Source organism: Nocardioides sp. AN3 (assembly GCF_054653495.1).
On the sequence record NZ_BAAIGC010000014.1, the window covers coordinates 1 to 113,373 of the forward strand.

The 113,373-nt window shown below is 71.1% G+C and carries 100 protein-coding genes, 1 tRNA gene, 1 other RNA gene, 3 pseudogenes and 4 riboswitches (1 of these 109 only partly in view); of the genes and pseudogenes, 53 read left to right on the plus strand and 52 right to left on the minus strand.

The genetic code is table 11. The features are described from left to right. The 3 genes and pseudogenes from ACYQ1K_RS15995 to ACYQ1K_RS16005 form a co-directional block, all read left to right on the plus strand. Nucleotides 1-372, plus strand: a pseudogene (locus ACYQ1K_RS15995) (hypothetical protein); the annotation flags it as partial. Nucleotides 373-376: 4 nt separating this feature from the next. Further along, nucleotides 377-1,159 carry a thioesterase family protein gene (locus ACYQ1K_RS16000; RefSeq protein WP_459984112.1) on the plus strand — a complete coding sequence of 261 codons (783 nt, stop codon included), beginning with the start codon at nt 377-379 and terminating at the stop codon, nt 1,157-1,159. Nucleotides 1,160-1,220: 61 nt separating this feature from the next. Then, entirely contained in the window at nt 1,221-1,778 is a 558-nt protein-coding gene (locus tag ACYQ1K_RS16005; RefSeq protein ID WP_459984113.1) for a GAF domain-containing protein, read from the plus strand. Between the two features lie 52 nt (nt 1,779-1,830). Here ACYQ1K_RS16005 and cls read toward each other — a convergent pair whose 3' ends face one another. Beyond that, nucleotides 1,831-3,312 carry a cardiolipin synthase gene (gene cls / locus ACYQ1K_RS16010; protein WP_459984114.1) on the minus strand — a complete coding sequence of 494 codons (1,482 nt, stop codon included), beginning with the start codon at nt 3,310-3,312 and terminating at the stop codon, nt 1,831-1,833. Nucleotides 3,313-3,422: 110 nt separating this feature from the next. Here cls and ACYQ1K_RS16015 point away from each other — a divergent pair, with 110 nt between their 5' ends. Continuing rightward, nucleotides 3,423-4,511, plus strand: coding sequence for an AI-2E family transporter (locus ACYQ1K_RS16015; RefSeq protein WP_459984115.1), 1,089 nt, complete (start codon nt 3,423-3,425; stop codon nt 4,509-4,511). 15 nt (nt 4,512-4,526) lie between these two features. On the opposite strand, the gene ACYQ1K_RS16020 is transcribed toward ACYQ1K_RS16015, so the two are convergent. After that, nucleotides 4,527-4,730: a hypothetical protein gene (locus ACYQ1K_RS16020; protein ID WP_459984116.1), complete on the minus strand. Its 204-nt coding sequence runs from the start codon at nt 4,728-4,730 to the stop codon at nt 4,527-4,529. Nucleotides 4,731-4,939: 209 nt separating this feature from the next. Then, a complete protein-coding gene (locus tag ACYQ1K_RS16025) occupies nt 4,940-5,632 on the minus strand; it encodes a GAP family protein (protein ID WP_459984117.1) in 693 nt (230 codons plus the stop codon). Between the two features lie 116 nt (nt 5,633-5,748). On the opposite strand from ACYQ1K_RS16025, the gene ACYQ1K_RS16030 reads away from it, so the two are divergent. From ACYQ1K_RS16030 to ACYQ1K_RS16060, 7 genes are all read left to right on the plus strand, one after another. Continuing rightward, nucleotides 5,749-6,246 (plus strand): DUF1269 domain-containing protein, encoded by a 498-nt coding sequence (locus ACYQ1K_RS16030; RefSeq protein ID WP_459984118.1) that lies wholly within the window; start codon nt 5,749-5,751, stop codon nt 6,244-6,246. 6 nt (nt 6,247-6,252) lie between these two features. Then, nucleotides 6,253-6,822 carry a DUF1269 domain-containing protein gene (locus ACYQ1K_RS16035; RefSeq protein WP_459984119.1) on the plus strand — a complete coding sequence of 190 codons (570 nt, stop codon included), beginning with the start codon at nt 6,253-6,255 and terminating at the stop codon, nt 6,820-6,822. A gap of 50 nt (nt 6,823-6,872) precedes the next feature. Beyond that, nucleotides 6,873-7,286 carry a DUF7144 family membrane protein gene (locus ACYQ1K_RS16040; RefSeq protein WP_459984120.1) on the plus strand — a complete coding sequence of 138 codons (414 nt, stop codon included), beginning with the start codon at nt 6,873-6,875 and terminating at the stop codon, nt 7,284-7,286. Between the two features lie 102 nt (nt 7,287-7,388). Then, entirely contained in the window at nt 7,389-10,091 is a 2,703-nt protein-coding gene (locus tag ACYQ1K_RS16045) for a helix-turn-helix transcriptional regulator (protein WP_459984121.1), read from the plus strand. Between the two features lie 54 nt (nt 10,092-10,145). After that, the gene (locus tag ACYQ1K_RS16050; RefSeq protein ID WP_459984122.1) at nt 10,146-10,841 is read left to right on the plus strand and encodes an HdeD family acid-resistance protein; all 696 of its coding nucleotides are present in this window, start codon (nt 10,146-10,148) and stop codon (nt 10,839-10,841) included. A gap of 13 nt (nt 10,842-10,854) precedes the next feature. After that, the gene (locus ACYQ1K_RS16055) at nt 10,855-12,306 is read left to right on the plus strand and encodes a hypothetical protein (protein WP_459984123.1); all 1,452 of its coding nucleotides are present in this window, start codon (nt 10,855-10,857) and stop codon (nt 12,304-12,306) included. A 5-nt stretch (nt 12,307-12,311) separates the two neighbouring features. Continuing rightward, complete coding sequence (locus tag ACYQ1K_RS16060; protein WP_459984124.1) at nt 12,312-12,476, plus strand: hypothetical protein; 165 nt, start codon at nt 12,312-12,314, stop codon at nt 12,474-12,476. On the opposite strand, the gene ACYQ1K_RS16065 is transcribed toward ACYQ1K_RS16060, so the two are convergent. Beyond that, on the minus strand, nt 12,452-13,135 hold the full coding sequence (locus ACYQ1K_RS16065; RefSeq protein ID WP_459984126.1) for a YhjD/YihY/BrkB family envelope integrity protein: 684 nt from the start codon (nt 13,133-13,135) through the stop codon (nt 12,452-12,454). The two genes, ACYQ1K_RS16060 and ACYQ1K_RS16065, sit on opposite strands and share 25 nt — an antisense overlap. A gap of 89 nt (nt 13,136-13,224) precedes the next feature. On the opposite strand from ACYQ1K_RS16065, the gene ACYQ1K_RS16070 reads away from it, so the two are divergent. Both ACYQ1K_RS16070 and ACYQ1K_RS16075 read left to right on the plus strand, forming a co-directional pair. Beyond that, nucleotides 13,225-13,791 (plus strand): potassium channel family protein, encoded by a 567-nt coding sequence (locus ACYQ1K_RS16070; protein ID WP_459984127.1) that lies wholly within the window; start codon nt 13,225-13,227, stop codon nt 13,789-13,791. A gap of 75 nt (nt 13,792-13,866) precedes the next feature. Next, on the plus strand, nt 13,867-14,451 hold the full coding sequence (locus ACYQ1K_RS16075) for a hypothetical protein (protein WP_459984128.1): 585 nt from the start codon (nt 13,867-13,869) through the stop codon (nt 14,449-14,451). Between the two features lie 124 nt (nt 14,452-14,575). On the opposite strand, the gene ACYQ1K_RS16080 is transcribed toward ACYQ1K_RS16075, so the two are convergent. From ACYQ1K_RS16080 to ACYQ1K_RS16110, 7 genes are all read right to left on the minus strand, one after another. Next, entirely contained in the window at nt 14,576-15,694 is a 1,119-nt protein-coding gene (locus ACYQ1K_RS16080) for an enolase C-terminal domain-like protein (RefSeq protein WP_459984129.1), read from the minus strand. Next, nucleotides 15,681-17,471 (minus strand): thiamine pyrophosphate-requiring protein, encoded by a 1,791-nt coding sequence (locus ACYQ1K_RS16085; RefSeq protein ID WP_459984130.1) that lies wholly within the window; start codon nt 17,469-17,471, stop codon nt 15,681-15,683. Before ACYQ1K_RS16085 ends, ACYQ1K_RS16080 begins: the two co-directional genes overlap by 14 nt. A 47-nt stretch (nt 17,472-17,518) precedes the next feature. Then, entirely contained in the window at nt 17,519-20,515 is a 2,997-nt protein-coding gene (locus ACYQ1K_RS16090; RefSeq protein WP_459984131.1) for an FAD-binding and (Fe-S)-binding domain-containing protein, read from the minus strand. Beyond that, nucleotides 20,512-21,519 (minus strand): SDR family oxidoreductase, encoded by a 1,008-nt coding sequence (locus ACYQ1K_RS16095; protein WP_459984132.1) that lies wholly within the window; start codon nt 21,517-21,519, stop codon nt 20,512-20,514. The genes ACYQ1K_RS16090 and ACYQ1K_RS16095 overlap by 4 nt, the downstream gene beginning before the upstream one ends. A gap of 3 nt (nt 21,520-21,522) precedes the next feature. Next, nucleotides 21,523-23,298, minus strand: coding sequence for a glycoside hydrolase family 15 protein (locus ACYQ1K_RS16100; protein WP_459984133.1), 1,776 nt, complete (start codon nt 23,296-23,298; stop codon nt 21,523-21,525). Between the two features lie 64 nt (nt 23,299-23,362). Further along, nucleotides 23,363-23,824 (minus strand): MarR family winged helix-turn-helix transcriptional regulator, encoded by a 462-nt coding sequence (locus tag ACYQ1K_RS16105; protein WP_459984134.1) that lies wholly within the window; start codon nt 23,822-23,824, stop codon nt 23,363-23,365. Between the two features lie 58 nt (nt 23,825-23,882). Beyond that, on the minus strand, nt 23,883-24,494 hold the full coding sequence (locus ACYQ1K_RS16110; protein ID WP_459984135.1) for a histidine phosphatase family protein: 612 nt from the start codon (nt 24,492-24,494) through the stop codon (nt 23,883-23,885). Between the two features lie 68 nt (nt 24,495-24,562). After that, nucleotides 24,563-24,686: riboswitch (cobalamin riboswitch) on the plus strand. Nucleotides 24,687-24,724: 38 nt separating this feature from the next. Here ACYQ1K_RS16110 and cobN point away from each other — a divergent pair. From cobN to ACYQ1K_RS16130, 4 genes are read left to right on the plus strand one after another with little or no spacing between them, the layout of a single operon-like run. Then, complete coding sequence (gene cobN, locus ACYQ1K_RS16115) at nt 24,725-28,453, plus strand: cobaltochelatase subunit CobN (RefSeq protein ID WP_459984136.1); 3,729 nt, start codon at nt 24,725-24,727, stop codon at nt 28,451-28,453. Next, entirely contained in the window at nt 28,450-29,235 is a 786-nt protein-coding gene (cobF, locus tag ACYQ1K_RS16120) for a precorrin-6A synthase (deacetylating) (RefSeq protein ID WP_459984137.1), read from the plus strand. The genes cobN and cobF overlap by 4 nt, the downstream gene beginning before the upstream one ends. Then, complete coding sequence (locus ACYQ1K_RS16125; protein WP_459984138.1) at nt 29,193-30,710, plus strand: cobyric acid synthase; 1,518 nt, start codon at nt 29,193-29,195, stop codon at nt 30,708-30,710. The genes cobF and ACYQ1K_RS16125 overlap by 43 nt, the downstream gene beginning before the upstream one ends. An 8-nt stretch (nt 30,711-30,718) precedes the next feature. Then, entirely contained in the window at nt 30,719-31,462 is a 744-nt protein-coding gene (locus tag ACYQ1K_RS16130) for a cobalt-precorrin-6A reductase (protein ID WP_459984139.1), read from the plus strand. 17 nt (nt 31,463-31,479) lie between these two features. Here ACYQ1K_RS16130 and ACYQ1K_RS16135 read toward each other — a convergent pair whose 3' ends face one another. From ACYQ1K_RS16135 to ACYQ1K_RS16175, 9 genes are all read right to left on the minus strand, one after another. Continuing rightward, nucleotides 31,480-32,259, minus strand: a complete 780-nt coding sequence (locus tag ACYQ1K_RS16135) for a CbtA family protein (protein ID WP_459984140.1) — start codon at nt 32,257-32,259, stop codon at nt 31,480-31,482. A gap of 20 nt (nt 32,260-32,279) precedes the next feature. Beyond that, nucleotides 32,280-32,507: a CbtB domain-containing protein gene (locus ACYQ1K_RS16140; protein WP_459984141.1), complete on the minus strand. Its 228-nt coding sequence runs from the start codon at nt 32,505-32,507 to the stop codon at nt 32,280-32,282. A 2-nt stretch (nt 32,508-32,509) separates the two neighbouring features. After that, nucleotides 32,510-32,659: riboswitch (adenosylcobalamin (AdoCbl) riboswitch) on the minus strand. Next, nucleotides 32,657-33,421: a (2Fe-2S) ferredoxin domain-containing protein gene (locus ACYQ1K_RS16145; RefSeq protein ID WP_459984142.1), complete on the minus strand. Its 765-nt coding sequence runs from the start codon at nt 33,419-33,421 to the stop codon at nt 32,657-32,659. (Overlaps the previous riboswitch by 3 nt.) Further along, complete coding sequence (locus tag ACYQ1K_RS16150; RefSeq protein ID WP_459984143.1) at nt 33,418-34,353, minus strand: cobalamin biosynthesis protein; 936 nt, start codon at nt 34,351-34,353, stop codon at nt 33,418-33,420. Before ACYQ1K_RS16150 ends, ACYQ1K_RS16145 begins: the two co-directional genes overlap by 4 nt. Next, nucleotides 34,350-35,144: an adenosylcobinamide-GDP ribazoletransferase gene (locus tag ACYQ1K_RS16155; protein ID WP_459984144.1), complete on the minus strand. Its 795-nt coding sequence runs from the start codon at nt 35,142-35,144 to the stop codon at nt 34,350-34,352. Before ACYQ1K_RS16155 ends, ACYQ1K_RS16150 begins: the two co-directional genes overlap by 4 nt. A gap of 2 nt (nt 35,145-35,146) precedes the next feature. After that, on the minus strand, nt 35,147-36,187 hold the full coding sequence (gene cobT / locus ACYQ1K_RS16160; protein WP_459984145.1) for a nicotinate-nucleotide--dimethylbenzimidazole phosphoribosyltransferase: 1,041 nt from the start codon (nt 36,185-36,187) through the stop codon (nt 35,147-35,149). A gap of 12 nt (nt 36,188-36,199) precedes the next feature. Then, the gene (gene cobBC / locus ACYQ1K_RS16165; protein WP_488199518.1) at nt 36,200-38,671 is read right to left on the minus strand and encodes a bifunctional hydrogenobyrinic acid a,c-diamide synthase/histidinol phosphate aminotransferase CobBC; all 2,472 of its coding nucleotides are present in this window, start codon (nt 38,669-38,671) and stop codon (nt 36,200-36,202) included. Nucleotides 38,672-38,681: 10 nt separating this feature from the next. Continuing rightward, a complete protein-coding gene (gene cobO, locus ACYQ1K_RS16170; RefSeq protein WP_459984147.1) occupies nt 38,682-39,296 on the minus strand; it encodes a cob(I)yrinic acid a,c-diamide adenosyltransferase in 615 nt (204 codons plus the stop codon). Beyond that, nucleotides 39,296-41,401, minus strand: a complete 2,106-nt coding sequence (locus tag ACYQ1K_RS16175; protein WP_459984148.1) for a VWA domain-containing protein — start codon at nt 41,399-41,401, stop codon at nt 39,296-39,298. The genes cobO and ACYQ1K_RS16175 overlap by 1 nt, the downstream gene beginning before the upstream one ends. A gap of 27 nt (nt 41,402-41,428) precedes the next feature. Further along, nucleotides 41,429-41,571: riboswitch (cobalamin riboswitch) on the minus strand. A gap of 83 nt (nt 41,572-41,654) precedes the next feature. Between ACYQ1K_RS16175 and cbiE the strand changes: the two genes are divergently transcribed. Then, nucleotides 41,655-42,854, plus strand: a complete 1,200-nt coding sequence (gene cbiE / locus ACYQ1K_RS16180; protein WP_459984149.1) for a precorrin-6y C5,15-methyltransferase (decarboxylating) subunit CbiE — start codon at nt 41,655-41,657, stop codon at nt 42,852-42,854. On the opposite strand, the gene bluB is transcribed toward cbiE, so the two are convergent. Genes bluB through ACYQ1K_RS16205 form a run of 5 tightly spaced genes read right to left on the minus strand, consistent with a single transcriptional unit; the run spans nt 42,829 to nt 47,463 of the window. Then, the gene (gene bluB / locus ACYQ1K_RS16185; protein WP_459984150.1) at nt 42,829-43,488 is read right to left on the minus strand and encodes a 5,6-dimethylbenzimidazole synthase; all 660 of its coding nucleotides are present in this window, start codon (nt 43,486-43,488) and stop codon (nt 42,829-42,831) included. The genes cbiE and bluB overlap by 26 nt on opposite strands. A 7-nt stretch (nt 43,489-43,495) precedes the next feature. Then, a complete protein-coding gene (locus tag ACYQ1K_RS16190) occupies nt 43,496-44,272 on the minus strand; it encodes a cobalt-precorrin-4/precorrin-4 C(11)-methyltransferase (RefSeq protein ID WP_459984151.1) in 777 nt (258 codons plus the stop codon). Further along, the gene (locus ACYQ1K_RS16195) at nt 44,269-45,891 is read right to left on the minus strand and encodes a precorrin-2 C(20)-methyltransferase (protein WP_459984152.1); all 1,623 of its coding nucleotides are present in this window, start codon (nt 45,889-45,891) and stop codon (nt 44,269-44,271) included. Before ACYQ1K_RS16195 ends, ACYQ1K_RS16190 begins: the two co-directional genes overlap by 4 nt. Further along, complete coding sequence (locus ACYQ1K_RS16200; RefSeq protein ID WP_459984153.1) at nt 45,888-46,574, minus strand: precorrin-8X methylmutase; 687 nt, start codon at nt 46,572-46,574, stop codon at nt 45,888-45,890. Before ACYQ1K_RS16200 ends, ACYQ1K_RS16195 begins: the two co-directional genes overlap by 4 nt. After that, on the minus strand, nt 46,567-47,463 hold the full coding sequence (locus ACYQ1K_RS16205; protein ID WP_459984154.1) for a nitrite reductase: 897 nt from the start codon (nt 47,461-47,463) through the stop codon (nt 46,567-46,569). The genes ACYQ1K_RS16200 and ACYQ1K_RS16205 overlap by 8 nt, the downstream gene beginning before the upstream one ends. Nucleotides 47,464-47,519: 56 nt before the next feature. Further along, a riboswitch (cobalamin riboswitch) is annotated at nt 47,520-47,715 on the minus strand. A gap of 57 nt (nt 47,716-47,772) precedes the next feature. On the opposite strand from ACYQ1K_RS16205, the gene ACYQ1K_RS16210 reads away from it, so the two are divergent. Then, nucleotides 47,773-48,570 (plus strand): RDD family protein, encoded by a 798-nt coding sequence (locus tag ACYQ1K_RS16210; protein WP_459984155.1) that lies wholly within the window; start codon nt 47,773-47,775, stop codon nt 48,568-48,570. Between the two features lie 46 nt (nt 48,571-48,616). Here the strand turns inward: ACYQ1K_RS16210 and ACYQ1K_RS16215 are convergent, their stop codons facing one another. Beyond that, nucleotides 48,617-49,048 carry a ChaB family protein gene (locus tag ACYQ1K_RS16215; protein ID WP_459984156.1) on the minus strand — a complete coding sequence of 144 codons (432 nt, stop codon included), beginning with the start codon at nt 49,046-49,048 and terminating at the stop codon, nt 48,617-48,619. Nucleotides 49,049-49,155: 107 nt separating this feature from the next. Between ACYQ1K_RS16215 and ACYQ1K_RS16220 the strand changes: the two genes are divergently transcribed. Genes ACYQ1K_RS16220 through ACYQ1K_RS16230 form a run of 3 tightly spaced genes read left to right on the plus strand, consistent with a single transcriptional unit; the run spans nt 49,156 to nt 51,685 of the window. Beyond that, nucleotides 49,156-49,608: a hypothetical protein gene (locus tag ACYQ1K_RS16220; protein ID WP_459984157.1), complete on the plus strand. Its 453-nt coding sequence runs from the start codon at nt 49,156-49,158 to the stop codon at nt 49,606-49,608. After that, nucleotides 49,605-50,288, plus strand: a complete 684-nt coding sequence (locus tag ACYQ1K_RS16225; protein WP_459984158.1) for a response regulator transcription factor — start codon at nt 49,605-49,607, stop codon at nt 50,286-50,288. Before ACYQ1K_RS16220 ends, ACYQ1K_RS16225 begins: the two co-directional genes overlap by 4 nt. After that, entirely contained in the window at nt 50,285-51,685 is a 1,401-nt protein-coding gene (locus tag ACYQ1K_RS16230) for a sensor histidine kinase (protein ID WP_459984159.1), read from the plus strand. Before ACYQ1K_RS16225 ends, ACYQ1K_RS16230 begins: the two co-directional genes overlap by 4 nt. Here ACYQ1K_RS16230 and ACYQ1K_RS16235 read toward each other — a convergent pair. After that, nucleotides 51,621-52,019, minus strand: a complete 399-nt coding sequence (locus tag ACYQ1K_RS16235) for an STAS domain-containing protein (RefSeq protein ID WP_459984160.1) — start codon at nt 52,017-52,019, stop codon at nt 51,621-51,623. The two genes, ACYQ1K_RS16230 and ACYQ1K_RS16235, sit on opposite strands and share 65 nt — an antisense overlap. A 183-nt stretch (nt 52,020-52,202) precedes the next feature. On the opposite strand from ACYQ1K_RS16235, the gene ACYQ1K_RS16240 reads away from it, so the two are divergent. The 3 genes from ACYQ1K_RS16240 to ACYQ1K_RS16250 are packed head-to-tail and all read left to right on the plus strand — an operon-like array spanning nt 52,203 to nt 54,792. Continuing rightward, the gene (locus tag ACYQ1K_RS16240; RefSeq protein ID WP_459984161.1) at nt 52,203-53,141 is read left to right on the plus strand and encodes an ABC transporter ATP-binding protein; all 939 of its coding nucleotides are present in this window, start codon (nt 52,203-52,205) and stop codon (nt 53,139-53,141) included. Beyond that, on the plus strand, nt 53,138-54,004 hold the full coding sequence (locus ACYQ1K_RS16245; RefSeq protein ID WP_459984162.1) for a DUF2705 family protein: 867 nt from the start codon (nt 53,138-53,140) through the stop codon (nt 54,002-54,004). The genes ACYQ1K_RS16240 and ACYQ1K_RS16245 overlap by 4 nt, the downstream gene beginning before the upstream one ends. Nucleotides 54,005-54,006: 2 nt before the next feature. Then, nucleotides 54,007-54,792 carry a hypothetical protein gene (locus ACYQ1K_RS16250; RefSeq protein WP_459984163.1) on the plus strand — a complete coding sequence of 262 codons (786 nt, stop codon included), beginning with the start codon at nt 54,007-54,009 and terminating at the stop codon, nt 54,790-54,792. A gap of 61 nt (nt 54,793-54,853) precedes the next feature. Here ACYQ1K_RS16250 and ACYQ1K_RS16255 read toward each other — a convergent pair whose 3' ends face one another. From ACYQ1K_RS16255 to ACYQ1K_RS28095, 7 genes and pseudogenes are all read right to left on the minus strand, one after another. Next, a complete protein-coding gene (locus ACYQ1K_RS16255; RefSeq protein WP_459984164.1) occupies nt 54,854-56,767 on the minus strand; it encodes a potassium transporter Kup in 1,914 nt (637 codons plus the stop codon). Between the two features lie 134 nt (nt 56,768-56,901). Further along, complete coding sequence (locus ACYQ1K_RS16260; RefSeq protein WP_459984165.1) at nt 56,902-57,225, minus strand: hypothetical protein; 324 nt, start codon at nt 57,223-57,225, stop codon at nt 56,902-56,904. 64 nt (nt 57,226-57,289) lie between these two features. After that, on the minus strand, nt 57,290-58,291 hold the full coding sequence (gene selD / locus ACYQ1K_RS16265; protein ID WP_459984166.1) for a selenide, water dikinase SelD: 1,002 nt from the start codon (nt 58,289-58,291) through the stop codon (nt 57,290-57,292). Nucleotides 58,292-58,362: 71 nt separating this feature from the next. After that, on the minus strand, nt 58,363-59,268 hold the full coding sequence (gene nrfD, locus ACYQ1K_RS16270) for an NrfD/PsrC family molybdoenzyme membrane anchor subunit (protein ID WP_459984167.1): 906 nt from the start codon (nt 59,266-59,268) through the stop codon (nt 58,363-58,365). A 5-nt stretch (nt 59,269-59,273) separates the two neighbouring features. Then, the gene (locus ACYQ1K_RS16275; protein ID WP_459984168.1) at nt 59,274-60,209 is read right to left on the minus strand and encodes a 4Fe-4S dicluster domain-containing protein; all 936 of its coding nucleotides are present in this window, start codon (nt 60,207-60,209) and stop codon (nt 59,274-59,276) included. After that, nucleotides 60,206-62,935: pseudogene (gene fdh, locus ACYQ1K_RS16280) on the minus strand (formate dehydrogenase); the annotation flags it as partial. The pseudogene fdh and the gene ACYQ1K_RS16275, both read right to left, overlap by 4 nt. 12 nt (nt 62,936-62,947) lie before the next feature. After that, nucleotides 62,948-63,517, minus strand: coding sequence for a hypothetical protein (locus ACYQ1K_RS28095; protein WP_488199519.1), 570 nt, complete (start codon nt 63,515-63,517; stop codon nt 62,948-62,950). A 60-nt stretch (nt 63,518-63,577) separates the two neighbouring features. On the opposite strand from ACYQ1K_RS28095, the gene ACYQ1K_RS16285 reads away from it, so the two are divergent. The 5 genes from ACYQ1K_RS16285 to ACYQ1K_RS16305 all read left to right on the plus strand — a co-directional run bounded on the left by ACYQ1K_RS16285 (nt 63,578) and on the right by ACYQ1K_RS16305 (nt 69,062). Further along, nucleotides 63,578-63,672 (plus strand) — tRNA-Sec (locus ACYQ1K_RS16285). 108 nt (nt 63,673-63,780) lie between these two features. Next, the gene (locus ACYQ1K_RS16290; RefSeq protein WP_459984170.1) at nt 63,781-65,427 is read left to right on the plus strand and encodes a caspase family protein; all 1,647 of its coding nucleotides are present in this window, start codon (nt 63,781-63,783) and stop codon (nt 65,425-65,427) included. Nucleotides 65,428-65,530: 103 nt separating this feature from the next. Then, entirely contained in the window at nt 65,531-66,895 is a 1,365-nt protein-coding gene (gene selA, locus ACYQ1K_RS16295) for an L-seryl-tRNA(Sec) selenium transferase (RefSeq protein ID WP_459984171.1), read from the plus strand. Next, on the plus strand, nt 66,895-68,634 hold the full coding sequence (gene selB, locus ACYQ1K_RS16300; protein WP_459984172.1) for a selenocysteine-specific translation elongation factor: 1,740 nt from the start codon (nt 66,895-66,897) through the stop codon (nt 68,632-68,634). Before selA ends, selB begins: the two co-directional genes overlap by 1 nt. A 185-nt stretch (nt 68,635-68,819) precedes the next feature. Further along, nucleotides 68,820-69,062: a DUF6458 family protein gene (locus tag ACYQ1K_RS16305; RefSeq protein WP_459984173.1), complete on the plus strand. Its 243-nt coding sequence runs from the start codon at nt 68,820-68,822 to the stop codon at nt 69,060-69,062. Nucleotides 69,063-69,217: 155 nt separating this feature from the next. Here ACYQ1K_RS16305 and ACYQ1K_RS16310 read toward each other — a convergent pair whose 3' ends face one another. Genes ACYQ1K_RS16310 through ACYQ1K_RS16330 form a run of 5 tightly spaced genes read right to left on the minus strand, consistent with a single transcriptional unit; the run spans nt 69,218 to nt 79,360 of the window. Further along, nucleotides 69,218-72,688, minus strand: coding sequence for an ATP-binding protein (locus ACYQ1K_RS16310; protein ID WP_459984174.1), 3,471 nt, complete (start codon nt 72,686-72,688; stop codon nt 69,218-69,220). Then, a complete protein-coding gene (locus ACYQ1K_RS16315) occupies nt 72,685-73,410 on the minus strand; it encodes a DUF4194 domain-containing protein (RefSeq protein ID WP_459984175.1) in 726 nt (241 codons plus the stop codon). Before ACYQ1K_RS16315 ends, ACYQ1K_RS16310 begins: the two co-directional genes overlap by 4 nt. Beyond that, complete coding sequence (locus ACYQ1K_RS16320) at nt 73,407-74,978, minus strand: DUF3375 domain-containing protein (protein WP_459984176.1); 1,572 nt, start codon at nt 74,976-74,978, stop codon at nt 73,407-73,409. Before ACYQ1K_RS16320 ends, ACYQ1K_RS16315 begins: the two co-directional genes overlap by 4 nt. 51 nt (nt 74,979-75,029) lie before the next feature. Then, a complete protein-coding gene (locus ACYQ1K_RS16325; RefSeq protein WP_459984225.1) occupies nt 75,030-78,002 on the minus strand; it encodes a bifunctional [glutamine synthetase] adenylyltransferase/[glutamine synthetase]-adenylyl-L-tyrosine phosphorylase in 2,973 nt (990 codons plus the stop codon). Nucleotides 78,003-78,022: 20 nt separating this feature from the next. Continuing rightward, nucleotides 78,023-79,360, minus strand: coding sequence for a glutamine synthetase family protein (locus ACYQ1K_RS16330; RefSeq protein WP_459984177.1), 1,338 nt, complete (start codon nt 79,358-79,360; stop codon nt 78,023-78,025). Between the two features lie 127 nt (nt 79,361-79,487). Between ACYQ1K_RS16330 and ACYQ1K_RS16335 the strand changes: the two genes are divergently transcribed. Then, nucleotides 79,488-79,946, plus strand: coding sequence for a hypothetical protein (locus ACYQ1K_RS16335; RefSeq protein ID WP_459984178.1), 459 nt, complete (start codon nt 79,488-79,490; stop codon nt 79,944-79,946). A gap of 21 nt (nt 79,947-79,967) precedes the next feature. On the opposite strand, the gene ACYQ1K_RS16340 is transcribed toward ACYQ1K_RS16335, so the two are convergent. Then, nucleotides 79,968-82,016, minus strand: coding sequence for an NAD(+) synthase (locus ACYQ1K_RS16340; protein WP_459984179.1), 2,049 nt, complete (start codon nt 82,014-82,016; stop codon nt 79,968-79,970). 127 nt (nt 82,017-82,143) lie between these two features. Between ACYQ1K_RS16340 and panB the strand changes: the two genes are divergently transcribed. The 6 genes from panB (at nt 82,144) to ACYQ1K_RS16370 (ending at nt 87,826) form a co-directional block, all read left to right on the plus strand. Further along, nucleotides 82,144-82,992, plus strand: a complete 849-nt coding sequence (gene panB, locus ACYQ1K_RS16345) for a 3-methyl-2-oxobutanoate hydroxymethyltransferase (RefSeq protein WP_459984180.1) — start codon at nt 82,144-82,146, stop codon at nt 82,990-82,992. 50 nt (nt 82,993-83,042) lie between these two features. Further along, the gene (locus ACYQ1K_RS16350) at nt 83,043-84,173 is read left to right on the plus strand and encodes a PQQ-dependent sugar dehydrogenase (RefSeq protein WP_459984181.1); all 1,131 of its coding nucleotides are present in this window, start codon (nt 83,043-83,045) and stop codon (nt 84,171-84,173) included. 149 nt (nt 84,174-84,322) lie between these two features. Beyond that, complete coding sequence (locus ACYQ1K_RS16355) at nt 84,323-85,285, plus strand: ABC transporter ATP-binding protein (protein WP_459984182.1); 963 nt, start codon at nt 84,323-84,325, stop codon at nt 85,283-85,285. Then, nucleotides 85,282-86,064, plus strand: a complete 783-nt coding sequence (locus ACYQ1K_RS16360; RefSeq protein WP_459984183.1) for an ABC transporter permease — start codon at nt 85,282-85,284, stop codon at nt 86,062-86,064. Before ACYQ1K_RS16355 ends, ACYQ1K_RS16360 begins: the two co-directional genes overlap by 4 nt. 26 nt (nt 86,065-86,090) lie before the next feature. After that, complete coding sequence (locus tag ACYQ1K_RS16365) at nt 86,091-87,212, plus strand: sensor histidine kinase (protein WP_459984184.1); 1,122 nt, start codon at nt 86,091-86,093, stop codon at nt 87,210-87,212. Further along, on the plus strand, nt 87,209-87,826 hold the full coding sequence (locus ACYQ1K_RS16370; RefSeq protein ID WP_459984185.1) for a response regulator: 618 nt from the start codon (nt 87,209-87,211) through the stop codon (nt 87,824-87,826). Before ACYQ1K_RS16365 ends, ACYQ1K_RS16370 begins: the two co-directional genes overlap by 4 nt. A 135-nt stretch (nt 87,827-87,961) precedes the next feature. Here the strand turns inward: ACYQ1K_RS16370 and ACYQ1K_RS16375 are convergent, their stop codons facing one another. The 3 genes from ACYQ1K_RS16375 to ACYQ1K_RS16385 are packed head-to-tail and all read right to left on the minus strand — an operon-like array spanning nt 87,962 to nt 89,193. Then, complete coding sequence (locus ACYQ1K_RS16375) at nt 87,962-88,162, minus strand: SPOR domain-containing protein (RefSeq protein ID WP_459984186.1); 201 nt, start codon at nt 88,160-88,162, stop codon at nt 87,962-87,964. Nucleotides 88,163-88,172: 10 nt separating this feature from the next. Continuing rightward, complete coding sequence (locus tag ACYQ1K_RS16380; protein WP_459984187.1) at nt 88,173-88,601, minus strand: tetratricopeptide repeat protein; 429 nt, start codon at nt 88,599-88,601, stop codon at nt 88,173-88,175. A gap of 49 nt (nt 88,602-88,650) precedes the next feature. Further along, a complete protein-coding gene (locus ACYQ1K_RS16385) occupies nt 88,651-89,193 on the minus strand; it encodes a dihydrofolate reductase family protein (RefSeq protein ID WP_459984188.1) in 543 nt (180 codons plus the stop codon). 41 nt (nt 89,194-89,234) lie between these two features. Here ACYQ1K_RS16385 and rnpB point away from each other — a divergent pair. Then, an RNA gene (rnpB, locus tag ACYQ1K_RS16390) (RNase P RNA component class A) lies at nt 89,235-89,602 on the plus strand. A 32-nt stretch (nt 89,603-89,634) separates the two neighbouring features. On the opposite strand, the gene ACYQ1K_RS16395 is transcribed toward rnpB, so the two are convergent. Then, nucleotides 89,635-90,870, minus strand: a complete 1,236-nt coding sequence (locus tag ACYQ1K_RS16395; RefSeq protein ID WP_459984189.1) for a tyrosine-type recombinase/integrase — start codon at nt 90,868-90,870, stop codon at nt 89,635-89,637. Further along, nucleotides 90,871-91,680, minus strand: a complete 810-nt coding sequence (locus ACYQ1K_RS16400; protein WP_459984190.1) for a hypothetical protein — start codon at nt 91,678-91,680, stop codon at nt 90,871-90,873. A 92-nt stretch (nt 91,681-91,772) separates the two neighbouring features. Between ACYQ1K_RS16400 and ACYQ1K_RS16405 the strand changes: the two genes are divergently transcribed. From ACYQ1K_RS16405 to ACYQ1K_RS16450, 10 genes are all read left to right on the plus strand, one after another. After that, nucleotides 91,773-91,955: a helix-turn-helix domain-containing protein gene (locus ACYQ1K_RS16405; protein ID WP_459984191.1), complete on the plus strand. Its 183-nt coding sequence runs from the start codon at nt 91,773-91,775 to the stop codon at nt 91,953-91,955. A gap of 82 nt (nt 91,956-92,037) precedes the next feature. Then, on the plus strand, nt 92,038-92,598 hold the full coding sequence (locus tag ACYQ1K_RS16410) for a hypothetical protein (RefSeq protein ID WP_459984192.1): 561 nt from the start codon (nt 92,038-92,040) through the stop codon (nt 92,596-92,598). Then, a complete protein-coding gene (locus tag ACYQ1K_RS16415) occupies nt 92,595-94,016 on the plus strand; it encodes an AAA family ATPase (protein WP_459984193.1) in 1,422 nt (473 codons plus the stop codon). The genes ACYQ1K_RS16410 and ACYQ1K_RS16415 overlap by 4 nt, the downstream gene beginning before the upstream one ends. Nucleotides 94,017-94,215: 199 nt before the next feature. After that, nucleotides 94,216-94,521, plus strand: coding sequence for a hypothetical protein (locus ACYQ1K_RS16420; protein ID WP_459984194.1), 306 nt, complete (start codon nt 94,216-94,218; stop codon nt 94,519-94,521). Beyond that, nucleotides 94,518-94,880: a hypothetical protein gene (locus ACYQ1K_RS16425; protein ID WP_459984195.1), complete on the plus strand. Its 363-nt coding sequence runs from the start codon at nt 94,518-94,520 to the stop codon at nt 94,878-94,880. Before ACYQ1K_RS16420 ends, ACYQ1K_RS16425 begins: the two co-directional genes overlap by 4 nt. Beyond that, the gene (locus ACYQ1K_RS16430; RefSeq protein WP_459984196.1) at nt 94,880-95,941 is read left to right on the plus strand and encodes a hypothetical protein; all 1,062 of its coding nucleotides are present in this window, start codon (nt 94,880-94,882) and stop codon (nt 95,939-95,941) included. Before ACYQ1K_RS16425 ends, ACYQ1K_RS16430 begins: the two co-directional genes overlap by 1 nt. Beyond that, a complete protein-coding gene (locus ACYQ1K_RS16435; RefSeq protein ID WP_459984197.1) occupies nt 95,941-99,537 on the plus strand; it encodes a phage tail tape measure protein in 3,597 nt (1,198 codons plus the stop codon). The genes ACYQ1K_RS16430 and ACYQ1K_RS16435 overlap by 1 nt, the downstream gene beginning before the upstream one ends. Beyond that, entirely contained in the window at nt 99,534-102,575 is a 3,042-nt protein-coding gene (locus ACYQ1K_RS16440) for a hypothetical protein (protein ID WP_459984198.1), read from the plus strand. The genes ACYQ1K_RS16435 and ACYQ1K_RS16440 overlap by 4 nt, the downstream gene beginning before the upstream one ends. A 10-nt stretch (nt 102,576-102,585) precedes the next feature. Beyond that, nucleotides 102,586-102,747, plus strand: a complete 162-nt coding sequence (locus ACYQ1K_RS16445) for a hypothetical protein (RefSeq protein WP_459984199.1) — start codon at nt 102,586-102,588, stop codon at nt 102,745-102,747. Nucleotides 102,748-102,767: 20 nt separating this feature from the next. Next, nucleotides 102,768-103,046 (plus strand): hypothetical protein, encoded by a 279-nt coding sequence (locus ACYQ1K_RS16450; RefSeq protein ID WP_459984200.1) that lies wholly within the window; start codon nt 102,768-102,770, stop codon nt 103,044-103,046. Nucleotides 103,047-103,317: 271 nt separating this feature from the next. Here ACYQ1K_RS16450 and ACYQ1K_RS16455 read toward each other — a convergent pair whose 3' ends face one another. From ACYQ1K_RS16455 to ACYQ1K_RS16480, 6 genes are all read right to left on the minus strand, one after another. Further along, nucleotides 103,318-103,470 carry a hypothetical protein gene (locus ACYQ1K_RS16455; RefSeq protein ID WP_459984201.1) on the minus strand — a complete coding sequence of 51 codons (153 nt, stop codon included), beginning with the start codon at nt 103,468-103,470 and terminating at the stop codon, nt 103,318-103,320. 418 nt (nt 103,471-103,888) lie between these two features. Next, nucleotides 103,889-104,032 carry a hypothetical protein gene (locus ACYQ1K_RS16460; protein WP_459984202.1) on the minus strand — a complete coding sequence of 48 codons (144 nt, stop codon included), beginning with the start codon at nt 104,030-104,032 and terminating at the stop codon, nt 103,889-103,891. Further along, on the minus strand, nt 104,029-104,280 hold the full coding sequence (locus ACYQ1K_RS16465; protein ID WP_459984203.1) for a hypothetical protein: 252 nt from the start codon (nt 104,278-104,280) through the stop codon (nt 104,029-104,031). Before ACYQ1K_RS16465 ends, ACYQ1K_RS16460 begins: the two co-directional genes overlap by 4 nt. A 104-nt stretch (nt 104,281-104,384) precedes the next feature. Beyond that, nucleotides 104,385-104,570, minus strand: a complete 186-nt coding sequence (locus ACYQ1K_RS16470; RefSeq protein WP_459984204.1) for a hypothetical protein — start codon at nt 104,568-104,570, stop codon at nt 104,385-104,387. Nucleotides 104,571-104,966: 396 nt separating this feature from the next. Beyond that, nucleotides 104,967-105,197, minus strand: coding sequence for a hypothetical protein (locus tag ACYQ1K_RS16475; protein ID WP_459984205.1), 231 nt, complete (start codon nt 105,195-105,197; stop codon nt 104,967-104,969). Between the two features lie 5 nt (nt 105,198-105,202). Continuing rightward, nucleotides 105,203-107,650 (minus strand): heavy metal translocating P-type ATPase, encoded by a 2,448-nt coding sequence (locus ACYQ1K_RS16480; RefSeq protein WP_459984206.1) that lies wholly within the window; start codon nt 107,648-107,650, stop codon nt 105,203-105,205. Nucleotides 107,651-107,925: 275 nt separating this feature from the next. Here ACYQ1K_RS16480 and ACYQ1K_RS16485 point away from each other — a divergent pair, with 275 nt between their 5' ends. From ACYQ1K_RS16485 to ACYQ1K_RS16500, 4 genes and pseudogenes are all read left to right on the plus strand, one after another. Next, nucleotides 107,926-108,918: a GGDEF domain-containing protein gene (locus tag ACYQ1K_RS16485; protein WP_459984207.1), complete on the plus strand. Its 993-nt coding sequence runs from the start codon at nt 107,926-107,928 to the stop codon at nt 108,916-108,918. A gap of 603 nt (nt 108,919-109,521) precedes the next feature. Continuing rightward, nucleotides 109,522-110,415 (plus strand): mechanosensitive ion channel family protein, encoded by an 894-nt coding sequence (locus tag ACYQ1K_RS16490; protein WP_459984208.1) that lies wholly within the window; start codon nt 109,522-109,524, stop codon nt 110,413-110,415. A 296-nt stretch (nt 110,416-110,711) separates the two neighbouring features. Continuing rightward, the gene (locus ACYQ1K_RS16495) at nt 110,712-110,834 is read left to right on the plus strand and encodes a hypothetical protein (protein ID WP_459984209.1); all 123 of its coding nucleotides are present in this window, start codon (nt 110,712-110,714) and stop codon (nt 110,832-110,834) included. Nucleotides 110,835-111,343: 509 nt separating this feature from the next. Further along, nucleotides 111,344-111,940 (plus strand): annotated as a pseudogene (locus ACYQ1K_RS16500) (FAD-dependent oxidoreductase); the annotation flags it as partial. Nucleotides 111,941-111,982: 42 nt separating this feature from the next. On the opposite strand, the gene ACYQ1K_RS16505 reads toward ACYQ1K_RS16500, so the two are convergent. After that, nucleotides 111,983-112,357 (minus strand): STAS domain-containing protein, encoded by a 375-nt coding sequence (locus ACYQ1K_RS16505; protein WP_459984210.1) that lies wholly within the window; start codon nt 112,355-112,357, stop codon nt 111,983-111,985. A 118-nt stretch (nt 112,358-112,475) separates the two neighbouring features. Here ACYQ1K_RS16505 and ACYQ1K_RS16510 point away from each other — a divergent pair, with 118 nt between their 5' ends. Further along, on the plus strand, nt 112,476-113,373 hold the 5' portion of the coding sequence (locus ACYQ1K_RS16510; protein ID WP_459984211.1) for a COG4705 family protein. The gene runs 404 nt beyond the window's last position; only the first 898 of its 1,302 coding nucleotides appear in the window; its start codon is at nt 112,476-112,478; its stop codon lies beyond the right edge, outside the window.

Consider the following 113,373-nt stretch of genomic DNA (forward strand, 5'->3'; position numbering starts at 1 on the left):
CTCGACCACATCGAGCCCTACGACCACGGCGCAGGCAAAGACGGGATCGAGCACACGGACAAGGACGACGGCACGGGCGGCACTCGCCGCACAGGCACTGACCGGCCACACTCGCCCGACCACGCCGACGCCCAGACCTCCACCGACAACCTCGCACCGTTATGCAGACGCCACCACCGAGTGAAGACCTTCGGCCACTGGAACTACGTCCGACTGAGCCCAGGCGAATACCTCTGGACCAGCAGACACCGATACCAGTGGATCACCGACACCGATGGGACCCGGACAGGTCCGGACGCCGAAAGACCCGCGACCTCCGAGAGACACCAGCTGACCCGGCGCGCGCCCGACCGGGGGCGCCTGCGAGCCTAGACATGTGCCCTACTTCGTTCGCACCGGAGACACGACGTTCATGCCGACCGAGCACGTCTCCGGTGCCTGGAGGACCGATGAGCAGCACATCGCGCCTGCTCTCGGGTTGATGACGCACGCCGTGGAGACGGACCACAGGGCCCGCCGTACGAGCGGGGCCCTGACGATCTCGCGGCTGTCCTTCGACATCCTCGGCGTGCTGCCGATGGAGGAGGTGGAGGTCGACGTACGGGTGCTGCGGCCCGGGCGGACCATCGAGCTAGCTGAGGCGGTCCTCCGCCACGAGGATCGCGCTGCGGTGCTGTTGCGCGCCTGGCTGCTCGCCGACCGCGACACCGCGGCGCTCGCCGGCACGGCGCTGCCGAGTCTTCCTCCCCCGGCGTCTGTGCCGACGTGGGACCCGACGGAGGTGTGGCCGGGCGGGTTCATCGCATCGGCGCAGCTGCGGCGCGAGGAAGCGGTCCCGGGGCGGGCGCACTTCTGGGTGCGGACCGAGATCGACCTGCTCGACGAGCCGACCAGCCCACTCGCCAGCGCGGCCGGCCTCTTCGACATCGCCAACGGCATGACCGTCCGCGAGAGCCCGGCCACCGTTGCGTTCCCCAACATCGACCTCACCGCCCACCTCGTCCGCACGCCCCAGCCGGGATGGCTCGGCTTCGACACCACGGTCACCTTCGGGCCCGAGGGCCATGGCCTGACGAGCAGCCGCATCCACGACGAGCGCGGGCCGCTCGGCACCGTCGTGCAGTCGCTCACCGTGCGACCGAGCTCCACGAACGCCTGAGGGCGGTCCCTTCGACGACGACGATCGTTTCAACCACGCGCAAGTGGGTTACGGGGATCGGATGGTGGAGAGCCCGGAATGGGTGTCGCTGGTCGCTGCGGTCGCGCAGCAGTTCCACCACGAGCCGGAGGCGCAGTCGGTCGTCCGCGCGGCGGCTCATCTGGCGGTCCACCACGCACCGGGGAGCGACGCGGCGGCGATCTCGCTGATCCGTCGCGAGGAGCGGGTCGAGACCATCGCCTGCACCGACGTGGTCGGTGCGATCGGCGACCTCCTGCAGTTCGCACTCGGCGAGGGGCCATCCCTGGACGCGGCGTGGGACGAGCGCATCGTCGAGTCCGGGGATGTCGGGCATGACCGCCGGTGGCCGGCTTGGGGCACGCGGATGTCCCGCGACCACGACGCGGCCAGTGTGCTGTGCCTGCCGTTGTTCGTGCACGACGACCACGTCGGCGCGCTGATCCTCTACTCGCGCACGCCCCACGGGCTGGACCTGCTCGGTCGTGACGGTGTGCTCGCGCTGGCGGCCCGGCTGGCGATGACGGCGGACCGACCCGCCCCCCTCAGGCGGGCGGTCGCTCCGGGTCCGGGCGTGGCAGCCAGCGGCAGAGCCAGCTGACCCGCACCGTCCTCGATCGATCGAGCCGTGGGCGGTCCGCTCAGGCATCCGGTCATTGCAGCGCGGCCGTCAGGCGCATGACGTTGTCGACGTACGCCGCCCGCCATGGGCGCTGCCGCCACGCTTCGGAGGTGAGGGCCGCCGACGCCGCCCGGTAGTCGTCCAGCACCGACTGGAGCCGGTCCACGACCTGCTGGCTGCGCAGGAGCAGCATGACCTCGTAGTTGAGGGCGAACGAGCGGTAGTCCATGTTCGACGACCCGACGACGGCGACATCGTCGTCGACGGTGAAGAACTTCGAGTGCAGGACGAAGGGCGCGGGATAGAGATGGATGCGTACGCCGACGTCGAGCAGTGCCTGGTAGTAGGAGCGCTGCGCGTGGAAGACCATGAACTGGTCAGCGCCCTCGTTGACGAACAGCTCGACGTCGACGCCGCGCTGCGCAGCCGTAGTCACCGCGTAGAGGAGCGATTCGTCGGGGACGAAGTAGGGGCTCACCACTGACAGCCGCCGACGGGCGCCGTAGATGAGGGTGTTGAACAGGCGCAGGTTGTTCTCGGTCACGAAGCCGGGCCCGCTGCCCACCACCTGGCACGAGACACTCTCGACCACGTGCGGAGCGGGCGTGCCGATCGGCTCGACGATCACGAGGGTGTCGCGCAGGCGCTCGCGGGTCTCGGAGTACCAGTCGGTGGCGAACAGCACCCCGAGGTCACGGACCACGGGGCCCTCGACCCGCAGCATCGTCTCGACCCACTCGCGACCGACCTTGTGGTTCTTCGGCTTGTCATAGCCCGGCTCGATGAGGTTCTGCGAGCCGGTGAACGCGACACGGCCGTCGACGATGAGGATCTTGCGGTGGTTGCGCAGGTCCGGGCGGCGGATCTGGCGTTGCTGCAGGCTGATCGGCAGCATCGGTGCCCAGGCGATCTTGGTGTCACCCAGCCGCCGGACCAGCTCCTTGTACACCGGGATCCCGCGCGAGCCCAGGTGGTCGAAGAGCAGCCGCACCTGCACGCCACGCTCCGTCGCGGCGACGAGCGCATCGAAGAACGGGGCAGTCACGTCGTCCCACGCGGTGATGTAGAACTCGACGTGGACGAACGAGATCGCCCGGTCCACCTCGGCTCGCATCGCGCCCACGGTCTCGGCGTAGTCGGAGAGGACCGCGACGCGGTTGCCGTCGGACATCGGCAGGGCGCCGAGCGTCTCGTTGAGGTGCGCCGCACCAGCGAGGTCGCCGACGGAGGCGGCGCCCGCATCTCCTCCCTCCTCGAGGGCGGCTGCCGTCACCTCCGCGTTCACCTGTCGTTGCCAAGCGCGGCGCTTCCGTCCGACGCTGGTGCTCCCGAAGAGCGCGAACAAGATGATGCCCAGATAGGGCACCGCGAGGATGAGGATCAGCCACGCCATGCCCGTCGACGGCTTGCGGCCGCCGGGGATGACCCCGAGCGCCAGCACGCAGACGACGATCTCCGTCAGCACGAGGAGGACACCGACGACGGCGACCAACCAGCCCAGCCACTCCGGCACGACACGCTCCTCACGCGACCCGATGGCCCGACGCTAGGAAGGCCCAACCTCCGATGCGTCACCCGAACAGGGTGAGCCCACCGAGGTGGGTCGACCGGCGACGATGAGTCGTGGCAGTCAGACCGGTGAGGGCCAGCGGCTCGGGCCTCCTGCCGCGCGCTCTGCTGCTTCTGCTCGGGGCGGCCGCCGCCGTCGTCACCCTGGGTGGCATCCACGCGGCTCGCGGCATCCTGGGGCCCCTCTTCCTGGCCCTCGTCCTCACGATCGTGGTCCATCCGGTGCACATCCGCCTGATCAGGCACGTGCCCATGTGGCTGTCGACGACCGTGTGCGTGATCCTCGTCTACGTCATCGTCATCGGCCTGGCGCTCAGTCTCGTCGTCGCGATCGCCCGGCTGGGCTCGCTCATCCCGCAGTACGCCGACGACGCCGACCAGCTCGTGAAGGACCTGACGTCGTGGCTCAGCAGCATCGGGATCTCGTCCCACGAGGTCCACCAACTGGTGTCCTCCTTCGACCTGGGCAGGCTGGCGGACGTGATCGGCTCGATCCTCTCCGGGGTGCTCGACGCAGCCTCGAGCCTCATCTTCCTTCTCGCACTGTGCCTCTTCGTCGCCGTCGACGGCGGCGCGTTCCCCCTTCGCCTCCGGGAGGTCGCGGTGCACCGCCCGGACCTCGTCAGCGCACTCGAGGGGTTCGCCTTGGGCACCCGCCGCTACCTGCTCGTCTCGACCGTCTTCGGCCTGATCGTGGCGGTCCTCGACACCATTGCGCTCTACCTGTTGCATGTCCCGGCGCCGCTGTTGTGGGGGCTGTTGGCGTTCCTCACGAACTACATCCCCAACATCGGCTTCATCATCGGGCTCTTCCCGCCGGCGTTGCTGGCGCTGCTGGACTCGGGCCCGGCCAAGATGCTCGCGGTCATCGTCGTCTACTGCACCCTCAACCTGGTGATCCAGTCGGGCATCCAGCCGAAGATCGTCGGTGACGCGGTCGGTCTCTCGACGACGCTCACGTTCCTGTCGCTCGTGTTCTGGTCGTGGATCATCGGCCCGGTCGGCGCCATCATGGCGGTCCCGCTCAGTTTGTTGGTCCGAGCTCTGCTCGTGGATGCCGACCCCGACAACCGGTGGTTGACGCCGGTCATCGCGAACCGCCCCGGCGACATCTCGGAGCAAGGCGGCCGGAGCGGTTCTTAAGCCGGAGGGGCCGGCTCAGTCGTCCGGGATCGTCACGACCTCGACGACCTGCAGGCCGAGTGAGTTGAGCAGGTTGAGGACGCCCTGCAGCTGCTCCTGGTCCTCCACGTCCCCGGTGAGCGTGGTCGATGCTCGATGGCGGCGCGTCGTGAGGTGCGGGAACGCGGTGAGCAGCTCGTCGGAGACCTCGGCGTCGACCCTGATCAGCATCCTCGTCATGAGAGCCTCCTGCCGCTCGCGATCCGGGCCTGCGTGCTCGGCACCAGCTCGCCGGCCACCTGACCCATGACCAACCCCTTGATCGTGCGGACACCCAACCCGAGCCCACCGCTCGAATACGAGCAACTGAGTGCCCCGACCGTATGCATCGCCGGAGGTGAACCGCGTCACCGGATTCGGGCGAGGCGACCACGTTTTGCCATCCGACGTCAGGACGCGGTCGCGAGCTGCGCGAGACCATGCAGGCTGAAGAGCAGCCCGAGGAGGACGAGCACCAGCGCGCTGAGGAGCCGGGTGTGCAGGACCATCCAGGCGGTCGCCTCGCGCAGCCGACTGCCGGCGGCCGGACCTCCCAGGGCGTACGCGATCGGCGGGACCACGAAGTCCATCATGCTGGCGGCCAGCAGCAGCGTGACGCCGACCATCTGGCCCGTCGGCGAGATGTCCGCGGTCAGCACCACACCGAGCCCGACGCCGAGGATCGCGATGTGGGGGTTGAGCACCGCCAGCGCCAGACCGAGCGTCATCACCGACCGGACCGACGGGTCGCGCAGGCGGCGGACCCAGCCGGGCACCGGCTCGGCATCGTGCGGCTCCGGGGCGTCCCGCAGCAGGATCACGGCGCCGAGCGCCAGGAACAGGACGCCGAGGAGCCCGCTCGTCCAGCCGCGGACGGTCGCCGGGTCCTCTCCGCTCGGTCCGCCGAGCCGCTCGCCGAGCCGTCCGGAACCGAGGACGGCGAACGACAACGCGCCGTACACGAGCAGGAACATGAGGGCGAAGACCGAGACGTTGAGCACCGGACGACGCGTTTCGAGCAGCACGAGGCAAGCGATGATCGCGGCCGGTGTCGCGAGCAGACCGAGCAGCGCCGGGAGAAGCGCCGCCACGAGGTCCCCCATGGCAGAACTGTGGTCGCCGTACGCCGTCCGGGCGTTCACCATGTTCGGGTGAGGTCGTGGCGCGGGCCAGAGGGTGGAGTGAGGTCAGATCCGATCCGTTCTCAGGAGGTCGCCCCATGGCGCAAGCCACCCTGTCCGTCTGGAAGTACGACTCACCCACCGCCGCCGACGAGGCGGTCTCCACCATCGAACAGCTTGCCCGACAAGGGATCGTCACGTTGCACGACGCCGCGACCGTCTCGTGGCCGTCGGAGAAGAAGAAGCCGAAGACCCGCCAGCTCACGTCGACGACCGGGGCCGGCGCGCTGGGCGGAACCTTCTGGGGCATGCTCTTCGGCCTGCTCTTCTTCGTGCCGCTGCTTGGTGCGGCCGTGGGCGCCGCGACCGGGGCACTGACGGGTGCGCTGACCGACGTCGGGATCGACGACGGGTTCATCAACAAGATCCGCGACCAGGTCACACCGGGCACGTCCGCGGTGTTCCTCATGACCTCCGACGCGGTCATCGACAAGATCCGCGACGCCTTCGCAGGCCAGGCCCCACCCGAGCTGATCTTCACCAACCTCAGCTCGGAGCAGGAAGCGGCACTGCGCGGGGTCTTCGCCGACGAATGAGCCGTGATGGCCGGCGACGCGATCCTGACGGTCTGGGTCTACGACTCCGCGATGGGCGCCGTCGCCGGCGAGGTGCGGCTCAAGTCCCTCCAGCAACAAGGGGCCCTCACCGTCCACGACGCCGTGACCGTCACGTGGGTGAACGGAGCGCACGAGCCGCGTCTGGGGCACCTGCGACACTCGACGACGACGGCGGTCTCCAAGGGGTCGGCCCTCGGCGCACTCCTGGGCACGCTCGTGCTCGCGCCGGCCCTCGGGGCTGCCGCGGGGGCGGGCGTCGGCGCGCTCGCCCAGCGTCTGCGCGGCACGGGCATCGACAAGGCCTTCCTCGAGCGGCTCCGGGCGCAGCTGCACCCGGGCTCCTCCGCGCTCGTCGTGCTTGCCAGCGATGCCGACCTGGACGCGGTGCGGCCCGTGATCGAACGCGGCCGCGCCCGAGGCGACGTCCAGCTGCTCCTCCTCGACCTCGAGGAGGACGCCCCAGCGGCCGTCCGGGACATGCTGCAGGCGGCCGCCGCCGTGGACCCGGCCACGTCGCCCGTTCCGGGTGACGCAGCCGCGCCACCTGAGTCCTAGCGTCCCCATCGTGCCGCCGTAGCGACGGCGGCGAACATCCAGGAGGAACCATGGCCAGTACATCGCAGCCTTACGACACCTCCTCGACGCGCGGGCTCGTGGCGCTCGGGGTGACGTCCTTCGCGGGCGTCATGCTCTCGACCGTCGCGATCTTCCAGATCCTCGAGGGGATCGCCGCGCTCGCCAAGGACGAGGTCTACGTCACCGGGATCAACTACAGCTACAAGTTCGACGTGACGTCGTGGGGGTGGATCCACCTCATCATCGGCATCATCGCGCTCGCCACCGGCATCGCGATCCTGTTCGGGCAGACCTGGGGCAGGCTGCTCGGCATCTTCATCGCGATCCTCGGCACACTCTCCAACTTCGCCTTCATCCCCTACTACCCGGTCTGGAGCATCGTCGTCATCGGCTTCTGGATCCTCACCCTCTGGGCCCTGTGCACCCAACTGCAGGATGACTGAGCAGGATGACTGAGAAGGGCTAGCGAAACGGGTGCTTGTCCCCAGTAGAGTGCAGGTGGCGACGAGGATGGGGCCCCTCGCCGAGACCGGGGAGGGGTACCCATGAGCACGCCAGCAGTCCCTACCGAGCGAGAACACGAGTCCTACGAGCCGCGGCGGACCGTCCGAGATGCGCCGCGGCTCCCCCGCACCTACGTGCTCAGGCATCGGCTCTGGAGCGCGCTCGACCGGGCGACGGCCGGCGCGGTGACCCTGCTGGTCGCCCCGGTCGGCGCCGGCAAGACGCTGGGCGTCAGCGGCTGGCTGGAGTACAGCCCGGTCCCGCAGGCCGATGATGCGACATGGATCCACGGCGACCCGACGTGGACACCCGACCGCCTGCGGGCCGCGATCGAGGCGACCGCTCAGCCGGCGGACTCCCCAGAAGCCCCGCGACTGCTCGTGATCGACGACGCCAACGCGATGCCGCCGGCGTCGTACCGTCTCATCGACGAGCTGCTCACCACGGCGCCCGAGTCGCTGCACCTGCTCCTGGTCAGCCGCTGGGACCTCCCGTTGAACAGGATGGTCCCCGAGCTGCTCGGCCACCTGACGGTGCTGCGCGGCGAGCTGCTGCACATGAGCGACGAGGAGTGCGCGCCGCTCATCATCGAGCACGCGCGCACCGACGACCCCGACGTGGTCCGCGCCGTCACCGAGCGGGCACAGGGCTGGCCTGCCGCGATCGTCCTGGCCGCACGCGTCGTGGGCACCGCACCGGACCGCCTGGCCGCCGCCCAGCACCTCGGCGACGGCGCGACGTCGGTCCCCGACCACGTCGCGAGTGAGGTGTTCGCGTCCCTGACCCCCCGACAGCGACACCTCCTGCTCTGCGTCGCGGGCGAGGGCGTGGTGTCGACGGCGACCGCCGCGCACCTCGCCAACGACCAGCAGGCCGCAGACCTGCTGGCCGAGCTGGAGGCCAACGGCCTGCTCGTGGCCCGCGTCCCCGACGTGTCGGTCCCGCGCCCGCGGGGCCACGGAGCACGTGCGGAGGTCGACAGCGCAGACGAGGCGGACGTGCGCTATCGCATCCACCCGCTTCTCGTGGAGGTGATCCGCCGGCGGCTGATCGCGGGTGGCGTCGACGTCGCCCTCGCGCAGTCGACCGTCAAGCGAGCCGTGCACCTGGACCTGGTGCGCGGCAAGAGCCATGGGGCCTTCGAGCGGTTGATCTACGTCAATGCCGCCGACGGCGCCGCCGACCTCATCGCGACCGCGGGCGTCCAGCTCGTCGCCGGCTCGGGCGAGATCGCCGACGTCGACCGCTTCGTGCGTGCCTTCCCCGACGAGGTCGAGCGGCGGCCCGACACCTGGTTCACGATCGCGCTCGCGCGGTGGATGACGAACGACGCGGAGGGCGCGGCCCATTGGGCCGAGCGCGTGCTCGCCAGCAACCCGTCAGGCTCCGAGGCTGAGATCGCTTGCCTCCGGCTGTGGCGTGCCCGACTGGGTCTCGAGCCGATCTACGCCGCCGTCGGGTTCGCGAAGCGCGTGGTCCGGCTCTCCGCCGGCCGCAGCTCCCCGAGCGAGTCCCATGCACGCGTGCTGGCCATCCTCGTGCACGAGGTCGGCGTCGCCTGCAACTGGCTGGGCGACCTGACGGAAGCCGAGGCCGACCTGACGCTCGCCATCAGCATGAGCCGCTCCGAGGGCCTGGCGGCCATCGAGGCCGCGGCGATGACGCACCTGGCACAGACGCTCTTCATGAGCGGCCAGGAGAGCGCCGCCGCGTCGCTCGCGGTCGCCGCACTCGCCCGCCTCGACGACCCCGACGTGTGGCGGATGCGCTTCGCCCCGACGCGGGCGATGCTCACCCTCTTCCTCAGCACGCTCGTCGACCTGCCCTGGCCCGACTCGCCCATCAACGCCCCGGTGAGCGACACGGGGAGCCACGTGCACGGCTCCGACCTCACCACGAAGTACTGGCTGTGGCTGCGCGACGCTCGCGTTGCACTCCAGCGCGGGTCGGTCACCGACGCGGAGCGCATCCTCAGCACCCCGTCGGAGACGGCGATGCTGCACGAGACGAGCCTTCCTGACCATCTCCGGGTCGTCCTGCTGCTCGAGCGTGCCTTCCTGGCGGCCGTGTCCGGCGACCAGTGGGCCCTCCCGCCCCTCCAGGCGTCGCTCTCGGCTCTCGGGGCGCGCGGCGAGGCGTCTCTCGTCGCCGGGCTCGCCGCCGACCTCAGCGGTGACCGCCGGGCAGCAGCCGCCGCCTTCGACGCGGCGGCGGCCGACGCGACATACTCCCAGCCTCCTGTGCGGGCGCTCGCCCTCACCTGCTGCGCGCAGCTCCTGGACGCACTCGGGGACCACGAGCAGGCGCTCGCGCACCTCGCCGACGCCGCCCGGGCCACGGAGGTGCGCCGCAACGCCGTCCCGTTCCTCGGCTGGACCCGGCAGGGCACGCCGATGGCGACGCTGATGCGGCGACTCGCGTCCACCACACCGTCTCCGTGGATCGTGGAGCTCGCGGCGGCGGGCGCCCACCGTCCCGACATCACCGCCGCCTACGCCTCGACCACGCCGTCGCGACGCGAGCGGGAGGTGGCCACGACCGTGGTGGTGCCGCCGCTGCTGAGTCCGCGCGAGCGGGAGGTCCTCGGCGAGCTGGCCCGCGGGGCGACGTACGCCGACATCGCCGCCGTCCTGTTCGTCTCCGAGAACACCGTCAAGACCCACGTGTCGAGCCTCTACAGCAAGCTCGGCGTCTCGCGTCGCAGCCAGGCGCTCGCCGTGGCGCGGAACCTCAACCTGCTGTAGAGCCCGGCCGCCACCCGATTCGGGCGAGGACCGTCGACGCGCTGCGGTCCGACCATGGAACCGAACCCTCACGCCCGGGAGACGGCCATGTCGTATGAGTCCTACGAGTCCTACGAGTCCTACGAGTACAGCTCGCCCAGTCACCGCGCGGGCCCGCCCGGCGCCCTGTCCGCGCTCGCCGAGCACTGGGGTCTCGTGCTCGCCTACGGGCTCATCAGCCTCGGGCTCGGCATCACCCTGGCCGTGTGGCCCGGGGAGACGCTGAAGGTGGTCGCGATCTTGATCGGGATCCAGTTCCTCATCTCCGGCGTGGTGCGTGTCATCGGTGCGATCGCGGCGTCCTCCCTCGACACCTCCGTGCGCGTCCTGCTCGGCGTGACGGGTGCCTTCGCCTTCATCGTCGGGCTGCTCTGCCTGCGCGACCCGCTCCAGACGATCACCGTGGTCTGGCTCATCCTCGGGGTGTGGTGGGTGGCCTCCGGCATCATCGACATCGTCGGGGCGCTCGTGGCACCCGCTCCGGGCCGCCGCGGCTGGGAGATCTTCTCGGGCACCGTCAGCCTGGTCGCCGGCGGCTTCCTGCTGATCGACCCGCATCTCACGCTCGGCGTGCTGGTGTTCGTGGTCTGTGCCTGGCTCGTCATCACCGGGGGGCTCGCCGTGTTCAGCGCCTTCCGGCTCCGGGCGCAGCGCACGGCTGCGGGCGGGCGCAGGTCGGCTGCGTCACCGCCGCCGGCTCCCGCCGTCTGAGCGGAAGCGCGCCATGACCTCCGAGTCGAGCTCGCCCGAGCCCACGCTCCCGCTGCCCAGCACCTCCGACGGCACGGCCCAGCGCACGGGCGAGCAAGGCTCGCCTGGCACACCGGCCGGTCCGGACCGCCAGCAGCGGGTCGCGGAGCTGCGCGCCGAGCTCGACGCGCTCGGGGCCGAGCCCAGCACCCCGCCGACACGGACCGGTTGGTGGCGAACAGCCGTCGCCACCGTGCTGATCGTCCTCATGGCGATCCTGGCGCCCCTCGCCGTCGTGGCACGCTGGGCCCACGACGAGATCTCCGACACGGACCGCTACGTCTCCACCGTCGCCCCGCTCGCACATGACCCGGCGGTGCAGAAGGCCGTGGCCGACCGGATCACCGCCGAGATCCTCTCGCGGCTCCAGATCGACCAGGTCACCGATCAGGCGGTCACAGCGCTCTCGGACCAGGGCCTGCCTCCTGTCGCCGCCACGAGCCTGCAGGCGCTCAAGGGACCGCTCGTCAACGCGGTCGAGGGCTTCGTCTCGCGGCAGGTGACGGCGCTGGTGCAGTCCGATGCGTTCGCGCAGGCCTGGGAGGCGGCCAACCGCCAGGCGCACACCCAGCTCGTCGCGGTCCTCACCGGCAAGGACAGCAACCTGGTCAAGGTGGACAACGGCGTCGTCAGCGTCAGCCTCGCCACCGTCATCGAGGCGGTCAAGCAGCGCCTGGTCGACCGCGGCTTCACGCTGGCCGAGCGCATCCCCGAGGTCCAGGCGCAGTTCACGATCCTGCAGTCGAGCGACCTGCAGAACGCGCAGACCGGCTTCCGCGTGCTCAGCGCGCTCAATCTCGTCCTGCCTGCGCTCGCGCTGCTCTGCCTCGTCGGTGCGGTGCTCGTCGGCCGCTCGCGCCGGCGCACGCTCGTCGCCGCGGCGCTCGCCCTGGCCGGCTCGATGCTTCTCCTCGGGCTCGCCCTCAACGCCTTCCGAGCGGTCTATCTCGACGCCATCCCCGCCGACCAGCTGCCGCCGGACGCTGCCGCCGCCATCTACGACACCCTGGCGTGGTTCATCCGGCTCAACCTGCGAGCGATCCTCGTCCTCTCGCTGGCCGTCGCCTTCATCGCCTGGGTCGCGGGGCCGGGGCGCACCGCGGTCGCCGTGCGCCGATCGAGCTCCCGGGTCGTCGGCGCTGCGCGGGGCGGCACCATGCGGGCCGGCCTCAACACCGGGCGTCTGGGCGTCGCGCTCGACACCTATCGCAACGCCGTGCGTGGCGTCGTGCTGGGCGGCGCGCTGCTCATCTACGTGATGCGTGACCACCCGACCGGCAAGTTCACGATCGTCCTCGTGGCGGTCGCCGCCCTGATCCTCCTGATCCTCGAGCTGCTCGCCCGCCCCGCGCCCACGACCGCCACCGCGACTCCCACCGCGACCGCCACCGCGACCCCCACCGGCGACCCGCCCGCAGCACCGTGAGCACGGTGCGGTCCTCGACGACGGCCCGGCCGACGAGGGCACAGCCGACCAGGACGGCGCCCAGCCCGATCAGCCACGTCGAGATCGACAAGATGATGCCGAGGGTGCCGAACTGGCGGGCGTTCGCGGCGACGTACGGCGGCATCTACACCGACGATGCCCGCACGTAGAGGTTCGTCAGCAGGCCCGCCAGGAGGGCGCCCACCCCGAGCCGGAGCCAGGAGACCCGGCCGAAGAGCAGCAGCCAGGCGGTCAGCCACCAGATCGCGGTCAGCGCCAGGATCTGCACACCGGCTCGCGTCAGGGTCTGCGCGATCGAGCCACCGCCGACCAGCGACCGCACGCTCGCCAGGAGCTGGAGCATGAGCAGCCAGCCCACGAGCCAGACGAAGCAGCGCCGCGTCCCGGAGATCCCGCCGATGTGCGGGAGCTCCCAGACGCGCTCGTACATCCGCAGCAGGGCACGCGCGAAGCTCGTCGCCGAGAACACCGTGATCACGATGCCCACGAACCCGGTCTGCGCGCGGACCTGGTCGCCGAGCTCGCCCTCGACCGTGTGCTCGCCCGCCGCGCCGATGCCGGTCACGTCGGTCAGCTGTCCCAGGGCGCCGTCGGTCAGCCGTGGGAAGAAGGCGGCCAGCACCACGAGCATCGGGACCAGAGCGAGCAGCCCCTGAGCGGCGATGAGCAGGCAGCGGTCGATGAACTCGATCCGCACCACCTCGCTGAGCACGCGGCCGACGATGGGGATCCGCTCGGCAGCGGCTCGGAGCCGGCTGACCGCGCGTCGTCCGTCGGTCAGCCGGCTGCGCAGTCCGGCGAGGTCCATCGCCTGACAGCGTGAAGCGTCGAGCCGGGTCGATCTGTCACCCGGACAGGGTGAACTGCGCCGACGCCTGCGGCGCGAGGATCGTGGCGATGTCTGGGTGGCGACGTTTGCTGCGGTTGACGGTGGCGCTGGTGCTCGTCGTCGGCCTGTACTTCGTCGTCCCGGTCGATCTCCATCCCGACAGGAGCACGGCCGCCCGCCTGCTCCTGTCGGCCACCCTCTTCGCCATCCTGACGGCCCTGGTCGTCTGGCAGGTCCGCATCCAGATCACGCAGCCGGACCGCAACATCGACGGGCTGCTGCTGGCGCTCATCGTCGGGGTGCTCGGCTTCTCGCTGGGGTTCTACGTCCTGGAGCTTCGTCAGCCCGGGCAGATCGTCGGGCTCTCGACGCGGGTCGACGCGCTCTACTTCACCATGGCGACCGTGCTCACGATCGGGTACGGCGACGTGCACGCCGCCGGACAGGCCGCGCGCATCCTCGTGCTGGTCCAGATGGTCTACAACGTGGTCGTCATCGCCAGTGGCGCCGGTGTCCTCACGAGCACCATGCGCCAGGCGGCCGCGGCCCGCGTCGAGCGACAGGAGGAGCGGCGCGCCGCGCGGCAGGCGATGAGGGCGACTCAGACCCGGCGTACGCACCGCAAGCCCACGTAGCGCCCACTCCTCGAGCCGGCTGACCCACCCGCTTCGGGGGAGGCATCGCCCACGGGCGTGCTGTGAAGTCGACGTGTGACCGTCCCCGGAGCTGCACAGCCGCGGTCGTCGCGCTCGTCGCGGGCCTACGGGCCGAGGCGCGTGCTGCTCCTGGGCGTCCGTGCGCTGGTCTGGATCTTCTACGCCTACGTCATCGTCACCGAGGTCGTACTCACGCTGGGGTTCCTCCTGCTGCTGTTCGGCGCCAACCCGGACGCCTCCTTCGTCGCCTGGGTCTACCGCTCCCTCGACCGCGCGATGGAGCCGTTCCGCGGCATGTTCACCCCGATCCACCTCAACGTCAGCGCCAGCACAGACGTCCAGGCGGTGCTCGACACCTCGGTTCTCTTCGCCATGGTCGTCTATGCCTTCGCCGGCCTGGCCGTGCACGCGCTGCTCGAATGGCTGAGCTCGCTGCTCCGCCGGTTCGACGAGCAGGAGCGGCAGCGGGAGGCGGCTGCCGCCTACGAAGCTGCCCGCGCGGCCCAGACGGCTCCCGTGGCCTGGGGTCCGCCCGTCGGCGCGCCACCGACTGCCGGACCGCCCCCGTCACCGCCGCCCAGCGTCCCGCCGCCCAGCGCTCCGCCGTCGGCGCCCGCGGGTCGCCGCGCGGCGCCGTGACGCAGGCCGCACCGTTGACGCGGGCAGTCGCGAGCCACTGTGCCGTGATTCTGAGTCATCGGCGGGTGACTCAGAATCACGGCACAGGTGCCGTCTCCCTGGCGGTCGGCGACTGCGCGCGACCTCACGCCACCCGGTAGCGCTCCAGATCGGTCTCGCGAAGCGTGAAGCCGTGTCCGGGCTCGTTCGATGGCAGCAGGCGACCGCCGGTGGGGTCGGGCGGGGGGTCGAGGAGCATCCGCTCGATCCGGGCGTGGTCGTGGAACCACTCGACGTGGCACAGGTTGGGTGTGGCCAGTGCGACGGGACCGTGCAGGGCGGGCGCGCAGTGGGCGGAGACCTGGAGCCCATGTGCGGCCGCGAGCGCGGCGGCCCGGCGCCACTCGGTGAAGCCACCACACCGGGTCGCGTCGATCTGGAGGCAGTCGACGGAGTCGACGAGGCGGGCGAGGCCGGCGAGATCCCAGCCGTACTCCCCCGCCGCGACATCGGTCTGCAGGGTGTCGCGCACGATCCGCAGCTGGGCGGGGTGGTCGGAGCTGACCGGCTCCTCGAACCATCGCACGTCCAGCGCGTCGAGCGCCCGACCGACACGGACGGCCTGCTTGACGGCGTACCCGCCGTTCGCGTCGACGAAGACCTCGGCGTCGTCGCCGACCTCCGCCCGCGTCTGCTCGACACGGGCGACGTCGCGCCGCTCGGCGGCGCCCCATGACTCGCCGATCTTGATCTTCACCCGCTCGAAGCCCTGGTCGAGCCAGCAGGCGAGCTGCGCGCGCAGCTCCTTCTCGGAGTACGTCGTGAAGCCGCCGCTGCCGTAGAGCGGGACGTCGTCGCGGCACCGCCCGAGCAGCCGGTGCAGCGGCTGGTCCAGGAGGCGCGCGGCGAGGTCCCACAGTGCGACGTCGACCGCGGAGATCGCCATCCCGACCACGCCCTGACGGCCGGCGTTGCGGACGGCCCTGACCATCGCCTCCCATGCGCCGACGACGTCGAGCGCGTCGCGTCCGCACACCACGCCGGCGAGCAGCTCGGTCACGACGTGCGCCGTCGCGGCGGGTGCGTAGGTCCAGCCGGTGCCGACGGGCAGCGCCGGGTCGCCGGTCGTCGCGGTCACGATGACGAGCGTCGTAGAGTCCCACGCGAGCGTGCCGTCCGCCTCCGGGAGGTCGGTGGGGATGGTGTACGCCGCCGCCTGCACCGAGGCGACCTCGGGGCCGTCAGGGCGCTCAGTGGTCACCATGGGGCAGGAACTCCTGCGCCTTGGTCTTCAGGCCCTCCTTGATGACGCCCCACCGCGACTGGTCGCCCTTGATGAGCGCCTGCGCCATGTCCTTCATCTGCGCGAAGTCCGCATGCGGAGGAATCGGCGGGACGTCGGGGTCGCAGTGGACGTCGAGCACCACTGGGCGGTCAGCCGCGAGCGCCTCCGACCATGCCTCGGCGAGCTGGTCGGGCTCGGTCACGGTGACGCCGGTGAGGCCGATCGAGGTCGCGAAGCCTGCGTAGGAGACCTCCGGCAGGGCTTGGGACTCCACGAACTTCGGCGTGCCGCCCATGGCGCGCAGCTCCCAGGTGACCTGGTTGAGGTCGTTGTTGTGCAGGACGGCGACCACGAGGCGTGGGTCGGTCCACTCCCTCCAGTAGCGCGAGACCGTCAGCAGCTCGGCGAGGCCGTTCATCTGCATCGCGCCATCGCCCTCGAAGGCGATGACGGGCCGGTCGGGGTGGGCGAACTTGGCTCCGATGGCGTAGGGAACCGCGGGGCCCATCGTGGCCAGCGTCCCCGACAGCGTGCCCCGCATGGCGCCGCGCATCCGGATCTGGCGGGCGTACCAGTTGGCCGCGGACCCGCTGTCGGCGGCGATGATCGAGTCCTCGGGAGCGATCCGGGAGAACTCATGGAAGAGGCGCATGGGATTGATCGGCTTGGCCTCGACGTTCGCCTCGGCGTCCATGACCTCCCACCAGCGTGAGACGTTGCTCTCGATCGCCTCGCGCCAGCCGCGGTCCTGCTTGCGCTCGAGCAGCGGGATCAGCGCGCGCAGGGTGCTGGCGGCGTCGCCGACGAGGTTGAGCTCGTAGGGGTAGCGCATCCCGATGAGGCTGCCGTCGATGTCGATCTGGACCGCCCTCGCCTGGCCGAGCTCCGGCATGAACTGGGTGTAGGGGAAGTTCGAGCCGACCGTGAGGAGCGTGTCGCAGTCCCGCATCATCTCGTAGCTCGGTCGGGTGCCGAGCAGCCCGATCGAGCCGGTGACGAAGCCCAGCTCGTCACTGAGCACGTCCTTGCCGAGCAGTGCCTTCGCGACGCCCGCGCCGAGCAGGTCGGCGACCTGCACGACCTCGTCGGCGGCCGCGCGGGCGCCCTGCCCGATGAGCATCGCCACCTTGGAGCCCGCATTGAGCAGGTCGGCCGCGGCACGGATCGAGGCGTCGTCGGGGACGACGTTCGGCCAGCTGGTCCCGATGCTCGAGGGCACCATCTTGAAGGCGTGGGTGGGAGCGGCGTACTCAAGCTCCTGCACGTCGTTGGGGATGATGATCGCCGTGGGGGCGCGCCGGCTCTGCGAGATGCGGAGCGCTCGGTCGAGGACGTTCGGCAGCTGCTGGGGCACGGTGACCATCTGGACGTAGTCGCTGGCGACGTCCTTGAAGAGGCTGAGCAGGTCGACCTCCTGCTGGTAGCTGCCGCCCATCGCCGTGCGGTTGGTCTGGCCGACGATCGCGACCACCGGCACGTGGTCGAGCTTGGCGTCGTAGAGCCCGTTGAGCAGGTGGATCGCACCGGGGCCGGAGGTCGCCATCATGACGGCCGGCCTGCCGCTGAACTTGGCATAGCCGACCGCCTCGAAGGCCGCCATCTCCTCGTGCCGCGCCTGGATGAAGCGTGGCTGGTCGTCGGCGCGCGAGAACGCGCCGAGGATGCCGTTGATCCCGTCCCCGGGATAGCCGAAGACCTGCTCGATCCCCCACTCCCGCAGACGTGCGAGCAGCTGGTCGGCAACGGTGGTGCTCATCGGGATGCTCCTTCTGGTTGATGGGGTCCGGACGTCATGCGAGGTGGCTACTCGGACAGCCGGGTCGTAGGACGTCCGCTCGCGAGCAGCCCCTGTGCCAGCAGCTGGGCGAGGTGGAGGCCGCGGTGGCCGGAGTCGTCGAGCTCGGCGATCTGGGTGCGGCAGGAGAAGCCGTCGGCGAGGACGACCGAGTCGCGTGGCTCCTCGCGCAGCCGCGGCAGCAGCGTCTGCTCGGCCAGCGCGCGACTGACGTCGCCGTGGCCGGCGGTGAACCCGAAGTTGCCGGCGAGGCCGCAGCAGCCGGAGTCGAGGTGCTCGACGTCAGCGCCGGCCTTCTCCAGGAGCCCGGCATCGGCGTCCCACCCGAGCACCGCGTGCTGGTGGCAGTGCACCTGGGCGAGGCCGTGGACGCCGGCCAGACGGGGCGGCTCCCATCCGGGCGTGTGGTCGGTCAGCAGCTCGGCGAGGGTGACGGTGTGGTCCCGCAGCCGGCGCACGTCCTGGTCCTCGGGGAGCAGCTCGGCGGCGTCGGAGCGGAACACCGCCGTGCAGCTGGGCTCGAGCCCGACGACCAGCCCGCCGGACCGCACGTGCGGAGCGAGCGCCGTGACGGTCCTGCGCAGCCGGCGCTTGGCCGTGCCGAGCTGGCCGGTCGAGATCCAGGTCAGGCCACAGCACAGCGACTCCTCGGGCATCCTCACTGTCCAGCCGGCGTCCTCCAGCACGGCGACGGCCGCCTGGCCGACCTCGGGGTGGAAGCGGTTGGTGAACGTGTCCGGCCACAGCAGGACGGTCCCCCGGCCCCCGAGGGGCCTCGGGCCACGCTCGGCCGTCCGCTGCGCCGAACACTGGGCGAACCACTGCTGCAGCGATTGGTGCGCGAACCGCGGCAGCTGTCGGTCCTCGAGCCCCGCCGCGCGGGTCATCGCGCGGCGCACCGGGCGGATCCGGCCGGCCAGGTTGACCGGTCCGGCGAGACGGAGGCTCTGGACGAGGCGCGCCAGATCGGGCAGCCAGCCCATCGCGTAGTCAGCCCGCGGACGCAGCCGGTGGCGGTAGTGCTGGGCGAGGAACTCCGCCTTGTAGGTCGCCATGTCGACATTCGCCGGGCAGTCGCTCTTGCAGCCCTTGCACGCCAGGCACAGGTCGAGCGCGTCGAGCACCTCCTCGGAGCGCCAGCCGTCCTTGATGGGCCCGTCCCGGTGGCCGTCGAGCATCTCGAACAGCAGCCGCGAGCGGCCGCGGGTGGAGTGCCGCTCCTCGCGGGTCACCTGGTAGGACGGGCACATCACCGTGCCGCCGTCGTTGACCAGCTTGCGGCACTTGCCGACGCCGACGCACCGGTTCGCCGCCTCGCTGAACGACCCGCCGTCGTGAGGGAACGCGAAGTGAAGCTGGCGGTGCTGCCGGGGTGCCCATCGACCGCCGAGCCGCAGGTGCGAGTCCAGCGTGGCCGGGTGGACGACCTTCCCGGGGTTCATCCGGTCGTCGGGATCGAAGATCCGCTTGAGCTCGGCGAAGAGCGCGACGACATCCTCGCCGAACATGCGCGGCAGCAGCTCGCCGCGGCTCTGGCCGTCGCCGTGCTCGCCCGACAGCGAGCCGCCGTAGGAGACCACGAGGTCGGCCGCACGCTCCATGAACCGGCGGTACGCCTTGACGCCTTCCGTCGTGTAGAGGTCGAACGGGATGCGCGTGTGCACGCAGCCTTGACCGAAGTGGCCGTAGAGGGCGGGTCCGGTGTCGTCGGCGTACCCGAACTCCTCGTAGAGCTTGCGCAGGTCGCGCAGGTAGTCGCCCAGGCGCTCGGGTGGGACCGCCGAGTCCTCCCAGCCCTCGAAGGTGTCGCGCTTGTGCGGCACGTGGGCGGTGGCGGCGAGGCCGGCCTCGCGCACCTGCCACAGCTCGTCCTCGCGCTCGGGGTCGTCGTAGAAGACCACGTCCGGGCTGTGCTCGGTCTCCCCCAAGGCGTCGAGCATGCGATGGGCGTGGGCGTCGGCCTCCTCCTGGGTGTCTCCGCCGAACTGGACCATCAAGAACCCGGTGCCCGTGCCGTATCTCTGGGGCAGCTCCCGGACCCCCTGGGAGTTCATCCCCTTCATCTGCTCGTCGTGGATCAGATAGTGGTCCACGCCCTCGAGCGCGATCGGCTCATGCTCGACGACCTTCGGCACGGCGTCGGCCGCCTTCGCGATGTCGGGGAAGCCGAGCACGACCAGGGTCCGCTTCTTCACCCGCGGCACCAGCTCGAGCTCGGCGTGCAGGACGGTGACCAGCGTCGACTCACTGCCGACGAGCAACCCGGCGATGTCGAACCCGTGCTCGGGGAGCAGCGAGTCGAGGTTGTAGCCGGACACGCGGCGCGGGATCTTCGGGTAGCGGGTGCGGATCAGGGCGAGGTTGTCGTCACGCAGGTCCCGGAGGGCGCGGTAGATCTCTGCCTGCCGATCCCCGCCGGCGGCGATCGAGGTGTAGCGATCGTCGCTCGTCTCCTCGGCGGTGAACCGGGTGCCGTCGTAGAGCAGCACGTCCAGCGAGACGATGTTGTCGACGACCTTGCCGGTGCGCTGGGCGGTCGCGCCGCAGGAGTTGTTGCCGATCATCCCGCCCAGGGTGCAGTTCGGGTGGGTCGCCGGCTCCGGGCCGAAGCGCAGCCCCGTCGGCTCGAGCTGTCGGTTGAGGTCGTCGAGCACGATGCCCGGCTCGACGACGCAGCGACGCCGCTCGACGTCGACGGAGAGCAGGCGGTGGCAGTGCTGCGAGAAGTCGAGCACGACCGCGTGGTTCGTGCCCTGTCCGGCCAGGCTGGTCCCGCCACCCCGCGAGACGATCGGCACGCCGGCCTCGCGGCACACCGCCACGGCCTCGACGGCGGCCTCGATCGTGCGCGGGACGACGACGCCGAGCGGCACCTGCCGGAAGTTCGAGGCATCGGTGGAGTACGCCGCCCGCGAGCCGGCGTCGAAGAGGACGTCGCCGTCGACACGCTCGCGCAGGAGCGCGATGACGTCCACGCTCCCCACGTCCTCCCGGAGAGCGGTCATCGCCGGCGCCGCCCTAGCACGAGCGCCGCCGCAGCGACTCCGGCGAGCGCCGCGCCGACCGCTCCGTGGTGCTGCGAGGCCCACACCTGGTAGGACCGCCGATGGGACTGGTCGTCGAACCGTCCGTGCGCGCCGTAGTCGTGACCGGACCCGCTGTCCGTCGGCTCCCACAGGTTGGCGGGCCGGTCCGGCGACTCCGGCTGGTCGGTCTGCTGGGACCTGAAGCCCGTCCGGGCCAGATAGCGGTCCAGCAGCCCGGGCGCCACGGCGTTCGCCGCGAGCGTGAGCGCCGTGGTCCCCCCGACCCAGTACTCCCGGCGAAGCGGGTGGTCTGCGGCGTAGACGACCGCGTCGGCGGCGACCTCGGGCTGGTAGATCGGCGGCACGGGCTGCGCGCGCCGGGGCAGCCGCGAGAGCACCCAGTCGAACTGCGGGGTGTTGACCGCAGGCATCTGCACCATCGTGACGCGGACGTTGCTGTGGTCGTGCATCAGCTCGGTGCGCAGCGACTCGTGGAAGCCCTGGATGGCGTGCTTGGCGCCGCAGTAGGCCGACTGCAAGGGGATGCCACGGTAGGCCAGCGCCGAGCCGACCTGGACGATCGTGCCCCGGTCGCGCGGCAGCATTCGCCTCAGCGCGGAGCGGGTGCCGTTGACGTAGCCGAGATAGCTGACCCGCGTGGTCCGGTCGAACTCCTCGGGCTCGATGTCGACGAACCTGGCGAACACCGAGCTGAACGCCACGTTGACCCAGACGTCGATGTCGCCGAGCTCCGCCTCGATCCGCGAGGCGGCCTCCTCGACCGCCGCCTGGTCGGCCATGTCGACGCTGATCGGCAGAGCACGCGCACCGGCCGCCTCGACGTCCGCGGCGGCACCGGTGAGCCCCTCCTCCCCGCGGGCGAGCAGCGCCACGGAGTCGCCTCGCGCGGCGAACGCCCGCGCGGTCGCCCTCCCGATCCCTCCGGACGCTCCGGTCACCACGACCACTCGTCGGTCGGTCATCCCTCACCTCTCCTCTGCGTCGAAGCCGTTCGCGTCGACGCCGGCGCGGCCCAGCTCGTGGGCGGTCTCCATGAGCAGCGCGTGGGCGAACGCCTGCGGCAGGTTGCCGCGCAGCTGGCGCTGCACGACGTCGTACTCCTCGGCGAACAGGCCCGCCGGCCCGAGTGCGCCGCGGTTGCGCTCGAACCAGCGCACGGCCTCGGTCACCCGTCCCTGGACCAGGCACGCGAGCGACATGTGGAACCCGCTCAGCACGAACGCGCCCTCGGCGTCGTGTAGCGGGGTGTTGTCGGAGTGGCGGAACCGGTAGACGAAACCGTCGTCGGCCAACTCGGCGACCACAGCCTGCCACGTGCGGACCTGGCGCGGGTCGTCGGGCGGCACGGCACCGCGGATCCCCGGCAGCAGCAAGGAGGCGTCGACCCGCGGATCATCGGGCGCCCGCTGCCAGCGACCGTCGGGGTGGAGGCAGTCGCGGTCGACGGAGTCGATCAGCGCGTCGGCCAGCCCAGACCATGAGGAGCCGACCCGGTCCGGCCGCTGCCGAGCGACCGCCCGCAGGCCGGCGGCGCACATGAGGCGGGAGTGGGCCCAGCGGTCGTTCGACAGCTCCCAGATCCCGCCGTCGGGCTCCTCGCCCCGCTTCTCGATCGAGGCGATGAGGATCTCGACCGCCTTCCAGCCGTCGCCGTCGAGGCGCTCCGCGCGGTCGGCTGCGGCCAGCAGCAGCAGCGACTCGCCGAAGGCGTCGAGCTGGAACTGGGCGCCTGCGTGGTTGCCGACCTGGGTCGGCGCGCCGGGATAGCCGGGCATCGACAAGCGGCGCTCGTCGGGCACGCGGTCGCCGGTGACGGTGTACGCCGGCAGCAGGTGCGGCCCGTCCTCGTGCACCCGGGTCGTGACGAACCGGACGGCTGCGTCCAGCAGCTCGTGCCCGCCCACCACGGCGGCCGCCTGCCCGGCGTAGCACTGGTCGCGGATCCAGGCGTAGCGGTAGTCGTAGTTGCGACCCTGCTCGGCACGCTCGGGCAACGCCGTGGTCGCCGCGGCGACCATGCCGCCGGTCGCGCTGGTGAGGCCTCGGAGCACGGCGTAGGAGTGCCGCGAGTCGCCGGGTGCGGCCGAGCCGCTCAGATCGGGAACCGCGTCCTTCCAGGCCCGCTCGGTGGCGGCCCAGGTCAGGCCCGGCTCGGGGGTCGCCCGGGGGAGGGAGGAGTCGCTGATCTCGAGCACGAGGTCGTGGTGGCGGCCCTCGGGGACGACCAGGTCCAGCACGAGCCCCCCGTCCTCCAGCCGCGCCGACCCGGCGCCGGTCCAGCGGATCCGGAGAGGCCCGCTCCGGCCCTCCCAGACGTCGTCTTCACGACGTACCTCCATCGGGTCCTCGCCGAAGCGCGCGCAGCACTCCATCGTGACGCGCACGTGCGCCTCCCCGAGGTGCGCCTCCACGCGGCGCAGCAGCACCAGCCGGTTGCGGTCGCCGGGGAAGGCGAGCGCCTCCCGCGACTCCACGACCGACGTGGTCGTCACCCAGCGGCTGCGCCAGATCAGGGTGTCGCGCTCGTAGTAGCCACCCCACACGAACCGCGGGTCGGCGGGGGTGATGGCGTAGCCGCCGTTGCCGCCCAGCAGCGAGGCGAAGACGGTGTCGTCGTGCCAGCGCGGAGCGCAGAGGAACGCGATGTCGCCCCGGGGACCGATCAGCGCGCCGCGCTCACCGTCGGCGAGAAGCGCATACTCGCTCAGGGTGTGCGGCGGAAAGCCTGCCGAGGACACCATGCACGCTCGGTACCCCGCAGCGGGACCGATACATGCCGAGACGCATGGATCAGTCAGGTTCGCGTCAGGCGTCCTCGACGGGCCAGATCGCGTCGCCGTCCTCGTCGGCCGCCGCGTCGAAGGCACGCATCACCCGCACGGCATCGGCGCGGTCGCGCTCCCCCATCGCGGCGAGGACCGACGCGATCTCCTCACGACGCCGCCGTGTCACGGCGTCCAGCGCCTCGCGGCCCAAGGGGGTGACCGTGATGACGATCGTGCGCGCGTCGACGTCGGACCGGTCCCGCTGCACCAGCCCCAGGCGGCCGAGGCGCTCGACCAGCCTGCTGACGTTCGACTGGTTGATGCCGAGCAGCTCCTGCAGCGAGCTGACGGTGTCGCCACGGCCCGACGCGACGAGGACGAGGGCCCGATGCTGCGCCGGCGTCAGGGCGACCGGCGAAGCGGCGATCGACCGGACCGCCACGCCGACGAGCGCCCGGCTCGCGGTGATGAAGGCGTCCACGAGCTCCGAGTCGTCGGTCACGGTGCACCTCCCTGCAGTGTCGGCGTGCGGCCCATCATCCTGCTAGGACCCACCTCGGTCACGCCGGACGGCCATCACGCCGCTCCGCGGCCGAAAGCCAGGCGATGTCCCCGCCCGGGGCGATCCGCGCGACGTCGCCGTTGCCGACCTCGACCCACGGCGCCTCGTGAGGAGGAACGCCGCTCACGTGCGCGAGGGCGGCCCTGATCGCGTCGCCGTGCGACACGAGGACCGTCGGAGTCGTCGGGTCCAGTGCGTCGAGGACGGCGGCCATCCGGCGGCGTACGTCGTCCACCGACTCTCCGCCCGCCATCGGAAGTGCGGGGTCGGACCAGTCGTGCGCCTCGGCGACGGCCCAGGTGTGCTCGTAGTCCCGACCCTCGAGCGTGCCGAGGTGCTGCTCGCGGAGGCGCTCGTCGTGCTCGGCGTCGAGACCGAGGCGGTCCGCGATCACGCGCGCCGTCTCGACCGCCCGCGTGAGATCGCTGGTCACCACCCGGCCGCAGCGCTGGCCGCCGACTGCGAGGTCGGCGGCGATCGCCTGAGCGGCGGCGTGCGCCTGCTCGAGCCCCAGCTCGGTCAGACGTGGATGAGCCGTCTGGCCCTGGGTGAGCCGGAGGACGTTCCACTCCGACTGGCCGTGCCGCACGAAGTAGACCGGAGCCGTCACGCGGGCCATTCAACCGTGCGCCTGACCTCGCAACCGATGCCGCCCTGTCTCCCGAGGGGCCCGTCCCGTAGGCTGCGGCTGCTCGTGGTGCAGGAACCCGGTGTGACTCCGGGGCGGTTCCGCCACTGTGACGCCGGCCCGCTCCAGCTGGGGCCGGCGCAGCCAGACACTGGCCGCGGGTCGATCCGACCGGCTCAACGGGGCGAGAACCCCGAAGGAGGACCCGCGCCATGCGCATCGCGCTGCTGTCCACGTCCGACACCGACCTCCTCTCGGCCCGTGCCGGCGGGGCCGACTTCGCGCTCGCCAACCCGGCCCGTGCCACCGACGCGCAGCTGCAGGCGTCAGTCCGCGGCGCCGACCTCGTCGTCGTACGCCTCCTGGGCTCCCCCCACGACCTGTGGCCGGGTCTTGCCTCGGTGCGCCAGGCCGGGACGCCGCTCGTCGTCCTCGGCGGGGAGCAGCAGCCCAGCGCCGAGCTCATGGAGCTCTCCACCGTGCCCATGGGGGTCGCGGCGGAGGCACACCGCTACCTCGCCGAGGGTGGCCCCGCCAACCTCCGCCAGCTGCATGCGTTCCTCTCCGACACCGTCCTGCTGACCGGCGAGGGGTTCGAGCCGCCCGCCTCCATCCCGGCGTGGGGGTTCGCGCCGCGGCCCGGTCTCGATACGCCCTCGCCCAGCGGCTCGGGCTACTCGACCAACGACAGCTCCGATGGTCGAGTAGCGAGCGCCAGCGAGCGTATCGAGACCCTTCCCCGCATCGGCGTTCTCTACTACCGCGCCCACGAGGCGAGCGGCAACAACGGGTTCGCGCACGCGCTCGCCGACGCGGTCGACGCGACCGGTCTGGCGGTCGGCGTGCCGATCTTCGCCGGCTCCCTGCGGTCGGCCCCCGACGAGCTCTACGAAGCGCTGGGCACCCTCGACGCACTGGTCGTCACCGTCCTCGCGGCCGGCGGCAGCGTCCCGGCGGGCGCGAGCGCGGGCGGTGACGACGAGGCGTGGGACGTCGAGCGGATGGCCGCGCTGGACATCCCCGTCCTGCAGGGCCTGTGCCTCACCAGCAGCCGCGAGGAGTGGGAGGCCTCCGACGACGGCGTCACGCCCCTGGACTCCGCGACCCAGATCGCCATCCCGGAGTTTGACGGACGGATCATCACGGCCCCGTTCTCGTTCAAGGAGACCGACGCCGACGGACTGCCCCGCTACGTCGCCGACCCGGAGCGGGCCGCGCGCGTGGCCGGGATCGCGGTCAACCATGCACGCCTTCGCCGCGTCCCCAACGCCGAGAAGCGGCTCGCGCTGGTGCTGTCGGCCTACCCGACGAAGCACGCACGCATCGGCAACGCGGTCGGGCTCGACACCCCGGTCTCCGCCATCCGGCTGCTACGGCGGCTGCGCGACGAGGGCTACGACCTCGGGGCGCCCGAGGATCTGCCCTGGCTGGACGCTGACGACACCGAGGCCGGCGACGCGCTGATCCATGCGCTCATCGCGGCCGGTGGCCAGGACGAGGAGTGGCTGACCTCCGCGCAGCTCACCGACGCGCACGTGCGGATCAGCAAGAGCCATTACGACGCCTGGACCGCCGACCTCCCCGCCGACCTGCGGGAGGCGATGGTGACGGCGTGGGGCGAGTCGCCGGGCAGCCTCTTCGTCAACGATGACGGCGACCTCGTGCTCGCGACGCTGCAGGCGGGCAACGTCGTCATCCTCATCCAACCGCCGCGTGGGTTCGGCGAGAACCCGGTCGCGATCTACCACGACCCGGACCTTCCGCCGTCGCACCACTACCTGGCGGCGTACCGCTGGCTCGAGGCCCGTCGCGAGCACGGCGGCTTCGGGGCCGATGCCGTCGTCCACCTCGGGAAGCACGGCTCGATGGAGTGGCTTCCCGGCAAGAACGCCGCCCTTTCGGCCTCCTGCGGCCCCGACGCGGCGATCGGCAGCATGCCGCTGATCTACCCGTTCCTCGTCAACGACCCCGGCGAGGGCGCCCAGGCCAAGCGGCGGGCGCACGCCACGATCGTCGACCACCTGGTGCCGCCGATGGCGCGGGCCGAGGCGTACGGCGACATCGCGCGGCTCGAGCAGCTCCTCGACGAGCACGCCAACATCGCCTCGATGGACCCGGCGAAGCTGCCGGCCGTCCGCGGCGAGATCTGGCAGCTCATGCACGCCGCCGAGATGCACCGCGACCTGGGGCTCGACGAGCGTCCCGACGACGAGGAGTTCGACGACTTCCTGCTCCACGTCGACGGGTGGCTGTGCGAGATCAAGGACGCCCAGATCCGTGACGGCCTGCACGTGCTCGGCGCCGCGCCGACGGGCGAGGCGCGGGTCAACCTGGTCCTCTCGATCCTGCGCGCCGCGCAGGTGTGGGGCGGCGTCGGGAACGCCGTGCCCGGGTTGCGCGCGGCGTTGGGTCTCGATACGGCCTCGCCTGGCGGCTCGGCCTCCTCGACCAGCGAGGAAGCCGCTGGTCGAGTAGCGAGCGCCAGCGAGCGTATCGAGACCGACCTCGTTGAGGCCCGGGCGCGTGAGCTGGTCGAGGCGATGGAGAAGGCGGACTGGGACCCGGCGGCCGTCGCGGCGCTCCACGACGATCCCCAGGTGCGGCGGGTGCTGGCATTCGCCGCGGAGCAGGTCGTGCCCCGGCTGGCCCGGACGACCGATGAGCTGGATGCCGTCCTGCACGCCCTGTCCGGTGGCTTCGTCGCGGCCGGTCCCTCGGGCTCGCCGCTGCGGGGACTGGTCAACGTGCTGCCGACGGGCCGCAACTTCTACACCGTCGACCCACGCGCCGTGCCGTCGCGGCTCGCCTGGCAGACCGGGCAGGCGATGGCCGACTCGCTGCTGCGGCGCTATGTCGAAGAGACCGGCGACTATCCGTCGTCGGTCGGGCTCTCCGTGTGGGGCACCTCGGCGATGCGCACCTCCGGCGACGACGTGGCCGAGGTGCTGGCGCTGCTCGGCGTACGCCCGGAGTGGGACGAGGCCTCGCGCCGAGTCGCTCGGCTCGTCGTCGTGCCTCTCGAGGAGCTCGGGCGGCCTCGGATCGACGTCACCGTGCGGATCTCGGGGTTCTTCCGTGACGCGTTCCCGCACGTCGTCGCCATGCTCGACGACGCGGTCCGGATGGTGGCCGACCTCGACGAGCCCGACGAGCAGAACTTCGTGCGCGCCCACATGCGGGCCGACCTGTCCGAGCACGGCGACGAGCGGCGGGCGACGACCCGGATCTTCGGCAGCAGGCCGGGCTCGTACGGCGCCGGCATCCTCCAGGTGATCGAGTCCGGCTCGTGGCGCGACGACGCGGACCTGGCGGAGGTCTACACCGCGTGGGGGGGCTTCGCCTACGGGCGAGACCTCGACGGCGCGCCCGCGGCTGACGACATGCGCGCGAACTACCGGCGCATCAAGGTGGCGGCCAAGAACGTCGACTCGGCCGAGCACGACATCGCCGACTCCGACGACTACTTCCAATATCACGGCGGCATGGTCGCGACCGTCCGCGCGCTGACGGGCGCGGACCCGAAGGCGTACGTCGGCGACTCCACCACGCCCGACGCGGTCCGCACCCGCACGCTGTCGGAGGAGACCGCCCGCGTCTTTCGAGCCCGAGTCGTCAACCCGCGCTGGATCGCGGCGATGCAGCGACACGGCTACAAGGGTGCCTTCGAGCTGGCGGCGACGGTCGACTACCTCTTCGGCTTCGACGCGACGGCCGGAGTCGTGCACGACTGGATGTACGAGAAGCTCGCGACCGAGTATGTCCTCGACGAGACCAACCAGGCGTTCCTGCGGAAGTCGAACCCCTGGGCGCTGCGCGGGATCGTCGAGCGGCTGCACGAGGCGGCGGACCGCGGTCTGTGGGCCGAGCCGTCTCCGGAGGTGATGACCGCCATGCGGGAGGTCTACCTCGAGGTCGAGGGCGACCTGGAGGATCGCGAGTGAGCGGCGCTGCGACCGGCCCTGTGTCGGTCCGGATCCTCGGCATCGGGATGGGGCCGCAGCACGTCACGCCGGAGGTCGCGGAGGCGCTGCGGACGGCGGACTACGTGCTGGCGGCGGAGAAGAGCGCCGAGAGCTCCGCCCCGGACCCACTCCTGGAGGTACGCCGCACCATCGCTGCCGCGCACGGCGTGCCGGTCGTGGCTGTGCCCGACCCGCGCCGCGATCGCGCGGACGTGGAGAGCTCCGGCGCCTATCGGAAGGCGGTCGGCGACTGGCACGACGCGCGGGTGGAGGCCTACGAGGCGGTGCTCGCCGAGCGCGGCGGCACGGCCGCGATGCTCGTGTGGGGCGACCCGTCGCTCTACGACTCCTCGATCCGGATCGTCTCGACGATCGCGGCGCGCGGCGTCGTCCACGTGCACTGGGATGTCCTGCCGGGGATCAGCGCGCCGCAGCTGCTCGCTGCTCGGCACCGGCTCGTCCTCAACGACGTCGGCCTGCCGGTCCACGTGACCACCGGCCGGAGACTGGCCGAGGAGATCACGTCCGGTCTGGACGCTCATCTCGACAACGTGGTGGTGATGCTCAACCGGACCCTCGAGCTGGCCGGCTGTGAGGACTGGCAGATCTGGTGGGGCGCCAACCTCGGCGGGGTCGGCGAGGAGCTCGTCGCGGGCCGGGTCGGGGATGTCCTGCCGTCGATCAAGGCGGCCCGCGAGCGGGCGAAGACGGCCGCCGGATGGGTGATGGACCTCTACCTGCTGCGCAGGCCTGCGACGTGACCGGCCTGCTGGTCGCCGGCACCACGTCGGACGCCGGCAAGTCCGTCGTCACCACGGGGCTGTGCCGCGCCTTTGCGCGACGCGGCGTGAAGGTCGCGCCCTTCAAGGCGCAGAACATGTCGAACAACTCGATGGTGTGCGCTGGGCCCGACGGCACGCTGTCTGAGATCGGCCGTGCGCAGTGGGTGCAGGCACTCGCGGCGGGCGTGGTCCCAGAGCCCGCCATGAACCCCGTCCTCCTCAAGCCCGGCACGGACCGCCGCAGCCACGTCGTCCTGATGGGCCTGCCGGCCGGGGATGTCTCGTCGGCCGACTGGGAGACCGGTCGCCGCCATCTCGCGGCGGCCGCCCACGCGGCGTACGACGACCTCTCCTCGCGCTTCGACCTCATCGTCGCCGAGGGCGCCGGTAGTCCGGCCGAGATCAACCTGCGCGCTGGCGACTACGTGAACATGGGTCTCGCGCGGCACGCCTCCCTGCCCGTCGTGGTCGTGGGCGACATCGACCGCGGCGGGGTCTTCGCGGCGATGTTCGGGACAGTGGCCCTGTTGGAGGCGGCCGACCAGGCGCTGGTGTCGGGATTCGTCGTCAACAAGTTCCGGGGGGACCAAAAGCTCCTGTCCCCCGGGCTGTCGTCCCTCGAACGGCTCACCGGGCGCCGCGTCTTCGGTGTGCTCCCCTGGGACCCCAGCCTCTGGCTCGACTCCGAGGACGCCCTCGACCTGGACGGACGCCGATCTGTCGGGTCGGGCGCTCATCGCGTCGCGGTCGTGCGGCTCCCCCGGATCAGCAACTTCACCGACGTCGACGCCCTCGGCCTCGAGCCGGACCTCGACGTCGTGTTCGTATCCGACCCGCGCGACCTCGCCGACGCCGACCTCATCGTGCTGCCCGGGACGCGGTCGACCATCGCGGACCTCGCCTGGCTGCGCTCACGCGGACTCGACGTCGCCATCGTCGAGCACGCGCGCCATGGACGGCCGGTCCTCGGGATCTGCGGCGGCTTCCAGATGCTCGGCACGACCATCACTGACGCCGACGGGGTCGAGGGCGAGGTCGGAGCGAGGGTCTCGGGCTTGGGACTGCTCGACGTGCGCACGGACTTCGCCGCCGACAAGACGCTTCGGCTGCCGACCGGGTCTGCCCTCGGCGCGCCCGCCAGCGGCTACGAGATCCACCACGGACGGATCACCCGAGAGGCCGGCGAGGAGTTCCTCGGCGGCGCTCGGACGGGGTGCGTCTTCGGCACCATGTGGCATGGGAGCCTCGAGGGCGACGCCTTCCGTGGCGCGTTCCTGGCGGAGACCCTCGGCCGGCCGCCGTCGGGAGTCAGCTTCCCCGCTGCGCGCGAGTCCCGGCTCGACCGGCTCGGGGACCTCGTCGAGGAACACCTCGACGTCGTGGTGCTCCTCGCCCTGGCGCAGTCCGGCGCGCCTGCCGGGCTGCCCGCTCTCCCGCCGGGAGGCACCGTCTGATGGGCCGCATGAGAGTGCTCCTCCTGGGCGGCACCAGTGAGGCCCGGGCGCTCGCGGCGCGCCTGGTCGAGGAGGGCATCGCGGTGACGTCCTCCCTTGCTGGTCGCGTCGCCCGTCCGCGACTGCCGGTGGGCGACGTCCGGATCGGCGGGTTCGGCGGCGTCGCGGGTCTGCGCTCGGCGCTCGTCGACTTCGACGCGGTCGTCGATGCGACGCACCCCTTCGCGCGCGGGATCAGCGCCAACGCGGCCGCCGCGTGCACCGAGGTCCCGCTGTTGCGGCTCGAGCGGCCGGGGTGGGAGCCGGACCCGAGCTGGCCCGACCGGATCTGGCACAGCGTCGACGACCACGAGTCCGCCGCTGCCCTCGCGGGCGAGCTGGGCCGGCGCCCGTTCCTCACCGTCGGCCGCCAGGAGCTGGCCCGGTTCGTCCCGGCGCTGACGTCGCACGCGGTTCTCGCTCGGGTGGTCGACGCGCCCGATGTCGAGCTGCCGTCGTCGTGGGAGCTCCTCCACAGCCGCGGGCCCTACACTCTCGACGGCGAACGCGGCCTGATGAGCCAGCACGGCACTGACGTCCTGGTGACCAAGAACTCCGGCGGCGCCCACACCTGGCCGAAGATGCAGGCCGCAGCCGAGCGGGAGATCCCCGTGGTCGTCGTACGCCGTCCCCCGCCTCCGCCGGGTGTTGCCACGGTGCGTGAGGTCGACAGCGCCGTCGCGTGGGTGCGCCGCGTGTCGGCCCAGGCCTGACCCATCGCGCGAGGCGACTAGAGACTCGCGGCGAGCTCGCGGCGAGCGACGACCACCCGCTCCTGCGACTGAAGCCGCAACAGCAGGCCCGTGAGCGCGACGCCGATGACCGACCACATGGTGGCGAGCGTGATGAGGGAGGCGCGCCGGAAGTACCAGAGCGTGTCGGCCGGGAAGTCGCCGATCTCGTTCACCGTCGGGAAGATCTGCCCGGCGATGGCCATGAGGGCGACGTACGCCGCAACGCCGCCGACCACGGCGCCGTACGTCCCCACCGCCGGCGCGAGCCGGAACACGAGGACCGTGACCGCGATCGCCAGGACGACCGAGACCAGCAGAAACCCGAAGTACAGGCTCGTGCGCTGCCCGATCGTGTCGGCGTTGCCGACGGCGGGCGGCGTGGCGGGGTACTTCAGGAACGGCACGAAGGCGAACGACACGAAGCCGATCAGCGTGACGAGCGCCGTGGACTGGCCAAGCGTGAGTCGGCGCATCCGGCCCGCCACGGCGGCCGAGACCAGGGCGACGACGCCCCCGAGGGCCAGCCCGACGGTCAGGGTGCCGGTCAGCAGGCCCCACGTGCGCTGGTCGTGCCGGGAGACGACGACGCCGTCCTCGTGGTGATGGGCGGGCTCCGCCGTTGCGTCGTGGGTGTGGGCGGCGGCTGAGTGGGCCTCCTCGACACCGATCGCGGCGTCGACGGAGGGCTCGCCCACCTGGTGGGCGACGCAGAAGGTGACGAGGCCGGCCAGGAGTCCGGCGAGCAGGCCGCGGACGAGAAAGGCACGTGCGGTCATGGGGCAGTACGCCGCGGGGCTCAGTGGCAGGGGTAGCCCAGCAGGTGACGGCCGTCGTGGACCCACTCGTGGATCGCCGTGCCGGACGGGATCGAGATCGCGCCCTGATCGGCGCTGACGAAGAACAGGACCAGCGCCGCCAGAAGACCGAACAGCAGCGCCCACGGGGCGAGCTCGCGGAGCGGGACGGTCGGCAGGGCGGTGCCGGCGACGGGCATGGTGACAGGGGTGGCAGACGTGACGCTCACGTGATGCTCCTTCGGGAATGCAACGTTCCTCTACGGGCGGACAACACGACGGCGGAAGATCTGACTTCGAGCCCCTGACGGGACTCTCACAGTGGCGTGACCGTGCCAGACTCTCACTGGCTTCCTCACATCCGTGGTGCCCGTGCAGGCTAGCGGACTTCGGGCCTGGCTGCCATCGATGTCCGGCGTGGCAGGGTGTGACTTATCACCGGTTCTCCGTCAACCAGGTGGTGCGCGACGATCGCGGTGGCCGTGGCGGCGTCGACGTGGCCGTACCAGACATCGTCCGGCTGGACGCTGACCACCGGCGCCTGGTTGCACGGGAACTGACAGCCGGTGTGCACCAGCAGCACGTCGTCATCACCCAGTCCGTGCTCCATCATCGCCAGCACCATCGCCCGCAGGCCGTCCACGGCACCCTTCGCCGTGCACCGCGGGCCCCGGCAGACCATCACCTGATGCCGATGACCGGTCACCTCCTCCCAGGCCGGCGAGGTGAGGCTCGGCTCGCTGCCGGTGAGGGGCTTCGTCTCGGTCACGATCTCGGCCAGAGCACGGGCCAGCTCGTCCGCTGGCCCATGGTGCGGTCCGGCGTCCGCCGCGAAAGTCCGGTCGGCGAGCCGTGTGGCCACCTCGATCACAGGCCGCTCCCCGGCGCGCTCCCTCCACCAGTGCGCGGCGATCCGTCGCAGCCACGAGTGCGCGGGGCCGAGCGGCCCGAGGCCGACGCCGACCAGAGTGATCCGGCGTGCGCCGCCGTCGGCCAGCCGCGTCAGCTCAGCCGAGAGCGACGGGTCGGCCATCTGCAGGAACGCCACCGTCGCGCCGAGCTCGTCCGCTGCGGCGCGCAGCGAGTCGCGGGCATCGACGTCGGCGACCGACATGCCGACGAGGACCACCGCCTCGATGCTCACCGCCGCCCCCACGCCACGACAGCGGCCGCCCCCACGGCGCCGAGGCCCACCCGGCGGGCCAGGACGATCGCGCGAGCGACATCGTCACGCTCGGGCGGACGACCGTCGCCGAGCACGGCCCGGTGCTCGACCCGGCTGCCGTCGTACGTGTTCGTGCCACCCAGCCGGATCCCGAGCGAGCCGGCGAACGCCGCCTCCACGACGCCGGCGTTCGGGCTGGGATGGCGTCCCGCGTCTCGTCGCCACGCGCGCCACGCCTGTCCCGCGCGGGCCGGGCGCGCCGCCAGCGTGAGGAGGCCGGACAGCCGCGAGCCGGGGAGGTTGAGGACGTCGTCGAGGCGGGCGGCGGCCCAGCCGAAGCGCTCGTAGCGTGCGCTGCGGTGACCGATCATGGCGTCGAGCGTGTTGGCCGCGCGGTAGCCGAGGAGTCCCGGCACGCCACACAGTGCCCCCCAGATCAGGGGTGCGACGACGGCGTCGGAGGTGTTCTCGGCCACCGACTCCACGACGGCCCGCGAGATCTGCGACTCGTCGAGCTGGCTGGTGTCGCGTCCTACCAGATGCGTCAGCCGGCGTCGGGCGACGGGCAGGTCCTCGTCGGCGAGGTGCCGATGGACGGCGGCCGCCTCACGCTCCAAGGAGCGACCGCCGAGCACGGCCCAGGTGGCGACGGCGGTCACCAACGTCCGGGCGAGCGGCGGAGCAGCCGCGCGCTCCAGGCCCGCTCCGAGGGCGACGGCACCCACGACGAGGACCGCCGTGTGGGCGACGCCGTGACGCCGGGAGTCGGCGTAGGTTCGCGACTCGAGCGCACCGGCCAGCGTGCCGAACCCGGCGACCGGGTGGTAGCGACGCGGGTCGCCGAGCAGCCGGTCCGCGGCGTAGCCGAGCATCAGCCCCACGGCACGGGGCGTCATGAGAGGGGGCGTCATGAGAGCACCACGAGAACCGCGGCCAGCGCCGACTCCACCGCTGCTCCGAAGACGTCACCGGTCACGCCGCCGAAGCGGCGGAGGGCACGTCCGACCACCAGTCCGACGACGAGCAGTGCGACCCCCACGGCCAGAGCCCCACGCCACCACGCCAGCCCCGCCCAGCGCCCGGCGAGGGCGAGCAGCAGCGCGGCGACGATCCACACCGCGGCCGCCGCCCACGGAGCGACCGTCTGCGTGTAGATCCGGCCGAGGCCGTCCGCGCGCGCCGGCCGCACCCCGCGCAGGCAGCAGATCGAGAGGGCGGCCCGCGATGCGCAGACCGCGACAGCGGCCAGCGCCGCTGCCCGCACCGCGGCGGCCCAGCTCCCCTGGCCTGCATCCGACAGCAGCGCCGCCAGCCCGGCCACCTGCAGGCCGAGCACCAGCACGATCGCGACGGTCCCGGCAGGCCCGGACGTCCCGGTCTTCATCACCGCCAGGGAGCGCTTGCGGTCGTAGGAGGCGGCCAGCCCGTCGGCCACGTCGGAGAGCCCGTCGAGGTGGAAGGCCCGGTTGCCGAGGACGACCGCTCCTATGGCGAGGAGCGCCACGACGAGCGGGTCGAGACCCGCCGCGCGTCCGAGGACGACGACGACCAGCACCGCGAGCGCCAACGGAAGCGTCGCCAGCGGGGCCAGCAGCATGGCGAGACCGGCGTGACGGCGGTCGACCTCTCGTGGCGGCCGGACCGGCAGCGCGGTGAGCGTCCCGACCGCGAGCCGCCAGGAGTCGACCAGGACCGGGCCCAACCTCAGCCGCCCAGCTCGGAGAGCAGAGCGACGTCGCGCAGGAGGGCGCCGGCGCTGTGCAGGACGGGCACGGCGGCCACGGCGCCGGACCCCTCGCCGAGACGCAGACCGAGGTCGAGGAGCGGCTCGAGGCCCATCTTGGCCAGCGCCAGCGACTGGGCGGGCTCGGTGGAGCGGTGCCCCGCGGCGTACCAGGCGGCCGCGCCGGGCTCGATGCGGTCCGCGGTCAGCGCGCAGGCCACGCTCATGAGGCCGTCGAGAAGAACCGGCACGCCGTCCTGGGCCGCGGCGAGCAGGTAGCCCGTGGTCGCTGCGAGGTCGGCGCTGCCGAGGGCGGTGAGGGTCTCGATCGGGTCCGACGCACGTGCTCCCGCACGCGCCAGCGCCGCATCGACCACCGCGATCTTGCCTGCCAGCGCCTCGTCGCCGATCCCTGTGCCTCGACCGACGACCTCCGAGGCGGGCAGACCGAGCCCGGCGGCGACCATGGCCGAGGCGGGCGTCGTGTTGCCGATGCCCATGTCGCCGCTGATGAGCAGCTGGGCTCCGGCAGCGATCTCCTCGCGCGCCACGGCGGCTCCGGCATCGAGGGCGGCCCGGGTCTCCTCGGCGGTGAGGGCGTCCTCGAGGTGGATGGCGCCGCTGCCGCGCCGGATCTTGTGCGCCGTGAGGGCGGCGCGCGTCGCCTCGTCGAGGTCGGCGAAGTCCTCGTCGACGCCGAGGTCGAGGACACGTACGGCGACCCCGTGCGCCTTCGCCAGCGCGGTCACACCGGCCTTCCCGGCGAGGAACGTGCGCACCATCGCGCCGGTGATCGCGGAGGGGAAGGCCGAGACGCCGTGGGCGGCCACGCCGTGGTCGCCGGCGAAGATGACGAGGCGGACCTCGTCGAGCGGCGCGGGCGGGACCTGGCCCTGACAGGCGGCCAGCCAGACGCCGGCCTCGCCGAGGCGGCCGAGGGCGCCGGGAGGCGTGGCGAGGGCGGCGAGCCGCTTGGCGGCGTGGTCGCGGGCGATGTCGGAGGGGGCGGAGACGTAGGGCATGTCGGGTCCTTCTCAGAGAGGGGCGAGCCGGTCGAGGGCGGTCAGGAGGCGGGCGGTGGTCTCGGGTGGGCGCACGGCGATGCGGGCCCACGAGTCGTCGAGTCCGGGGAAGGTGTCGGCGCGGCGTACGGCGATCCCGACCCCGCGCAGCGCCCCTCGTGCGCCCAGACCGAGCCGGGCGAGCACGAACGACGCCGACGACGGAACGTGCTCGATGGCACGCTCGGCCAGACCGCGCTCGAGGAGGCCGCGCCAGTCGGCGATCGTGGCGGCTCGCCGGCGTGACTCGACCGCGGCCGCCTCGGTCGTGCACGCCACCGCGGCCGCGATCGCCGGGGTGGAGACCGACCACGGCGTCTGCAGAGCGGCGAGCGCGGCAATGACGACAGGGTCGCCGACGACGTGCCCCACCCTGATCCCCGGGATCGACCACTGCTTGGTCAGGCTCCGAATCACGAGGACGTCGTCGAGCCGCTCGCCCGCGAGCGACTCGATCTCGCCGGGGACGGCGTCCATGAAGGCCTCGTCCACCACGACCAGGCGGCCGGGCCGGAGGAGTCGGCGGATGGTCGTGGCCGGATGCAGCACCCCCGTGGGGTTGGTCGGGTTGCCGACGACGACGAGGTCCGCGTCCTCCGGGACGGCCGCCGGGTCGAGCGTGAAGCCGTCCTCGGCCCGGCACAGCACCGGGGTGACCGCGTGCCCCGCCGCCGCGAGGGCAGCATGCGGCTCCGTGAACTGAGGATGCACGACCACCGGGCGCCGCCACGGGCGCAGCCGTGCCAGGAGCGAGAACGCCTCCGCGGCGCCGGCGGTGACCAGGACCTCGTCGGTCTCCCGCTTGTGATGCTGGGCGAGCGCGACGCGGGCCGGCGCGACGTCCGGATAGGACGCGGAGTCGTCGATCGCGGTGTGCAGCGCGTGGTCGAGCCACGCCGGGCGGGGTCCCGCGTAGACGTTCACCGCGAAGTCCACCAGTCCCCCGCCGACCTCGACGTCGCCGTGGTGGCGCAGTGGATCGGCCGGCTGTCCGTCCTCGGGGACGTCATGCGAAGTGGCTGCTCTGACAGCCGCGTCGCATGACGTCCCGACGGCTCCCCGGCTCGCGTGGGGTGTGGCCGAGAGGGGTGTGGCCGCGTGGACCGCGTCGGCGAACCGCTGGGCGAGGTGCGGGTGGCCGGCCCAGTGCACATGGAGGTACGACGCGTGCCAGGTCGGTCCGGTGAAGCCCGTCGCCTCGCCGTCGATGGTCCACGCGGCGACCTCCCCGCTCTGCGGCAACGTCCGCGTCCGGTGGAACTCGTGTCCTGTGACCTGCTCCCCCACGCGTGTCAGCAGCGAGTCGGAGGCCGCCGTCACGGTCGGGTAGCGCAGCGTCAACCGGTCCGACATGGCGGCCTGCGCCGGGATGGAGCCTGCCATCGGGACGCCGTCGAGTGACTCGGCGAGATAGAGCAGCCCCGCGCACTCGGCCACGGTCGGGATGCCGGCCGCGACGGCGTGACGCAGGTCGTCGAGCAGGCGGCGGTTGGCGGCGAGCTCGGCGGCGTACACCTCCGGGAAGCCGCCGCCGAGGTAGATCCCAGCGGTCCCCGGGGGCAGCGCATCGTCGGACAACGGGTCGAACACCGCGACCTCGCATCCGGCCGCGCGGAGGAGCTCCTCGGTCTCGGCGTAGCGGAACGTGAACGCCCGCCCCCCTGCAACGGCGACGACCGGCCGGCCTCCTCCACCGGGGCGCACGACCGTGGTCGGATCCCACGGTGTCGCGTCGAGGTCCGGCGCGCTGCGGGCCACGGCGAGCACCGCGTCGAGGTCCAGGTGAGCGGCGACCTGCTCGCCCAGGTGCTCGACCATCGAGGCCGAGCCGTCGCGCTCGGCCGCCGGCACCAGGCCGAGGTGCCGCGACGGTGTGGCGAGGCGGTCGTCGGGCGGGATGGCGCCGAGCACCGCGACGCCCGCACGCTCGACAGCGCTGCGGATCTCGTCGAGGTTGCGGCCGGGTCGCGCGCGGTTGAGGATGACGCCGGCGAGGCGTACGTCGGGGTCGAAGGCGGCCATCCCCGCGACGATGGCGCCGGCCGAGCGGGACAGGCGCGCGACGTCGAGGACGAGCACGACCGGGGAGCTCGTGAGGGTCGCGACGTGCGCCGTCGAGGCGAAGCCGTCGGATTCGAGGCGGCCGTCGTACAGCCCCATCACGCCCTCCACGACCGCGATGTCCGCGCCGGCCGCGCCGTGCAGGAGCAGCGGGACGACGAGCTCCTCGCCGACGAGGTGCGGGTCGAGGTTGCGCCCCGGCCGACCCGTCGCCAGGGCGTGATAGCCCGGGTCGATGTAGTCCGGACCCGCCTTGTGGCCACTCACGCTCAGGCCCCTCCCGTGGGGGCCGTCTGCCCGCAGGGCCGCCATGAGCCCCGTGGCGACGGTCGTCTTGCCCTGGCCGGTCGACGGCGCCGCGACGACGAGGCGCGGCAGGCTCACCACGCCGGGCTCACCATTCGATGCCCCTCTGACCCTTCTGGCCGGCGTCCATGGGGTGCTTGACCTTGGTCATCTCGGTGACCAGGTCGGCGGCGGCGACGAGCCGCGGGTCGGCGTACCGTCCCGTGATCACCACGTGCTGGTGACCGGGGCGGGTGCTGAGGGTGTCGACGACGTCGTCGACGTCGACCCAGCCCCACTTCATCGGATAGGTGAACTCGTCCAGGACCAGCAGGTCGTGGGTTTCGTCGGCCAGCCGGCGCTTGATCTCCTGCCAACCCTCGACGGCAGCGGTCTCGTGGTCCTCGGCGTCGCCCTGCTTGCGGGTCCAGGACCAGCCGGAGCCCATCTTGTGCCACTCGACCGGACCGCCGTCGCCGGTCTCCTCGTGAAGGCGGCCGAGCCGCTCGAGGACGGTCTGCTCGCCGATGCGCCACTTGGCGGACTTGACGAACTGGAAGACCCCGATCCGCCATCCCTGGTTCCAGCCGCGCAGCGCGAGGCCGAAGGCGGCGGTCGACTTGCCCTTGCCGTCGCCGGTGTGGACCGCCAGCAACGGCCGGTTGCGGCGCTGCCGGGTGGTGAGGCCGTCGTCGGGCACGGCGGTCGGCTGTCCCTGCGGCATCAGGCTGCTCCTCGGCTTCGGACGGTCGTGGTGAGCGCCTCGGCGCTCACCTCGGTGACCGGAACGTGCTCGGCGCGGAGCCGGCCGGCGAGCTCGGCGGCGAGACCCAGGCGAAGCGGGCCGATCTCGCTGTCGACGACGACGGTCGCCACACCGAGGCCCGCGAGGTGGTCGGCCGCCTGGAGCGAGCGGGCGACGGCGCCGGTGCCGCCGGTGGCGCGGCCGTCGGTGACGAGGACGAGGAGCGGGCGCAGGCGCGGGTCGCGCAGGCGCTCGCGGGTGATGACGCGGGCGGCCTCGAGCAGTCCTTCGGCGAGTGGCGTGCGGCCGCCGGCAGGAAGCTCCTCGAGGCGCGTCGCGGCGATGTCGACCGACCGGGTCGGCGGGAGCGCCACCTCGGCGCCGTCCCTGCGGAACGTCACCAGGCCGACCTTGTCGCGTCGGCGGTAGGCGTCCAGCAGCAGCGAGAGGATCGCCGTCTTCACCTGGGTCATCCGCTTGCGCGCCGCCATCGAGCCCGACGCGTCGACGCAGAAGAGGATGAGGTTGGCCTCGCGGCCCTCGCGTACGGCGACCCGCAGGTCCTCGGGTCGGAGCTCGACTCGTCGTGAGTCGCCTGCCGTGTCGCCCGCTGTGTCGCCTGCGGGGCTCGCCGTTGCTCGGCGCGCCGCCTGCTTCCCCGCGGCAGCGAGGAGCGTCTCGACGAGATCGAGTGACCCCGTCGGACCGTCCGCCCGCCGCGCGCCGACACGTCGTCCGGTCGAGGCGAGGGCGCGGCTGCGTCGGCCCGCCTCGCCGTCCCCGAGTCCGGTGACGGTGAGAAGCCGCGGCCGGAACGGCGTCCCCGCCCCCACCCGCCGGAGGTCATGCGAGTCGGTCGCCTCAGCAGCCACATCGTCTGACGTCCCGCCGGCTTCCCCCAGGACGTCATGCGAGTCGGTCGCCTCGGCAGCCACATCGTCTGACGTCCCGCCGCCGTCCCCGCCGCCGTCCCCCGGCACGTCATGCGAGTCGGTCGCCCCGGCAGCCACATCGTCGGACGTCCCGCCCCCCGGTGGCTCGGGCGGCTCCGGGGGGAGCTCCTCGTCGCCGAGGATCCGATCGAGGAGAGACTCGTCGAGTCCGGGCGCATCGAACGGGTTGCGCCGGCGCCGGTGCGGCAACGCGAGGAGCGCCGCGCGGCGGACGTCGGCGCGGGTCACCTCGTCGCGACCCGACCACGCGGCATGGGCGAGCGCAGCGCGGGCGGTGACGATGTCCGCACGCAGACCGTCGACCTCGAAGGCGGCGCAGATCTCGGCGATCTTGAGCAGCGCCGGCTCCCCGAGCCGCACCTTCGCCAGCCTCTCCCGAGCCGCCTCGATGCGCGAGGTGAGCAGCGCGTCGGAGTCGCGGAAGCGGGCCGCGAAGGCGGCGGGGTCGGCGTCGTACGCCAGCCTCCGGCGCACCACCTCGACCCGCAGCGCCGGGTCACGCGGGGCCGCCACCTCGACCGTGAGCCCGAACCGGTCGAGCAGCTGCGGGCGAAGCTCGCCCTCCTCGGGGTTCATCGTGCCGATCAGCACGAACCGTGCCGGGTGCGTCACCGAGACGCCGTCACGCTCGACGGTGGCGCGGCCCATCGCGGCCGCGTCGAGGAGCACGTCGACGAGGTGGTCGTGGAGGAGGTTCACCTCGTCGACGTAGAGAACGCCGCGGTGCGCGCGGGCGAGGAGCCCTGGCTCGTACTCGACGGCGCCCTTCGACAGCGCCCGCTCGAGGTGCAGCGACCCGAGGACGCGGTCCTCGGTGGCACCGACGGGCAGCTCGACCAGCCGCACGGGCCGGCTGACCACCTCGGCGTCGGCAGCGAACGGCCCGTCCGGGGAGAGGGTCGACGGGTCGGTCGGGTCGATCGAGAAGCGGTCGGCGGCGTAGACGTCGATGGGCGGCAGCACCGCCGCCAGCGCTCGTACGGTCGTGGACTTCGCCGTTCCCTTCTCGCCGCGGATCAGCACGCCGCCGATCTCGGGCGCGATGGTGGTCAGGACGAGGGCGAGGCCCATGTCGTCGAGGTGCTCCGCCTCGCAGCCGAGGACCGCGGAGAAGGGATAGTGCAATGGCATGTGAGGCTCCCGCTCGATTCGCCAACGTGGTTGGTCGGGCGCGGGGCCGGTCTTCGGACTTGTCAGGTCCTCTCGTGCGAGAGGCCTGATTCACCGCAGCGGGCCTGTGCCGGATTCTCACCGGCTTCCCAGATTCTCCCCGCCGGCCGTCCCCACCGTCTCCGATGGCTGGGTCGTTGGGGCACCTCGTGCCTGGGCGGCAGTCTGCCACACCCGCCGAGGTCCGCGACCCCGGCCGGTAGCGTCTGCCCGCGTGATCATCGTGGTGGGCATCGGCGCGGACGGCTGGACGGGCGTCCCGGAGCGTCATCGCACGCTCGTCCGCGACGCGACCCTCGTCCTCGGCGGCGCCCGCCATCTCGCGCTGCTCCCCGACGTGCCGGGCCAGCGCCGCGTGCCCTGGCCCACTCCCCTGCGCGCCGGCCTTCCGCGGCTGCTCGCCGAGCTCGACGGGCAGGACGTGGTGGCGCTGGCGTCGGGCGACCCGCTGGTGTCGGGCATCGGCACGACGCTCCTCGACCTCCTCGGCCCGGACGCGGTCCGCATCGAGCCTGCCGTCTCGTCGGTCGCGCTCGCCCGGGCACGGATGGGCTGGCCGGCTGAGACCACGACCGTCGTCACGGTGGTCGGACGCGACCCCCACGCCCTGCTGCGTCAGCTCGCGCCGGGCCATCGGGTGCTGGTGCTCAGCTCGGATGCGAGCACGCCCCCGACCGTGGCCGGGCTCCTGGTCGGGGCGGGGTACGCCGCCTCGCGGATGACCGTCCTCGGCGACCTGGGAGTCCCCGACGAGTGGCGTCGCGAGGCGTCAGCGGAGGACTGGGTGACCACCCCGCCCGACGACGTGCCCGCGTTGAACGTCATCGCGATCGCCTGCGCCGGGCCTCACCGCGGCGGCTGGGTGGCCGGGCTCCCGGACGACGCGTTCGAGAGCGACGGACAGCTCACCAAGCGAGACCTGCGGGCCTCGGCGCTCGCCCGACTCGCACCGACCCCCGGCGAGCACCTGTGGGACGTCGGCGCCGGAGCCGGATCCGTCGGGATCGAGTGGATGCGGGCACATCCGACCTGCACGGCCACGGCGGTCGAGGCCAGTCCCGAGCGGGCCGCGCGGATCGGCCGCAACGCTGCGGCGTTGGGCGTGCCCGGTCTCGAGGTGGTGACCGGCCGGGCACCGGACGCCCTGGCGCAGCAGCGGTTGCCCGACGCCGTCTTCATCGGCGGCGGCGCGACGATCCCCGGTGTGCTGGACGCCTGCCTCACCGCACTGGTTCCAGGCGGACGACTCGTGGTCCACGGCGTCACGCTCGAGACCGAGCAGCTCCTGGCGACCGCCTACGGCGAGCACGGCGGCGAGCTGACCCGCCTGGCGGTCGAGACGACCGCCCCGATCGGCTCGTTCACCGGCTGGACGCCGGCCCGCACCGTCACCCAGTGGAGTCTGACGCGGTGAGGGCGCCGTACCGCTCCTGGTGCACGAACCCCGCCAACGGCGACCGGTGTCGCCAGCCGAACCGCTCGAGGTCCGGCACGTCGGGCAGGTGGCTGACGGTGCCGACGCACAGCCAGGCGACCGGACGCACATGGTGGGGCAGACACACCAGTCCCGCGAGGTGCTCCTCGCGGTAGAAGCTCACCCACCCCACACCGAGGTCCTCCGCTGTCGCCGCCAGCCAGAGGTTCTGGATGGCACACACGACCGAGTAGAGTCCGGCGTCCGCGATCGCATGCCGCCCGAGCACCTGCGGGCCGCCGCGCGTCGGGTCGTAGCCGACGACGATCCCCAGGCCCGACTCGAGGATCCCCTCGACCTTGATGCGCTCGAACGCCGCCGCTCGCTCCCCCGTCAGCGACGCGGCGAACGCGGCGCGCTCCTCGGCCACATGGTCGTGGAACGCCCGCAGCGTGACCGGGTCGCGCACCAGGACGAAGTCCCACGGCTGGCTCATCCCGACGCTCGGCGCACAGTGCGCCGCCGAGAGGACCCGCTCGAGCACGTCGTCGGCGACAGGCTCGCCGGTGAACTCCCGTCGGGTGTCGCGGCGTCGGTTGATGACGTCGTAGAGATCCCTGACCCCGGACGTCACCGCCCGATCACCGCTTCACCTTGGGCGCGCGGTCGCGCGCGGCGTCGTACAGAAACGACTCCCCACCCTCGGCGACCCCCGGCTCGAGGGCACGGCCGACGAGGATCACCGCCGCCTGCCGCAACCCGGCCTGCTCGACCGCATCCGCGATCGTGGACACCGTCCCCGACAGGACCAGCTCGTCGGGCTGGCTCGCGCGGTGGACGACGACCGCCGGGCAGTCGGGGCCGTAGTCGGGCTCGATCTCCCCCATCAGACCGCGGATCCGGGTGATGGCCAGATGCAGCACGAGGGTGGCCCGGGTCGCGGCGAACGCGGCGAGGGACTCGGTCTGCGGCATCGCCGTGGACCGCGCCTGCGCGCGGGTCAGCACCACCGACTGGGCGAGCAGCGGGACCGTCAGCTCGCGGCCGACGAGGGCGGCCGCCGCGGCGTACGCCGGCACCCCCGGGGTGACGTCCCACGGCACCCCGGCCGCGTCGAGCCGCCGGGTCTGCTCCGTGAGCGCCGAGTAGACCGACGGATCTCCCGACACGAGCCGGACGATGTCACGGCGTGCCCGGTGCGCCTCGACCAACCGGCCGGTGATCTCGTCGAGGTCCAGGTCCTGGGTGTCCACCAGCTCGGCCGACGGCCCGACCAGAGCGAGGACCTCGGGATCGAGATAGGTGCCCGGGAAGAGCACGAGCTCCGCCGCAGCGAGGAGGCGCGTCGCGCGGACGGTGAGCAGGTCGGCCGCGCCGGGACCGGCGCCGACGAAGTGCACCACCTGAGGAGCCCTCACCGGACGTACCTCGGCGTCCACACGCCCGCGCGGCTCACCCGGGTGCCCTCGGCGCCCACGATGAGGAGACACTTCATGTCGATGGTCGCCGGGTCCAGCTCGGCCAGCGTGGTCACCGTCAGCGACTCCTCCGCCCGGCCGACGTCGCGGCCGACGATGACCACGGTGTCGGGCTTGCGATGCTCGAGGAGGACGTCGCGTGCGGTTGCGATCTGATCGGTGCGCGATCGCGAGGCCGGGTTGTAGATCGCCAGCACCAGGTCGGCCTCCGCCACCGCGCGCAGCCGCCGGTCCACGACCGTCCACGGCTTGAGCCGGTCGGAGAGCGACATCACGGCGAAGTCCGCCCCGATGGGCGCGCCCGCGCGGGCCGCGACCGCCTGGACGGCGCTGACGCCCGGCAGGACGCGGATCGGGACGCCGTGGTACGCCGGATCCTCGGCCGCCTCATACACCGCCGCCGCCATGCCGAAGACCCCTGCGTCACCGCCGGAGACCACCGCGACCCGCTCCCCCGCCTTGGCCAGCTCGAGCGCGTGCCGGGCCCGGTCGACCTCGACGGTGTTGCCCGACGCATGCCGCACCAGACCGACCCGCTGGGGCACCCGCGCGACGTAGGGCGCATAGCCGACGACGTGGTCGACCTCGGCCAACGCCGCCGACGCCTCCGGCGTCAGCCAGCCCTCCGGCCCCGGGCCGAGCCCGACGACGAGCAGCTCGGCGGGAGGGGTCTCGATACGCTCGCTGGCGCTCGCTACTCGACCAAAGGGATCGCTGGCGCTCGCTACTCGACCAACGGAATCGCTGGTCGAGTAGCCCGAGCCCTTGGGCGAGGGCGTATCGAGACCCCCGGCGCCCTCCCGCGACCGGCGGCCGTTCAGCGAGTCGCCGGTGACGACGATGAGCGAGAAGTAGGGCACCGAGTCGGCGTCGACCTCGGCGACCGGCAGCCAGCGCTGCTCGGCCATCGAGGCCCGCTCGACGTAGAGCGCGTGGTCGAGCCGGCCCGATGCCTCCAGTGCACGACGGACGGCAGGGAAGGTCCGGCCGAGCTTCATGATGACCGCGGCGTCCGTGTCGGCCAGCCGTCGGGCGAGCTCCGGCTCGGGCATCGTCCCGGGCAGCACGGTCAGCACGTCGGTCTGCCGCACGAGCGGACTCGCCGCGACGGCGGTCGCCGCCACGAACGCGGGCACTCCGGGCACGATCTCGGTCGGGTAGCGCTCGGAGAGCCGGTCGTGCATGTACATGTAGGACCCGTAGAAGAGCGGGTCCCCTTCGGCGAGCAGTACGACGTCGCGACCGGCGTCCAGATGCGCGGCGAGCCGGGCGGCCGACTCCTCGTAGAAGTCGGCGAGGGCGCCGGCGTACCCGCCCGGGTGCTCGGTCGCACCGGTCGTGACGGGGTAGGTCAGCTGCTCCTCGATGACGCCCGTGGGAAGGACCCCGGCAGCGATGCGCCGCGCGTGGGACTCCTTGCCGACGCCGGCGTGGTAGGCGACCACGTCTGCGTCGGCGATGAGGCGGGCCGCCTTCAGCGTGATCAGCTCGGGGTCGCCCGGCCCGACGCCGACCCCGTGGAAGCGGCCGGTGCCGCCGGTCGCGTGCGTGGTGCTCATTCGGTCTCCTGGGCGAGCGCATTGAGTGCGGAGGACGTCATCGCCGACCCGCCGCGGCGGCCGCGGACGGTCACGTAGGGCAGGTCGATGCCGTGCTCGGAAGAGAAGTCGATGAGGGCCTGCTTCGACTCGGCGGCGCCGATGAAGCCCACGGGGCAGCCGACCAGCGCCGCAGGCCGCGGAGCGCCGTCGAGGATCATCTCGAGCAGGTGGAACAGGGCGGTCGGCGCGTTGCCGATCGCGACCACCGCTCCCTCCAGGCGCGGCTCCCACAGGGAGACCGCTGCCGCCGTGCGCGTCGTGCCCCACGCCCGGGCCAGGTCCGGCACCCGCGGGTCGTTGAGGAGGCAGAGCACCTCGTTGTCCCGCGGCAGGCGGCTGCGGGTGACGCCGGTCGCCACCATGGTGGCGTCGCACAGGATCGGCGCACCGGCCTCGAGCGCGGCGCGTGCGGCGGCGACGAGCCGTGGATGGACGAGGAGGTCGTCGGCGAGGTCGACCTGGCCGCTGCCGTGGATCATCCGGACGGCCAGCTTCTCGGCATCCGCCGGCACCGCACTCAGGTCGGCCTCACGTCGGATCGTGGCGAAGGAGTCGACGTAGATGGCGGGTCCGCTGTCGACGTACGGATAGTGGCGCTGCGGCCGACGCAGCCCGCGCCCGGTGTCATGCAGCTCAGGCATCGGCGCGACCGTTCCTGGTCTCGGGGGCAGGGATCAGGACGCCACGCCATGGTGTGACGACGACCTCTGACACGCCGGAACCGATCTGCTCGAGCACGAGCCGGTCCAGGCCGTCGCCGGCGGGGAGGTGACGGCCGCCGGGCACGTCGCCGATGGGCAGCGCACCGATCGGCTCGGGTACGCCGGCCGCGGGCGGCGATCCCGCCGCGAGGGGCGACTCGAGCTCGACGACGTGCCAGGGCGCCGTCGGGCCGCTCCCCCGGCGGTGGACGAACGAGTCCGCGAGGCCGACGAGAGCCGCGGCGGCCTCGGGCAGCGCGACGACCTCGCCCCAGCCGTCGCCCACCCGCAGCTGCGCGGTGCCGCTGTCGAGCGCGACCAGCCCGAGGTCGCAGGAGCGGTCGACGAGATCGCCGCGACCGTCGTCGAGGACGAACAGGAAGCGCCCGGGCAGCGTGGCCAGGCGGGGGTCCGCGCGGATCAGTCGGTCGAGGTCGAGCGCGACCGGCCGCAGGTCGGCGCGGCCGCCGGCCAGACCGGTCTGCGGCGAGACCATCACGTTGCGCACCAGCTCGTGGGTGCGCGTCGGCAGGAGGCCGGTCGCCTCGAGGGCGGCCAGGACGGCGCCGTCGAGCGGGCCGTCGAGACAGCCACGAGCGCCCGGCAGCCCTCGCAGCTGCAGGTTGGCCCGTCCGGTGAGGTGGACCCGCCCGTCGCCGTACCGCTCGGCGACCGCGACGAGCGCCCGCAACGCGTCGGTCCTCACGCGTCCTCCGACGAGGCGCAGCCGCACGAGGAGGCCGTCCTCGGCGTGCCAGGGTCGGAGCGCGCCGGGACAGCGGTCCTCGCGAGTGCGGGCGGTGGCGAGCGGGGGTGTCACGCCGGTCATGACAGGCACCTGTTCTGGTCAGGGGCCCGTGCGCGGGACCCGCGGAGACCTGGCGGCGGTTGCCGCTAGGACCAGCAGGTCTTCGGACTCGGGATCGTCCGGCGCGGAGCGCCTTCCCGGAGCGAGGCGCTCCAGTGGCTGCCGTGGTGGCGTGCTCCGGCCGTCACCCTCACCGCTGCGCGTCAGTCCCGGACTCTCACCGGGTTCCCTGACTCCACGAGGTGGAGCACGACTGGCGGGCCCACACTACCCCGACCCATCGGTGCGTCAGCGCACCGGATCGTCCCACTCGTGCGTTACGTTCCCCGCGTGACACAGATCCCGCCCGGCTGGCATCCCGACCCCGCTGGTCCGACGCCCGGTCAGCCGCCGATGCTGCGCTACTGGGACGGCACCGCCTGGACCGAGCACGTCGCGCCCGTGCAGCCAGCGCCGGCGCCGTATGGCCAGCCCTTCGGCCAGAGGCGGGTGCAGCCCTTCGGGGCGCCGTACGGCGTCCGCGCGGCTCGGCCCGGTCCGACGACACCGGATGGGCAGCCGCTGGCGGGCTGGTGGTGGCGTGTCCTGGGCTATCTCATCGACACGGTCATCGTCGGCATCGTCGCCGACCTGATCTCCGTGCGCTCCCAAGCCGACCTGCAGCGTGACCTCCAGACGCTGAGCGACGAGCTGCAGCGCCGCTCCGACGCGACCCCGTCCGATCCGCAGTTCGGGTTGTTCCTCGACGGGATGGCGAAGGCCTTCCACGACCACGCTCTGGGCCTGTTCCTGCCGTCCCTGGTGGTGGGGCTGCTCTACTTCGGCGTGCTGCTGCGCTGGCGGGGCGCCACCGTGGGGCAGCTCGCCGTCGGGCTGCGCGTGCGGCTGCGGGACACCCCAGGGCGTCTGCCGTGGGGTGCGATCGCCCTGCGGGTCACCGTGCAGGTGCTGATCGCCAACCTGTTGACGCTGCTGGCGTTCGCATCCGGCTCGTTCGCCGTGTTCGCCCTGCTGACCCTGGCGGCGTCGGTCTTCTCGCTGCTCAACTACCTGTGGCCGCTGTGGGACGACAAGCGTCAGGCACTGCACGACAAGGCGGCGCGCACCAACGTCGTGCGGGTCCGGTGACGGGTCGGACGCAGGCAGGCGCGGCCGAGTCAGCAGCGCGCCTGAGTCAGCTCCTCGCCTGAGCCGACTTCCTCCGATTCGCCTTCTTGATCGCCTCGACCAGCTCGTCCTTGCTCATCTTCGAGCGGCCCGCGACGTCGAGCCTGCGGGCGACCTCCATCAAATGGGACTTGGTGGCGTTCGCGTCGACGCCCTCCGACGTCTCGCCGCCCCGCCGTGCCGCGGCCCCGGACTTCGCCGCCTGCTTGTCCGACGGTCCCTTCTTCGCCTTCGGCTCCCAGTGGTCGCCGACCTTCTCGAAGCTGTGCTTCAGGGCACTGAACGCCGTGCGGTGCGCGCGTTCGCCCTCGCCGTACTCCTTCACCGCAGAGTCGTGTGCCTCGATCCAGGTCCGCTGCGCCTTCTTGGGCGAGCGCTCGAGGGTCGAGGGCAGCTCCTGCTTGCCGGGCATGGTCCGAACCTCCTTGACGTGCGGCACGTTGCGTCTCCTCCCGCGGTACCCGCACCGGCGCGCCGCTACCCCGGGCCGGTTCCGCCACCCACCACCGGTGTGGTCTGATCGAGGCGTCCGGAGAGGAGACCGAGGTGGGCAAGAAGAAGTCTCAGCGCGAGATCGACAGTCTCACGGCCGAGCTGGGCAAGGCGCAGGCGAAGGCAGACCGGTGGAAGGCGAAGGCCCAGCGCTGGAAGGCCGAGGCGCGCGAGAGCCAGCGCCGGCTCGACAAGCTCCGCACGCGGTTCGAGAAGGCGCTGGGGGCCTCGGCTGACCGGGCTGCCCCTGGGGGGTCGCCGCCGGCGGTCGAGGTCGGCGAGCTCGCCGAGACCACCGGGGTTGCGGTGGCGCCCGCCACCGAGCTGGGCCGGTTGGAGCAGACCATCGCTGAGGCGGCGACCGGGGAGGCACCCGGACCTGGCTCGCATGCCACGCCCGACGCGACCTGGACGCTGACGGCCCTGCAGGTGGCCGCGGAGGAGAGGGGCATCGTCGACTACTCCCGTCACACCCGGGACGAGCTGCTCCGGCTGCTGGCGGAGTGAGCGCCGCGCCGAGGGTCCTCGTCGCCGAGGACGACGTCCGCCTGGCGGCGGTGCTGGCCCAGACGCTGGAGGAGGCCGGCTGGGCCGTCGAGGTCGTGCACGACGGCCGGGCGGCGTACGCGCAGGCGCTCGAGGGCACCTACGACGTCCTGCTGCTCGACTGGATGCTCCCCGGCCAGGAGGGCGTGACCGTCTGCCGCAGGCTGCGCGACCTCGGGCTGACCACCCCGGTCCTCATGCTGACCGCCCGAGGCGACGTGCGCGACCGGATCAGCGGTCTCGATGCGGGAGCGGACGACTACCTGCCCAAGCCGTTCGACGTCGACGAGCTGCTGGCGCGGCTGCGGGCGCTGCACCGCCGGTCGACCTACGACGCCTCCGACGTCGTCGAGGTCGGCGACCTGGTCGTCGACGCCGGTGCCCGCCGCGTGACGCGTGCCGGCACCGACATCGACCTGTCCGCGCGCGAGTTCGACATCCTCTTCCTGCTGGCCGCGAACGCCGGCAAGGTGGTCTCGCGCTTCACCATCCTCGACGAGGTCTGGGACGGCGAGACGGATCTGCGCAGCAATGTCATCGACGTCCATCTCGCCACGATCCGCGCCAAGATCGACAAGCCCTTCGGGAAGCAGACCATCACCACGGTGCGCGGTGCCGGCTACCGCATGGAGACCAGTTGATCAGGGACCGGCTCGGCCGGCTCCCGCTGCGGACTCGCCTGGTCGCCGGCTTCGTGGTCGCCATGCTGGTCCTGCTCTCGTTGGCCGGCGTGGTCGTCTACTGGCGCGTGCAGTACGCCCTCGACCGCGGCCTCGACAGTGAGCTCGCCAACGCGGCGGCGGCGATCCAGCCGCTGGTCGGCCCGGCCGGCGACGTCAACTCCCCCTCCGCGGACGCCACGGGTGCCGGCTGGCAGGTGCTGTCCTCCGGCGGTGACGTGCTGGACGCCGGCGGCCCCGCTCCGGACCACCGGCTGCTCCAGGCGAGCCGCCTGCCGACGAGCGGCGCCAAGACCTACGACGTGGGCAGCATCCTGGAGGACGACCGTACGCCGTACCGCGTCCGCGTGAGCCGCCTTCCCCAGAGTCGCTTCCTGCTCGTGGCCGTGCGCCGAGACCATCGCGACGAGGCGCTGCGCGAGCTCGTCGCGCAGCTGGTGCTGGCGGGGCTGGGCTCGCTCGCGGTGGCCGCCGTCGTCGGCAACCAGCTCGCGCGCGCGGCGCTGCGTCCTGTGGAGCGCTACCGCAGCCGCGCCGCCGAGATCGCCGTCGGCACGACCAGCGACCTCCGGCTCGACGTGCCGGAAGGACGCGACGACGAGGTCACGCGGCTCGGGCACACGCTCAACGAGATGCTCGGCGCACTCGAGGCCTCGATGGTCCGCGAGCGCCGGTTCGTCAACGACGCCAGCCATGAGCTCCGCACGCCCCTCACGCTGCTGAAGTCCCGGATCCAGCTGGCTCGCCGCCGCACCCGCAGCGTCGAGGAGCACGAGCGCGTGCTCGACGAGCTCGCCGTCGACCTCGACCGTTTGACCGAGCTCGCCCAGCACCTTCTCGAGCTCGGCACTCCGACGGGGCCGGGCTCGGCCGATGCCATCGCCGTCGCGGAAGCCGTGGTCGAGCGTGAGCATGCCGCCCACCCCGAACGCCGGCTCACCGCGTCGACGCCCGACGCAGCAGCCGGTGCGGCGAGAGTCGCCCTGCCGGAGCGGGCGGTCGACCGGATCGTGACGAACCTGGTCTCGAACGCCTTCACCCACGGCAGAGCGCCCGTCGAGGTGGCGATCCGCCTCGCGGGACACCACGTCGTCATCACCGTCACCGACGCGGGTCCCGGCATGTCCGCCGACATGCTGGCCAGCGCCCCGCGCCGCTTCACCCGGTCGCCGGAGGCCCGCAGCCGGCCGGGCTCGGGGCTCGGACTGAGTCTCGTGGAGGAGCTCGTCACGGCCGCCGGCGGACAGCTGCGCCTGTGTCACGCCGGCGAGCACGTCGCCCACGGCAACGCGATCATGGTCGCCTGCGAGCACGGCGCGGGCATGACCGCGTCGGTGCTGCTGCCGCTCGCGTCGTAGCCGTGCGGTCGTGGCGGAACACATGGTCCGAGCCGGGCTGGAGCGTCTGATACTCCGCCAGCCCGCACACCAGCCGGTAGTAGGACGATCCGGCGGTGACCCGGAGGTCGCCCGCCGACTCCCGGAGCCGGCGCTGCTCAGCTCGAAGCAGCGCCAGCGTGTAGGCGTCGATGAACGTCACGTCGTCGGCGTCCACCTCCAAGCGGGTGCACCCCGACAGCTCCAGACACGCGAACGCGTCCGTCAGGAGGACACCGGTGCTGAGGTCGAGATCGCCGCCCATGTGCACCTGCGCCGTCGGCGCATCGCACTCGAATGTCAACGTGGCTCGCATGGCGAAACCTGTCGGCCAGAGTTGAGCACCCGCTTCTGAAGTGCCGTAACTCCCCCACAGTAGGCGGCCGAGACCCGCACAACAAGACGGCGAGGCGTGCTGCCAGCACCGGGGCCGCCGGCGCAGGCGACGAACGTGGGCATTCATCCGGCCTTCATCCCCGCGTCCGTACGGTCCCGATCCATGACTCGAGAGCTCGCCGTCGACGCGCAGGGAGTGACCAAGACCTACGGGTCGCTCCGCGCGGTGGACGACATCACCATCCACGTGGCCTCCGGGGAGGTGTACGGCGTGCTCGGGCCGAACGGTGCGGGCAAGACCACCTTCCTGCGCATGCTGTTCGGCCTGATCCGGCCCGACTCCGGCACGATCCGCATCTTCGGCAGGACCTGGCACGAGGCAGGGGTCGGCGTCCTCGACGGCGTCGCCGGCTTCATCGAGAGCCCGCGGTTCTACCCCTACCTGACCGGCCGCCAGAACCTCGAGGGCCTGGCACTCCTCGACGGCGGCACCACGCCCGGCCGCATCGACGAGATCCTGCAGCTCGTCGACCTCTCCGACCGGGCGGACCGCAAGGTCGGCGGCTACTCCTACGGCATGCGCCAGCGCCTCGGTGTCGCGGCGAGCCTGTTGCGTGAGCCCCGGCTCCTGGTGCTCGACGAGCCCGCCAACGGGCTCGACCCTGCCGGCATCCGGGACATGCGAGCACTCGTGAAGCGGCTCGCCGCGAGCGGCCTCACGGTGCTGCTGAGCTCCCACCACATGGACGAGGTCGAGGAGATCTGCGACAACGTCACGATCATGCGCCGCGGCGCGGTCGCCTTCCACGGCACGATCGCGGAGCTGCGCACGATGGCCCCGGACCCGGGACACGCGCTGCGCACCAGCGACGACGCGGCCGCCGTACGCCTCGCCGAGGGTCACGCCGTGCGGGTGGAGGCCGACGACGAGGAGGGCGGCCTGAGTGTGACGGGCCCGCAGCACGCCGTCTCGGCGTACGTCGCCGCGCTGGTCGCCGCCGGCATCGACCTGCGTGCCCTCACCCCGACCGAGACGCCGCTGGAGGCCCTGTTCTTCATGCTGACCGACGAGACCGACGAGCCTCTGGAGGCAGCCGGATGACCGCCCTCACCACGACGACCCAGCATGGGGTCCAGACCGAGGCGCGCCGCGTCGGCACGGGCGCGGTCCTGCGCTGGGAGCTGCGCAAGCTGGCGCACCAGTGGCGTGCCAAGGCCGTGCTGATCGGCGCCCTGCTCGGCCCGCTCCCGGTCGTCGTCATCATCCACGGCCAGTCCCGTCCACCGAAGGACACGCTCTTCGGGCGGTTCGCCACGGAGAACGGCTTCGCCCTCGCGCTGCTCATCCTCGGGTTCGCGGCGCAGTGGGTGCTGCCGCTGCTGACGGCGATCGTCGCCGGCGACATCTTCGCCAGCGAGGACCAGCACGGCACGTGGAAGACCGTCCTGACGCGGTCGACGAGCAGGGGGCGGATCTTCGCCGCCAAGACCGCCGCGGCCGTGCTGTTCGCGATCGCCACGCTGGTGGTGCTCTCGGTCTCGACGATCGCCAGCAGCGTGCTCATCGCAGGCCGGCATCCGCTGACCGGCCTGTCCGGCCAGCTCATCGCGCCGAGCCGCGCGCTCAGCCTCGTCTCTGCCTCCTGGGCCACCATGCTGCCGGGGATGCTCGCCTTCACCTGCGTGGCCATCCTGCTGTCGGTGTGGACCCGCAACCCGGCCGCCGGCATCGCCGCTCCCGTGGTCATCGGCATGGTGATGCAGCTGGTCGGCGCACTCGGCGGCGTCGAGCCGATCCGTCCCCTGCTGCTCAGCACGACCTTCGAGGCCTGGCACGGGCTCCTGACCGACCCGAGGTTCACGCGACCGCTCGTCGAGGGCGTCGTCACGAGCGCGGGCTGGTGCGTGATCACGCTCGCGCTCGCCTACCTGATCCTCCGCCGTCGCGACATCACGGAAGGCTGACCATGCGTCGAACCGTCATCTCCCTCCTCACCGCACTCGTCGCCGTCGTGGCCATCGGCGCCGCCGCCTTCGCCGTCAACAGCGGCCCGAGCTCGGTCACCAGGGCGCGCCTCGAGCGCTCCCTGCCGGTCACCTTCGCCCACCTCTACGCCCAGAGAGCAGCACTCCAGGGACGCACCGTGACCCCGGCCTCGCTGCACGCCAAGGCCATGTGCGACAAGGGCGGCGCCGCCCTGCCCGACGTCGGCCCCGGCGGCGACTGGACCTGCCTCATGGGCTGGACCGACCCCGAGGTGCCGATGCCCACCGAGGGCTATGGCAAGTTCGAGCTCAACGTGCACAGCAACGGCTGCTACACCGCCGGGGCGCCCAGCAAGCTGGTCGGCTTCATGACCATGACCGACACGGCCGGTCGCACCGTCACCAACCCGGCGTACGAGTTCGACGGCTGCTTCGACCCGCAGGGCGACAACACGCCCACCGGTGTCCTCTTCCCCTCCGTGCTCAACGTGATCAGCACGACCATCCAGCCGACGGCCGACCATCATGCGGCGGTGCAGATCAGCTGTGGCACCGGCCACGGCGGCTGCTCCGGCAGCGTCGCCGCCACCTCAGGTGGGACCTCGCTCTCGCTGGGCTCGGTCTCGTTCGACGTCAAGGAGGAGCAGACCGCGACGCTCACCCTGCCGACCGCCCTGCCCGCGGGCGCCTCGGACGTGACCTTCACCTTCACCGCCCACACCGGCGTCGCTCCGTCGAAGCCGGCGACGATCCCGGTGCAGGGCTGAGTCCGGGGCTTCGGCGAAGGCGGGCGCCGGTCGACTCGACGGTGCGCCCGCTGCCGCCCCCTCAGACCTCGACGTGGGAGCCCATGATCACCGTCCGGTCACGCGGCAGTAGGAAGTGGTCGGCGGCGTCGGCGGTGATGTGGGAGGTGGCCACGAAGAGCCGCTTGCGCCACCTCGGCATGTCGGGCGTCCGGCCCGGGACGAGCTCGATCTTGGAGAGGAAGTAGGTCGCCCCGTCGAGGTCGATCTCCCCCTCGGTCTCCTCGGGCGTCAGCGTCGCGAGCGCCCGCGGCACGTCGGGCGTCTCGGTGTAGCCGAACCTCAGCACCACCTGGGTGATGCCGTCCTCGGGATGCCCGAGCCCGCTGACCTCCGCGCGGTCGGCCGGCGCCACCCGCGGCACAGCCTCGGTGAGCACCTCGACGACGAGCACATGCCGGTGCCGGACGTGGTTGTGCTCGACGTTGGCGCGGAACGCCAGCGGGGTCTCGCGGCCGCGGTTGAGGAAGATGGCCGTGCCGTCGACGAGATGAGCGCCCTCGGGCTGTCGTGCCAGCTCGGTGACGAAGTCGGTCAGCTGCCCCTCCATCGCCTGCCGGCGCGCAGTGACCAGCTCCCTGCCGCGCTGCCAGGTCGTCATGACGGTGAACGCGGCGAGCGCGATCGCGATCGTCAGCCAGGCGCCGTGCACGATCTTCGTCATGTTGGCGGCGACGAAGAGGAGGTCGAGCGAGAGCAGGACCGCGACGATCGCGAAGAGCAGCACCTTGGGCATCCGCCAGGTGTGGTAGGCGACGTAGCAGAACAGGATCGTGACGATCGTGATGGTGCCCGTGACCGCCATGCCGTAGGCGTAGGCGAGCCCGGCCGAGGAGCGGAAGGCGAAGACAAGCGTCATCACCGCCGCCAGCAGCAGCCAGTTGATGAACGGGACGTAGATCTGGCCGTGCGTCTCGTGCGAGGTGTGCAGGATCCTCAGCCGCGGCAGGTAGCCGAGCTGACCGGCCTGCGAGGCGACCGAGAAGGCGCCCGTGATGACGGCCTGGGCCGCGATGACGGTCGCGGCCGTCGCCAGCAGCACCAGGAGGATCCGGCCCCAGTCGGGACTGAGCAGGAAGAAGGGGGCCGAGAGGTTCGCGCTGTCGTGCAGGATCAGGGCACCCTGGCCGAGATAGCTCAACGTCACCGCCGGGAAAACCAGGAACAGCCACCCGACCGAGATCGGCTTGCGGCCGAAGTGGCCCATGTCCGCATACAGCGCCTCGGCTCCCGTCACCGACAGCACGACGGCCGCGAGCGAGAAGAACGCCAGGTGGAAGTGGCCGACCAGGAAGCCGACGGCGTAGGTCGGGAGGAGCGCGCGCAGGATGCCGGGCTCCTTGGCGATGCCCCAGATGCCCAGGGCGCCGATCGTCGTGAACCAGGCGATCATCACCGGCCCGAAGGCACGTCCGACGGCCGCCGTGCCGAAGCGCTGCACGAGGAAGAGGACCAGGATGATGACCGCCGTGATGGGCACGACCCACTCGGCCAGCGACGCGTCGACCGTCTTGAGGCCCTCGACCGCCGAGAGCACCGAGATCGCCGGGGTGATCATGCTGTCGCCCAGGAACAGCGACGCGCCGAAGATGCCGAGGGCCGCCAGCACGAGCAGCAGGCGGGTCCTCCGCGTGCTGGCCCAGCGGCGCAACAGGGTGATGAGGGCCATGATCCCGCCCTCCCCGTCGTTGTCGACGCGGAGCACGAGCGAGACGTAGGTGATCGTGACCACCAGCGTCACCGACCAGAAGATCAGCGAGACGACGCCGTAGATGTTGTCGGTGCTCACCGGCACCGGGTGCGGGTCGTCGGGGTTGAACACGGTCTGCAGCGTGTAGATGGGGCTGGTGCCGATGTCGCCGAAGACGACGCCCAGCGCTCCCACCACGGCGGCGAGGCGGAGGACGTCGGTCGGTCGGGCACCTGAGCTGGTCACGGCCTGAACACTAGGGTGCGCCACGGAGGATCATCGTGGGAGCCTCCTCGGACCCGGCGATCCGGCCGCGCCGAGCAGGAGGGCGATCCCGACCGCGTGGGCGTAGCGACCGTCCCCCCACCCTCAGACCGACGTCAGACCGGGTAGCTGGGCGCGTCGGGCAGGTCGTTGGCCGACACGCTGTGCGGCGAGGATGCGCTCGACGAGTCGCCGGAGTCGCCGGAGTCGCCGGAGGACTTGTGCATCTTGTCCGCCACGACCTCCGTGACGGCGCCCTTGGCGGCGGACGCCTGCTCCTTGGCCAGGTCGACGGCCTTGTGCCGCTGCTGGGCGACACCTGGGCTCTGCCAGAGCTTCGTCGCACTCGTGCGGATCTGCTCGTACCGCTGCCGGCCGGCCTTCGCGCCCAGCACGTAGCCGACGCCGACACCGGCGAGCACCGCCAGCTTGCCCTTCATCGCAACCTCCCGTGGCTGTCCGTGGTTTGACGGCTCCCAGTGCCCGGGATGCGGTGCGGGCATGTCAGCGGACGACCAGGACCGCCTCCCCGCGCGGCACGAGCTCGCCGATGACCGGATACCCCGGCACCTCTCCCGCGACCAGCAGGCCGCCGGAGGTCTGCGCATCCGCGAGGAGCACCAGCTCGTCCTCCGAGACGCTCGCGGAGGTGTGCGGTCGCACCCAGTCGAGGTTGCGGCGACTGCCGCCGGGCACGAAGCCGGCGGCGTACGACGCCCGCGCGGCCTCGAGGTAGGGCACCGCCGCGGCGTCGACGACCGCCGACACCCCGCTCGCGCGGGCCATCTTGAAGAGGTGGCCGAGCAACCCGAAGCCGGTCACGTCGGTCGCGCAGACCGCGCCGGCCGCGAGCGCGGCGCGCGAGGCCTCACGGTTGAGCGCGGTCATGGTCTCGATCGCCTCGGGGAAGACCTCACCCGTCGCCTTGTGACGGTTGTTGAGCACGCCGAGGCCGAGCGGCTTGGTCAGGGTCAGGGGTACGCCGGCCCGCCCGGCGTCGTTGCGGAGGAGGTGGGCCGGGTCGGCGATGCCGGTGACCGCCAGCCCGTACTTCGGCTCAGGGTCGTCGATGCTGTGTCCGCCGGCGAGGTGGAAGCCGGCCGCCGCCGCGACGTCGGCTCCCCCGCGGAGCACCTCGGCGGCCAGCTCGAACCCGATCCGGTCGCGCGGCCACGTCAGCAGGTTGACGGCCACGATCGGCTCCCCGCCCATGGCGTAGACGTCGCTCACCGCGTTGGTCGCCGCGACCCGGCCCCAGTCGTAGGGGTCGTCGACGACGGGGGTGAAGAAGTCGGTCGTCATCACGAGCGCGCGATCCTCGGAGAGCCGCACGACGGCCGCGTCGTCACCGTTCTCCGCGCCGACGAGCAGCTCTCCGGACGGCGCCGGCGTGAGGTCGGCCAGCACCCGCTCGAGCTCACCGGGAGGGACCTTGCAGGCGCACCCGCCGCCGGCGGCGTACTGAGTGAGACGGAGTGTGGAGGCGGCGGGGGCTCTCGCGGTCACCTTGTCAGCATGCCAGCGCACACCAGCGGGTCGTTGTGACGTCCAGCGTGACCTCGAGGTCACGCTGGACGTCACAAGGGCTGGTGCTGCCGTGCCTTCTGTGGCACGACGACGTACTTCGGATCCTTCGCCGAGACGAGCCCTGCCTCGAAGACCCCGAATCTGGTGGCGAGCGAGGCGGAGAGGTAGGTCGCCCCCGCAACCGCCGACAGGATCCGGGAGCGGCCCCCGAGGACCGTGAGCACCGACGCCGCCGCGGTCGCGTTGCGGGCGATCCTCATCAGCTTGCCGGGCCTGCCGATCCGGTACGGCTCGGCGACGAGCCCCCGTTTGAGGATCTGCTCGGCGGCGACGATCTCGACCGCGGCGCCCGCGAGCGCCATCCGACGCGCCGGCCCCGTCTGCGCGGTCGGCACGAGCATCATCGCGAGGCCGCCGGCCGCCTGTGCGCCCGACCCGCCGAAGACGAAGGGCAGCTCGCGGTGCGCTTCGTGCCAGGCCGGCACGGCGGTGTTCGCGACCAGTGCCGCGGTGTAGGTCGCCAGCGGCGGACCGAAGGCTGCCGCTCCGAGTCCGGCGAGCCGGCCCAGCCGGGGCAGGATCCCGGTGACCTCCGAGGCGGCAGCGGCGCCGGCGAGCCCGCTGAAGGGCGCCAGGATGAACGACCCGACCGAGAGCGGCGAGGTGGGCTTGAAGACGCGGAGCATGTTGAGGAAGCGCTCGGGGCGCCCGAGGTCATGCACCAACGCGACGGTGCCGGCGGCGGCACCCCCGGCCGCAGCCAGACGCGCGACCCGCTCCAGCTGTGGACGCCCGCTGAGCGCCGCACCCTCGGCCAGCAGCGACGAGGCACCGGCCAGTCCGCCCAGGAAGAGGTAGAGCGGGACGTCCGGCGTCTTCCACGTCGGCTGCTTGAGGATCGGCCGACCGTAGTAGGACTCGAACTCGGGCTCGGGCACCATCGACTGCTCGCGCATCGGGCTCACCTCCTCCGTCCGAGGAAGGACGCCACGCCGATCGCCGCGAGCGCTCCCGCCGCAGCGCCCACGTGCTTCCAGATCGACCCGATGTCGCGGGTGGTCACCACCGGGTCCGGGGGCAGGCCGTAGACCTCCGGTTCGTCGAGCAGCAGGAAGAACGCTCCGTCGCCACCGACGCCGTCCTCCGGGTCCCGACCGTAGAGCCGGGCGGCGTCGAGCCCCTTCTCGTGCAGCTCCGCCAGTCGCCGGTCGGCGCGTTCGCGCAGCTCGTCGAGGTCGCCGTACTGGATCGACTCCGTCGGGCAGGCCTGCGCGCAGGCGGGCTTCTGACCCTCCTTGAGCCGGTCGTAGCACAGCGTGCACTTGAAGGCGCGGCCGTCCTCTTTGCGGAGGTCGATGACGCCGTAGGGACAGGCCGGCACGCAGTAGCCGCAGCCGTTGCACACGTCGGGCTGCACCACGACCGTGCCGAACTCGGTGCGGAAGAGCGCGCCGGTCGGACACACGTCGAGGCAGGCGGCGTGGGTGCAGTGCTTGCACACGTCGGACGACATCAGCCAGCGGACGCCCGCGTCCCCCGAGACCGCACCCTGGTCCTCGCTCGTGAGAGCCCCGTCGGGCGCCCCCATCGCCGGCATCCCGAGGTCCACCGGGAGTGCCACGTCCACCGGCTTCTCGATGAACGCCACGTGTCGCCACGTGTTCGCGCTGAGCTGCTGGGTGTTGTCGTAGGACATGCCGGTGAGCAGGTAGCCATCCTCAGGGACGTCGTTCCACTCCTTGCAGGCCACTTCGCACGCCTTGCAGCCGATGCAGACCGACGTGTCGGTGAAGAAGCCCTTGCGCGGCGGATGTGGCTCATGCCCCGCGTTGCGCTGGACGTCGTCGAGCCGTCCCCACAGGGACCGCTCGGAGAAGAGGTCGGAGAGCATGCTCATCGGTTCGGACCTCCGTCGGACACAGGGGACTCGTCGATGCCGGCGCGGCGGCGGTAGTCGGCCACGTACGCCGTCAGCGCCGGGCCCCGTGGGCGCCGGCCTGGCCGGATGTCACAGGTGCCGACCTTGTCCTGGATGTAGACGTTCGGATCGAGCGTCAGGTTGACCAGGTCGTTGGGCGAGTCTCCGGTCGTGATGCCGTTCGGGCCCCAGTGGTACGGCAGCCCGATCTGCTCGACCCACTGGTCGCCGAGCCGCAGTGACCGCAGTCGGTCGGTGACCAGCACTCGCGCCTCGATGGCGGCGCGCCCCGTGACGATCGTCGCCCAGTCGCCGTGGGTGAGGCCACGCTCGGCCGCCAGGCGGGGGGAGACCTCGCAGAACGGCTCGGGCTGCAGCTCGCTCAGGTAGGGCAGCGTCCGGCTCATCCCTCCTGCCGTGTGGTGCTCGGTGAGCCGATAGGTCGTGAAGACGAACGGGAACACCTCGCTGTGGCTGGGGTTGAGCGGGTTGTCCGAGCTCTCGATCCGCTTCCGGGAAGGGTTGCTCTGCTGCGCGTAGAGCGGGTTGCGCACCGGCGACTCCGCCGGCTCGTAGTGAGCGGGCATCGGCCCGTCCGCCATCCCCAGGGGTGCGTAGAGCCAAGCCTTGCCGTCGGTCTGCATGATGAACGGGTCGGTGCCGGCGATTGCATCCGGTCCCCGGGCATCGTCCGGGGGCACGTAGTCGGGAGCGCGGTCGGGGATGAAGTCGGGCACGTCGGCGCCCGTCCACTTGCCCTTGCCGTCGTCGGCCGCGGCGTCCCACCAGACGTACTTCTTGCGCTCGCTCCAGGGCGAGCCGTCCGGCGCGGCAGAGGCCCGGTTGTAGATGATCCGGCGGTTGGCCGGCCAGACCCAGCCCCACTCCGAGGCGACGTAGTCCTGGTCCCAGTGCGGCTTGCGCCGCCGGGCCTGGTTGACCTCGTCGGCGTACACGCCGCAGTAGATCCAACAACCGCACGCCGTCGCCCCGTCGTCCTTGAGCTCGGTGTACGCGGACAGCGCCTTGCCGTCCGGGCCGGTGCCGTTGATCTCGCGCAGCACCGCTTGGCCATCCGGCTCGCCCTTCTCGTCGACCGGGTAGTCCCAGGTCAGGTCGAGCAGCGGGCGGTCCATCTCGTCCGGTGCGTCCTCACCGACCTGCGCGGCGAGCTTGCGGCGAATCACCTGACCGAGCCGGAAGTAGAACTCCAACTCGCTCCTCGCGTCGCCCGGCGGGTCGACGGCCTTGTCGCGCCACTGCAGCATCCGCTGGGTCTGGGTGAACGACCCCGCCTTCTCGACATGGCTGGCGGCGGGCAGGAAGAAGACCTCGGTGCCGATCTCCTCGGTGACCAGCTCACCCGTGTCGATCTCCGGACCGTCCTTCCAGAACGTCGCTGACTCGATCATCTGCAGGTCGCGAACCACGAGCCAGTCGAGGTTGGCCATGCCCAGCCGCTGCATCTTGCCGTTGCTGGAGCCGACCGCCGGGTTCTCCCCGACGATGAAGTAGCCCTTCGTGCTGCCGTCGATCATCGACTTGACGGTCGTGTAGGTCGACGCGTCGCCGGTCAGCCTCGGCAGGTAGTCGAAGCAGAAGTCGTTCTCCGGTGTGGCGGCGTCGCCCCAGTAGGCCTTCAGCAGGCTCACCATGTAGGACTTCATGTTGCCCCAGAAGCCCGCCTTGCCCGCGTCGTTCTCGACATAGGTCTCCAGGTCGAGGTGCTGAGCAGCGTGGGGCATGGGCAGGTAGCCCGGAAGGATGTTGAACAGCGTCGGGATGTCGGTCGAGCCCTGGATGCTGGCGTGGCCCCGCAATGCCATGATGCCGCCGCCGGGGCGGCCGATGTTGCCGAGCAGGGACTGCAGGATCGAGGCGGTCCGGATCATCTGGGCGCCCACGCTGTGCTGCGTCCACCCCACGGCGTAGCAGAACGCGGAGGTCCGCTCCCGCCCGCTGTTGCTGGTGAGCGCTCGTGCGACCTGCTCGAACTGCTCCGGGGAGATGCCGCAGACCTCCTGCACCATCTCGGGGGTGTAGCGCGAGAAGTGCCGCTTCAGGATCTGGTAGACGCAGCGTGGGTCCTGCAGCGTCTCGTCCCGCTTCGGCTTGCTGCTGATCGACGCGCCACCGGAGCCGTGCGACTCCGAGCGCGCGGTCTCGTGAGCCGCCTTGTGCGACTCGCCGCCATTCCCATCCCCAGCCTTGTCGTGGACGGCGCCGGCGTTCTGCGCCGGGTCGCGCTGGCCGGCCGAGGCGGCCGCCTCGGCACCGTCGTACTGCCAGGTCTCGGGGTCGTACTGACCGCGCTCCTCGTCGAAGCCGGAGAACAGCCCGTCGAGGTCCTCGGTGTCCTGGAAGCCCTCGTCGATGATCGCCGGGGCGTTGGTGTAGGCCACGACGTACTCACGGAAGTCCAGCTCGTTGCTCAGGACGTAATTGATCAGCGCGCCCAGGAAGGCGATGTCGGAGCCCGCCCGGATCGGGACGTGCAGATCCGCCACGGCCGACGTCCGCGTGAAGCGCGGGTCGACGTGGATGATCGTCGCACCGCGCCGCTTCGCCTCCATGACCCACTGGAAGCCCACCGGGTGGGCCTCAGCCATGTTCGAGCCCTCGATCAGGATGCAGTCAGCGTTCTGCAGGTCCTGGAGGAAGGTGGTGGCCCCACCGCGGCCGAACGAGGTCCCCAGACCGGGAACCGTGGAGGAGTGTCAAATGCGGGCCTGGTTCTCGATCTGGATCGCGCCCATGGCCGTGTAGAGCTTCTTCATGAGGTAGTTCTCCTCGTTGTCGAGGGTCGCTCCTCCGAGGCTCGCGATGCCCATGGTGCGGCGCACGCGGCGGCCCTGGTCGTCCTCCCACTCCCAGAACTGCTTGCGGGTCGCGATCACGCGGTCGGCGATCATGTCCATCGCCGTGTCGAGATCGAGGTCCTCCCACTCGGTGCCGTGGGGACGCCGATAGCGCACCTTCGTCACGCGAGTCGGGCTGGTCACCAGCTGCTTGCTCGCGCTGCCCTTGGGGCACAGCCGGCCGCGCGAGATGGGGCTGGCCGGGTTGCCCTCGATCTGGGTGACCTTGCCGTCCTTGACGAAGACCCGCTGGGCACAGCCCACGGCGCAGTAGGGGCAGACCGAGTCGACGACCTTGTCAGCCTGCGACGTCCGCGGCTCGAGCGTCTCGCTGTGCTTCGACATCGCCGCGACGCCACGGCCGAGCTTGTCGCGTCCCATCACCTGGCGCAGCAGGGGCCAGCCGAGAAACTCCGTCACAGCGGCCATGTAACCACGCGAGGGCACCTGGAAACACCGACCGCGGGGCCGTCCCGCTACATTGCACGCGGAGGCGTACCTCGTCTGGTGACGGGCGCGGTCCTCAAAACCGTTGTGACCGGGCATCCCGGTCAGGCGGGTTCGATTCCCGTCCGCCTCCGCCAAGGAGTCACTGCCCTGTGGCTCGAGGGTCGCCGCCGCCCTCCGATCCCGCTATTTTGAGCGGAGGGCGCTGGGCGGAGTGCGACCCAGCCGGGGAGAGAAGGTCCGCGGTGTCCGGATCGTCAGCCACCTCGCCTGGTGCGACGGGTGCGACCCAGGGCCGCCGGTTCGCCCTCATCGTGGCCGTCACCGACTATCTCGACACCTCGCTGCGCCGGCTGCGTGCCCCCGCGGGTGACGCTGCCGAGCTGCGCGACCTGTTGGCGGACCCGGAGATCGGCGGCTTCGCGGTCACGTCGGTGGTCAACGAGCGGGCCCACCAGCTCCGGATCGCGATCGAGGACTTCCTGGCCGACCGCCACACCGATGACCTGCTGCTCGTCTACCTGTCCTGCCATGGCCTGGTCGATGCACGACGCCGGCTGTTCTTCGCGGCGCGGGACACCCTCAAGGACCGGCTGGCCTCCTCCGGCATCGAGTCGCACTGGCTGCTGGAGCAGCTCGAGGACTGCCGTGCCCGCCGCCAGGTCGTGATCCTCGACTGTTGCTTCAGCGGCGCGTTCGCACGCGGCGCGAAGGGCGACGACGACCTCGCGCTCGGCGAGCGGCTGGTCGGCGACGGTCGAGGGCGCGTCGTGCTGACGGCGTCGCGCGGCACGGAGTACTCGTTCGAGGGCGAGCCCATCGGCGACGACGATGCACGCGGGTCGGTCTTCACCAGCGCCCTGATCGAGGGCGTGCGCACGGGTCGCGCCGACACCGACGCCGACGGCGAGATCTCGGTCGAGGACGCCTACGCCTACGCCTTCGAGCAGGTCCGTCGTGCGGGCAGCGCCCAGACGCCGCAACGGTGGCTGTACGGCGCCGAAGGGTCCATCCGCCTCGCGCACGTGCCGCCGAGCGCGGCCGTGACCGAGCGGCCGCAGGTGGAGCCGGCGGCGGAGCCGCCCATGGAGCCGGCCGCCGAGCCGCCCGCCGAGCCGCCCGCGAAGGCCGGCGGCGCGCTGCCGGGCCAGCCGGCCGCCGAGACAGGCCCTCGACCGGCGTCCACGACCGCGGACTCGGCCGCCGCGCCGCCTCCTCCGACGATCCCGCCCACGCGCGGCGGCGCGTCGCGGCGCACCCTCGGCATCGCCGCCGCCGCGGTCGGCGCCGCCGTGGTCGCCGCGGCCGTCGTCGTCCTCCTGACACAGGGCGGTGGCGACTCCGGCTCTGCGGGCAGCCACGGGAGCCATTCCACCGCCGCGAAGACCGGCACGTTCGCCCAGCAGTCTCCGTGGCGGCTGCGCATCAAGGACGACATCTCGGGCGTCAGCGGCGTGGACGACAACGGGTGCGACGTGACCCTGACCGACGACAAGACCGGCAACATCGTGCGTGAGTGGGACTCCTTCTACGGCGTGGAGACGTTCCAGATGCGCCGCTCGGGCACCTTCCGGTGGCAGGTCAACGATCCCGGCTGCCTCCTGTTCCCGCAGAAGGGCGACGGCGGCATGACGGCGCTGCCGTTCGTCTGGACCGGCAATGAGGGCGACACGCCGGTCTTCCAGAGCCCTGGCAGGGTCACGGCGATGATCGGAGATCGGCATGGCAGCTCGACCTGCGACCTCTACCTCATCTCAGCCGTGGACGGTCGCGCCCTCGACTTCCGCACGGCGGAGGCGGACATGACCTCCGTGCCCCTGGAGTCGGACGGTCCGGCGCGTGTCTTCATCGCGGCGCCGTCCTGCGCGATCCAGGTGTCGCCGGCGCCCTAGACACTCCGACTGCCCCCACGTTTGCGCAGGTCACCCACGGTTTTGACGCCTGATAGCCTCGCCGGGCGCGGCGAACGGCGGTCGGGATCGAAGGAGGCACCACATGGGAGCGGACACGCCGCCGGACCCGCGCCGGCGTACGCCTCGGACAGACGCCGTCCTCGCCGACGCCGCCGTCGCCGCCGCCGTCCGCCGGCTCGGCCGCGACCGCGTGAAGGCGACGGTGTCAGCCGCGCTGGACGCCTGCCGCGCCGGCGAGCTGGCCCCCGAGGAGGTCGTGACCCACGTGCTCGACCGGCTCCCGCAGGCGGCGGTCTCGCTGCACCGGGTCATCAACGCGACAGGGGTCGTCGTCCACACCAACCTCGGCCGCGCGCCCCTGTCGCGCGCAGCTGTCGAGGCGGTGACCCTGGCAGCCGGCGCCACCGATGTCGAGCTCGACCTGGAGAGCGGACGCCGCGGCCGACGGGGCGCATCCACGCTGGCCGCGCTGGCCGCCGCTGTCCCGAACGCGGGCGGCGTGCACGTCGTGAACAACGGCGCCGCCGCTCTCGCACTCACCGCCTGCGCACTGGCGGCGGGACGGCACATCGTCATCGCCCGGGGCGAGCTGGTCGAGATCGGGGACGGGTTCCGGATCCCCGAGCTGCTCGAGTCCGTCGGCGCCGAGCTGCGGGAGGTCGGCACCACCAACCGGGTCCACCTGAGCGACTACGCGGGCGCAGTGGACGAGCGCACGGCGTTCGTCCTCAAGGTGCACCCCTCCAACTTCAGGGTCGAGGGCTTCACCTCCAGCGTGGCCGTCGCCGAGCTCGCGGCCCTCTGCCAGGAGCGGGGCGTGCCGCTGGTCGTGGACATCGGCTCGGGCCTGCTCGCTCCGCACCCGCGGCTCCCCGAGGAGCCGGACGCCTCGACCGTGCTGCGCGAGGGCGCCGACCTCGTCACCGCCTCCGGCGACAAGCTGCTGGGCGGCCCGCAGGCCGGCGTCATGCTCGGCGATGCTGCACTGGTGGAGCGTCTGCGACGTCATCCCCTCGCCCGCGCCCTGCGGGTCGACAAGCTGACGCTGGCCGCGTTGGAGGCGACGCTGACCGGTCCCGTTCCCCCGGTGCTTGCGGCACTCGCCACCCGCCCTGACGACCTCCGCGCCCGGGCCCGCCGACTCGCGTTGGCCATCGGGCGCGACGTCGCCGACGCCGTCGACTCCGAGGGACGTGTCGGCGGGGGTGGCGCGCCGGGTGTGCCCTTGCCGAGTGCCGCGGTGGCCCTGCCACCCGCGCTCGCCACGCCACTGCGACTCGCCGACCCCCCGATCGTGGGCCGGGTCGCCGAGGGCCGGCTGCTCCTCGATCTGCTCGCGGTGCCCCCGGAGGCCGACGACGAGGTCGTCGACGTCGTGCGCCGCGTCGCCGGCGCCGAGCGACCCGCCGCCGCGCCTGCGGGCGAGCGGGCAGGAGAGAGCGCCTGATGCACGTCGTCGCCACGGCCGGTCACGTCGACCACGGCAAGTCCACCCTCGTCCGCGCCCTCACCGGCACCGACCCGGACCGGCTGGCGGAGGAGCGCCGACGCGGGCTCTCGATCGAGCTCGGGTACGCATGGACCGAGCTGCCCGAGGTCGGCGAGGTCGCGTTCGTCGACGTGCCGGGCCATCAGCGGTTCCTCGCGACCACGCTCGCGGGCGTCGGCCCGGTGCCGGTGGCCATGCTGGTCGTGGCCGCGGACGACCCGTGGATGCCGCAGGCAGCCGAGCACCTCGCCGCTCTGGACGCACTCGGCGTCCGACACGGGGTGGTCGTCATCACCCGCTCCGACCTCGCCGACCCAGGTCCCGCGCTGGCCCGGGCGCGCGACGAGGTCGACCGCACCGGGCTCCGGGGGGCGCCGGCCGTCGTGGTGAGCGGCCGCACCGGTGCCGGACTCGACGACCTGCGCCGCACGCTCGGCCAGGTGCTCGACCGGCTGCCGCAGCCGGACCCCTCGGCCGACGTACGCCTCTGGGTCGACCGCCGCTTCCACGTCCGCGGCTCGGGCACCGTCGTGACCGGGACCCTTCCCGCCGGCACGGTCGCGGTCGGCGACGCGGTGGCCCTGCTGGACGGCGCCGAGGCGCGCGTCCGGGGGCTGGAGTCGCTCGGCCGCCCACGCGACCGGATGTCCGGCGTCGCGCGCGTGGCCCTCGACCTGGGTGGCCGCGCCCCCGAGGGCGTCGCGAGAGGCACGGCGCTGCTCACTCCGGGGGCGTTCCTCGCCGCCACCCAGGTCGACGTCATCCTGCGCGGTGAGGGCCGGGTGCCCGAGCGCCCGGTGCTCCACCTGGGGTCGGCGATGGTCGCCGTGCACGCCCGGCCGCTGGGCAAGGACTTCTATCGGCTGGTGCTCGACGCGCCGCTTCCCCTGCGGGTCGGCGATCGGGCGATCCTGCGCGACCCCGGGAGCCGCACGATCTGGGGCGCAGAGGTCCTCGACCCTCAGCCGCCGTCCCTGCGGCGGCGCGGGGCGGCCACCGCTCGCGCCGAGGCGCTGACGGCGTACGACGCCACCGTTGCCGCCGAGCTCGCCACCCGAGGTCTCGTACGCCGCGGACTGCTGCGTCGCATCGGCGTGGCGCCGGCGCCGCTGCCGGACGGCACCGTCGACGTCGGTGACTGGCTGCTCGACCCCGAGCTGGCCAGCCGGCTGCGGTCCCGACTTGCCGCGCTCGTCGAGTCGGCCGGCGTCACCGGCCTCACCCCGTCCGCCGCCGCACACGAGCTCGCGCTGCCCGACGCCGCCCTCGTCGACGCCCTCGTGGAGCCGCCGATCCGGACCGAGGGCGGGCGGCTGCGGTCCGGCTCCGCTCTCCCACCAGCGCTGGCCGCCGCGCTCGAGGCCCTCCGAGCCCACCTGGCGCAGGACCCGTTCGCGGCACCGACCGCAGAGGAGCTCCAACGCCTCGGACTCGACGGCGGCTCGGTGGCCGTGCTCCACCGCGAGGGTCACCTCCTCCGGCTCGCGCCCGGGGTGGTGCTCATGCCCGACGCTCCCGAGCGCGCGGTCGCCGTCCTCGCCGCCCTGCCTCAGCCGTTCACCGCCAGCGCTGGCCGCCAGGCGCTCGGCACCAGCCGCCGTGTCGCGCTCCCCCTGCTCGCGCACCTCGAGGCGACCGGTCGCACCCTCCGGCTGCCCGACGACACGCGCCGGGTGCGGGCGGCGAGCGGGACCTGACTGTTCGTCGAGGTATGCAGGCGAGTCGACACATCCCGTGCGGAGTTCCGGCCGGGGAGTGACCATCCGCCTGCATACCTCGACGAGCAGTCACGCCCCGGCACCCCGTGTTTGACCCGCCGAAGCGCCGGTAACCGGAGGCTGATGTCGCCCGACCGGCGACCTGGACACGAAGGAGCAAGACCATGGGCTACGGACTCGGTGCTTTTCTGCTCGCCGTCGGCTTGATTCTGGCGCTCGCCGTCACCGACAGCATCAACGGCGTCGACCTCACGATGGTCGGCTGGATCCTCGCCGCCGTCGGCGCACTCGTCATCGTCCTCACCGCGATCACGTGGAACCGCGGACGCGGCACCCGCACAGTCGCCACCCGCACGCACGCCGATGGCACGCAGACCTCCGAGGAGCGCCGCACCAGCGACTTCTGATCCGGGAGGAGTCGCCGCAACGCCGCTCGCTCGACGGGGCGGGGAGAGCCGCAAGCACGGCTTCTCCCCGCCCTGTCGTGCGTCCGGACGGCGACCGACGGCCACCTCCTGGCGGACGCCGCCGTCGCCGGCATGGTCTCACCAGGCCTCCCGGACTAGACAGCTCCGGCTGCGTCCGTGATCGGCATGATCCACGACTGATGCGTCTCGCTGCTCTTCGTGATCGCGAGCAGCTCGTCCATGTGCGGCTCGAGGCCGGTCACCTTGTCGAGCGGCACGCCGACGATCAGCTGGAAGCCGAGACCGCGCCAGGCCTGGACCGCGCGGCCCGCGAAGTCGGAGTCGGCCTTGACGAAGCCCTCATCGAGGAAGACCGGTGCGAACCGCGGGCGCGACCGCATCTCGTCGCCGAGACGGAAGCGCAGGGCGGAGCCGACGATGAAGGCGACCAGCTCCTGCGACTCGCCTCCGCTCTTCTCGCCGAGCGTGCGGTAGGTCGCCCGCAGCTCGCCCGAGAGGTGGTCGTAGCGCTCGGCGCTGATCTCGACGTGACGCCGCACGTCGAGCAGCCGGTCACGATCGCTCACGCCGTCGACGACGTGCTCGGGCCTGCGCAGCTGCTGCATGAAGCGGCTCAGCTGGGTGAACCGCGCCTCCATCGCCGGCTCGTCGAGCTCCTGGGTGTCGCCGCCCGACAGCGTGCGCAGGTCCTTCATGAAGACCTGAAGGTGCGCGGGCGCGAGCCGCCGCAGCCGGATCCGCAGGCGGTCCCCCGGGGCGCCGAACTCGAGCCGGCGCAGGATCGTGTTGATCGGCTCCAGCCGATCCTCGATCTCCTCGATGCTCGACGCCATGGCGCCCACCAGGGGGACGAGGTCCTGGCCGCTCCACTCGGTCAGCCGACGACGCCATTCCGAGCGGCGCTCCGCGAGACCGGTCGCGCGGATCTCGGTGAGGATCCGGGCGTAGTCGGGGTAGCTCTCCGCCGTCGCGCCGAGGTTCGGCGAGTCCCAGTGCAGCTTGTAGCTGCGGAAGATCGTCGCGAGCTCGTCGTCGACCCGCTTGATCTCCGCCTCGGCGTCGGCGACGGCGAGGCGGAGCCGTTCGGCGAGTCGCTGCGACGTCTCGGTGAACCGGTCCAGATCCTCGGGGTCGGCCGGCGCGGCCGCGGCGGCGAACTCGGCCGCCAGGCTCGCGCTCTGCTCCTCGGTGAGGTCGACATGCCCGGTGCTCTCCATCGCCTCGAGGCGGTCGTTGACCATGTCCTCGGAGTCGACGAGCTCGGCGTGCTCCTCCCCCAGCCGGCGCTGCTCCTGCTCCAGGCCGTAGCGTGCCTTCCGCGCCTCGTCGAGGCGTGCGGAGAGCTCCTCGATCTGCCGCTCGAGCGCCTCCAGCTGGTTGTCGGAGGCGAGGATCTCGGCCCGACGGCGCTCGATGTCGGCGAGCCGCGCGTCGCTGCCGGAGACGTCGAGGTCGTCGAAGCGGGCGACCGCGACGGCGTCGTACGCCGCCCGCCGCCTGCCCAGGACGCTCAGCTGCCGCCCGAGCTCGACCACCTCGGCGTCGAGCTCCTCGAGCCGGCGCTCCAGGTCTGCCAGCTCGGCGTCGACCTCGGCGACCGCCTCCTCGTTGGAGAACCCGATGATGCTGCGCGTGTCGTTGCGTCCATGCGAGCCGCGCCGCCCGCTGCGGGTCTGGCCGGCGAGCGTGACGCGCAGGCCGGATCCGGCCAGACCCTCCGCGCTCTCAACGCAGAGCGCGTTGCGGGACGGCTCGGCGACGTGGTGCTGCACCCAGCCCGAGAACGGCGAGTCGCGGAAGACCAGCTTGCCGGCGATGCGCTCGGGGTCGGCCGGGCCCGTGCCGGGCAGACCCAGCTCGGCGCCTTCGAAGGTGAGCCGACCGCGCAGTCGCAGGCCGTCGATCGCCGCTGAGAAGTCCTCGAGCCGGTCGAGCGGCACCAGCATGACGCGAGCCGACCCGCCGAGCACGGTCTCGATGGCCGTGCGCCACTGTGCCTCGTCGGGCGCGACGTCGATCAGCTCGGCCACGAACGGCAGCTCGTCGACCGAGAGGCCGCTCGCCCGGGCCACCTCCGCACGCAGCTCGTGCAGGACCACCGGCACCCGTCCGGCCCGACTCTCCAGCGATGCCCGCTCGCGGGTGAGCTCGTCCTTGCGCTGCAGGAGCGGGTAGCGCCGTCCGACCGCGGTATCGCGCAGGTCGGTCAAGCGCTGCTGCTCGGCCTCGTGGCTCGCGAGCCAGCGCCGCGCCTCCTCCTGCATGACGTGGAAGGCGTCGGCGGACTCGAGGGCTCCGTCGATGCGCTCGCGATCGGGGTCGGTGACCTCCAGGAGCGGCAGCAGACGCTCCTGGAGCAGCCGGCGACGACCCAGACGGTCGTCTCGCACCACCTGCTCCTGCTCGAGCGCGGCGGCCAGCGACTGCAGCGTCGACCCCCCGGCGGCGCGGTGGGCCGCCTTGGCCGCCTCGAGGTCGCTCTGGAGAGCGGCCTCGGCGGTCGAGCTCGAGGCGAGTGCCTCCGTGGCGGCGGCGCGCGCCGCCCGGTTCTGCTCCACCGCCGTGCCGAGCAGCCGCAGGTGAGTGCGCAGCAGCCACAGCCGCAGCGCGGTGTCACCGGGGCCGGCGACGCCGAAGGAGTCCAGCTCCGCAGCCCGCCGGGTCGCGATCTGCCTGCGCTCGTGCAGCTCGGTGATGGGCGCGAGCAGCTGGAGCTTCTGCTCCTCGGTCCGCATGGCGGAGTAGGCCGAGTCGAGGTCGTCGAAGTGCTCGATGGCACGGTCGGCTGCCGCGTAGGTCGCCGGGCGCTCGAGCACCATCTCCTTGTAGAGCTCGTCGACGCTGCGGACCTGGTTGCCGGCCTGGATGCGGGCGAGAAGACGCAGCGCCTTCGCCCCGTCGCCGTTGGCCCCGATGCCGAGCCGGGCATGGAGGACAGCGGCGAACTCGGCGTAGGTCTTGTGGACGCGGATCCCCGGGAACAGCTTCTTCAGTGTGGTGGCGTGGAACCGGTCCGGGACGGCCACCTCCAGGGTGTCGAGCGGCAGCGGGCCCTCGAGGGAGGCGAGCTGCATCGCGACGTCGCCCGACCGGGTCGCCCGCCGCGGGACGTAGTAGGTGCGCAGTGCCGTGAACCGACGGCCCTGGTCGTTGACGAACGTCATCGCCACTGCGCCCCACGTGTCGGAGCCCTTGCCGCGCAGGAGCTTCTCCACCGGCCGGCCGGTGCGGGGGTCGTCGACCACGTCGACGGCACCGCGCAGGTAGGAGAGCAGGTTGCGCTGGCCGGCGCTGCGGGCGCGACCGGCGACCGCGTCGTTGGAGGCGCCGTTGAACTTGGTGTCCGAGGGCATCATCAGGGCGGTGTAGGCGTCGAGGATGGTCGACTTCCCGACGCCGGAGGCGCCGGAGATCATCGTCGCGTCGCCGTGCAGCGGCACGCTGGTGAAGCCGCCGAAGCCGCCCCAGTTCACCAGTTGCAGGAGCTCGGCGCGCCACTGCACGGTCCCGTCACCCGGCGTGGCGACGCTCTCCCGGTCGAAGAGCCCGTCGTTGGCCGTCGACTCGTCGAACTCGAGGTCGTCGTCGAGCGCTTCCGTCGTCACTGCACGACCTCCTGCTCGTCGTCGAAGAGGGCCGCCGGCTCGGCGTCCGGCTCGTCGCGGTTGGCGCGCCGCAGCGACTCGAGGAGCTCGGCCAGGAGCTCCAGGGGCAGCAGCGGCTCGACCGCCTCGCTGATCTCGAAGCGGTCCTCATAGGACCCGCTGATGAGGAGCCCCGCCTTGGCGAGGCTGGTGATGGCGTTGCGGGCGCGCTTCTCGTCGCCGGCCTCGTCGGTGGCGTGGGCGGGGCGGAAGCTCGCCACGTGCTCGACCAGGTCGTCGCGGTCGACGAAGACCCGAACCTCGCCCGACGCCGCCCCCGCCCGCAGCCGGTCGCGCAGGTGGACGAGCAGGATCGTCTCCTCACGACTCCAGGCCGTGTCGTGGAGCAGCGTCGGGAAGCGATCGGCGGTCTCGCTGGTCGCCTGCCGCTTCCACGCGACCTCGCGGGTCTCGTCGACCGCGAGCTCCAGGAAGAGGTCGTTGAGCCGCGACTGCAGCACCCGTCGGTGGTCGACGAGCACCTGCCAGTCGCGCGGGTGCGTCCGCGCACTGATGAAACGCTGCTTGAGCAGGAGCACGAGGCAGCGCCGCTGCGCGAAGTCGAGGCCCCCCTCGTCGCCCTCCCACAGAGAGACCGAGCTGACGTCGGCCAGATCGGCCTCGAAGTCGCCCATGGCCTCCACCGGCACGCTGTCGGGAGCCCAGTCGTCGTCGAGGGTCATCGGCTCTTCTCCAGGTCGGGGTCACGGGGTGGGTTCGGCTGTGCGGGCTCGGGCAGCGGATCCGGCAGCGGCAGCCGCGGGACGTCGAACGTGCGGCGCGTGCCGTCGGGGCGCAAGGCGGCGTACGGCTCCGTGCGCGCCTCGGCTCCCCACCCCCGGTCCGCCGCGAGGTGGAGGAGCCCGAAGATCTCCACCGGGCGCCGCAGGGACGGCTCGAGGGAGTCGAAGAACGCGCCCAGGGAGGCCGCGGTGCTCGTGCCGTCGAGCGCGGCCTCGAGCCGGCGCCGCAGGGACGGCAGCTGGGGGCCGCCCTGCGCGACGAGCTCGGGCAGGGTCAGCCCGGGGGCGTCGTCGTTGTCGGCGACGATGAGGGGCTCGGGCAGGGCGTCGTCGGCGGGGTCGTAGAAGCGCTCACGAAGGTGCTCGACGAAGGCACGGGCCGGCAGCAGGGGCACGTCGTGCGCCCCGCGCGGGCCGGTCGTCGCCATCCACGTCATCAGCTCGGACTCGACCTCGCGCAGCGTCTGCGCGAGCTCGCGGTCGCGCGCGGCGTCATGGGAGACGATGTACTCCTTCAGCGTCGCCGTCACCTTCGACCGCTGAGCCAGCACGCGATCCAACCCGTCCCGCACGAGCTTGACCGTCCCGCGCAGCTCGGCGCGGTCCGCCTCGGCCAGGATGCGCTCCGACGCGGGATGCTCGAGCAGGGCGGCGAGGTCCTCGCGCAGCTGGCTGACCAGAGAGTCGTCGCGCAGCAGCGCGAACGCGCCCTCGAACGCGCGGCCCTCGAGGGTCGAGGTCATGAGGGCGTCGGCGCGGGCGAGATACTCGTCGATGACCTCACCCGCCGGCCGGTCCTCCGCGCGGAAGGCGGCCAGGATCTGGCCTCGGATCTGAGCGAACCGCTCGTCGACGCGCGCGAAGTCGGCGGGGAGCGCCGAGATCAGCGAGAGCAGCTCGGTGAAGCCCTCCGCCATGTAGTCCTCGGTGGCGCTCACCATCTCGGCGCCGTCGACGAGGCGGTCCCGCTCGGCCTGCAGCCGTGCGATCTCGGCGTTGAGGATCGTGACGCGGGCGGCCCTGTCGGGGTTCGCCTCGGAGTTGAACCGGCGCACCGTGCCCAGGATCGTGGCGATGCGGTGCTCGCTCAGCGTCGCGCGGTCGCGGGAGAGGTTCTTGACCAGCTCGAGTGCCTGCTGGGCGTGCGAGGTGAGGGAGTAGACCTCCTGGTCGCGCTCGTCGAGGGAGCGGACGAGCCACTGCCCGCGCATCCAGCGCTGGCAGAGCTCCTTGCCCGAGCCGTTGGGCACCTCGAGCTCACCGGAGAGCCGGATCTCGGCCAGGTGCTCCTCGACCTGGGTGTGCAGCCGCGCCGTTGGGATGGGCACGTTGTTGCGCCCGAACGCCGCCCGGAAGATCGTGATGACGACCGGAGCCTGGCGCTGGTGCAGCAGTGTCAGCGTCGGCTGGGCGAACGCGCTCTTGACCCGCGCCAGCTCCCCCGCGATCTCGGTCATCCGCCCCTCCCCGGCCTCCACGATGCGAGGCGCCAGCATGTCAGAGGACACCGACGATCCACCGAATCGGGGGCGACCCAGCGGCCGGCGGCGGGGCGCCCATCAGCCCCAGAAGACGCGATCGACGACCCCGCGAGCCAGCCGCGTGACGCGCAGATAGTCGTTGAGCAGCTCGTCGGTCGACCCCGGTGGATAGCCCATGATCGACGCCACGGCGCGTCGCTCCCGTGACGCCTGGGGCAGCTGGTCCGAGGGCCGGCCGCGGACCAGCGTCACGGCGTTGCGGATCCGGCTGACCATCCGCCACGCCTCGTGGAGTGTGGCCGCGTCGTCGTCGGTGAGCAGACCTGCATGCCGCGCCGCCGCGAGCGCGTCCAGCGTCCGGGTCGTCCGGAGCCCCAGCGCCTCGTGGGCGTGCCGCAGCTGCAGCAGCTGCACCGTCCACTCGACGTCGGCCAGCCCGCCACGACCGAGCTTGAGGTGGGTGGCCGGGTCTGCTCCGCGCGGGAGCCGCTCGGCGTCGACCCTGCTCTTGATCCTCCGGATCTCGTGCACCTCGTCGGCGCTGATGCCGCCGTCCGGATAGCGCACGGGGTCGACCAGTCGGGTGAACGCGGCCCGCAGCTCCGGGTCGCCGACGACCGCGTCGGCTCGCAGCAGCGCCTGCTTCTCCCAGACGGAGTGCCACTTGGCGTAGTAGGCGGCGTAGGCGTCCAGCGTCCGCACGAGCGGCCCCGACCGACCCTCGGGGCGGAGGTCGGCGTCGACGATGAGGGCTGGGTCGCCGCCGGCGAGCGCCAGCAGCCGGCGCAGCTCCGTCGCGACCGCCAAGGCGTAGGAGGCCGCGGCTTGCGGGTCGGCGCCCTCGGCCGGCTGGTGCACGAACAGGACGTCGGCGTCGGAGGCGTAGGACAGCTCGAATCCGCCATACCGCCCCATCCCGACGATCGCCAGGGCCGTCGGCGCCTCGTCGAGACCACGGTCGGCGCGCACCGCCTCGCCCACCACCTGCAGGGTCGCCTCGAGCGTGGCGTCGGTCAGGCGGGTCAGACCCTCGCCGACCGCGGTCACGTCGCACAGCCCCACCACGTCCCCGGCGGCGATGCGGAAGAGCTCGCGGCGGCGCACGGTCCGGATGGCCCGCACCCCCTGCTCGGCATCGTCGCGGCGGCGACCGGCGGCGAGCATCTCCTCGACGACCGGCTGGGACGCCCGCGGCTCCAGGGAGTCGCCGAGGATGCGCACGCCCTCGGGCTCACGCTCGAGGAGCGTCGTGGCGTAGCGCGACGTCGACAGCACCCGCGCCAGCCGCTCGGCGACCATGCCCTCGTCGCGAAGGGTGCGCAGATACCAATGCGTCTCCCCGAGCGCCTCGCTGATCCGCCGGAAGCCGAAGAGCCCCGCATCCGGGTCCGGTCCCTCGGCGAACCACTGCAGCATCGCGGGGAGGAGCGCGCGCTGGATGTCGGAGGCGCGGCTCAGACCCTGCGTCAGCGCCTCGAGGTGGCGCAGCGCGGCAGCGGGGTCGTCGTACCCCAGCGCGGCCAGGCGTCGTTCGGCTGCCTCCGGCGAGAGCTGGCCGGCGGCCGGGATGCGCGCCACGGCGCTGAGCAGCGGCCGGTAGAAGAGCTTCTCGTGAAGCCGCCGGACCTCGCGCCGCTGTCGCTGCCACTCGGCGAGGAGCGACTCGAGCGGCTCCTTCAGGAAGCCCATCCCCCGGCCGAGCCGCCGCAGCGACGGCTCGTCGTCGGGGACGACGTGGGTGCGGCGCAGCCGGTGGAGCTGGATGCGATGCTCGAGACGACGCAGGAACGCGTACGCCGTGTGGAGGGTCTCCCCGTCCTCACGGCCGACGTATCCCCCCTCGGTCAGCGCGGCCAGTGCCGACAGCGTGGCAGGCGAGCGCAGCCGCTCGTCTGCCCGGCCGTGGACGAGCTGCAGCAGCTGCACGGCGAACTCGACGTCGCGCAGGCCGCCCTCGCCGAGCTTGAGCTCGCGGTCGGCGTCCTTCGCCGGGAGGTGCGCCACGACGCGGCGCCGCATCGCCTGGGTGTCGGCCACGAACCCCTCCCGCTCGGCCGCGCGCCAGATGAACGGCTGCACCAGGTCGACGAACGCGCGCCCGAGCGCGAGGTCGCCGGCCGCCGGGCGCGCCTTGAGCAGGGCCTGGAACTCCCAGGTGCTCGCCCACCGCTCGTAGTAGGCGCCCATCGCCCCGAGTGTCCGGCTCAGCGGTCCGGCCTTGCCCTCCGGGCGCAAGGCCGCATCGACGCTCCAGATGCTCCCCTCCGCGGTCAGCTCGCCGCAGGCCGCGATGAGCTGGCTGCCCAGCTGCGTGGCCACGCGCAGCGCGGTCTGGTCGTCGGCACCCTCGGCCGGCTCGTGCACGAAGATGACGTCGACGTCGGAGACGTAGTTGAGCTCGTGGCCGCCCGTCTTGCCCATCGCGAGGACGGCGAGCCGCACACTGTCGGCATGGGGGACGAGGCTGCGCGCCACGGCGAGCGCGGCGTCGAGCGTGCCCACCGCGAGGTCAGACAGCTCGGCGGCCGTGTCGTCGAGGGCGAGGTCGTGCGCGAGGTCGCGGGCGGCGAGGCGCAGGAGGATGCGGCGATACTCGACGCGGAGCGCATCGAGCGCCTCCGTCCGGCCGAGCGTCGCCACGGGCGCGGCCGCGCGAGGGTCGGCGCCCACGGCGCGGAGCAGCTCCTCCCTCATCGCGAACGCCGGCGCGCGGGTCGACCCGAGCGTGGGGTCGGTGAGCTCGCGCCAGTGCTCCGGGTGGCGAGCGAGGTGCTGGCCGAGCGCCTCGCTCGCCCCGAGGACGCTGAGCAGCCGCATCGCGGTGCCCTCATCGTCGGCCAGGGTGCCAACCAGGTCGCCGTCGTCGGTCCCGACGGCCTCGACGAGCCGGACCAGAGCATGGAGCGCCTGGTCGGGGTCCGCGACCAGGCCGAGCATGGCGAGGATCGGCTCGGCGGCCGGCCCGAGCGCGTGCAGCGACTTCTCCGCGCCCTCGGGGTCGGCGATCCCGAGGCGCAGGAGCTGCGTCTTCCCGCTCGCGCGACGCGTCATCTGGTCGGCGCCCCGCAGCGTCACAGGACCGGCAGCATGCGGTCGCGCTCGAAGGCGGAGACCACCGCGCGGTAGTCCTCCCACTCCGCGCGCTTGTTGCGCAGGAAGAAGTCGAAGACGTGCTCACCGAGCGTCTCGGCGAGCAGCTCGGAGGACTCGGCGAGCTTGATCGCCTCGGCCAGGCTGGTCGGCAGCGGGTCGAGGCCGAGCGCGCGCCGCTCGCGGTCGGTGAGCGACCAGACGTCGTCCTCGGCCTCGCGCGGGAGGTCGTAGGCCTCCTCGATCCCCTTCATGCCCGCCGCTAGCACGACCGCGAAGGCGAGGTAGGGGTTGCAGGCGGCGTCGATCGTGCGGACCTCGACGCGGGTGGACTGGCCCTTCAGAGGCTTGTACATCGGCACGCGGACCATCGCGGACCGGTTGTTGTGACCCCATGAGACGTGGGTCGGCGCCTCGCTGCCCGTGATGAGCCGCTTGTAGGAGTTGACCCACTGGTTCGTCACGACGCTGATCTCGGCCGCGTGCGAGAGCACGCCGGCGATGAACTGGCGGCCGGTCTTCGACAGCCCGTACTCCGCGCCGGGCTCGTAGAACGCGTTGACGTCGCCCTCGAACAGGCTCACGTGGGTGTGCATGCCGGAGCCGGGGTGCTCGGTGAACGGCTTGGGCATGAAGGAGGCCCAGATGTCCTGGGTCAGCGCGACCTCGCGGATGACGGTGCGGAAGGTCATGATGTTGTCGGCCGTCGAGAGCGCGTCGGCGTAGCGCAGGTCGATCTCCTGCTGGCCCGGCCCGCCCTCGTGGTGGCTGAACTCCACGCTGATCCCCATCGCCTCGAGGTTGGTGATCGCCTCCCGCCGGAAGTCGGCGCCCATCGACTGCGCGGTGTGGTCGAAGTAGCCGCTTTGGTCCACCGGCACCGGCGGCTGCCCGTCGACGGGCGCGTCCTTGAAGAGATAGAACTCGATCTCCGGGTGGGTGTAGAAGGTGAACCCCTTCTCAGCGGCCTTCGACAGGGTCCGCTTCAGCACGAAGCGCGGATCTGCGTACGACGGGCTGCCGTCGGGCATGACGATGTCGCAGAACATCCGCGCCGTCGCCGGGCCCTGGTTGCGCCACGGCAGGATCTGGAACGTCGACGGGTCGGGCTTGGCGAGCATGTCGGACTCGTAGACGCGCGCGAACCCCTCGATCGCGGACCCGTCGAACCCGATGCCCTCGGCGAACGCCGCCTCCAGCTCCGCCGGCGCCACCGCGACGGACTTGAGGAAGCCCAGCACGTCGGTGAACCACAGGCGGACGAACCTGACGTCGCGCTCCTCGAGCGCCCGGAGCACGAAGTCCTCTTGCTTGCCCATGACCCGAACCCTAGCGTTCGCCGGCGACGGTTCTGACGTGGCTGTCCACACCCCTGCGCGGATACAATCGCAGGTGGGCCCGCGGCCCGCGTGGGCCCATGGTTCAGGTCATCGAAAGGATCCTGTCATGGCTGCAACCCACGCCTGGCACGACCTGGTCCACGACATGAGGGACGAAGTCCACGACATCGCCACCATCAGCCGTGTCAGCGCCGCTCGCCAGTCCTACCTCACCCTCTGGGTCACCTTCATCGTGCTCCCGCTCCTGCTCGGGCTCGACAAGCTCATCGGGATGTTCAACGGGTCGTGGGAGACCTACGTCGCCACCTGGGTGAACAACATCGTGCCGGGCGACGCCTCCAACGCCGTGATGTGGGGCGGCATCGTCGAGATCGTCCTCGCGATCCTCGTGCTCGGCGCGCCACGGATCGGCGGGGCGCTGCTCGCCCTGTGGTTCGCCATCGCCACGGTCGATCTGTTCTCGATCCGCTCCATGAACGAGCTGGGCCTCGTGGCCGCGGCTCTGTGCCTGTGCACGCTCGCGTTCACGCGCATGTCGATGGAGTACCACCACAAGGAGGGCTGAGGCCCGAGCCTCCGACAGGCGCTAGAAGAACGGCACCTGCTCCAGCTCGGAGAGCCACGCGGCGGCGGATGCATCCGACGGCATCCGCCAGTCGCCGCGCGGGCTCATGGTGCCGCCGTTGCTGACCTTCGGCCCGTTGGGCAGCGCCGAGCGCTTGAACTGGTTGGCGAAGAACCGTTTGATGAACACCTCCAACCAGGACCGGATCTCCCCCAGGTCGTAGGAGACGTGCTTGGCCTCCGGATACCCCGGGGGCCACTGCCCGGCGGTCGTGTCGCGCCAGGCGTGCCAGGCCAGGAAGGCGATCTTGCTCGGCCGCATCCCAGCGCGCACGAGGTGGAACAGGTTGAAGTCCTGCAGCGCGTAGGGACCGACGGTGGCCTCGGTGCTCTGCGGCTTCTGACCGGCCTCCACGGGCACGAGCTCCGGGCTGATCTCCTGGTCCAGGATGGTCTGCAGCACCTCGTCGGTGCGGCCGTCGAACTGGTCGGTCGAGATCACCCAGCGGATCAGGTGCTGGATGAGCGTCTTCGGCACGCCGGCGTTCACGTTGTAGTGCGACATCTGGTCGCCCACGCCGTACGTGCACCACCCGAGCGCCAGCTCGGAGAGGTCCCCCGTGCCGAGCACGATCCCGCCCCGCTGGTTGGCCGCGCGGAACAGGTAGTCGGTGCGCAGCCCCGCCTGGACGTTCTCGAACGTCACGTCGTAGACGGGCTCACCGCCTGCGAACGGATGGCCGAGGTCGTGCAGCATCTGGCGGGCCGCGGGGGTGATGTCGATGGTCTCGTACGTCGTCCCGAGGGCCTGCATCAGCGCCACGGCGTTGCCCTTGGTCTCCTCCGAGGTCGCGAAGCCGGGCAGGGTGAACGCCAGGATGTCGCTGCGCGGGCGCCCGAGACGGTCCATGGCGTTGGCGGCGACGATGAGCGCGTGGGTGGAGTCGAGGCCGCCGCTGACGCCGATGACGATCTTCGGGCCGCGCCCGTTGCCGCCCGGGATCGACCGCAGCCGTTGCTCCAGCCCGGAGACCTGGATGTTGTAGGCCTCGTAGCAGTCCAGCGCGAGCCGGTCGGCGTCGTCGGGCACGAAGGGGAACCGGTCGATCTTGCGGCGCAGCCCGATGTCGCCCTCCGGCGGGTCCAGGGTGAAGTCGACGATCTGGAACTCGTCGTCGACGTCGACCGCGCGCCGGTTGTCGTCGAAGGTCCCCTGCCGAAGGCGCTCGGCCCGGATGCGGCCGAGGTCGACGTCGACGACCGTGCGCCGCGGTCCGTCCGGGAACCGCTCGGACTCCCCCAGCAGGTCGCCCATCTCGTAGACCATCGTCTGCCCGTCCCAGGACAGGTCGGTCGAGGACTCCCCCGGCCCCGCGGCGGTGTAGACGTACGCCGCCGCGCAGCGCAGGCTGCTGCTCTGCACCAGCTGCCGGCGGCTCTCGCTGCGTCCGACCGTCACCGGGCTGGCGCTGAGGTTGAGCAGGACGGTCGCCCCCGCCAGCGCCGCCTCGGCGCTGGGGGGCACCGGGACCCACATGTCCTCGCAGACCTCGACGTGCACGACCAGGTCGCGCAGGTCGCTCGCCCGGAAGAGCAGCCGCGGGCCGATCGGCACCTCCACGCCGCCGAGGAGGATGACGTCGTCGATGTCGTCTCCCGGCGCGAACCAGCGCCGCTCGTAGAACTCCCGGTAGGTCGGCAGGTTGGACTTCGGCACCACGCCGAGCACCTCGCCGCCGCTGATGACGACAGCCGCGTTGATCACCCGGCTGCCGTAGACGAGCGGGGCGCCGACCACGACGACCGGCCGCAGGTCCGCGGTGGCCGTTGCGATCTCGGCGATCGCGATCTCGACCGCGGCCAGCAGCGTGTCCTGGAGGAAGAGGTCGTCGATCGAGTAGCCCGACAGGCAGAGCTCGGGGAAGACCGCCACCGCGACGCCCTCGTCGTGGCACTCGTGCACCTGCTCGATCACGCTGCGCGCGTTGGCGGCCGGGTCGGCGACGGTGATCGGGATGGTGACGGCCGCGACGCGCGCGAACCCGTGGGCGTAGGCGGAGTAGAAGTCCACGCCTCGAGTCTAGGGAGCCCGGCACCGTGACCAGCGCCACAGAGCGGGGAACCGGTCCTCGGACTAGCGTGGATGGCGGTCCGTGGACTCCACTCGGGAGCCGCGAGATGTCACGAAAGGCTCGACGATGAGCACAGAGGAAGCTGCCCCCTACGGCGGTGCGCCAGGCAACGCCCCGGCTGTCAAGAAGGTCCGCACCCACCACCTGCGCCAGTGGAAGGACGCGGGCGAGAAGTTCACGATGCTGACGTCGTACGACGTCATGACGGCCCGCCTCTTCGACGAGGCGGGTGTCGACACGCTCCTGGTGGGTGACTCGAGCGGCAACACGGTGCTGGGCTACTCCACAACCGTCCCGGTCACCCTCGACGAGATGATCACGATGGCACGCGGCGTCACGCGTGGGGCCACGCGCGCACTGGTGATCGGCGACCTGCCGTTCGGCACCTACCAGGCGAGTCCGGAGCAGGCCTACCTCAGCGCCGCACGCCTCATGAAGGAGGCCGAGGTGGCCGCCGTGAAGCTCGAGGGCGGCGTCGAGATGGCGCCCCAGATCGAGCGGCTCACCAAGGGCGGCATCCCGGTGTGCGCCCACATCGGCTTCACGCCGCAGTCCGAGCATGCGCTGGGCGGCTACCGCGTCCAGGGGCGCGGCGACGCGGCCGACCAGCTGCTGGCCGACGCCCGCGCCGTCGAGAGTGCGGGCGCCTTCGCCGTCGTCCTCGAGATGGTGCCCGGCGACGTGGCCGCCCGGGTCACCAAGGAGCTGACCATCCCGACCATCGGCATCGGCGCCGGCAACGAGACCGATGGCCAGGTCCTGGTGTGGCAGGACGCGTTCGGCCTCAACACGGGCCGCGTGCCGCGGTTCGTCAAGCAGTACGCCGACGTCGCCTCGGTCCTGCTCGAGGCCGCGCGCTCCTACACCGAGGACGTGAAGAGCGGCGCGTTCCCGGGGCCCGAGCACACGTTCTGATCGAAAGTCGGGGCAGACCGGGAGCGGTCGACATGGGTAACGTGAACTCCATGCGGACCGCTCTCGGGATCCTCGGCGCCATGCTGCTCGCGCCGCTCATCGCCTGCACGACCTCCTCCGGCCCGGCCGGAGCCACGCCGCCCCGCCTCTCGGTCAGCGTGGTCGCCCGCGGCCTCGACCACCCCTGGGACGTCGCGCCCCTCCCGAAGGGGCGGCTGCTCGTCACCGAGCGGACACGGGCCCGGCTGAGCGTCGTCACCGACGGTCACCGTCGGACGATCCCGCTGGTCGGGGCGCACATCTGGACCAGCGGCGAGACGGGCCTGATGGGCCTCGAGGTCGACCCGCGGTGGCGGGACACTCGCCGGATCTACACCTGCCAGGGGTGGGGCACCAACGCCCACCACGACGTGCGCGTCATCGCCTGGAGGCTCACCGGCCACCTCCGCCAGGCCCGGCCGATCCGCACGCTCGTCTCCGGGCTGCCCTCGACGAGCGGACGACACGGCGGCTGCCGACTGCTGATCGCCCGCGACGGCTCGCTGCTGGTCGGCACCGGAGACGCGGCGACCGGCACCAACCCGCGCAGCCTCACGTCGCTGGGCGGCAAGACGCTTCGCCTCAACCGGTTCACCGGTCGCCCGTGGAGGCACAACCCGTTCGTCACCAGCTCGAACGCCCGCACCCGGCTGATCTACACCTATGGTCACCGCAACGTGCAGGGTCTCTCGCAGCGCGCCGACGGGACGCTGTGGTCGGTGGAGCAAGGCACCTACCGCGACGACGAGGTCAACCGTCTGGTCGCGGGCGGTGACTACGGCTACAACCCGGTGCCCGGCTACAACGAGACGGTCCCCATGACCGACCAGTCGCTGCCCGGCAAGCAGATCGACGCCGCGTGGTCCTCCGGTCCGACGACGGACGCGACCAGCGGCGGCACGTTCGTGCCGAACCTCCCCCAGTGGAAGGGCTACCGCGGCTGGCTCGCCGTCGCCGCCCTCAAGCACGAGAAGCTGATCATGCTCCGCTTCGACTCCGCCGGCCGCTTCGTCCGGGAGCGCACCGAGCTGACCGGGCACGGCCGCCTCCGCACGGCCGTCGTCGCCGCCAACGGCGACCTTCTCGTCACGACCGACAACGGCAACGGGGACGACGTCATCCTGCGGGTGCACCCGCACTGACCTGCGGCGTAGCGTCATGCGGACGGAGCAACCGCTCCCACCAGCCGCATGACGTCCCGGGGAGGTTCGCGCCGCCCCTGACAGATGTCACGCCGCGGTCATGACCGAACCGCTAACCAACAGACCCATCGAGGCGCGATGCTCGTGCCATGAGCACACCTGCCGTCCGCCTGCGCGGCGTGACGAAGAGCTTCGGGCCCGTGCGGGCCGTCCGTGGGATCGACCTCGAGCTCGCCCAGGGCGAGGTCGTGGCGTTCCTGGGTCCCAACGGAGCCGGCAAGACCACGACCATCGACATGATCCTCGGGCTGTCACACCCGACGAGCGGCACCGCGGAGGTCCTCGGGCTGACGCCGCGGACGGCGATCGCCCAAGGCCTCGTCTCGGCCGTCATGCAGACCGGCGGCCTCATCAAGGACCTCACCGTCCGCGAGACCGTCGCCTACACCGCCAGTCTCTTCGCCGACACGCTCCCGGTCGACGAGGCCATCGCCAACGCCGGCATCACCTCGATCGCGGACCGCAAGGTCGGCAAGTGCTCAGGGGGCGAGCAGCAGCGCCTGCGGTTCGCGATGGCGCTGCTGCCCGACCCGGCGCTGCTGCTGCTCGACGAGCCGACGACGGGCATGGACGTCGAGGGGCGGCGTACGTTCTGGAGCGCCATCCGCCAGGACGCCGAGAAGGGCCGCACGGTCCTGTTCGCGACGCACTACCTGGAGGAGGCCGACCAGTACGCCGACCGCATCGTCCTCATCAGCCGGGGCCGGATCGTGGCCGACGGCACCGGCGCCGAGATCCGGGCGCTGGCCTCCGGGCGCACGGTCCGGGCGACGTGGCCCCAGACAGCCGGAGAGCCCGACCACGCCGCCCTGGCTGCGCTCCCGGGCGTGGACCAGGTCGACGTCCGTGGTGAGCAGGTCCTCATCCACGCCAAGGACTCCGACGAGGTCGCCCGATTCCTGTTGACGCAGACGCCCGCGCGCGACCTGGAGATCACGTCGAAGAACCTCGAGGACGCGTTCCTCAGCCTCACCGGCTCGGGCGACGACGCCGAAGACGAAGCCGACGACACCGACGACACCAGCGACCTGAGCATGGAGACGGCACGATGAGCACCGCGACCGACGTACCCGCCCGCCGCGTCCCGAGACTGGGCGGCTTCAACCGCACGCTGCTGCGCATCGAACTGTTCCGCATGCTGCGCAACCGCCGGACCATCATCTTCACGCTCGTCCTACCGGCCGCCCTGCTGCTGACCGTCGGCAACCAGAAGGGCTGGCAGGACAAGGCGGGGTCGGGCAACGTGGCGGCGTACCTGCTGATCTCGATGGCCCTCTACGGCGCGGCGCTCACGGCCGCGGCGACCGGCTCGATGGTCGCGCTCGAGCGAGCGGTCGGCTGGTCGCGGCAGCTGCGGCTCACACCCCTCCACCCGGTCGCCTACATCATCGTGAAGGCACTGGTGGCGCTGTGCATGGGCGCGCTCGCCATCCTCGCGGTCAACGTCGTCGGGATCCTCCAGGGCAAGGCCGACATGCCGCTCCACGTGTGGATCTCGGCCGCGGTCGTGACGCTCTTCTGCACGCTGACGTTCGCGGCCCTGGGGGTGTTCGTGGGCTATCTGGTGCCGAGCGAGAACGCGATGCAGATCCTCGGCCCCGGACTCGCTCTGCTCTCCTTCCTCGGCGGCGTCTTCATCCCGATCAACACCTACGCGGCGGTGGTGCGCGATGTCGCCTACTGGACGCCGATGTACGGCGTCTCCGAGGTGGCTCGGTCTCCCCTGACGCACGAGCTCCCCTGGTATGCCGTCGTCAACGCCGTTGTCTGGTTCGTGATCTTCGTCGGTGGCGCGGCCTGGCGGATGAGCAAGGACACGGCGCGGGTCTGAGCGTCGCGGTGACTAGCCTTCCGCCCGTGAGCGAACAGCAGACCCAGGACAGCCGCCCCGGCCCTCGCGGCCAGCAGGTCGGCCGGCTGGGTCCGCTGTTTGCGGGAGTCTGGCTCTTCTTCCTCCTCGACCCCCTGGCCCAGGGCTGGGAGCACCGAGACGAGCTGCGAGGCATCCTCGGGATCCTGGCGACGGTGGCCTTCGCGGTCGGCTACATGACCCTCTGGGTCCGGATGCGCGCCGACCGCACCCGGGCCGCGATCGACCCGCCGCTCTCGTTCGTGCTGCCCTACCTGAGCGCCCTGATCGCCCTGGGCGCCGTCATGATCGCCTGCCTCGGCGAGACCGGCTTGGCCTGCACGGTCTACATCGCCGTCGCCGCCGTGATGGCGCTCCCGGCCCGTTTGGCCGTCGCCATCGTCGGGGCTCTCATCGCGGCTGCGCTGGGGCTCAGCGCCGCGCACGAGTGGGGCAGCCAGATCGGCCTTGTGTTCGGGATCGTCGCGGCGTCGCTCGCGGTCTACGGGCTGCGCACCGTCATCAGGCGCAACGTCGACCTCGTCCACGCGGAGCAGGAGAACGCCCGCCTCGCCGTCGACAACGAGCGCAACCGGTTCGCTCGGGACCTGCACGACATCCTCGGCCACTCCCTCACGGTCATCACGGTGAAGGCGGAGCTGGCGCAGCGCCTGCTCGACGTCGACCCCGGGCGCGCGCGGGCCGAGCTCGCCGACCTCGAGCGGCTCTCGCGCGACGCCCTCGCCGACGTGCGCCGCGCCGTCGACGGCTACCGTGAGATGACCCTGCCCGGCGAGCTGGCGCGCGCCCGGGCCGCCCTGAGGGCCGCCGAGATCGAGGCACACGTGCCGCAGAGCACCGAGGAGGTGCCGACCGCGCTGCGCGAGCTCTTCGCCTGGACGGTGCGCGAAGGCGTCACCAACGTGATCCGCCACTCGGGTGCGCACTCATGCGAGATCGTCCTGACGCCCACCAGCGCCGAGATCCGCGACGACGGCCGTGGTCGACCCGGGACCGCCGTCGACGGCTCGGGCCTGACGGGCCTGCGAGAGCGCTCCGCGGCGGTCGGTGCGACCGTCGTGACCCGCTCACTCGACCCGGGCTTCAGCCTCCAGGTGACGCACGCATGACCGAGAAGACGATCCGGCTGCTGCTCGCCGACGACCAGGCGCTGGTGCGCGGTGCCCTCGCGGCACTGCTCAGCCTCGAGCCGGACCTCGAGGTGGTCGCGGAGGTCGGCTCGGGCGACGCCGTGCTGCCGGCCGTGCTCGAGCACCGGCCCGACGTCGCGCTGCTCGACGTGGAGATGCCGGGGATGGACGGCATCGCCGCGACCGCGCTGGTGCGGGCGAAGTCGCCGCGCACTCGGGTGCTCATCGTCACGACCTTCGGGCGGCCGGGCTTCCTGCGTCGGGCGCTGCAGGCGGGCGCCGACGGGTTCGTCGTCAAGGACACGCCCGCTGCCGAGCTGGCGGACGCCGTTCGCAAGGTCCACCTCGGCCTGCGCGTCGTCGATCCCCAGCTCGCCACCGACAGCCTGGTCGCCGGCGAGTCGCCGCTCACCCCCCGGGAGACCGAGGTGCTCCGGGCCGCGCGCGACGGAGCGACGGTGGCGACGATCGCGAAGCGGCTCTTCCTCTCCGAAGGCACCGTGCGCAACCACCTGTCCGCGGCCATCGGCAAGACCGGGGCCGCGACCCGCGCCGAGGCGGTGCTCACTGCCGAGGGCAACGGCTGGCTCTGACGGTCCTCGCGACAAACAAAAACCCCGCCGAACTGCGTAAGTCGGCGGGGCTGAAGTCGAAGTACCCGGCCCGTGGGGCGCAGATGCGCCTCCCGGACCGCGCCTCCGCGTGATCTGGGTCACAAAGTAAAGGGCTCAACTCTCGGTTGTCTCGTCGTCGTTCCAGTCGGGGTCGTGCTCCCAGGCCTCGTTGCGCTCCTCGACCTTCTCGAGGGCCCGCTCGGCCTCGGCGCGCGTGGCGTAGGGGCCGAGCCGGTCCTTGTTCGGGCACCCCTCGGGGCCCTCGACCGTGTGGTGGGTGAGACAGAACCAGAAGCCGCCGTCAGCATCACTCATAGGTGTGAAGTTACCGGTTGTCGCCCTTGGTCAGCAGCAGCCGCTCCACCCGCAGCATCGCGAGCTCATGCTCGATGTCGCCGCTCATCACGGCCGCCAGCTTGAGGTGCGGCAGCGCCTCCTCGAGCCGGCTCTGCCGTTCGAGCACCCGGCCCAGCGCGTGCCGCGACCAGACGTCGTCGGGGGTCTCCTCGACCAGGTCGCGCAGCTCCGCCTCCGCCTTCTGCAGCTGGGCGCGCAGCAGGTAGGCCCACGCGCGCAAGCACCGCAGGCCGGTGTTCTTCGGGTCCTCCTCGAGGGCCGGCTCGACGACCTCGAGCGCCTCGACCGGCGCCCGGCGGGCGAGCAGGTCATAGGCGACGCGGTACGCCGACTCCGGCTGCCGCATGCCGGGGAAGACGATCGCCGGGGCGGTGAGCTCGAAGTCGTTGTCGGTCATGACTTGAGAACGAATCTCATGTCCGCCTCATTCCCTGCCGGTGTTGGGCTCAGCCTTTCGGGACGAGCGTCAGGTGCTGGACCCCGTTGTCGTAGACCTCCGTGTCGCGCAGCTCCAGGACGATCCGGCTGTCACCGAAGAGCCGCTCGCCCGAACCGAGCGCGATCGGGTAGACGAACAGGTGCAGCTCATCGAGCAGCCCGTCGGCGATCAGTCCGCGCACGAGGCGCCCGCTTCCGGAGACGTAGATCGACCCCGGGCGCGACCGCTTGAGCTCGTGCAGCCGTTCGGCGTCGTACGCCCCGAGCACGGTCGTGTGCGCCCACTCCTCGGTCAGCGGCCGGCTGCCCACGACGACCTTCTCGGTGTCGTTGAAGAAGGGCGCACCCGGGTCGTCCTCGGCCGTCCGGTCGCGCCATGCGGGCGCGAACATCTCGTACGTCGTCCGCCCGAGCAGGATCGCCTCGGCGTCGCCGGTGAGCGTGCCGATGGCCTCGCCCATCTTCGGGTCGAAGCCGAACTCCATGGTCCAGCTGGGCGACTCGAAGACGCCGTCGAGGGAGATGAACTCGTGCGCACGGATGCTGGCCATGCGGGCGATCCTGCCACTCCGATAGGGTTGCTGACGCGTGACGGGCTGGCCGGGCGACCGCGTCGCCTTCCACACGAAAGGGAGGCGTCGAGGAAAGTCCGGGCTCCACAGGGCAAAGGTGGTGGGCAACACCCACCCGGGGAAACCCGCGGGACAGTGCCACAGAGAACAGACAGCCGCGCCTCCGGGCGCGGTGATGGTGAAACGGTGGTGTAAGAGACCACCAGCGCCCCAGGTGACTGGGACGGCTAGGTAAACCCCACCTGGAGCAAGGTCAGACAGGATGCGTCCGAGGGCGGCCCGCCCGAGCATCCGGGTAGACCGCTGGAGGCCGCCGGCAACGGTGGTCCGAGATGGATGGTCGCCCCTCTTCGGAGGACAGAACCCGGCTTACAGGCCAGCCCGTCACGACAATCGGGTTCTGAGCTGCGAAAACGGTCATCACTGCGCGCCTCCATGCCGCATCTGTGCCGCATTCCGCTCCGGCTGCGGCACAGAGAGGCCGCCTAGCGCGTTGTCGAGGGCCTCGCGGGTCCGCTCGTCAGAGTCCGGCCATAGGTGCGAGTAGGTGTCCAGCGTCTCGGCCGCCGAGGCGTGCCCGAGGCGAGCCTGGACGGTCTTCACGCTCTCGCCGTACCGGATCAAGCTCGAGGCGTAGTAGTGCCGCAGCGCATGCACGCCGGTGCCGGTAGCGGCCGTCAGCTTCGCCGCCCTGGCCGCCGGCCTGAACGCTCTGCTGAACTCCTGACGGGTGATCCCCCGACCGTTGAGCGTGAAGACGAGGCCGTCAGCAGGCACGGCGTACGCCGCCAGGTGCTCGTTCAGCGCGTCGACGACGATGCGGGGCAGCGGGATGTCTCGCACCGACGCTGCCGTCTTCGGCGGTCCAAACTCGGTCACCCGCCCCGGCCTTGTGACGAGCTGGCGGTCGACGGTTGCGATGGGGTTGGTCCCGAGCAGCCGGAGCCGATCGCGGGTCAGCCCTAGCAGCTCGCCCTGGCGCATGCCGGTGCCGGCGGCGACGACCACGAACGCCCGCAGCTCTGGCGGGACGTTTGCCAGCAGGGTTTCGACCTGCTCGAGCGCCAGCGGCTGAACGCGGGTCTTGTGCTGCTTCGGCAGCCTCGTGCCGTCGCATGGGCTCGCTGTCAGCCGCTTGTCGCGGATCGCGGCGCGGAAGATGCCCGCGACGATGCCGTGCACGACGCCGATGGTCGAGGGCGCCAGCGGTTGCCGCTTGGCCTTCGGGTCGCCAGTCGCGAGGTACTTCACGAGCGCCTGGATCTCGGTGGGTGCGATCGTCGACAGCGGCATCGAGCCGAGCCGTGGGTAGACGTGCCGGTGGAGCATCGTCTTGACGTGATCGGCGCTCGACGGTCGGTGCACCTGTGCCGCCCGCCATTGCTCGGCGTAGGCCTGGAAGGTGATCGACCCCGCCTTCGGGTCGACGTACTGCCCTGTGACCACTGACGCTGTGACCTCCGCGAGCCAGTCGCGGGCGGCACGCTTGGCCTTGTCGGGAAACGTCTTCGAGTGCTCCCGGCCGGATGTGTCGCGGTAGCGCGCCCGGTAGCGGTTTCCGACACCGTAGCGCGCCGTGCGCACCCGCTCCCCCGTCTTGCGGTCGACGTGCTCCCATAGGTCGGTGACGCTTTGCGAGCTCGCTGTGTTCGCCATCTACTTGCCTGCCCTTCTGGCCCGGCGCCACGCGGCTTGGTTCCGGCGCCGTTGCTCGCGCTTGCACTCCGGACGGTCGCAGTAGACGCTCTCGCCCTCGAGCGGCGCGCGTCGACGTACGACGGGCGCCTGGCAGCTGCTGCAGGTGAACTCTCGGCCAGAGCCGACTTCGCGGGCGACGAGGAGCATGACGACTCCCACTAGGCCTTGCGCTGTCGGCGTCAGAGTCAGGCGGTCCTGGTCGAGCCAGTTCGCCGCTGTGGCGACGCCGGCTCCGCGCAGCGCATCTGAGAGGACTGCCCCGAAGTGCTCCCGCTCCGCCTGCCAGCTCGTCCCCAGCTCGTCGATCATGCGCGGGGGCATCAGCCCCGGTGTGCGCTTGGCTGGGTTGAGCAGGTAGGCGACGTGCTTCCAGTCGGCGGGATCACCGAGCCGCTTTGCGGCCAGTGCCGCGCCGATGCGACGAGCAGCGGCGACCGCCAGCGCGTGCTCCCGTATGCGCGAGACCGGCACCCGCCCCGCGCCTTCGAGGTCCACTCGCTCCCAATCAAGTGGCTTCTCGTTCTGGTCCACCATGTTGCTGAGCTCAGGGATCCCCCATCGGGCGACGAACTCTGCGGCTTCGTCGTCAGTGGCGCTCGCGAGTGAGGAGTAGTCCGGCAGCAGTTCGTCGACCGACGGACGCGCCGGCGCGCTGCTGTCCCAGACCGCCGTCCACACGACGTGGCCCTCACGCCCGACCGCGTCACGGGGACGGATGATCCGGTAGCCCCGGTGCAGATAGAGCTCTGCTTGCGTCGCTGGTGTCATAGGTTGTAGATAACCAGCAGATAGACCTAGGTGTCAATGCCCTATCACACTCCTTCTCAAGGTGATCAACACCAAGGAGAGGAGCCGCTGGGATGGCTGAGTATCTGACCACCGAAGAGGTCGCGGAGCTGCTTCGTACGTCGCCGGAGACTGTGCGCTACTGGCGCCACGTTCGCACTGGGCCTGCCTCGTTCAAGATCGGCCGCCGCGTGCTGTACGCCCGTCAGGACGTCGAGGCGTTCGTCGCGCGGGCTCGCGAGGCAGCCACCGCGTGAACGCCCGAGCGATGCCAACCGCGAGGTCGCGATGACGGATGAGAGACGAGAACGCCGCCCCGTCGGGTGCTGGACCGGTGAGGTGGCGGAATTCTCAGCAGCGGCAGGCCTTGCAGCTCAGGAGAACAGGCCAAGCGTAACCGGCGACTGCCGGCACAGCTGGCATCGATCGCCTGAAGCGTGTCCGATCCACGGCTGCGCGGAGTGCTGCCTTCAGCACTTCGACGAGTGCGGACCGTACGGCATCGACATCTGGCAGGAGCCGATCGCACCGGCGACCAGGAAGTACCGCGACAAGCTGCCTGATGGCAGCTGGTACGACGGTGAGGAGTGGGCCGACGAGCTCGCTGGCGACCTGTGGGAGTCGTACGTCGAGGACGACGGCTGCCGGATCTGCCAGGAGATCAACGATCGCACCCACCTGACTCCGCTCGAGCGACACCTGCTGACTTGTACTGAGGAGTACCACTGCCGCGGTTGTCACCGTTGCCTGCGTGGTGACCGCATCTGCACGTCGTGCTTTCGGTGCACCGGCTGCGCCATAGGCCACTGCGAAGACTTCGAAGTCCGCTGGAGCGGTCACCAGCAGCGCGAGCGCCTCGTCCAGTGGGAAGCCCACGAGTGGTGGGAGGTGCCGGCGTGACGATCGACGAACGCCCCGAGACCTTCACCGTGCCGCCTGGGCTGACCGCCGAGGTCCGTGAGCTCGCGCTACGCGCCGGCCTGGTCGACGCGGAGGCAGATCCTGCGCGAATGCCCTCGGTTGCCGAGTGGATCGCCGAATCTCAGAAGGTCCGCGATTCATATGAGGAGGCGCTGGCCGAGGACAAGATCCTCGAGCAGGTCGAGCGCATCAAGACGCTCGAGGAGGCTCGTCGTCGCGTCGATGCCGAACGCGAACGTGTCGACGACCTGGACTCGCTCTACCTCGACCGCGATGCCCTCGACGACCTGGCGATGCCTGAGGCGCTGATCCCCGGCGTGCTGCCGCGGCACGCGTACGGCGTACTGCGTGGCAGGGACCAGAGCTACAAGTCCTTCGTAGCGCTCGATTGGGCGCTGACCCTGGCGGTCGGCGGCCGCTTCTGGAACCAGGCGCCGGCCGCTCATGTGCCCGTGCTCTACATCGCCGGTGAAGGCGCCTGGGGCCTGCGAGACCGCCTCGCGGCCTGGGAGGCCCGCAACCAGGTGCGCGTCGATACGAAGTGGTTCACCGTGCGTCAGGCGGCACTCAACCTGCATCGTCCGGGGCCGGCTTTCGATCACCTCCTCGAGCACGTCGACGCGCGCGGCTACGGCCTCGTCATCGTCGACACGCTGCGCCGAGTCTCTGGCGCTGCCGACGGCAATGGCTCGGAGATGGGTGCGGTCGTCGACAACCTCGACCGCATCAAGCACGCCACGGCCGACGGAACCGTGCTCGTGGTCGCTCACACTGACAAGGGCGACTCCGACAGCCGCGGCTACTCCGGCATCGAGGACGACGCGGACTTCGTCTGGCACGCGCGGCGCGAGGGTCCTCGCCTGGAGCTCGAGCTCACGAAGATGAAGGACGGGCCCGACGGCTTCACGGTGAACCTCCAGGCCTGGCCGGTGGGCGACTCGCTCGTGCTGTCCCCGGCCGCCAAGCCTGAGCCGACCGATCAGCCTGCAGAGTCCGAGGTCAAGCTGCTTATGACGCTTCGCAGCTTCCCTGAGGGGTGCGCCTCGACAAGTGAGCTGATGCCGACGTCCGGCCTGCCCAAGGCGACGTACCACCGCGCGCTCAACGCGCTCGTCGCCCGTGGCCATGTCATGAAAAAGGGGTCTCAGGCCCGCCCGATCTACGAGGCCGCGGGTCTCATAAGTCCCGAGGGGTCTCGCTTGCCTCAATCGCCTTCCGACCTGCAGGAGTCTCACTCGGTCTCACCTGTGTCTCACGGAGTCTCACCAGTCTCACGACCCTTAGGGAGTGAGACACATGAGACAGAGACACGAAACAAGCTCGATCTGACGAGCTTCAGCGACGAGCAGCGAACCGTGCTGGCCCGCCTCGGCGTCGACGAAGGCGGTGCGGAATGAGCGCCTGGGTCTGGCCGTCGCGCTGCCGCATGTGCGCCTCACCGGCCGGCGAGGCCGACGGACTCGTACGCGTACCGCACTTGACCTGGTGCGTACGTGCACCACGACCCCAGCAGCCTCGGCCCGATGGCGTGCTGCTCAAGCCCACACCAGAGGTCGAGCCGATCGCTGAGCTCGACGACCTCGATTCGGAGGAGAGATGACACCCGAGATGATCGCTGACCTGCCTGACGAGCTGCTCGGGCAGACGAACACTGAGGCCCTGCGCGAGTGGCTGGCGCTGCGCGGCAAGAGCATGACGCTGCTCGAGCTCGACACCGAGCGTCGCCTGCGCGGGCTCCAGCCGCGCACGAACGCGCAGCGACGGATCGCGCGCCGGATGGCGGTTGGCAGGGGGGCACCCGTCACAACGTCTCGTGAGGGGGCTGGAGGACCGCCGCAGTCGCCGTCTCTCTCCCTGCAACGTGGCGAAGCACCTCACGACCATGAGGCGGTTCGTCCGTGAACGCCCGGACCTGTCTCGTCTGCGGTGGGGCGCTGACCGGCCGCCAGCGGAAGTGGTGCAGCAAGGCGCACTCGCTCAAGGGCCAGCGCGCTGCTACCCCGACGGTGCCCTACGGCGCGCACGGCCGCGTTCCCGCGCTCGCCTCATGGGCCGCGGTCGTCGACGAGCTCGAGGCCATGGTCGCGCTCTGGCCAGACGACATCGCGGCGCTCGAGGCGGCCGGTGTCTCCGACGACTTCCTCGGCGACCTCGAGTGCCACTGGAGCGGCGCCGCCCAGGTACTCGCGTTCGTGCGTACGCATGCCCCTGGCCTCACGGCCGACCCCACGCAGCCCGACCTCACAGAGGAGAAGAACTGATGAACATCGAAGAGCAGATTGCCTGGATCGGGTCGATCGCCGACCAGATGCGGGCCCGCGACAAGGACGTCGCCCGTCGTGTGCAGGAGACACAGCCGCTAACCGCCGACCTTGAGACGGCGACAGTTCAGCTCAACCGGAATCTGCCCCCTGAGGACCGAGATAGTGCGGCCAAGATCCGACAGGGGCGGCTGAAGCTTCTCCAGCGCGCAGTCGAGGCGGGCCGTGTCTCCGAGCAGGAGGCAAGTGAGATCCGCGCCGAGATCCGCTCGGGATCGTTCCGCGACAACCCTGGCGGCCTCCGAGTACTTCGGAACGGCGATCGCGTAGCCGACCGCTCGAGCAGCATTCTGACCCGATTCAGGGCGCTACCCCCCGACGCCCGCCGCGAGGTTGCTGAAGCGGCGATGCGAGCCAACCCCAGACTCGCGGAAGCGGTTCGCGCGGAGCAGGCGCGGCTGGCCGAGTTGGCTCGACAAGAGCGGGTGAAGCAGCAGCGAGCCAACAAGCCCCTGGACCTGCCGGTGCCGACGCCCGTCCGCACCGAGCCAACGCAGCTGTCTGCTCTCCTGGCGGCCGAGGAGCGCGACCGCCTCGAGAAGTATTACCGCCAGTTCTCGCTCGTCGAACGGCACGAGGCCGCGCACGCAGTCGTCGCGCACGCACTCGGCGTCCCCGTCGAGAGGATTGATGTCGGCCACGTCGGCGACAACGGCGCCACCCGGTGCGCGTTCGAAGGCGGTGACTCCGTCGAGAGCTACCTGGCCGTGCTCTTCGCGGGGTGCCGCGGCGAACGTGACCACAACGCTTGGGTCCCTGAGCTCGAGGCGCTCTGGGTGGACCAGACGGACACCCTGCGAGCTAACCAGGTCATCGTGGAACTCGGCCTTTCCGTCGGGGACGAGATCGCACTACGGACCAGGGTCGAGGAGCGCGTCGACCATCTGCTCTCCCGCAACTTTCAGAAGATCACGGCAGTCGCCAGCGCGCTCCTCCGGCACAGGGTCCTCGACGGTGCTCAGCTCGCTGAGTTGCTCGGTGAGTCGGGGTGGAGGCGCTGATGTCTGGAAAGCCCGTCAAGATTTCGATCATTGCGAATGGTCGGCAGGCCCGGGCGGAGCTCGCCCAGACCGCGGCCTCGGCTGACCTGCTGGGCAAGTCGTTCTCGCGTAGCGCCAAGGTCATCGGCGGTGCCCTCGCAGTTGGGACGATCGTCCGCGCCGGCAAGGCGTTCATCGCCAACGGTGACGCATACACCTCGCAGCTGAACAAGATCGCCGCGCTGACGACTGCCCAGCAGCGGGCCCAGGTCGGCGGCATCAACGGTGTCGCCAAGACGCTCGAGAAGGGCGGGGCGGCCTATGCGGCGTACGGCAACACTGTCGGGGACGCGGCCGCGGGCGTCGTCGAGCTCGTCAAGGCCGGCCAGACCCTCCCCAACGCGCTGAAGGCAGTCAACGCCACCCTCGTCCTGGCCAAAGCTGGCGAGCTCGACGTGGCCGACGCTTCCGGCCTGGTCGCGACCGCGCTCACGACTTGGCACCTGCCAGCCAAGCGAGCTGGCGACGTGGCGAACTACCTCGCCAACGCCGCGAACATCTCCACCTCCGACGTCACTGATCTCGGAGAGGCGCTGAAGTTCGTGGCGCCGGTAGCGGCCAAGGTCGGCGTGAACGCGCAGACAACCGCCGCCCTCCTCGCTCAGCTCTCCAATGCTGGCATCAAGGGCACGCTGGCCGGCACTGGTCTGCGCAAGGTTCTGGAGTCCCTCCAGGCGCCCACGGGCGGCGCGGCGAAGGTGCTCGACCAGCTCGGCGTCTCGGCGTTCACCTCCTCGGGCAAGGTGCGCCCGTTCGGCAAGGTGATGGCCGAGCTGCAGACGAAGCTGTCGACCCTCAGTGACGCCGACCGCAAGATGGACTTGCGCAAGATCTTCGGTCTCACCGGTATCACGTCGGCTCAGGTGTTGCTCGACAACGTCAAGAACATCGACGCCTACACCAAGGGCGTCGAGCGGGCCGGGGCCGCGCAGAAGCTCGCACAGGCCAACTCCAAGGGCCTCGCCGGCACGCTGCGCCGAGCTGGGGCGGACTTCAAGACCGCCGGGCAGGAGGCCTACCGGGCCTTCTCGCCGGTCGCCGACAACGCGCTGCGGCCGCTGGTCGACATGATCGAGAAGAACCAAGGCGCGATCACCGGCCAGGCCAAGACGATCGCCCAGGGCGCGGTACCGGCGCTGAAGTCTTTCGCGACCGCGGCCGGAGACACCGCGCAGGCCGTCGGCGACGTCGCGGCACAGGCCAAGCCGCTTCTCCCGCTGCTCGGCACCGTAGCCACGGTCGCCAAGAGCTCTGCTGACGCCTTCCACGCGATCCCGGCGCCGCTCAAGACGGTCGCCGTGGAGGCTGGGCTGCTCGCCCTCGTCATGCCACGGCTGAGCGGAGGCATCGCCACGGCCACCGGCGCGATGACGGCCCAGATCGGCACCGTGCGTACGTGGAGCGGTGCTCTGGCCAGCGCGGAGACGCGCTCGACCGCTCTCGGCCTGGCCGGGCTCAAGCTCGCCGCGGCCTCGAAGACCGCGGCTGGTGTCGGCGGGATGCTCGCCCTGGCGCAGTCCTCGAAGGTCGCCGACTCTGGGCTGCGGACGCTCGGCACCACGGCCAGTGGCGCACTGCTCGGCTTCTCGGCGGGTGGACCTGTTGGTGCCGCGATTGGCGGCGGCATTGGCCTGCTCGGCGGCCTGTGGTCGGCGACGCACAAGGCCAACGACGAGATGCGCCGCGTGCAGGAGGCCAAGGCCGCGGCCAAGCAGGCGCTCGAGGACCTGCAGGGAACGCTCAACACGACGACGGGTGCGTACACGAGGCTGACCCGCACGATGGTCGCTCAGCGGCTCCAGCAGGCCGGCGTGTTCGACCAGCTCGGCGGCAGCGGCCTCAACCGCAAGCAGATCGTCGACGCGGCTCTTGGGCAGCAGGGCGCGATCATGAAGCTGCTCCCGGTCTTCGACGGCCTCAACGCCAAGATCGACGCCAACAAGGCGAAGATGGCGGCCCTGAGGCCTGCGTACGAGGCAGCTGCAGCGACCGACCGCAACCGCGCTCAGGCGATCTCGGATCAGATCAATGCGCTCGACGGCCAGAACAGGGCCATGCAGGGCACGATCGACACGTTCGGCGCCCAGGCCCGCGCGGCGGCCGGTGCAGTGCTCGCAACCAAGGCTCAGGACCTCGCGACGCGGGGCTACGTCGGCACGCTCAAGGGCCTGCCCAAGGATCTCGCGACCAAGATCCACACCACCGGCGTGGACGGCTCCCTGACCGAGGTGGCGAGGCTGGCGAGGCAGTACAAGCTCACGCCGAAGCAGATCGTCACGCTGATCAAGGCAGAGGGCATCGAGCCGACCAAGGCCGCGATCAACAGCGTCGCGTCCACGATGAAGAGCGTGGCCGGCCGAGCGAGTGGCTACGGCTCGAGCGCCGGTAGTGCGTACGGCTCGGGCTTCGTCGGCGGCATCTCGGCTTGGACTGGTCGAGCGGAGTTCGCTGCCATGGCGATGGCGGGCGCGGCCCATGCCGCCGCGATGCGAGAGCTCAACGCGCACTCGCCCTCGCGCAAGATGATCCAGGTCGGCAAGTGGTTCTCGCAGGGCTTCGCGATCGGCATCGAGAAGGACGCCTCGAAGGTGCTCAACTCGGTCGACACGCTCTTCGGCAAGCTCGACAAGAAGCAGCGCCCGGCGATCAAGAGGCTCACCGCCCAGTACATCAGCGGGAAGCACGGCCTCAATGCGATCGCTCGAGCACAGGCCGACGTCAACAACCGGCTCCAGGATGCCCAGCAGAAGCTCGCCGACGCCAAGCAGGCCTGGAAGGACTATCGCGACTCGGTCAAGACCAGCATCGTCGCGTTCGGCAACATCACCGAGCTCGGGAAGAACTCGGCCGGCAACGCCACCGCGGACGGCATCGTCAAGCAGCTCCAGGCCCGCGCCGCCGCGGTCGAGAAGTACAAGGCTCTCGTCGAGCAGCTGAAGAAGGAGCACCTCAACGGCACGGCGCTGCAGCAGATCCTCGACGCGGGCGTCGATGGCGGCCTGCAGACGGCCATGGCGATCGAGCAGGGTGGCCCAGCGGTCATTGCCCAGATCAACAACCTGCAGAGTCAGATCGCTGCGGCCGGCGGTGGGCTCGGCACGTCGATGGCGAACAACTTCCAATCGGCGGGCGTGGCGGCCGCGCAGGGCATGGTCAACGGCCTCATCTCGCAGCAGCGCCAGCTCGAACGGGCTTCGGTGCAGCTGGCCAACGCGATGGTCAAGGCCATCAAGAAGCGCCTCGGCATCCACTCGCCTTCGAAGGTCTTCCAGGGACTCGGCCGTAACTCGGTACAGGGCCTCAATATCGGACTCGACTCGACCTACGTCCGCAAGTCCGGTGAGGTGCTTGCCTCATCGCTGGTCAAGGGCTTTGGGACCCCGTCGCTGTCGGCCAACACGATGCTGTCGCCCGCTCTTCTGGCGGCGCAGCAGCAATCCACCCAGACCATGCGCATCACGTTCTCGGCTGAGCAGCTGGACCGGATGAGACGCGGACTCGAGGTCACTGCCGACGTCGCCCTGGCGGCCGGCAGCGGAGCGAGGACGATCCGATGACCGCCATCAACGTTCTCGACCGCGTCCGTCTCGACGTGGAGCGGGACCTCGCCACGGGCGAGCTCGTGAACCTGATCCAGAATCCGTCTGGCGACCTCGGCGGATGGGGCTGGATCACCCCGGTCGCCAGTACCGCGATGAGCGGCGGCACCGAGCTGGCGTACGCCGGCGTCGCCTCGGTCGCGAACTGGTTCACCAGCGAGCTCTCGCCGGTCACGGCAGGCAACTACGTAGCCGCGTCGTGGACGAACCCGTTCCACACCAACTCCGGCCTCGCTCGAGCGCAGCTGGTCTGGTACGACTCCACGGGCGCTGTGGTCTCCTCGGGCACGCAGGGCGCCTACCAGACCTCCGCGGGCTCGTACTCCATCAGCGCGACGGTGGTCCCTGCCGGCGTCACTCAGGTGGCGCTCCGGTTCGACCTGTACAGCACGACGGGCGGCGTCGCGCCGACCAGCACGACGAAGTCGATGTGGCTGACCGACGTCACGATGGCCACCGCGAGCACCGCCACCGCGCTCCTGGTGAAGCGGACCAACCTCGTCAAGAACCCATCATTCGAGTCTGACGCCTCCAACTGGACGCCGAGCTCGGCATCGCTCTCACGAGTCACGACCCAGGCGAGCGTCGGAACGGCGAGCTGCTCGGTCACGACGTCCCCGACCGTCGCCACCAACCTCGTCACCAACCCCAACTTCGAGACCAGCACCTCGGGATGGACCGCCGGCGGCAACACCCTCGACATCGCACAGGCGGTCACGGAAGGGCAAAAGAGGTGCCGGCTGCGCGCGACGACGAATGTGTCAGTGGCTCGGGCCAACATGAACTACTCCTCGACGATGCCGGTCATCGCTGGGCAGACCTACCAGATCGGCCTGTCGTTCATGGCCCCGACGATCTCAGGCTGCACCTACGATTCACTGCGAGGCGGCACCCTCTACCGCTGGTACAACGCCAGCAGCGTCCAGATCGGCGCCGACGGCGACATGGGCCGCAGCATCTCGCTCGACACCTGGTACAACCTCGCAGGAAACATCACCGCTCCTGCCGGCGCGACCCAGCTGAAGCTCTTCCCTTACATCGACTACTCCATGTCAGCGGTCAGCGGGACCTTCAACGCGACGATGTACTTCGACTACATCTACGCCACCGACACCCCCTCGGCGGGCTACTTCGACGGCAACCTCGCTGACGGTCCGGCCTACCAGTACGACTGGACCGGCACCGCCAACCTGTCTACGTCCACGCGCACCACCGTGGTCGCGACAGCCGCAGCGAAGACGCCGATGATCCCGGTCTCGCCAGGGATGACCTACGCCGCCTCAGCGGCCTTCCGCGCGGCCAGCACCACGCGCCAAGTCCAGATCGACTTCAACTGGCTCAACTCGAGCGGCGCCGCGCTCTCCACGACCGCCACCGCCCCCGGCACGGACTCTGCCAGCCAATGGAGCCGGTACGGCAGCACGGCGGTCGCTCCTGCCGGCGCGGCGAACCTCGTCGTCTCGTACGGCTTCAACACCAACGTCTTCACTGCTGGTGAGGTGCACTACCTCGACGCCGCACTCGTCGAGGCGAGCACCTCAGCCGGCACCTACTTCGACGGCGCCACCGCTGCCGGGGGCGGCTTCACTTATGCCTGGACCGGCACGGCCAATGCCTCCACGTCGACGGCGACCTCGACGAACAACCTCGTCGACCTGCCGCCGGCCTACTACGTGAGCGTCACGGGGGAGGCCGCCTCGATCAGCATCGACCGCAACGAGCTCAACCTCTCGACGCTGACCGCCACAATCGTCTCGACCAACCTCGACCCCTCCGCCTCCACGCTCCTTCAGCCCAAGCGACGGTGCCGGATCCTGGTCGACACCACGGGCTCGGGAGGCTGGGAGCCGATCTTCACCGGCCGCACCAAGCAGGCGAACGTCGAGTACCACCTGCTGGAGAACGACCCCGAGCGGCGAGCGGTCATCACTCTGCTCGCGGTCGACCCGCTCACCCGGCTCTCGCAGGAGCCTCGGCCCGATGGCGTCGCGACGATCGCGGCACTCCCGTTCGTGCTCGAGGGCTGCGGCGTGCCCTGGAACGTCAACGGATCAGGCAACCAGGTACCCACCGCCACGGTGGTCGCCAGCAACGACCAGGCGACCGCGATCGACCAGGTCGCCGTGACCCGCGACACCGTCTCCGGCTACGCCTGGGTCGACCGCAAGGGCGTCTTGCAGGCCTGGGACGCCGCCTCGATCTCGTCGACGGTAAAGGACACACTCGACGAGGACACCTACACCACCGACTTCGGCATCAGCTACGGCACCGACAAGGTCATCAACTCCGTGTCGGTCGAGGCCTACGAAGTGAACCCGGCCACCGGCGAGACCAGCACGGCCCAGTACGGCCCCTACCGAGACCCGGCCCTTCAGCCAGGCGACGACATCTACGATAAGACCTTCACCGTGCAGGGGCTCACCGAGGCTCAGATCGTCACCCTCGCCAACGGCATTCTCGCTGCCAACAAGACCCCGACCAGGCGCATCGACTACGTCGTGCTGCCTCTCACCCAGGAGACCATCAGCCGGGCCCTGCTCGACCTCTACGACCTGGTCGAGGTGATCAACACCCGGGCGGGCCTGGACGACAACCTCCGCATCGTCGGCGTCACCCACACCATCACGGCCGGTCAGGGCCGCTCGAAGTGGCTGATGCGGCTCGACTTCACCGGAGACGGCGTCGTCGCCTCGCCCCAACTGATCCCGGCGCCATCCACCGGCTCCGGCTCGGCGCTACCTGCCACAGGCCTCCAGATCGGCAAGGGCGTGAGCGTCGGGTCCATCGCTTCAGGTGCGTCCCCGACGATCGCCGTGACGTTCCCGGTCGCCTACGCCACGGCGACCAACCTGAAGGTCGACGTCATCCCGTTCAACTCCCGACTGACGCCCGGACTCGCCTCGCTGAGTGCAACCGGATTCACCGTCGCCCTCTCGAACTGGTCGACCGGCAACATGGCCGGCACGACGTTCGACTGGTCGGCGCAGACCCTGTAAGGAGAAGCCGATGGCCATCGTCACCTGCCATACCGAGGGCTGCTCCAGCAGCAGCCGCGCGATCGAGCTACCGCTCACCTACCCGGACCAGGACACGGGCGAGAACAAGACCGTCGACACCGTCATGTGCGGCGCCTGCGGCCAGCAGATCACCGACATCCAAGACGTCTAGAAGCAAGGAGACACGAGAAAATGACCGACCAGGACAACGTGGAGTACACGACCTTCGACACCGCGCTGCAGCGCATCGACGACTACGTCACAGCGATGGGTCTGGCAGCAGCGGCCGGCGACGACGTCGTCAACGCCGTGAACGTCGGTCACGTGATCGGCGACATCCTCGCCCACCTCCAGACCCTCGCCCGAGCCCTCATGCACATAGCCGAGACCCACGACGCAGTGACGATCGCGCTCGTCGAGGGCGGCATCATCCCCACGCCCGAGGGCTGGGGCGGCACGGGCGGCGAATAACTACTCAATTGGGTACTAGGGCGCGTCCCGCAATCGATTCGCGTGGGTTAGTCCAGTATGTCGATGTGCACGATCGTCATGACTTGAGTGATGAGCAGTGGGCCCTGCTGGAGCCGCATCTGCCGCGGTCCAAGCCCCGCCCCGACGCCGTGGTCGCGCGACGTGTTAACGATTCCGCGGATTCCTAACACGCCCGAACGACGTGTTAGTTGGCTCGACATGACCAACAAACCGGGGTGCGCTCGCGACTGCCCGGTCGAGGGCACGCGCTTCAGCGACTCCAATGTCGGGGATCGAGTTCGGGGTCGTTGAAGTCGATGCCGTCCTCGGCAAGGGGCTCGTTGGCGCGGTCGCGCTCAAGTACAGGCACAAAGGCGGTGGCGTGGCCGACGAGTTGATGAATGTGGTGTTCGAGCGAGCTCACCGAGCGCGCCCTCTCCCGCAACGTCGATGAGGTTCGGATAGCGACGTGGGTGCACGAGGGGGAACCGGCCATCCCAGAGCCTTTGCCGCCGATTCGGGCTCGCCCAGATTGCAGGTGCCTCGGCGCTTAACGGAAGCCCTCACCTGCAGCGTTGGCCGGAATCCTGCCGATCGCCGGCGCGGGTTACTGCTAACCCCCGGCTCGCCTGAGCTACAGACAGCGCCGGCCACTTTGGTCTATTTTCGCCTTGAGCGCGTGATCCCACGTCACCAACGTTGGGCGCTCCACAAAGGCACCTGGCGTGAAGAGACGAGGCGACCCCAAGCCTGTTCCCCCGCGTCCCGGCGCCTGGACCCGCTGCCCCTGGGACTGGCCCCTGGCTCCCCTCCTCCCGGCCCAAGGGGCAGCGGGTCTCTTCTCAGTTCTCTTCCGACGCCGGCGGTGACGCTGCAGGCGGTGGCGTCAGCAGCGCGAGGATCTTGCGCACCGTCGCCTCGTCAGGCGCCGGGAGATCAGCCAGCGTGCGGCGGCGCTTCGGCGGCTGCTCGTCGTTCTCGATCATCGGTGCCCCGCGAGCCACGCGGCGGCGGCCGTGATCTCGGCGGCGAGCTCGCACAGATCCACGACGTCGTGGGCGTCGGGACGGTGCGGCACGAAGGCGACCGGCTCGCCCTTCTCGCCGAGCTGGATGCTCACCTGGCCGAACGTCGGGCCGTAGTGGGTGCCCTCGGCGTGCTCGTCGGCGGTGCTGACGCACCAGCTGGGGCATGTCGTGGATGTATCAGGGGCGGGTACAGCAGACTCATACATAGCGATTGCCTCCTACTAGGCGATTCGTTAGGTCCCGGTCGGCGTGTCAGCGCTGGCCGGGGCCGCTTTTTCTTGTGGTCCCGCGATTGTGACCTGGGGCTGGTCTAGTCCGCAGGAGAATCGGTGATCTCGCTCACGGCGGCGAGACAGCCGGGGCAGATGTCGAACCGGCCGCGATCGGCCATCGCCCGCAGCACGGGCGCGGCCTCGTTCGTGTGGTTGACGCCGTCTGCGACCTGGCCGCAGACGGCACGAAGCCTGTACGGCTCGCTGTAGTGGTAGGTGGTCATTGGTTTGCTCGGCCCTCCTTCCGGGCCGCATGTGCCGCGCTCGTGCCGCAAAACGGTCTAATGCGTTCAACGCTTCTCAACGCGTTTGCGCAGGTCACGGCGGGATCAGCCAACACAGCCACCGGCTGTCAACGGACAGGGGCACTCCCCGGCTTACAGGCCAGCCCGTCACGAAAAGACATCTGACCTGCATCTTTACGTTCTGGCATCGTCTAGTGCGGCATTACTCCGGCAGCGATTTCAGCGACGGCTTTCTGCGGCGGCTGCTGCTTGCCAACGGCCCGTTGAGCAGGCCGCTGACAACCCACTGGCCTGCCGGCAACGCAGTGGGACGTCTCTCACGCAAGGGGTCAGGGGTCACGTCCAAGCGTCACGTCAGGGCATGACGTCCCAGCGTCAGGGCAGTGTGGGGTTCCAGGTGACCATGAGCTCGTCGCGGCGGCCGATGGTCTCCACCCGATCCGCGATGAGGTCCCGCCCGCGGGCCAAAGCTTCCGCACCAGCGTGCCCGTGCTGCTCGCTTTGGTGCGCTGGGCAGTGCTGGCCGAGCTGTGAGAGGTGGTCAACCAGTGGGGAAAGGTAGCGCTCGGCGCGCGCTGTCCAGACGTGGGCTTCGGCAGACGGCATGTCGCTCACCCGAGCCGCGCCGTGCGCAGGCGCAGCGCATTCGCGATGACGCTGACCGAGGACAGCGCCATGGCGGCAGCGGCGATCGCCGGGGAAAGCAGCCACCCGAATGCCGGGTAAAGGACCCCGGCAGCGATGGGCACACCCGCGGAGTTGTAGCCGAAGGCGAGCCAGAGGTTGCTCCGGATGTTTCCCATCGTCGCTTGGGACAAGCGCCGGGCTCGGGCGATTCCGGTGAGGTCGCCGTGCAGCAGGGTGATGCCGGCCGACTCGATGGCAACGTCGGTCCCTGTGGACATGGCCAGGCCCACAGCGGCGGTCGTGAGCGCGAGGGCGTCATTGGTTCCGTCCCCTGCAAAAGCGACGACGCGGCCCTCGGCCATCAACGCGGAGACGACCTCGGCCTTGTGGTCCGGCAGCACCTCAGCCTCAACCCGATCGATACCCAGTTGAGTCGCTACTGCATGGGCGGTGACCGGGTTGTCGCCGGTGACCATCACAACCTCGACGCCGGCCTCACGCAGATCCGCAAGCGCCTGTGCAGTGGTCGGCTTGACCGGGTCCGCGATCGCCAGCACTCCAGCCAGGCGCCCCTCGATCGCCACGAACACCGCCGTGGCGCCCTCGCTTCGCAACTCGTCCGCCTGCACGTCGAGCGGTGCGGCGTCGAAGCCGAGTAGGTCGAGGAAGCCACCACTTCCTACCGCGATCGCGCGGCCCTCCACCGTCCCGGTGACGCCCTGACCGGCAGGGGCGTCAAAGTCCTCGACCACCGGCAGAACGGGCGCCGCCTCATTGGCGGCCTCATTGGCGGCCTCATTGGCGGCATTGACGATGGCCCGGGCCAGCGGGTGCTCGGAGGGCTGCTCGACCGCGCCCGCCAGGCGCAGCAGCTCGCCGTCGGTGAACCCCTCAGCCGCGACGATGCGGGTGACGGCGGGCTTTCCTTCGGTCAAGGTGCCCGTCTTGTCGACGGCGAGGGTGTCGACCTTCTCCAGCCGTTCGAGCGCGGCCGCGTTCTTGATGAGCACGCCCGCTTGGGCACCCCGACCGACGCCGACCATGATGGACATGGGTGTGGCCAGTCCGAGTGCGCACGGACAGGCGATGATGAGAACGCTCACCGCCACCACGAGCGCGTGCGCGAGCTTCGGGTCGGGTCCGACGAAGGCCCAGATGATGAAGGCAAGCACCGCGATACCGATGACAGCAGGCACGAACCAGGCTGAGACCTTGTCGGCGAGACGCTGAATGGGCGCCTGCGACCGCTGAGCGTCAGCGACCATCTGCACGATGCGGGCCAGCATCGTGTCACGGCCGACTGCGCGCGCCTCGATGAGAAGGCTGCCACCAGCGGGGAGGGTGCCACCAATGACCGTGTCGCCGACCGTCTTCGTCACCGGCATCGACTCCCCGGTCACCATCGACTGATCGACCGCCGAGCGACCCTCCGTGACGACACCGTCCACAGGCACCTGCTCACCAGGTCGCACCCGGAGTCGGTCGCCCGCCTGCACCTGATCGAGCGTCACGTCGACCTCGGTCCCATCGGCCTGAACAAGGTGCGCGGTCTTCGGGGTCAGGTCGAGCAGCGCCCGGATCGCACCGGACGTTCGCTCACGGGCGCGCAACTCGAGGACCTGACCCAACAGCACGAGAGTCGTGATGACGGCCGCGGCCTCGAAGTAGACCGGAACGGAGTCATCCATGGTGCGGAACGAGTCCGGGAAGATGCCCGGTGCGACGGTGGCGACCACGCTGAACAGCCACGCGACGCCGGTCCCCAACGCGATCAGGGTGAACATGTTCAGCTTCATCGTCCGAACAGAGGTCCAGCCGCGGGTGAAGAACGACCAGCCGGCCCACCACACAACCGGGGTCGCGAAGGCGAGCTGGAGCCACGCGTTGACCCGGCCGGGGATGTTGTCGGCGATGAAGACGAACAGCTCCGACCCCATGCCGAGGACCACCACAGGAATGGAGAGCGCGACCGCGGTCCAGAACCGACGAGTCATGTCGACCAACTCGGCGGACGGGCCCTGGTCGGCCGAGACGGTCACCGGCTCGAGGGCCATCCCGCAGATGGGGCACGAACCGGGCCCCATCTGCCGGATCTGCGGGTGCATGGGGCACGTGTACTCAATCTGCGAGTCACCCGTCGGCACTGGCGCTACGGAGGTCTGCGTCTCGCGGTAGGCGCCGGGGTCGGCGACGAACCTGCCCCGGCAATGGTCGGAGCAGAAGTGGAACACCTGACCGTCGTGCTCCGCCTGCGGACCAAGCGCAGTCGGGTCGACGTCCATGCCGCACACCGGATCCTTTACTAGGCTCGCGGTTCCGTGGGCACCGGCGGCGGGAGCGTCGTGGCGGTGGCCGTCGTGAGCGTGATGCGGGTGAGCGTGGTGCTGGTCGTCTGCGGGCTTTCCGTGCTGCCGGTCTTGCGTACCGTCCATGCCCATAACGGTACCCCCATGGGGTATATGCGGCTAGGGCCAATTCGGGCTTCGTTCAGGGCGAGTCGAAGTCTGCCGTGGAAGGGCGCGCGGACAATGGGCCGCAGCCGACGGTTCGGAGACTCAGCCCGGCCGAGGCCTGCGAGTCTCCCGGCGGAGGCTCCCGATGAGGGTGTGCGCGTTGCCGAAGTCACTGGCGTGAATCGTCGGGAAACCGCGACTCGCGGTTTGGATTTGCTTAACCTTCGGTTGTCCGTTTGATAAGAGGGGACTTGATGCTCCTGTCTACGTTCGCGCCACCCGCGCCCCCCGGGCACGTGCTGGTCGACCCCTGGACCTGGCACCGGCGAGCCGCACTGGCGCATGTCAGCATGGCGCTGCTTCTCCTCGCCGCCGCTCTTGCCGGCGGGGACGACCACCGAGAAGCTGTGCTCTTCACCGCTGTCGTGATCACAGCAGCCGGGGTGACGGGGCTCGCGAGCACCCAGTTGCGATATGGGCGTTCGCTCCTCATCTGGCCCGCTCTTACGCTGCTGATGTTGGTCGGTGCCTCCGTCGTCGTCCCCGTCGCGGCACAGTTGACAGTCGGATTCATCGCAGTCGCCTTCTTGTTCGTCGGCCTGACTCAGCCTCCTGGCACGTCCTTCTACCTCGTCGTGCCCGCGCTGATGACCCAATGGCTGATCATCGATCTGCCGCCCGGCAGAGCAGCCATCCGCATGCTGATCGCCGCGGTGGTGTGGATCGCAGTTGCCGAGCTGCCGGCCAGGCTGTCGTCCGACCTGCGTGCGGCTCGCGAGCGGCTCGAGAGGGAAGCCGTGACCGATTCACTGACCGGTCTGACCAACCGTCGCGGCTGGACTCTGCTGCTGAACGAGCTCCTCACCGTCCATGACGCCGGCACGCCTCTAGCGCTCCTGCTGCTTGACCTGGACCACTTCAAGGCGTTCAACGATGCACACGGTCACCTCGCCGGCGATGTCCTGCTGCAGACGTTCGCGGCACGCATCGCGACGTTGACGCCGCGTGGAGCGGTCGCAGCGCGATGGGGCGGAGAGGAGTTCGCCATCGCGCTGCCACGGACTTCCCAGTCCGAAGCGTTCCGGCTGGCCGAAGACATCCGTGGCATCGTGCCGGAGAACCAGACGTGCTCTGTCGGGCTCACCATGGCCCAGCCGGGAGACGAGGAGGACACTCTGCTCGCGCGGGCTGACGCTGTCCTTTACGTCGCGAAGCACAAGGGCCGCGATCGCATCGAGGCAGCCTGAGCTCCGCGTGCGAGGCGACGGCGCAGCGAACCGCGCGCGACACAGGACGATATCTGTACGCCGTCTGCATGACGGGCACGTTCCGTTGGCGCACGCCCTTGATCGCGTCGACGGGCGCGCTGATGTCGAGTGAAAGCGGCCTATCCCGCGCGAGCGGAAGGGCACGCCTGCGCAGATGCGATGGGCCGAACTGGTCATACGCCTCGGCCAAGCGGATCCCGACCGTCGTGGTCGGTGGGCGAGGCCACGCCCGCCGTACGCCTTCGCGATGGTGGTGCAGTCGTGACCCCGACCGCGGGCGTCACCGCGTGCGCGACGCAGGACAGGAATGACTGGATCCTGCGGTCTGTCGACCTCGAGGCATCGGTTCACTCAACGTCGTCGAATGCCGAGAATGCCGCAGGGTCGACTGCCGTGAGAACGCTGGCCGCAAGAGGTCGATCACTCGACGTGCACCTGGACCTGATCCGACGGCTCGGCGGGCTGACCAAGCGATGAAACGTCCGCGGGGAGCCTCACATGTGCGTTTGTGCATCTGGGTACGGCGCATGAGGGGCGCTCGAAGGGCGGGCAGGCTCCTGCGACAAGGGTAGGAGTGGGCCCATGAACATCGGGGACAGCGTCCAGAACGGCTTCGACAGGTTCTTCGGCTTCTTGCCGAACCTCCTCGGAGCGATCGTGATCCTGATCATCGGCTACATCGTGGCCAAGGTCGTCAGCGGCATCGTCGCCAAGCTGCTACTGAAGATCGGATTGGACAGCAAGCTGCAGGAGTCCCAGGGCGGCCGTTTCGTCGAGCGCATGATGCCCGGCGCGAGCGCATCACGTGGGATCGCTCGCTTGCTCTTCTGGTTCGTCTTCGCGTTCTTCCTCGTCGCAGCGATCAGCGCCCTTCAGATCATCGCCCTCACCGTCTTCATGAACGATGTCTTGAACTACCTGCCGAACGTGATCGTCGCGATCCTCATCTTCGTGGTGGCGGCGCTCATCGCCGGCGTAGCCGGGACCGCAGCCGCGCGACTGATGGGCGACACGCCGACCGGCCGCATCGTCGGCACCGTCGTGCCGGCCCTGGTCATGGTGATCGCGGCCTTCATGATCCTCGACCAGCTCAAGATCGCCCATAACATCGTGACCATCGCCTTCGCCGCGACGATGTTCGCGATCGCGCTCGGCCTGGCCCTGGCCTTCGGCCTGGGCGGACGCGACGTGGCACGCCGGATGCTGGAGGATGCCTACCAGAAGGGCCGCGAGCAGCGCGAGCAGGTGCGCCGCGATGTCGAACTCGGCCGCGACCGCGCGGACGGCCGCTACGACGCCCTGAGCGACGGCGACTCGCCGCACACGACGCGGACGACCTCGGTGCCGGGCTCGAGGGTCACCGAGCGAAGCTACGGAACCGGAGGCACCTATGAGACCGGCCGCGGCGGTGCGAGCGGTGCGACCGACCCGACGTACGGTGGACAGAGCTACCCCGAGTCGGATCGACCGCTCTGAGATCGCCCTTCGAACCAAGCGCCTTTCGCGGCGGATGCGCGGTGGTGTCGAGCGTCGCTCAAGCCGGGTCGTGCGGGGTCGTGCGGGGTCATGGCCCCTCGGCCCCACGCCGGCGGTCGCGCGATCGGCGACCCAGCCGATGAACTGCTCGGCCGCGCGCTCCTGCGGTTAGCGACTGGCTCGCGGCCTGTCAGCGGATCGCCGCAATAACGTTGCTGCTGAACGGAGGGCGGTTGTGACGAGCATCTCGGAGCAGACTGGAGTCGACTTGGGAGCACCCGGGCATAGGTGACCGTGTGAAGCTTCATGCTGCCGGCACTCAGAGTCCCACCCTCTGCGGCACGGACGCCCCACGCACGCAGATCGTCACCGACGACGACCTCGTCACCTGCCAGTGGTGCCGGGCCCTCATCGGCTGACACCCGATGGGAGCGTTCCCTGTTCGCGGGACAGGACGCACGGGCCGTGGCCGGGTCTCCACAGAGCCCTGGTGACCCGAGACGCCAGGGGCTCGCCCTCTGGCGTTTGGAGAGGGATCGCCAGCGGCCAGCGTCCCCACGCGTGTCTGCGCCCCGTCACGCCTCGTGCGTGGCGGGGCGCTCTGCCGCCTCCGGTAAGCCCCGACACAGGGAGGGCCTGGGGAATGGCGGTCCCCGCGCCGGGGTGCTCAACGAGTGTTGGAGGATGTCTGGTGAACCACGCTCGATAGGCAAATGACGCGGTTGCCGTCGGCGTTGTCGACACGGAGCTGTATGTCGAGTCTGCGTAGCCGGCCTCCGACTCCGTGTAGGCCCGTTTCCCTCATGCACGCACAGCGAGCGCATGGCGATGCTGCACGCCCACAAGGTCCACGTCGTCTATCGCTCGCCCTTCTGGCGGGAGAAGGGATTCAGCGGCGCCAGCATGAGCGACTCGAGCCCGCTCATGCTCACCTTCGATGACACGCCGCCCGGGGAGGGCGGAAGGTGTGCTCGTCGGCTTCGCCCGCGGCGACGGCGCGAGCTACGAGCACCTCCCCGCTCCGATGCCGGAGGACGCGGATCGTCGCCGAGAGACGGTGCTCGCGGGCCTGGCGCGTGCCTTCGGACCCGAGGCCCTCGAACCCATCGGATACCACGAGATGAACTGGACCGAGGAGCGCTGGACCACCGGCTGTGTGCCGATCTGGTCACCCGGACTGCTTGCTGACAGGGACCGCCAGGGGCGTTTGGCTTGTGCGAGGAGCATGTCGCTTGGTCGCTGCGATCAGCCGGCGACGCTAGTCGGAGGGGCTCGGAGGTTCGCCGTTCCCAGCATTCGCCGCTCGGGCGCGAGCGAGAGCATGCGCTGCGACGAGGTCGCACGTTGCGCAGCCGTAGCCGAACTGAGCGTTGCTGGAGCCGCCATGGCACAGAGCCGACACAAGCCGTTTGAGTGTCGCGCGCCACCCTGCGGCGCCACTCGGCCCCACGTCTGCCGGCTTGGTCGACACAGTGATCGGCTCCTCCTTCAGGTGCAAGCACGGAACCGCGTGGTTCCACCTTAGGGACGCGTTCGGTCGAGGACCAGAGCTCGGGGTGCCGTGGCGTCAGTCAAGCAAGCACTCGAGGTCGGCGGTGCGGAACAGCAGCTGCCCGCGCTCGGTCTGGCACTTGACGCGCATGGTGACGCCGGTATCGGCGATTCGATTTCGCTCCTGGACCAGCAGGTCCAGCGTGCCGGCGTCCATGAACGTCAGCTTGTCGAGCACCACGATGACCTGGCGATAGCCGCTGCCGACAGCCCCATCCAATGCTCGGCGAAGCGCAGGAAGGGTGGAGATGTCGGCCTCGCCGAGCGCGGTGACGACGACCGTGTCGGGGTCGGGGCATTGAACGTCGATGCGCAGCAGCTCAGTTGACGACGTCAGGTCAGAGGACTGGGATTCGTGCGGCCGGATCGACTCTACCCCATTTCCCAGCATCGACGCCCACGTCCGCACTGGCCGCGATCGAGACCGGGAAGGTCACCACCGTAGTCGATGGAGCGCGGTGCTGAAGCGTTCAGGTTGACTTCATGCACCGTCCTGCATCCTGCTCCCCATGTCACAGACATCTGACGCACTGAGTCGCTCGACCCCGAGCGTGGGCGCCACCATGCTGAACAAGGTCCCCGAAGTCACGATCTGGTTCTGGGTGATCAAGATCCTCTGCACCACCGTCGGTGAGAGCTTCGCCGACTACATCAACGAGACGCTCGGATTCGGACTGACGAACACGATGCTGCTCTTCACGGGCATCTTCATCGTGGTTCTCACCGTGCAGATGCGCACCAAGCGCTACGTCCCGTTCCCCTACTGGCTCACCGTCGTCGTCGTGAGCGTCGCGGGGACCCTGTACACGGACATGGGAACCGACCAGATCGGCATCCCACTGTGGCTGAGCTCGACCGTGTTCGCGGTGCTCCTGGCCCTCGTGTTCGGAATCTGGTGGCTCCGCGAGCGGACCTTGTCGATCCACAGCATCAACACGACGCCGCGCGAGGCTTTCTACTGGCTGACCGTCCTGGTCACCTTCGCCCTCGGCACCGCGACGGGTGACTGGACGCTGGAGCTGACCAACTGGCCCCCGGCGCAGTCGGTGCTTCTGCCGCTCGGCCTGATCGCCTCCATCGCCGCGCTGTGGAAGTGGGGCGCCAACCCGGTCCTGTCGTTCTGGCTCGCCTACATCCTGACCCGTCCGCTGGGCGCGAACATCGGAGACTGGCTGGCCTCACCGAAGGTGGCGGCCAACCCCGGCGACCCCGTCGGGCTCGGCCTGGGCACGCTGTGGACCAGCCTGATCTTCCTCGGCGCGATCCTCGCCACGGTCATCTACCTGACCGTCAGCCGCAGCGACGTCGTCGAGACCTACGAGGCGATCCACACCCCGACCGTGACGACCAACCCCCATCGGGAGCGCCTCGGTCTGGTCGGCATCGTCGTCGTCGCCATCGCGGCGG

Coding starts and splice junctions, on each gene's coding strand:
- ACYQ1K_RS16380 (WP_459984187.1), bottom strand. CDS start 88,601: ATGACCGACAACGACTTCGAGCTCACCGCCCCGGCGATCGTCTTCCCC.
- ACYQ1K_RS16445 (WP_459984199.1), top strand. CDS start 102,586: ATGGCCATCGTCACCTGCCATACCGAGGGCTGCTCCAGCAGCAGCCGC.
- selA (WP_459984171.1), top strand. CDS start 65,531: ATGGGAGCGGACACGCCGCCGGACCCGCGCCGGCGTACGCCTCGGACA.
- ACYQ1K_RS16200 (WP_459984153.1), bottom strand. CDS start 46,574: ATGCCTGAGCTGCATGACACCGGGCGCGGGCTGCGTCGGCCGCAGCGC.
- cobN (WP_459984136.1), top strand. CDS start 24,725: ATGCGCATCGCGCTGCTGTCCACGTCCGACACCGACCTCCTCTCGGCC.
- ACYQ1K_RS16400 (WP_459984190.1), bottom strand. CDS start 91,680: ATGACACCAGCGACGCAAGCAGAGCTCTATCTGCACCGGGGCTACCGG.
- ACYQ1K_RS16025 (WP_459984117.1), bottom strand. CDS start 5,632: ATGGGGGACCTCGTGGCGGCGCTTCTCCCGGCGCTGCTCGGTCTGCTC.
- ACYQ1K_RS16305 (WP_459984173.1), top strand. CDS start 68,820: ATGGGCTACGGACTCGGTGCTTTTCTGCTCGCCGTCGGCTTGATTCTG.
- ACYQ1K_RS16250 (WP_459984163.1), top strand. CDS start 54,007: ATGCGTCGAACCGTCATCTCCCTCCTCACCGCACTCGTCGCCGTCGTG.
- ACYQ1K_RS16100 (WP_459984133.1), bottom strand. CDS start 23,298: ATGGTGTCCTCGGCAGGCTTTCCGCCGCACACCCTGAGCGAGTATGCG.
- ACYQ1K_RS16135 (WP_459984140.1), bottom strand. CDS start 32,259: ATGACCGCACGTGCCTTTCTCGTCCGCGGCCTGCTCGCCGGACTCCTG.
- ACYQ1K_RS16485 (WP_459984207.1), top strand. CDS start 107,926: ATGCTCCTGTCTACGTTCGCGCCACCCGCGCCCCCCGGGCACGTGCTG.
- ACYQ1K_RS16070 (WP_459984127.1), top strand. CDS start 13,225: ATGTCTGGGTGGCGACGTTTGCTGCGGTTGACGGTGGCGCTGGTGCTC.
- ACYQ1K_RS16475 (WP_459984205.1), bottom strand. CDS start 105,197: ATGCCGTCTGCCGAAGCCCACGTCTGGACAGCGCGCGCCGAGCGCTAC.
- ACYQ1K_RS16355 (WP_459984182.1), top strand. CDS start 84,323: ATGAGCACACCTGCCGTCCGCCTGCGCGGCGTGACGAAGAGCTTCGGG.
- ACYQ1K_RS16240 (WP_459984161.1), top strand. CDS start 52,203: ATGACTCGAGAGCTCGCCGTCGACGCGCAGGGAGTGACCAAGACCTAC.
- ACYQ1K_RS16335 (WP_459984178.1), top strand. CDS start 79,488: ATGGCTGCAACCCACGCCTGGCACGACCTGGTCCACGACATGAGGGAC.
- ACYQ1K_RS16315 (WP_459984175.1), bottom strand. CDS start 73,410: ATGACCCTCGACGACGACTGGGCTCCCGACAGCGTGCCGGTGGAGGCC.
- ACYQ1K_RS16045 (WP_459984121.1), top strand. CDS start 7,389: ATGAGCACGCCAGCAGTCCCTACCGAGCGAGAACACGAGTCCTACGAG.
- ACYQ1K_RS28095 (WP_488199519.1), bottom strand. CDS start 63,517: ATGGCCGCTGTGACGGAGTTTCTCGGCTGGCCCCTGCTGCGCCAGGTG.
- ACYQ1K_RS16460 (WP_459984202.1), bottom strand. CDS start 104,032: ATGATCGAGAACGACGAGCAGCCGCCGAAGCGCCGCCGCACGCTGGCT.
- ACYQ1K_RS16030 (WP_459984118.1), top strand. CDS start 5,749: ATGGCGCAAGCCACCCTGTCCGTCTGGAAGTACGACTCACCCACCGCC.
- ACYQ1K_RS16195 (WP_459984152.1), bottom strand. CDS start 45,891: ATGAGCACCACGCACGCGACCGGCGGCACCGGCCGCTTCCACGGGGTC.
- selB (WP_459984172.1), top strand. CDS start 66,895: ATGCACGTCGTCGCCACGGCCGGTCACGTCGACCACGGCAAGTCCACC.
- ACYQ1K_RS16370 (WP_459984185.1), top strand. CDS start 87,209: ATGACCGAGAAGACGATCCGGCTGCTGCTCGCCGACGACCAGGCGCTG.
- nrfD (WP_459984167.1), bottom strand. CDS start 59,268: ATGCGCGAGCAGTCGATGGTGCCCGAGCCCGAGTTCGAGTCCTACTAC.
- cobT (WP_459984145.1), bottom strand. CDS start 36,187: ATGCCCTACGTCTCCGCCCCCTCCGACATCGCCCGCGACCACGCCGCC.
- ACYQ1K_RS16435 (WP_459984197.1), top strand. CDS start 95,941: ATGTCTGGAAAGCCCGTCAAGATTTCGATCATTGCGAATGGTCGGCAG.
- ACYQ1K_RS16395 (WP_459984189.1), bottom strand. CDS start 90,870: ATGGCGAACACAGCGAGCTCGCAAAGCGTCACCGACCTATGGGAGCAC.
- ACYQ1K_RS16205 (WP_459984154.1), bottom strand. CDS start 47,463: ATGACCGGCGTGACACCCCCGCTCGCCACCGCCCGCACTCGCGAGGAC.
- ACYQ1K_RS16095 (WP_459984132.1), bottom strand. CDS start 21,519: ATGACCGACCGACGAGTGGTCGTGGTGACCGGAGCGTCCGGAGGGATC.
- ACYQ1K_RS16420 (WP_459984194.1), top strand. CDS start 94,216: ATGACACCCGAGATGATCGCTGACCTGCCTGACGAGCTGCTCGGGCAG.
- ACYQ1K_RS16385 (WP_459984188.1), bottom strand. CDS start 89,193: ATGGCCAGCATCCGTGCGCACGAGTTCATCTCCCTCGACGGCGTCTTC.
- ACYQ1K_RS16235 (WP_459984160.1), bottom strand. CDS start 52,019: ATGCGAGCCACGTTGACATTCGAGTGCGATGCGCCGACGGCGCAGGTG.
- ACYQ1K_RS16080 (WP_459984129.1), bottom strand. CDS start 15,694: ATGGTGACCACTGAGCGCCCTGACGGCCCCGAGGTCGCCTCGGTGCAG.
- ACYQ1K_RS16490 (WP_459984208.1), top strand. CDS start 109,522: ATGAACATCGGGGACAGCGTCCAGAACGGCTTCGACAGGTTCTTCGGC.
- ACYQ1K_RS16040 (WP_459984120.1), top strand. CDS start 6,873: ATGGCCAGTACATCGCAGCCTTACGACACCTCCTCGACGCGCGGGCTC.
- ACYQ1K_RS16150 (WP_459984143.1), bottom strand. CDS start 34,353: ATGACGCCCCCTCTCATGACGCCCCGTGCCGTGGGGCTGATGCTCGGC.
- panB (WP_459984180.1), top strand. CDS start 82,144: ATGAGCACAGAGGAAGCTGCCCCCTACGGCGGTGCGCCAGGCAACGCC.
- ACYQ1K_RS16130 (WP_459984139.1), top strand. CDS start 30,719: ATGAGAGTGCTCCTCCTGGGCGGCACCAGTGAGGCCCGGGCGCTCGCG.
- ACYQ1K_RS16330 (WP_459984177.1), bottom strand. CDS start 79,360: ATGGGCAAGCAAGAGGACTTCGTGCTCCGGGCGCTCGAGGAGCGCGAC.
- ACYQ1K_RS16450 (WP_459984200.1), top strand. CDS start 102,768: ATGACCGACCAGGACAACGTGGAGTACACGACCTTCGACACCGCGCTG.
- ACYQ1K_RS16085 (WP_459984130.1), bottom strand. CDS start 17,471: ATGAGCACCACCGTTGCCGACCAGCTGCTCGCACGTCTGCGGGAGTGG.
- ACYQ1K_RS16325 (WP_459984225.1), bottom strand. CDS start 78,002: ATGACGCGTCGCGCGAGCGGGAAGACGCAGCTCCTGCGCCTCGGGATC.
- ACYQ1K_RS16440 (WP_459984198.1), top strand. CDS start 99,534: ATGACCGCCATCAACGTTCTCGACCGCGTCCGTCTCGACGTGGAGCGG.
- ACYQ1K_RS16405 (WP_459984191.1), top strand. CDS start 91,773: ATGGCTGAGTATCTGACCACCGAAGAGGTCGCGGAGCTGCTTCGTACG.
- ACYQ1K_RS16020 (WP_459984116.1), bottom strand. CDS start 4,730: ATGACGAGGATGCTGATCAGGGTCGACGCCGAGGTCTCCGACGAGCTG.
- ACYQ1K_RS16065 (WP_459984126.1), bottom strand. CDS start 13,135: ATGGACCTCGCCGGACTGCGCAGCCGGCTGACCGACGGACGACGCGCG.
- ACYQ1K_RS16375 (WP_459984186.1), bottom strand. CDS start 88,162: ATGAGTGATGCTGACGGCGGCTTCTGGTTCTGTCTCACCCACCACACG.
- ACYQ1K_RS16090 (WP_459984131.1), bottom strand. CDS start 20,515: ATGACCGCTCTCCGGGAGGACGTGGGGAGCGTGGACGTCATCGCGCTC.
- ACYQ1K_RS16275 (WP_459984168.1), bottom strand. CDS start 60,209: ATGAGCATGCTCTCCGACCTCTTCTCCGAGCGGTCCCTGTGGGGACGG.
- ACYQ1K_RS16430 (WP_459984196.1), top strand. CDS start 94,880: ATGAACATCGAAGAGCAGATTGCCTGGATCGGGTCGATCGCCGACCAG.
- ACYQ1K_RS16505 (WP_459984210.1), bottom strand. CDS start 112,357: ATGCTGGGAAATGGGGTAGAGTCGATCCGGCCGCACGAATCCCAGTCC.
- ACYQ1K_RS16470 (WP_459984204.1), bottom strand. CDS start 104,570: ATGACCACCTACCACTACAGCGAGCCGTACAGGCTTCGTGCCGTCTGC.
- ACYQ1K_RS16480 (WP_459984206.1), bottom strand. CDS start 107,650: ATGGACGGTACGCAAGACCGGCAGCACGGAAAGCCCGCAGACGACCAG.
- ACYQ1K_RS16055 (WP_459984123.1), top strand. CDS start 10,855: ATGACCTCCGAGTCGAGCTCGCCCGAGCCCACGCTCCCGCTGCCCAGC.
- ACYQ1K_RS16465 (WP_459984203.1), bottom strand. CDS start 104,280: ATGTATGAGTCTGCTGTACCCGCCCCTGATACATCCACGACATGCCCC.
- ACYQ1K_RS16350 (WP_459984181.1), top strand. CDS start 83,043: ATGCGGACCGCTCTCGGGATCCTCGGCGCCATGCTGCTCGCGCCGCTC.
- ACYQ1K_RS16050 (WP_459984122.1), top strand. CDS start 10,146: ATGGAACCGAACCCTCACGCCCGGGAGACGGCCATGTCGTATGAGTCC.
- cobO (WP_459984147.1), bottom strand. CDS start 39,296: ATGCCGCAGGGACAGCCGACCGCCGTGCCCGACGACGGCCTCACCACC.
- ACYQ1K_RS16245 (WP_459984162.1), top strand. CDS start 53,138: ATGACCGCCCTCACCACGACGACCCAGCATGGGGTCCAGACCGAGGCG.
- ACYQ1K_RS16260 (WP_459984165.1), bottom strand. CDS start 57,225: ATGAAGGGCAAGCTGGCGGTGCTCGCCGGTGTCGGCGTCGGCTACGTG.
- ACYQ1K_RS16175 (WP_459984148.1), bottom strand. CDS start 41,401: ATGCCATTGCACTATCCCTTCTCCGCGGTCCTCGGCTGCGAGGCGGAG.
- ACYQ1K_RS16005 (WP_459984113.1), top strand. CDS start 1,221: ATGGTGGAGAGCCCGGAATGGGTGTCGCTGGTCGCTGCGGTCGCGCAG.
- ACYQ1K_RS16360 (WP_459984183.1), top strand. CDS start 85,282: ATGAGCACCGCGACCGACGTACCCGCCCGCCGCGTCCCGAGACTGGGC.
- ACYQ1K_RS16035 (WP_459984119.1), top strand. CDS start 6,253: ATGGCCGGCGACGCGATCCTGACGGTCTGGGTCTACGACTCCGCGATG.
- ACYQ1K_RS16125 (WP_459984138.1), top strand. CDS start 29,193: ATGGGTGATGGACCTCTACCTGCTGCGCAGGCCTGCGACGTGACCGGC.